The 115,343-nt window shown below is 71.5% G+C and carries 88 protein-coding genes, 1 tRNA gene, 1 rRNA gene and 3 pseudogenes (1 of these 93 running past the window's edge); 37 read left to right on the top strand and 56 right to left on the bottom strand.

The features are described from left to right. On the top strand, positions 1 to 173 hold the 3' portion of the coding sequence (locus ACZ5Y0_RS16015) for a DNA gyrase/topoisomerase IV subunit A (RefSeq protein WP_469129270.1). 2,284 nt of this gene lie to the left of the window's left edge; 173 of the gene's 2,457 nt are visible here — the last part of the coding sequence; the start codon falls outside the window, past its left edge; the stop codon is at positions 171 to 173. Here ACZ5Y0_RS16015 and ACZ5Y0_RS16010 read toward each other — a convergent pair. Continuing rightward, positions 170 to 1,297 (bottom strand): CobW family GTP-binding protein, encoded by a 1,128-nt coding sequence (locus ACZ5Y0_RS16010; RefSeq protein WP_469129269.1) that lies wholly within the window; start codon positions 1,295 to 1,297, stop codon positions 170 to 172. The genes ACZ5Y0_RS16015 and ACZ5Y0_RS16010 overlap by 4 nt on opposite strands. A gap of 584 nt (positions 1,298 to 1,881) precedes the next feature. Continuing rightward, positions 1,882 to 3,045, bottom strand: a complete 1,164-nt coding sequence (locus ACZ5Y0_RS16005) for a citrate synthase/methylcitrate synthase (protein ID WP_469129268.1) — start codon at positions 3,043 to 3,045, stop codon at positions 1,882 to 1,884. A gap of 99 nt (positions 3,046 to 3,144) precedes the next feature. Here ACZ5Y0_RS16005 and ACZ5Y0_RS16000 point away from each other — a divergent pair, with 99 nt between their 5' ends. The 4 genes from ACZ5Y0_RS16000 (at position 3,145) to ACZ5Y0_RS15985 (ending at position 7,962) form a co-directional block, all read left to right on the top strand. Beyond that, positions 3,145 to 4,401 (top strand): citrate/2-methylcitrate synthase, encoded by a 1,257-nt coding sequence (locus ACZ5Y0_RS16000; RefSeq protein WP_469129267.1) that lies wholly within the window; start codon positions 3,145 to 3,147, stop codon positions 4,399 to 4,401. 134 nt (positions 4,402 to 4,535) lie between these two features. Next, entirely contained in the window at positions 4,536 to 5,486 is a 951-nt protein-coding gene (locus ACZ5Y0_RS15995; protein WP_469129266.1) for a sucrase ferredoxin, read from the top strand. Positions 5,487 to 5,614: 128 nt separating this feature from the next. Beyond that, entirely contained in the window at positions 5,615 to 7,285 is a 1,671-nt protein-coding gene (locus ACZ5Y0_RS15990; RefSeq protein WP_469129265.1) for an ATP-binding protein, read from the top strand. Beyond that, a complete protein-coding gene (locus ACZ5Y0_RS15985; RefSeq protein WP_469129264.1) occupies positions 7,282 to 7,962 on the top strand; it encodes a response regulator in 681 nt (226 codons plus the stop codon). Before ACZ5Y0_RS15990 ends, ACZ5Y0_RS15985 begins: the two co-directional genes overlap by 4 nt. A 305-nt stretch (positions 7,963 to 8,267) precedes the next feature. Here the strand turns inward: ACZ5Y0_RS15985 and ACZ5Y0_RS15980 are convergent, their stop codons facing one another. The 3 genes from ACZ5Y0_RS15980 to ACZ5Y0_RS15970 form a co-directional block, all read right to left on the bottom strand. After that, on the bottom strand, positions 8,268 to 9,860 hold the full coding sequence (locus ACZ5Y0_RS15980; RefSeq protein ID WP_469129263.1) for a solute symporter family protein: 1,593 nt from the start codon (positions 9,858 to 9,860) through the stop codon (positions 8,268 to 8,270). Beyond that, complete coding sequence (locus ACZ5Y0_RS15975) at positions 9,857 to 10,312, bottom strand: DUF485 domain-containing protein (RefSeq protein ID WP_469129262.1); 456 nt, start codon at positions 10,310 to 10,312, stop codon at positions 9,857 to 9,859. Before ACZ5Y0_RS15975 ends, ACZ5Y0_RS15980 begins: the two co-directional genes overlap by 4 nt. Before the next feature lie 571 nt (positions 10,313 to 10,883). After that, entirely contained in the window at positions 10,884 to 13,007 is a 2,124-nt protein-coding gene (locus ACZ5Y0_RS15970; RefSeq protein WP_469129261.1) for a DNA gyrase/topoisomerase IV subunit B, read from the bottom strand. A 444-nt stretch (positions 13,008 to 13,451) separates the two neighbouring features. Here ACZ5Y0_RS15970 and ACZ5Y0_RS15965 point away from each other — a divergent pair, with 444 nt between their 5' ends. Then, positions 13,452 to 13,676, top strand: coding sequence for a DUF7455 domain-containing protein (locus ACZ5Y0_RS15965; protein WP_073492764.1), 225 nt, complete (start codon positions 13,452 to 13,454; stop codon positions 13,674 to 13,676). A 103-nt stretch (positions 13,677 to 13,779) separates the two neighbouring features. Here ACZ5Y0_RS15965 and ACZ5Y0_RS15960 read toward each other — a convergent pair whose 3' ends face one another. The 6 genes from ACZ5Y0_RS15960 to ACZ5Y0_RS15935 form a co-directional block, all read right to left on the bottom strand. Then, positions 13,780 to 14,640, bottom strand: coding sequence for a S1 family peptidase (locus ACZ5Y0_RS15960; protein ID WP_469129260.1), 861 nt, complete (start codon positions 14,638 to 14,640; stop codon positions 13,780 to 13,782). A 132-nt stretch (positions 14,641 to 14,772) separates the two neighbouring features. Beyond that, positions 14,773 to 16,314 carry an RNA polymerase sigma factor gene (locus ACZ5Y0_RS15955; protein ID WP_469129259.1) on the bottom strand — a complete coding sequence of 514 codons (1,542 nt, stop codon included), beginning with the start codon at positions 16,312 to 16,314 and terminating at the stop codon, positions 14,773 to 14,775. A gap of 426 nt (positions 16,315 to 16,740) precedes the next feature. After that, a complete protein-coding gene (locus ACZ5Y0_RS15950) occupies positions 16,741 to 17,628 on the bottom strand; it encodes a FadR/GntR family transcriptional regulator (RefSeq protein ID WP_469129258.1) in 888 nt (295 codons plus the stop codon). 162 nt (positions 17,629 to 17,790) lie between these two features. Continuing rightward, the gene (locus ACZ5Y0_RS15945) at positions 17,791 to 19,959 is read right to left on the bottom strand and encodes an ABC transporter ATP-binding protein (RefSeq protein WP_469129257.1); all 2,169 of its coding nucleotides are present in this window, start codon (positions 19,957 to 19,959) and stop codon (positions 17,791 to 17,793) included. A 204-nt stretch (positions 19,960 to 20,163) separates the two neighbouring features. Beyond that, positions 20,164 to 20,922 carry an NUDIX hydrolase gene (locus ACZ5Y0_RS15940; RefSeq protein WP_469129256.1) on the bottom strand — a complete coding sequence of 253 codons (759 nt, stop codon included), beginning with the start codon at positions 20,920 to 20,922 and terminating at the stop codon, positions 20,164 to 20,166. A gap of 965 nt (positions 20,923 to 21,887) precedes the next feature. After that, a complete protein-coding gene (locus tag ACZ5Y0_RS15935) occupies positions 21,888 to 23,735 on the bottom strand; it encodes a DUF4192 domain-containing protein (RefSeq protein WP_469129255.1) in 1,848 nt (615 codons plus the stop codon). Positions 23,736 to 24,016: 281 nt separating this feature from the next. Between ACZ5Y0_RS15935 and ACZ5Y0_RS15930 the strand changes: the two are divergent. The 5 genes and pseudogenes from ACZ5Y0_RS15930 to ACZ5Y0_RS15910 form a co-directional block, all read left to right on the top strand. Beyond that, positions 24,017 to 24,256: pseudogene (locus ACZ5Y0_RS15930) on the top strand (ATP-binding cassette domain-containing protein); the annotation flags it as partial. A gap of 726 nt (positions 24,257 to 24,982) precedes the next feature. After that, the gene (locus ACZ5Y0_RS15925) at positions 24,983 to 25,237 is read left to right on the top strand and encodes an ABC transporter permease (RefSeq protein WP_469129254.1); all 255 of its coding nucleotides are present in this window, start codon (positions 24,983 to 24,985) and stop codon (positions 25,235 to 25,237) included. A 29-nt stretch (positions 25,238 to 25,266) separates the two neighbouring features. Beyond that, complete coding sequence (locus ACZ5Y0_RS15920) at positions 25,267 to 25,629, top strand: DsbA family protein (RefSeq protein WP_469129253.1); 363 nt, start codon at positions 25,267 to 25,269, stop codon at positions 25,627 to 25,629. Beyond that, a complete protein-coding gene (locus ACZ5Y0_RS15915; RefSeq protein WP_469129427.1) occupies positions 25,512 to 26,171 on the top strand; it encodes a mycothiol-dependent nitroreductase Rv2466c family protein in 660 nt (219 codons plus the stop codon). The genes ACZ5Y0_RS15920 and ACZ5Y0_RS15915 overlap by 118 nt, the downstream gene beginning before the upstream one ends. Beyond that, complete coding sequence (locus ACZ5Y0_RS15910) at positions 26,168 to 26,605, top strand: MarR family winged helix-turn-helix transcriptional regulator (protein WP_469129252.1); 438 nt, start codon at positions 26,168 to 26,170, stop codon at positions 26,603 to 26,605. Before ACZ5Y0_RS15915 ends, ACZ5Y0_RS15910 begins: the two co-directional genes overlap by 4 nt. 455 nt (positions 26,606 to 27,060) lie before the next feature. Here the strand turns inward: ACZ5Y0_RS15910 and ACZ5Y0_RS15905 are convergent, their stop codons facing one another. Beyond that, complete coding sequence (locus tag ACZ5Y0_RS15905) at positions 27,061 to 29,214, bottom strand: RecQ family ATP-dependent DNA helicase (RefSeq protein ID WP_469129251.1); 2,154 nt, start codon at positions 29,212 to 29,214, stop codon at positions 27,061 to 27,063. A gap of 386 nt (positions 29,215 to 29,600) precedes the next feature. On the opposite strand from ACZ5Y0_RS15905, the gene ACZ5Y0_RS15900 reads away from it, so the two are divergent. Further along, positions 29,601 to 30,218, top strand: coding sequence for a hypothetical protein (locus ACZ5Y0_RS15900; protein ID WP_469129250.1), 618 nt, complete (start codon positions 29,601 to 29,603; stop codon positions 30,216 to 30,218). A 327-nt stretch (positions 30,219 to 30,545) separates the two neighbouring features. Here ACZ5Y0_RS15900 and ACZ5Y0_RS15895 read toward each other — a convergent pair whose 3' ends face one another. The 3 genes from ACZ5Y0_RS15895 to ACZ5Y0_RS15885 all read right to left on the bottom strand — a co-directional run bounded on the left by ACZ5Y0_RS15895 (position 30,546) and on the right by ACZ5Y0_RS15885 (position 32,701). Further along, positions 30,546 to 31,190, bottom strand: a complete 645-nt coding sequence (locus ACZ5Y0_RS15895) for a hypothetical protein (protein ID WP_469129249.1) — start codon at positions 31,188 to 31,190, stop codon at positions 30,546 to 30,548. 68 nt (positions 31,191 to 31,258) lie between these two features. Beyond that, positions 31,259 to 31,960: a ribonuclease HII gene (locus tag ACZ5Y0_RS15890; RefSeq protein ID WP_469129248.1), complete on the bottom strand. Its 702-nt coding sequence runs from the start codon at positions 31,958 to 31,960 to the stop codon at positions 31,259 to 31,261. A gap of 117 nt (positions 31,961 to 32,077) precedes the next feature. Next, positions 32,078 to 32,701 (bottom strand): TetR/AcrR family transcriptional regulator, encoded by a 624-nt coding sequence (locus ACZ5Y0_RS15885; RefSeq protein ID WP_469129247.1) that lies wholly within the window; start codon positions 32,699 to 32,701, stop codon positions 32,078 to 32,080. Positions 32,702 to 32,890: 189 nt separating this feature from the next. Here ACZ5Y0_RS15885 and ACZ5Y0_RS15880 point away from each other — a divergent pair, with 189 nt between their 5' ends. Further along, positions 32,891 to 34,438: an MFS transporter gene (locus ACZ5Y0_RS15880; protein WP_469129246.1), complete on the top strand. Its 1,548-nt coding sequence runs from the start codon at positions 32,891 to 32,893 to the stop codon at positions 34,436 to 34,438. Between the two features lie 368 nt (positions 34,439 to 34,806). On the opposite strand, the gene ACZ5Y0_RS15875 is transcribed toward ACZ5Y0_RS15880, so the two are convergent. The 3 genes from ACZ5Y0_RS15875 to ACZ5Y0_RS15865 all read right to left on the bottom strand — a co-directional run bounded on the left by ACZ5Y0_RS15875 (position 34,807) and on the right by ACZ5Y0_RS15865 (position 37,110). Then, positions 34,807 to 35,712 carry an ADP-ribosylglycohydrolase family protein gene (locus ACZ5Y0_RS15875; RefSeq protein WP_469129245.1) on the bottom strand — a complete coding sequence of 302 codons (906 nt, stop codon included), beginning with the start codon at positions 35,710 to 35,712 and terminating at the stop codon, positions 34,807 to 34,809. Continuing rightward, complete coding sequence (locus ACZ5Y0_RS15870; RefSeq protein ID WP_469129244.1) at positions 35,702 to 36,382, bottom strand: histidine phosphatase family protein; 681 nt, start codon at positions 36,380 to 36,382, stop codon at positions 35,702 to 35,704. The genes ACZ5Y0_RS15875 and ACZ5Y0_RS15870 overlap by 11 nt, the downstream gene beginning before the upstream one ends. A 122-nt stretch (positions 36,383 to 36,504) precedes the next feature. Further along, on the bottom strand, positions 36,505 to 37,110 hold the full coding sequence (locus tag ACZ5Y0_RS15865; protein ID WP_469129243.1) for a YdbC family protein: 606 nt from the start codon (positions 37,108 to 37,110) through the stop codon (positions 36,505 to 36,507). A 154-nt stretch (positions 37,111 to 37,264) separates the two neighbouring features. Between ACZ5Y0_RS15865 and ACZ5Y0_RS15860 the strand changes: the two genes are divergently transcribed. Next, positions 37,265 to 37,798 (top strand): TerD family protein, encoded by a 534-nt coding sequence (locus ACZ5Y0_RS15860; RefSeq protein WP_469129242.1) that lies wholly within the window; start codon positions 37,265 to 37,267, stop codon positions 37,796 to 37,798. A gap of 87 nt (positions 37,799 to 37,885) precedes the next feature. On the opposite strand, the gene ACZ5Y0_RS15855 is transcribed toward ACZ5Y0_RS15860, so the two are convergent. Together ACZ5Y0_RS15855 and nrdR are read right to left on the bottom strand one after the other, a co-directional pair. Beyond that, positions 37,886 to 40,780, bottom strand: a complete 2,895-nt coding sequence (locus ACZ5Y0_RS15855; protein WP_469129241.1) for a vitamin B12-dependent ribonucleotide reductase — start codon at positions 40,778 to 40,780, stop codon at positions 37,886 to 37,888. A gap of 159 nt (positions 40,781 to 40,939) precedes the next feature. Further along, entirely contained in the window at positions 40,940 to 41,515 is a 576-nt protein-coding gene (gene nrdR / locus ACZ5Y0_RS15850) for a transcriptional regulator NrdR (RefSeq protein WP_469129240.1), read from the bottom strand. A gap of 591 nt (positions 41,516 to 42,106) precedes the next feature. Between nrdR and lexA the strand changes: the two genes are divergently transcribed. Beyond that, positions 42,107 to 42,886, top strand: a complete 780-nt coding sequence (gene lexA, locus ACZ5Y0_RS15845; protein ID WP_469129239.1) for a transcriptional repressor LexA — start codon at positions 42,107 to 42,109, stop codon at positions 42,884 to 42,886. Between the two features lie 163 nt (positions 42,887 to 43,049). On the opposite strand, the gene ACZ5Y0_RS15840 is transcribed toward lexA, so the two are convergent. The 4 genes from ACZ5Y0_RS15840 to ACZ5Y0_RS15825 form a co-directional block, all read right to left on the bottom strand. Then, a complete protein-coding gene (locus ACZ5Y0_RS15840; protein ID WP_469129238.1) occupies positions 43,050 to 45,023 on the bottom strand; it encodes an ATP-dependent DNA helicase in 1,974 nt (657 codons plus the stop codon). Between the two features lie 174 nt (positions 45,024 to 45,197). Further along, complete coding sequence (locus ACZ5Y0_RS15835) at positions 45,198 to 45,893, bottom strand: GNAT family N-acetyltransferase (RefSeq protein ID WP_469129237.1); 696 nt, start codon at positions 45,891 to 45,893, stop codon at positions 45,198 to 45,200. Positions 45,894 to 45,920: 27 nt separating this feature from the next. Further along, entirely contained in the window at positions 45,921 to 47,732 is a 1,812-nt protein-coding gene (locus ACZ5Y0_RS15830; RefSeq protein ID WP_469129426.1) for an IucA/IucC family protein, read from the bottom strand. Between the two features lie 77 nt (positions 47,733 to 47,809). Further along, positions 47,810 to 49,198, bottom strand: coding sequence for a diaminobutyrate--2-oxoglutarate transaminase family protein (locus ACZ5Y0_RS15825; protein WP_469129236.1), 1,389 nt, complete (start codon positions 49,196 to 49,198; stop codon positions 47,810 to 47,812). Positions 49,199 to 49,637: 439 nt separating this feature from the next. On the opposite strand from ACZ5Y0_RS15825, the gene ACZ5Y0_RS15820 reads away from it, so the two are divergent. Next, positions 49,638 to 50,855, top strand: coding sequence for a trypsin-like serine peptidase (locus ACZ5Y0_RS15820; protein WP_469129235.1), 1,218 nt, complete (start codon positions 49,638 to 49,640; stop codon positions 50,853 to 50,855). Between the two features lie 77 nt (positions 50,856 to 50,932). Further along, positions 50,933 to 52,159, top strand: coding sequence for an IS30 family transposase (locus ACZ5Y0_RS15815; protein ID WP_469129234.1), 1,227 nt, complete (start codon positions 50,933 to 50,935; stop codon positions 52,157 to 52,159). A 76-nt stretch (positions 52,160 to 52,235) separates the two neighbouring features. On the opposite strand, the gene hflX is transcribed toward ACZ5Y0_RS15815, so the two are convergent. The 6 genes from hflX to miaA all read right to left on the bottom strand — a co-directional run bounded on the left by hflX (position 52,236) and on the right by miaA (position 60,577). Then, complete coding sequence (gene hflX, locus ACZ5Y0_RS15810; protein WP_469129233.1) at positions 52,236 to 53,729, bottom strand: GTPase HflX; 1,494 nt, start codon at positions 53,727 to 53,729, stop codon at positions 52,236 to 52,238. A 140-nt stretch (positions 53,730 to 53,869) separates the two neighbouring features. Then, the gene (locus tag ACZ5Y0_RS15805; protein ID WP_469129232.1) at positions 53,870 to 55,390 is read right to left on the bottom strand and encodes a M1 family metallopeptidase; all 1,521 of its coding nucleotides are present in this window, start codon (positions 55,388 to 55,390) and stop codon (positions 53,870 to 53,872) included. Positions 55,391 to 55,536: 146 nt separating this feature from the next. Next, positions 55,537 to 57,690, bottom strand: a complete 2,154-nt coding sequence (locus ACZ5Y0_RS15800; protein ID WP_469129231.1) for a RelA/SpoT family protein — start codon at positions 57,688 to 57,690, stop codon at positions 55,537 to 55,539. A 299-nt stretch (positions 57,691 to 57,989) separates the two neighbouring features. Next, positions 57,990 to 58,859, bottom strand: coding sequence for a diaminopimelate epimerase (dapF, locus tag ACZ5Y0_RS15795; protein WP_469129230.1), 870 nt, complete (start codon positions 58,857 to 58,859; stop codon positions 57,990 to 57,992). Between the two features lie 68 nt (positions 58,860 to 58,927). After that, entirely contained in the window at positions 58,928 to 59,530 is a 603-nt protein-coding gene (locus ACZ5Y0_RS15790; RefSeq protein ID WP_469129425.1) for a hypothetical protein, read from the bottom strand. 108 nt (positions 59,531 to 59,638) lie between these two features. Continuing rightward, on the bottom strand, positions 59,639 to 60,577 hold the full coding sequence (miaA, locus tag ACZ5Y0_RS15785) for a tRNA (adenosine(37)-N6)-dimethylallyltransferase MiaA (protein ID WP_469129229.1): 939 nt from the start codon (positions 60,575 to 60,577) through the stop codon (positions 59,639 to 59,641). A gap of 181 nt (positions 60,578 to 60,758) precedes the next feature. Here miaA and ACZ5Y0_RS15780 point away from each other — a divergent pair, with 181 nt between their 5' ends. Further along, the gene (locus ACZ5Y0_RS15780) at positions 60,759 to 60,986 is read left to right on the top strand and encodes a hypothetical protein (RefSeq protein ID WP_469129228.1); all 228 of its coding nucleotides are present in this window, start codon (positions 60,759 to 60,761) and stop codon (positions 60,984 to 60,986) included. A 24-nt stretch (positions 60,987 to 61,010) separates the two neighbouring features. Then, positions 61,011 to 61,280 carry an antitoxin gene (locus ACZ5Y0_RS15775; RefSeq protein ID WP_469129227.1) on the top strand — a complete coding sequence of 90 codons (270 nt, stop codon included), beginning with the start codon at positions 61,011 to 61,013 and terminating at the stop codon, positions 61,278 to 61,280. Positions 61,281 to 61,391: 111 nt separating this feature from the next. On the opposite strand, the gene ACZ5Y0_RS15770 is transcribed toward ACZ5Y0_RS15775, so the two are convergent. The 4 genes from ACZ5Y0_RS15770 to ACZ5Y0_RS15755 all read right to left on the bottom strand — a co-directional run bounded on the left by ACZ5Y0_RS15770 (position 61,392) and on the right by ACZ5Y0_RS15755 (position 64,888). Continuing rightward, positions 61,392 to 62,108 carry a class III extradiol dioxygenase subunit B-like domain-containing protein gene (locus tag ACZ5Y0_RS15770; RefSeq protein WP_469129226.1) on the bottom strand — a complete coding sequence of 239 codons (717 nt, stop codon included), beginning with the start codon at positions 62,106 to 62,108 and terminating at the stop codon, positions 61,392 to 61,394. Between the two features lie 91 nt (positions 62,109 to 62,199). Further along, a complete protein-coding gene (gene miaB, locus ACZ5Y0_RS15765; protein ID WP_469129225.1) occupies positions 62,200 to 63,729 on the bottom strand; it encodes a tRNA (N6-isopentenyl adenosine(37)-C2)-methylthiotransferase MiaB in 1,530 nt (509 codons plus the stop codon). A gap of 71 nt (positions 63,730 to 63,800) precedes the next feature. Further along, positions 63,801 to 64,433: a hypothetical protein gene (locus ACZ5Y0_RS15760; RefSeq protein WP_469129224.1), complete on the bottom strand. Its 633-nt coding sequence runs from the start codon at positions 64,431 to 64,433 to the stop codon at positions 63,801 to 63,803. A gap of 71 nt (positions 64,434 to 64,504) precedes the next feature. Continuing rightward, positions 64,505 to 64,888 (bottom strand): hypothetical protein, encoded by a 384-nt coding sequence (locus ACZ5Y0_RS15755; protein ID WP_469129223.1) that lies wholly within the window; start codon positions 64,886 to 64,888, stop codon positions 64,505 to 64,507. Positions 64,889 to 64,952: 64 nt separating this feature from the next. On the opposite strand from ACZ5Y0_RS15755, the gene ACZ5Y0_RS15750 reads away from it, so the two are divergent. The 3 genes from ACZ5Y0_RS15750 to ACZ5Y0_RS15740 all read left to right on the top strand — a co-directional run bounded on the left by ACZ5Y0_RS15750 (position 64,953) and on the right by ACZ5Y0_RS15740 (position 71,500). Next, positions 64,953 to 69,440: a CHAT domain-containing protein gene (locus ACZ5Y0_RS15750; RefSeq protein ID WP_469129222.1), complete on the top strand. Its 4,488-nt coding sequence runs from the start codon at positions 64,953 to 64,955 to the stop codon at positions 69,438 to 69,440. Between the two features lie 343 nt (positions 69,441 to 69,783). Then, positions 69,784 to 70,269, top strand: coding sequence for a cation:proton antiporter regulatory subunit (locus tag ACZ5Y0_RS15745; RefSeq protein WP_469129221.1), 486 nt, complete (start codon positions 69,784 to 69,786; stop codon positions 70,267 to 70,269). Positions 70,270 to 70,273: 4 nt separating this feature from the next. Then, positions 70,274 to 71,500 carry a cation:proton antiporter gene (locus tag ACZ5Y0_RS15740; protein WP_469129220.1) on the top strand — a complete coding sequence of 409 codons (1,227 nt, stop codon included), beginning with the start codon at positions 70,274 to 70,276 and terminating at the stop codon, positions 71,498 to 71,500. Between the two features lie 218 nt (positions 71,501 to 71,718). Here ACZ5Y0_RS15740 and ACZ5Y0_RS15735 read toward each other — a convergent pair whose 3' ends face one another. Beyond that, positions 71,719 to 72,126 (bottom strand): pyrophosphohydrolase domain-containing protein, encoded by a 408-nt coding sequence (locus ACZ5Y0_RS15735; protein WP_469129219.1) that lies wholly within the window; start codon positions 72,124 to 72,126, stop codon positions 71,719 to 71,721. Positions 72,127 to 72,222: 96 nt separating this feature from the next. Here ACZ5Y0_RS15735 and ACZ5Y0_RS15730 point away from each other — a divergent pair, with 96 nt between their 5' ends. After that, complete coding sequence (locus tag ACZ5Y0_RS15730) at positions 72,223 to 73,224, top strand: TAXI family TRAP transporter solute-binding subunit (RefSeq protein WP_469129218.1); 1,002 nt, start codon at positions 72,223 to 72,225, stop codon at positions 73,222 to 73,224. Between the two features lie 318 nt (positions 73,225 to 73,542). On the opposite strand, the gene ACZ5Y0_RS15725 is transcribed toward ACZ5Y0_RS15730, so the two are convergent. Continuing rightward, complete coding sequence (locus ACZ5Y0_RS15725) at positions 73,543 to 74,958, bottom strand: sensor histidine kinase (RefSeq protein WP_469129217.1); 1,416 nt, start codon at positions 74,956 to 74,958, stop codon at positions 73,543 to 73,545. A gap of 9 nt (positions 74,959 to 74,967) precedes the next feature. Next, positions 74,968 to 75,651 (bottom strand): response regulator transcription factor, encoded by a 684-nt coding sequence (locus tag ACZ5Y0_RS15720; RefSeq protein WP_469129216.1) that lies wholly within the window; start codon positions 75,649 to 75,651, stop codon positions 74,968 to 74,970. 323 nt (positions 75,652 to 75,974) lie between these two features. On the opposite strand from ACZ5Y0_RS15720, the gene ACZ5Y0_RS15715 reads away from it, so the two are divergent. From ACZ5Y0_RS15715 to ACZ5Y0_RS15680, 8 genes are all read left to right on the top strand, one after another. Then, on the top strand, positions 75,975 to 76,751 hold the full coding sequence (locus tag ACZ5Y0_RS15715; protein ID WP_469129215.1) for an amino acid ABC transporter ATP-binding protein: 777 nt from the start codon (positions 75,975 to 75,977) through the stop codon (positions 76,749 to 76,751). 94 nt (positions 76,752 to 76,845) lie between these two features. Continuing rightward, positions 76,846 to 77,691: a glutamate ABC transporter substrate-binding protein gene (locus ACZ5Y0_RS15710; protein WP_469129214.1), complete on the top strand. Its 846-nt coding sequence runs from the start codon at positions 76,846 to 76,848 to the stop codon at positions 77,689 to 77,691. A 132-nt stretch (positions 77,692 to 77,823) separates the two neighbouring features. After that, entirely contained in the window at positions 77,824 to 78,492 is a 669-nt protein-coding gene (locus ACZ5Y0_RS15705; protein WP_469129213.1) for an amino acid ABC transporter permease, read from the top strand. Further along, complete coding sequence (locus tag ACZ5Y0_RS15700) at positions 78,489 to 79,388, top strand: amino acid ABC transporter permease (RefSeq protein WP_469129212.1); 900 nt, start codon at positions 78,489 to 78,491, stop codon at positions 79,386 to 79,388. The genes ACZ5Y0_RS15705 and ACZ5Y0_RS15700 overlap by 4 nt, the downstream gene beginning before the upstream one ends. 175 nt (positions 79,389 to 79,563) lie before the next feature. Further along, a complete protein-coding gene (locus ACZ5Y0_RS15695; RefSeq protein ID WP_469129424.1) occupies positions 79,564 to 81,159 on the top strand; it encodes an FAD-dependent monooxygenase in 1,596 nt (531 codons plus the stop codon). Between the two features lie 183 nt (positions 81,160 to 81,342). Then, the gene (locus ACZ5Y0_RS15690) at positions 81,343 to 81,429 is read left to right on the top strand and encodes a putative leader peptide (protein ID WP_313960178.1); all 87 of its coding nucleotides are present in this window, start codon (positions 81,343 to 81,345) and stop codon (positions 81,427 to 81,429) included. Positions 81,430 to 81,510: 81 nt separating this feature from the next. Next, on the top strand, positions 81,511 to 82,050 hold the full coding sequence (locus ACZ5Y0_RS15685) for a cupin domain-containing protein (RefSeq protein ID WP_469129211.1): 540 nt from the start codon (positions 81,511 to 81,513) through the stop codon (positions 82,048 to 82,050). Continuing rightward, a complete protein-coding gene (locus ACZ5Y0_RS15680) occupies positions 82,047 to 82,487 on the top strand; it encodes a rhodanese-like domain-containing protein (RefSeq protein ID WP_469129210.1) in 441 nt (146 codons plus the stop codon). The genes ACZ5Y0_RS15685 and ACZ5Y0_RS15680 overlap by 4 nt, the downstream gene beginning before the upstream one ends. Before the next feature lie 383 nt (positions 82,488 to 82,870). Here ACZ5Y0_RS15680 and recX read toward each other — a convergent pair whose 3' ends face one another. From recX to ACZ5Y0_RS15660, 4 genes are all read right to left on the bottom strand, one after another. Beyond that, a complete protein-coding gene (gene recX, locus ACZ5Y0_RS15675) occupies positions 82,871 to 83,659 on the bottom strand; it encodes a recombination regulator RecX (protein WP_469129209.1) in 789 nt (262 codons plus the stop codon). A gap of 8 nt (positions 83,660 to 83,667) precedes the next feature. Further along, on the bottom strand, positions 83,668 to 84,798 hold the full coding sequence (gene recA / locus ACZ5Y0_RS15670; protein WP_469129208.1) for a recombinase RecA: 1,131 nt from the start codon (positions 84,796 to 84,798) through the stop codon (positions 83,668 to 83,670). Positions 84,799 to 85,181: 383 nt separating this feature from the next. After that, the gene (locus ACZ5Y0_RS15665; RefSeq protein ID WP_469129207.1) at positions 85,182 to 86,438 is read right to left on the bottom strand and encodes an AI-2E family transporter; all 1,257 of its coding nucleotides are present in this window, start codon (positions 86,436 to 86,438) and stop codon (positions 85,182 to 85,184) included. A gap of 60 nt (positions 86,439 to 86,498) precedes the next feature. Then, on the bottom strand, positions 86,499 to 86,693 hold the full coding sequence (locus ACZ5Y0_RS15660) for a DUF3046 domain-containing protein (protein WP_469129206.1): 195 nt from the start codon (positions 86,691 to 86,693) through the stop codon (positions 86,499 to 86,501). A 79-nt stretch (positions 86,694 to 86,772) separates the two neighbouring features. Between ACZ5Y0_RS15660 and ACZ5Y0_RS15655 the strand changes: the two genes are divergently transcribed. Next, positions 86,773 to 87,717, top strand: coding sequence for a hypothetical protein (locus tag ACZ5Y0_RS15655; RefSeq protein WP_469129205.1), 945 nt, complete (start codon positions 86,773 to 86,775; stop codon positions 87,715 to 87,717). Between the two features lie 57 nt (positions 87,718 to 87,774). Here the strand turns inward: ACZ5Y0_RS15655 and ACZ5Y0_RS15650 are convergent, their stop codons facing one another. The 3 genes and pseudogenes from ACZ5Y0_RS15650 to ACZ5Y0_RS15640 form a co-directional block, all read right to left on the bottom strand. Continuing rightward, positions 87,775 to 88,083 (bottom strand): AzlD domain-containing protein, encoded by a 309-nt coding sequence (locus tag ACZ5Y0_RS15650; protein ID WP_469129204.1) that lies wholly within the window; start codon positions 88,081 to 88,083, stop codon positions 87,775 to 87,777. Next, positions 88,080 to 88,826 carry an AzlC family ABC transporter permease gene (locus tag ACZ5Y0_RS15645; RefSeq protein WP_469129203.1) on the bottom strand — a complete coding sequence of 249 codons (747 nt, stop codon included), beginning with the start codon at positions 88,824 to 88,826 and terminating at the stop codon, positions 88,080 to 88,082. The genes ACZ5Y0_RS15650 and ACZ5Y0_RS15645 overlap by 4 nt, the downstream gene beginning before the upstream one ends. Positions 88,827 to 88,852: 26 nt before the next feature. Next, positions 88,853 to 89,692 (bottom strand): annotated as a pseudogene (locus ACZ5Y0_RS15640) (AraC family transcriptional regulator); the annotation flags it as partial. Positions 89,693 to 89,978: 286 nt separating this feature from the next. Here ACZ5Y0_RS15640 and ACZ5Y0_RS15635 point away from each other — a divergent pair. The 3 genes and pseudogenes from ACZ5Y0_RS15635 to ACZ5Y0_RS15625 all read left to right on the top strand — a co-directional run bounded on the left by ACZ5Y0_RS15635 (position 89,979) and on the right by ACZ5Y0_RS15625 (position 96,603). Next, complete coding sequence (locus ACZ5Y0_RS15635) at positions 89,979 to 94,919, top strand: ATP-dependent helicase (RefSeq protein ID WP_469129202.1); 4,941 nt, start codon at positions 89,979 to 89,981, stop codon at positions 94,917 to 94,919. A gap of 45 nt (positions 94,920 to 94,964) precedes the next feature. Next, a complete protein-coding gene (locus ACZ5Y0_RS15630; protein WP_469129201.1) occupies positions 94,965 to 95,807 on the top strand; it encodes a DNA-formamidopyrimidine glycosylase family protein in 843 nt (280 codons plus the stop codon). A gap of 39 nt (positions 95,808 to 95,846) precedes the next feature. Beyond that, positions 95,847 to 96,603, top strand: a pseudogene (locus ACZ5Y0_RS15625) (SDR family NAD(P)-dependent oxidoreductase). Positions 96,604 to 96,707: 104 nt separating this feature from the next. Here the strand turns inward: ACZ5Y0_RS15625 and ACZ5Y0_RS15620 are convergent. Beyond that, a complete protein-coding gene (locus ACZ5Y0_RS15620; protein ID WP_469129423.1) occupies positions 96,708 to 96,971 on the bottom strand; it encodes a hypothetical protein in 264 nt (87 codons plus the stop codon). A gap of 45 nt (positions 96,972 to 97,016) precedes the next feature. Here ACZ5Y0_RS15620 and ACZ5Y0_RS15615 point away from each other — a divergent pair, with 45 nt between their 5' ends. Then, the gene (locus ACZ5Y0_RS15615) at positions 97,017 to 97,247 is read left to right on the top strand and encodes a hypothetical protein (RefSeq protein WP_469129200.1); all 231 of its coding nucleotides are present in this window, start codon (positions 97,017 to 97,019) and stop codon (positions 97,245 to 97,247) included. Between the two features lie 176 nt (positions 97,248 to 97,423). Here the strand turns inward: ACZ5Y0_RS15615 and ACZ5Y0_RS15610 are convergent, their stop codons facing one another. The 8 genes from ACZ5Y0_RS15610 to ACZ5Y0_RS15575 form a co-directional block, all read right to left on the bottom strand. Beyond that, complete coding sequence (locus tag ACZ5Y0_RS15610; RefSeq protein ID WP_469129199.1) at positions 97,424 to 97,804, bottom strand: helix-turn-helix domain-containing protein; 381 nt, start codon at positions 97,802 to 97,804, stop codon at positions 97,424 to 97,426. A gap of 109 nt (positions 97,805 to 97,913) precedes the next feature. Continuing rightward, entirely contained in the window at positions 97,914 to 98,459 is a 546-nt protein-coding gene (locus tag ACZ5Y0_RS15605) for a CinA family protein (RefSeq protein ID WP_469129198.1), read from the bottom strand. Next, positions 98,456 to 99,244: a CDP-diacylglycerol--glycerol-3-phosphate 3-phosphatidyltransferase gene (gene pgsA, locus ACZ5Y0_RS15600; RefSeq protein WP_469129197.1), complete on the bottom strand. Its 789-nt coding sequence runs from the start codon at positions 99,242 to 99,244 to the stop codon at positions 98,456 to 98,458. The genes ACZ5Y0_RS15605 and pgsA overlap by 4 nt, the downstream gene beginning before the upstream one ends. Continuing rightward, positions 99,241 to 100,713 carry a 30S ribosomal protein S12 methylthiotransferase RimO gene (gene rimO / locus ACZ5Y0_RS15595; protein ID WP_469129196.1) on the bottom strand — a complete coding sequence of 491 codons (1,473 nt, stop codon included), beginning with the start codon at positions 100,711 to 100,713 and terminating at the stop codon, positions 99,241 to 99,243. The genes pgsA and rimO overlap by 4 nt, the downstream gene beginning before the upstream one ends. Positions 100,714 to 100,835: 122 nt before the next feature. Further along, a complete protein-coding gene (locus tag ACZ5Y0_RS15590; protein ID WP_469129195.1) occupies positions 100,836 to 101,666 on the bottom strand; it encodes a helix-turn-helix domain-containing protein in 831 nt (276 codons plus the stop codon). A 260-nt stretch (positions 101,667 to 101,926) separates the two neighbouring features. Next, a complete protein-coding gene (locus ACZ5Y0_RS15585) occupies positions 101,927 to 104,647 on the bottom strand; it encodes a DNA translocase FtsK (RefSeq protein WP_469129194.1) in 2,721 nt (906 codons plus the stop codon). Between the two features lie 155 nt (positions 104,648 to 104,802). After that, positions 104,803 to 105,489 (bottom strand): response regulator, encoded by a 687-nt coding sequence (locus ACZ5Y0_RS15580; RefSeq protein ID WP_469129193.1) that lies wholly within the window; start codon positions 105,487 to 105,489, stop codon positions 104,803 to 104,805. Between the two features lie 242 nt (positions 105,490 to 105,731). Continuing rightward, the gene (locus ACZ5Y0_RS15575) at positions 105,732 to 111,200 is read right to left on the bottom strand and encodes a HAMP domain-containing protein (RefSeq protein ID WP_469129192.1); all 5,469 of its coding nucleotides are present in this window, start codon (positions 111,198 to 111,200) and stop codon (positions 105,732 to 105,734) included. A gap of 325 nt (positions 111,201 to 111,525) precedes the next feature. On the opposite strand from ACZ5Y0_RS15575, the gene ACZ5Y0_RS15570 reads away from it, so the two are divergent. Further along, positions 111,526 to 114,267 carry a SpoIIE family protein phosphatase gene (locus tag ACZ5Y0_RS15570; protein ID WP_469129191.1) on the top strand — a complete coding sequence of 914 codons (2,742 nt, stop codon included), beginning with the start codon at positions 111,526 to 111,528 and terminating at the stop codon, positions 114,265 to 114,267. 56 nt (positions 114,268 to 114,323) lie between these two features. Here the strand turns inward: ACZ5Y0_RS15570 and ACZ5Y0_RS15565 are convergent. The 3 genes from ACZ5Y0_RS15565 to rrf form a co-directional block, all read right to left on the bottom strand. Continuing rightward, positions 114,324 to 114,399, bottom strand: a tRNA-Thr gene (locus ACZ5Y0_RS15565). A 75-nt stretch (positions 114,400 to 114,474) separates the two neighbouring features. Beyond that, complete coding sequence (locus ACZ5Y0_RS15560) at positions 114,475 to 115,137, bottom strand: DegT/DnrJ/EryC1/StrS family aminotransferase (protein WP_469129422.1); 663 nt, start codon at positions 115,135 to 115,137, stop codon at positions 114,475 to 114,477. Positions 115,138 to 115,251: 114 nt separating this feature from the next. Continuing rightward, positions 115,252 to 115,343, bottom strand: a 5S ribosomal RNA gene (rrf, locus tag ACZ5Y0_RS15555); the annotation flags it as partial.

Here is a 115,343-nt window from a genome sequence, read left to right as displayed (position 1 = left end):
AGCGGTTCCTGAAGGGTGAGGACTGCCTGTCCCTGGCCTGGGCGGGTCCAGTCCCGGCACGGGCCGCGCAGAAGAACGGCACGCCGGTCGACCTGCCGGAGATCGACCCGCGACGGGACGGCTCGGGCGTGTCGCTGGGCAAGCCGGTGTCGGTGGTGGCCGGCCCGGTCTAAGCCTCCACCAGGGCTTCCTCGTCTGTCTGCTCCTCGGGATCCCGTACGTAACGGAGGACGCCCCACATGCCGCGCTCGTCGGCGTGCGGGGCGTCGTTCTCGCACGCCTCCAGTTCCTTGGCGAGGGCGGCGGCGTCGATGCCGGAGCCGATGAGGACGAGCTGGGTGCGGTGCTCCTCGGCGGGACCCCAGGGCTCCGGGTAGAAGCGCAGGAAACGCCCGACGGCGTGCACGGCATAGCGGTTGACGGGGTCGTACGGCCCGAAGTCGACGTACCCCTTGATGCGGTACAGCCCCTCGGGCCGGCTGTCGAGGAAGGGCATCAACCGGCGCGGGTCCAACGGGACTTCGGAGACGAAGGACAGGCTGTCGTAGGTCGTGTGCAGGTGGCCGAGGTGATCGCCGTGCCCCTCGTGCCCGTAGTGGCCGTCCTGTCCGTCATGGCCGGTACGGCTGTCGCCGTCCTGTCGGTGCAGGTCGTCGAAGGAGAGCTGTCCGACGCGCTCCTCGTCCGGCCGGCAGTCGAAGAGGAACTCGGGATCGATGCGGCCGTAGGTGGCGGGTACGACGGCGGCCCGGTCGGTGAGGGAGCGGACGAGGCCGAGGACGCCGTCGGCGTCGGGCGTCCGGTCGAGCTTGTTCACCACGACGAGGTCGGCGAGGGCGAGGTGCCGGTCGATCTCCGGGTGCCGGTCGCGGGTCTCGTCGAACTCGGCGGCGTCGACGACCTCGACGAGCCCGCCGTACACGATGCCCGGATGCTCGCTGGCGAGGACCATCCGGACGAGTTCCCTCGGCTCGGCGAGCCCGCTGGCCTCGATCACGATGACGTCGATGCCGGCGGCGGGGCGCGCGAGGCGTTCCAGGTAGACGTCCAGCTCGCTCGCGTCGACGGCGCAGCACAGGCAGCCGTTGCCGAGGGAGACGGTGGAGTCGCCGAGCGCGCCCGCCACGGCCATGGCGTCGATCTCGATGGAGCCGAAGTCATTCACGATCGCGCCGATACGGCTGCCTCCGCTGCGGTGGAGGAGGTGGTTGAGCAGGGTCGTTTTGCCGGAACCCAGGAATCCGGCGAGTACGACGACCGGGATCTGACCCTGCTGCGGAGTGCGGCTCTGCGTCAACGTGCGACCTCTCTGACACCTACGCGCGCACCGGCTCGCGGCCCGACGCACGGTCCAGGACTGAATGCGCAGCCAGGATACGAGCCGGAGGAATCACCGCGAAGTGAACGATCGCCGGCAGCGCCTGCCGGCAGACGCTGGGCAAGGAGCCGCGGTGTGCGGCCCTCACTTCCCTCGGTGCGCCCCTCTCTCCGCCTCCCCCCGCCGATCGGAGCCGCTCGGCAGTCCGGGAGACGGCGAGGGCCGCCCAGCGCTCGCCGGTCCCCGTGGGCGAGTGGTGGGATGGTGGCGGTCCGCCGACCGGGTGAGCACGGACGGCGCCGCCCGCCAGGTCGACTCGGCGGCTCGCGCGATGCGGCTGCGTGACCCCCAGCGAGGGGGCCCCGACCTCACGTGTCCTGGTACGTTTCGCCCTGCGTCGGCCCAGATCTGTCGAAGGACCGGTGCCTCTTGAAGGTGGTGCGTCGCATCGGTGCGCCTCCGAGCGCCCCGAGGCAGTGACTCGGGAGCCGACCGCCCGGATGTGTCCGGGTGCGCGCGGCCGGGGTGTGCGCGACGGCACAGCACCGGGCCGGCGGCCTCGCTCATGCCGCCGACACGGGGACCGGCGCCCGAGGCCCCACGTATCGCGCCGCCGGCCGGATGATCTTCTTGTCCTCCGCCTGCTCCAGGATGTTGGCGCTCCAGCCCACGACACGTGCCGCCGCGAAGGTCGGAGTGAACATCTCGCGGGGCAACCCGCACAGCTCCATGACGACGCCCGCGTAGAACTCCACGTTCGTGTGCAGTTCCCGGCCCGGCTTCAGCTCGGCGAGGATCGCCTCGACCTGCCGCTCGACCTCGACGGCGAAGTCGACGCGTGGCCCCCCGAAACGCTGGGCGATCTCGCGGAGCATCCGGGAGCGCGGATCCTCGGTCCGGTAGACGGCGTGCCCGAAGCCCATGATGCGATCGCCGGCGAGCACCCGCTCGCGGATCCATGCGTCGATACGGTCGGGTGTGCCGATGGCGTCCAGGGTGTCCAGCGCACGGCTGGGGGCGCCGCCGTGCAGCGGGCCCGAGAGCGCCCCCACGGCGGCGACCAGGCAGGCGGCCACGTCCGCGCCCGTCGAGGTGACGACCCGGGCGGTGAAGGTGGACGCGTTGAAGCCGTGGTCAATGGTCGAGATCAGGTATTGCTCGACGGCACGCGCGCGCTCCGCCTCCGGCTCCGTGCCCGTCAGCATGTAGAGGTAGTTCGCCGCGTACGGGAGGTCCTCGCGCGGCTCGACGGGCTCAAGGCCCTTTCCGAGCCGGTACAACGCGGTGAGCAGGGTCGGTACGGCGGCGGCCGCGGCGAGGGTGTCCTCCCTGCGCCCGTCGGCGTCGGTGTCGTACACCGGCCGGAAGCCCTTCGCGGCGCCGAGCAGCGACAGGGCGGTGCGCAGGCCGGCGAGCGGGCCGGCGGCCGTGCCCGCCGCCGCGATGGCCGGCAGGGCGGCCGCCACCTGGTCGGGGAGCCTTCGGAGAGCCGCGGTCCCGGCGGCGAAGGCGGCGGCACGGCGTGCGTCCGGCAGGTCGCCGTGCACGAGGAGATGCCAGACGTCCTCGAACGGGCGGCTGTGGGCGAGATCGACGGCCGAGTACTGCCGGTAGTGGTAGAAGCCCTCGCGCCCTCGCACGTCACCCACCTCGGTGTCGGCTACGACGACACCGGCGAGACCCCGCGGTACCTCGACACGTGTGGCTGCGGACCTGTTGACGGACATGGTTCCCTCCTCAAACTTGATTCGACTGTCCATGGTTGACTTACTGTCTGTCAATATTGATTGAGTCAATATGCTTGCTTTGTGGATACGGTGACCCTCATGCGCGATCAGGAACCCGGCCCCGGCCACCCGGAAAGACGGTTGACCACCAAGGAGGCCGCCGAGCTGCTCGGTGTGAAGCCCGAGACCGTGTACGCGTACGTCAGCCGCGGCCAGCTCACCAGCCGGCGCGCCCCCGGCGCGCGGGGCAGCACCTTCGACGCCCAGGAGATCGAGACGCTCGCGCGGCGCAACAGACGGGAGGGCAACGGGAGTCCGGGCACGGGCGCCGAACAGTCCGTACGCACCCGCCTCACCCTCATCGACGGGGACCGGTACTACTACCGGGGCGTCGACGCGACCGAACTGGCCGCCCGGCACTCGTACGAGGAGGTCGCCGAGTGGCTGTGGACCGGCCGGATGCGGCACGGAGCCACGTTCACCGCACCCCGTACCTCCGTCGAGGCAGCCCGCCGCGCGGTCGGCGCGATGCCCGAACACACCGGGCCCACCGACCGCTTGCGCGTCGCCGCGATCGCCGCCGCGGTGGCGGACCCACTCCGCTTCGACCTGTCCGAGGACGCGGTGCTCGGCGCCGCCCGCAGCCTCATCCCGACCCTCGTCGCCGCCCTGCCGCCGAAACTGCCCACCCACCGGGACGGTGACTCGGTGGCCCAGCGGCTGTGGGGGCGGCTCAGCCGGCAGCCCGCGGCACAGGCGCCGCTGCACGTCCTGGACACCGCGCTCGCCCTGCTCGTCGACCACGACCTGGCCGCGTCGACACTCGCCGTGCGGGTCGCGGCGAGCGCCCGCGCACACGCCTACGCGGCCGTCACCGCCGGGCTCGGAGTGATCGAGGGGCCGCTGCACGGTGCGGCGAGCGGGCTCGCGCACCGGCTGGTGCTCGACGTGCTCGATCACGGCTCGGCGGGACCCGTGATCGCGGAGGAGCTGCGGGCCGGACGTCGCATCCCCGGCCTGGGACACCGGCTCTACGCGCAGGAGGACCCCCGCGCGCGAGCCCTCTTCGCCCTCCTGGAGGAGATCCCCGAGGCGGCGCCCGCGCTGGCCGCCGCCCGCGACATCGTGGTGACCACCGCCCGGCACACCCCCCTGCACGCCAACGTCGACCTGGCGCTGGCCGTCCTCACCACGTCCTGCGGGATGGAGGCGTCGGCGGGCGAAACGGTGTTCGCCGTCGCCCGGACGGCCGGCTGGATCGCCCACGCCCTGGAGGAGTACGGCGAACGCCCGCTGCGCATGCGCCCGAGCGGACTCTACGTCGGCCCCAAGCCGCCCCGGCCGCTCCCGGAGTAGGCCCGTCACACCCTCGCCGAAGAGGCGTGGAGCCGCCGTCGCCGGAGCCGCGCGGCACGCGCACCGGTGCCGCTTCGCGGGACACGTGCCCGACCGGAGGTCACGGCGCGCCAAGTCAGGTTAGGCTCACCTCTGTGAGTACGTGCACGACCGTGTCGCGGGACCTCGACGAGCCCATGCCGGGGACCGCGGCCACCGCGACCACCTGGCTGCTCCTGGAACAGCCGGGCCCCTGGGGTGCCAAGGCGCTCACGTCGAGCCACCTGGACCCCTCGCTGGGCCGCGCCCTGGAGGCCGCCGCGCAGGGCACCGGCGTACGCGTCGCGCTCATCCGGCGTCCAGGACCGCATGCCGACTTCGGGACTCCTCCCCAGCGCCAGGTGTACGCGGCCCACACCGTCCCCGGCGGGGTCTGGCTCCGCGGCGCCACCACCGATGACCCCGGACGGCTGCTGGACCTCGACTTCGCGGCCCTCGGCCGAGGTGACCACCGCACCTTCGACACCGCGCTCGACGGCAAGCCGCACACCGGCGACCCACTCGCCCTCGTCTGCACCAACGGCAAGCGGGACCGCTGCTGCGCCCTCCTCGGCCGCCCCCTGGCCGCCGAACTCTCCGCGTCGGGCCTTGACGGCGTCTGGGAGGTCACCCACCTGGGCGGTCATCGGTTCTCGCCGACCGTGCTCGTCCTTCCGTACGGCTACGCCTACGGCCGTGCCCAGGCCCACTCCGTCAAGGAGGTGCTGCACGGCGTCCAGGAGGGGCGCATCGTCGTGGAGGGTTGTCGCGGGAGCTCGGCCTGGGAGCGGCCCGGTCAGGTGGCGGAGCTGGCCGTGCGGAGGGCGATCGGCGACCACGCGGCCGAGGCGCTCACCGTCGTCCGCACGCAGGGGGAGGCGCCGCGCTGGGAGGTGACCGTCACCCACGTCGACGGTCGGCAGTGGCGGGTCGTCGTGGCCCAGGGCGCCTCCGTGCCGCCCCGCCCGGAGAGCTGTGGGGCAGCGGTCCTCGGGTCACCCGCGCGGATGGACGTGGTGGCGGTGAGCGAACTCAGCTCGGCGGGCTCGGGGGTCCTGGTCGGCTGATCGGCCGGTCCGCCCCGGTCGGCCCCCGTCGCCAGGCCGACGCCGCACCGTTTCCTCTTGAGTCGATCAAGAGATCCACACCACACACCCCTACGGCTCCGCGGGCCCGTCCACGTACCGTCGTGGGTATGAGCCCCACTCCCCCCGTCCGTCGCCTGCGTCTCGGGATGCCCCGGCGCGTGTTCTCGCAGGTCCTGCTCATGCAGCTGGCGATCGCCGCGGGAGTCGTCGTGCTCGCGACCGGACTGTTCCTGGCCCCGCTCGGCGATCAGCTGGACGACCAGGCCATGCGACGCGCGCTCGCCATCGCGCAGACCACCGCGGCCGTACCGCAGATCGCGGAGGACCTCCAGCACACGCGGCCGTCGGTGGACGGTCCCGTACAGCGGGAGGCGGAGCGGATCCGCAGGGCGAGCGGGGCCGAGTATGTGGTGGTGATGGACCTGCGCGGCGTGCGCTGGTCCCACACCGAGCCCCAGGAGGTCGGCGGCCACGTCTCCACGGACCCCAGCGAGGCCCTGGCCGGCCGGGAGGTCATGGAGATAGACGACGGCACCCTGGGTCGCTCGGCCCGCGGCAAGGTGCCCCTGCGCGACAGCGACGGCACGATCGTCGGGGCGGTCTCGGTCGGCATCGAGTACGACAGTGTGCGCGCCCGGCTGATCCACGCCATCCCGGGGCTGTTCGCCTACGCGGGGGGAGCGCTCGCCGTGGGTGCGCTGGCCGCCTGGCTGATCTCCCGCCGGGTCCAGCGCCAGACTCGGGACCTGGCGTTCTCCGACATCTCGGCGCTGCTCTCGGAGCGTGAGGCGATGCTGCACGGCATCCGGGAGGGCGTCGTCGCCCTGGACCGGGCCGGCCGCGTCCGCCTGCTCAACGACGAGGCACAGCGCCTCCTGGGCATCGGGGACGAGGCGGTGGGCCGGTCGCCGGACGAGGCGCTCGGTGAGGGCCGTACGTCGGACGTGCTGGCCGGCCGCGTGACCGGCACCGACCTGATCGCCGTCCGCGGGCACCGCGTCCTGGTCGTCAACCGGATGCCCACCGACGACGGCGGCGCCGTGGCCACCCTGCGCGACCGCACGGAGCTGGAGCAACTGGGGCGGGAACTCGACTCCACCCACGGTCTGATCGACGCCCTGCGTGCCCAGGACCACGAGCACGCCAACCGCATGCACACGCTCCTGGGGCTGCTCGAACTGGAGATGTACGACGAGGCCGTGGACTTCGTCGGTGAGGTGGTCGGCGACCACCGGGCCACCGCGGAGCAGGTGACCGAGAAGATCGGGGATCCACTGCTGGCCGCCCTGCTGGTCGGCAAGGCGACCGTCGCGGCCGAACGCGGCGTCGCTCTGTGGATCTCGGACGGCACGCGGCTGCCCGACCGGCTGGTCGACCCGCGCGGACTGGTGACGGTCGTCGGCAATCTGGTGGACAACGCTTTGGACGCCGTGGCGGGCACTCCCCACGCGCGCGTCGAGGTGGAGTTGCGCCACGAGGGCCGCACCGCCGTCCTGCGGGTGCGGGACACCGGACCGGGAGTCCCGGCCGAACAGCACGAGTTGATCTTCACCGAGGGCTGGTCCACGAAGAAGCCGCCGGCCCACGGCAAGCGCGGCATCGGTCTCTCCCTGGTGCGCAGGCTCGCCGAGCGGCAGGGCGGCCGCGCTTCCGTGAGCGACGCGCACGGCGGGGGCGCCGAGTTCACCGTCGTACTGCCCGAGGCCCTGACCGAGGCCGATCTGGAACCCGCCCTGACCGCACCCGAGCAGAGCACAGTCGAGGAGGAGGCGCGATGATCGAGGTGCTGGTCGTGGACGACGACACCAGGGTGGCACGGGTCAACACGGCCTACGTCGAGAAGGTGCCGGGCTTCCACGTCGCCGGCGAGGCGCACAGCGCGGCCGAAGCACTGCGCCAGGTGGAACTGCTGCCCCGGCTCGACCTGATCCTGCTCGACCACTACCTCCCCGACGGCACGGGACTGGAGGTCGTGCAGGAGATGCGCAGGCGCGGCCATCAGACCGACGTCATCATGGTGACGGCCGCGCGGGACGTCACCACGGTGCAGGCAGCGATGCGACAGGGCGCTCTGCAGTACCTGGTCAAGCCGTTCAACTTCGCGGGCCTGCGCGGCAAGCTGGAGGCGTACGCGGAGCTGCGCCGCACGCTCGACAGCGGCGGCGAGGCCGAACAGGCCGACGTCGACCGCATCTTCGGCGCCCTGTCCGCGCCCTCGGAACCGGGGCTGCCCAAAGGGCACTCTCCCACCACCACGGAACTCGTGCGGCAGTCCCTGATGAACGCCGAAGGGCCCCTGTCCGCCCACGAGATCGCCGAGCGCACCGGAGTGAGCCGCCAGACCGCCCAGCGCTATCTGAAGCTCCTGGAGCGCACGGGCAGGGCACGGCTCACCTTGAAGTACGGCGACGCGGGCCGCCCGGAACACCGTTACGTGTGGGCGACCCGCACCTGACGGCACAGCCCGAAGGACGGCGCAGGACGACGGCGACGAGACCGTGCCGACCGGCCACTCGGCCCGCCACGGACCTGATCTGCCCCGCACCGCGACGAGCCCTCCTCGGTCGGCCCACGAGGTCGCCGCCGAGACGGGCCTGAGCCTCCACGGCCCAGCGCTGCCTGCGCCGCCCGGAACGGGCCGGCCGCCTCAGCCTGTCCCTCGACCACGGCGACACCGGGCACCCCGAGGACCGCTACGTCTGGGTGTCGCGGTGACGGGCTGCGCGCCTGATGCCGGCCTGATGCGAACGCGGACCCCGGCTAGACGGCGCCCGCGCCCGTCAGCGACCGGACCTCGGTCTCCGCGTGCTTGGCCTCGTCCGGCACCTCCGCCGAGGTGACCGTGCCGAGCCAGCCGGCCAGGAAACCCAGCGGGATCGAGACCAGTCCCGGGTTCTGGAGCGGGAAGACCTGGAAGTCGAGGTCCGGGAAGAGCGACTGCGGGCTGCCCGAGACGACGGGCGACAGCACGACGAGCACCAGGGCCGGAACCAGCCCGCCGTAGATCGCCCACACGGCGCCGCGTGTGGTGAAGCCCCGCCAGAAGAGCGAGTACAGCAGCACCGGCAGGTTCGCCGACGCGGCGACGGCGAACGCGAGTCCCACCAGGAAGGCGACGTTGAGGTCGCGAGACAGCAGGCCGAGGCCGATGGCGACCACACCGATGCCGACGGTGGCGATCCGCGCCACCGTGACCTCGCTGCTCGCCGCGACGTGCCTGCGTCGCAGCGAGGCGTAGAGGTCGTGGGCCACCGACGCGGAGGAGGCGAGCGTGATTCCCGCGACCACGGCGAGGATCGTGGCGAAGGCGACGGCCGCCACGATCGCGAACAGCACCGTCCCTCCCGTGGAGCCGGCTCCACCGCCCAGGTCGAGAGCCAGCAGGGGAACCGCCGTGTTACCGGAGGCGTTCGAGCCGCGTACGGCGTCCGGGCCGACGATGGCCGCCGCACCGAAGCCGAGGACGATCGTCATCAGGTAGAAGCCGCCGATGAGTCCGATCGACCACACGACGGAACGCCGGGCGGCCCGCGCCGTCGGCACCGTGTAGAAGCGGGACAGGATGTGCGGCAGCCCCGCCGTGCCCAGCACCAGTGCGAGCCCCAGGCTCATGAAGTCGAAGCGGGCGATCCAGTCCCCGCCGTACTTCAGGCCGGGCGCCAGGAACGCGGCACCGTGCCCGCTGCGCTCGGCCGCCGTGCGCAGCAGCCGGTCGAAGTCACCGTGGAAACGCACCAGGACGAGCACGGTGAGGGCGATCGTGCCACCGAGCAGCAGTACCGCCTTCACGATCTGGATCCATGTGGTGGCCCGCATGCCTCCCAGCGACACGTAGATCACCATGAGCGCGCCGACGCCGATCACGGCCCACGCCTGGGCCGCCTCGCCGGTGTCGCCGAGCAGAAGTGCCACCAGGCTGCCCGCCCCCACCATCTGCGCCACCAGGTAGAGGACGGACACGGTGACCGAGGCCGTCCCCGACGCGATCCGCACGGGACGCTCCCTCATCCGCGCGGCGATGACGTCGGCAAGTGTGAAGCGCCCGCAGTTGCGCACCAGTTCGGCCACGAGGAACAGCACGACGAGCCAGGCCACGAGAAAGCCCACCGAGTACAGCAGCCCGTCGTAGCCGAAGAGGGCGATGAGCCCCGAGATGCCCAGGAAGGAGGCGGCCGACATGTAGTCGCCCGCGATGGCGAAACCGTTCTCCATGGGCGAGAACAGCCGCCCGCCGGCGTAGAACTCCTCCGCCGAACCCTGCCGGCTGCGGCTCACCCACGTCGTGATCCCCAGGGTGATCGCGACGAAGACACTGAACAGCAGCAACGCCAGCATCTGATGGTTGCCGGTCACGCCGCACCGCCCCGTGCCTCACGCGTCAGTTCCTGGGTGTCCCAGCGCAGTTCGAGCGCCGCACGGTCCCTGCGCAGCCGGGCGTGGCGGGAGTAGGCCCAGGCGAGCAGGAAGGTGCTGAGGAACTGTCCGAGGCCGGCGAGCAGGGCGACGTTCACCGCGCCCCACACCGGACGGGCCATGAATCCGGGTGCGGCCGTCGCCGTCACGACGTAGGCCACGTACCAGAGGAAGAACCCGATGGCCGCGGGAATGACGAACCGCCGGTACCGGCCGCGCACCTCCTGGAACGCCTCGCTCCGCTGCACCTCGAGGTAGACCTGGGCGGCTGCGTCGGCACCGTCCGCACGCCGCCGACGCGCCGCCGGGACCTCGGTCGGCGGTGGGCTCGGGGTGCCGGACTCGCCCCAGCCCGAGGCGAGGGCGTCGTACCAAGGGTCTTCGTACCGCATGTCCGGCGGTGTCCCGACGGTCGTCGGGCCCACGCCTCGCCCCTGCTCGCCCGACCTCTCGGATCCGTGCTCGCTGCCGCGGGCACGGCTGTTGCTTGACTGCATGCCCCAGGATGGACAGAACGGGAAGATCCCTGACTCTTCTTCCCTCGCACTTCACCCCATCAGGTGATGAAAGGCCCGATTCAGTCCGTCGGCGGCCGGACCGACCGCTTCCTGAACGCACGGCGGACACCCGCGGTTCGCGGGCGATCTCCTGGTTGCTGAGCCCTGCGGCGATCAGGACGAGCGGGCGTCTCGAGACCCACGGAATGGACACCGGCGGCGAGCCCCACCGGCACAGGCGACTGGGTCACGTACGACCACAGCCGGTGCCCGGACCCCAGACGGAAGAAGGCCCAGCCGGCACGACAGCCACCGGGACTCCGCCCAGCCCGGCGACTGCCGTCCGTGGTCCCACCGACGGGTGGAGACCCGCCGGGCGGCGCCGGGCAGGAAACACCGGGCGGGGCTGACCCGGACACCAGGTCAGCCCCGCCCTACGGAACACCCCCGGAACCAGCGACAGCGCCTACGCGTCGATCCGCGACCGGTCCAGCGTCGCCGCCGAGCTGGAGATGAACTCCTTGCGCGGTGCCACGTCGTTCCCCATGAGCAGATCGAACACCTGCTCGGCCGCTTCCAGGTCGGAGAGGTTGATCCGGCGCAGGGTGCGGTGACGCGGGTCCATCGTGGTCTCGGCCAGCTGGTCGGCGTCCATCTCGCCGAGACCCTTGTAACGCTGGATGGAGTCCTTGTACCGGACGCCCTTGCTCTGGAACTCCATGAGCTTGTCCCGCAGCTCGCGGTCCGAGTACGTGTACACGTACTTGTCCTGCCCCTTCTTGGGCTGGACGAGTTCGATACGGTGCAGCGGCGGCACCGCCGCGAACACCCGGCCGGCCTCCACCATGGGCCGCATGTAGCGCTGGAACAGGGTCAGCAGCAGGCACCGGATGTGGGAGCCGTCCACATCGGCGTCGGTCATCATGATGATCTTGCCGTAGCGGGCCGCGTCGATGTCGAAGGTCCGCCCGGAGCCCGCTCCTATGACCTGGATGATCGCACCGCACTCGGCGTTCTTGAGCATGTCGGTCACGGACGACTTCTGGACGTTGAGGATCTTGCCCCGGATCGGCAGGAGCGCCTGGAACTCGGAGTTCCGTGCGAGCTTGGCCGTACCGAGCGCGGAGTCGCCCTCGACGATGAACAGCTCGCTGCGGTCGACGTCGTCGCTGCGGCAGTCGGCGAGCTTGGCGGGCAGGGAGGAGGACTCCAGGGCCGTCTTGCGTCGCTGGGCGTCCTTGTGCTGTCGCGCCGCGATGCGCGTGCGTGCGGCGGAGACCGCCTTCTCCATGACGACCCGAGCCTGGGCCGCGGCGTCCCGCTTGGTCGACGTCAGGAACGCCTTGAGCTCCCTGGAGATCACGGTGTTCACGATGCGGCGGGCGGCCGAGGTGCCGAGGACCTCCTTGGTCTGGCCCTCGAACTGGGGCTCGGCGAGCCGGACGGTGACGACGGCGGTCAGGCCCTCCAGGGCGTCGTCCTTCACGATGTCGTCCTCGGCGACACGCAGCAGTTTCTTGGCGCGCAGCACCTCGTTCATCGTCTTGGCGACGGCCTGCTCGAACCCCGCCACATGGGTGCCGCCCTTGGGGGTGGCGATGATGTTGACGAAGGACCGGAGGGTCGTGTCGTACCCGGTGCCCCAGCGCAGCGCGACGTCGACGCCCAGCTCGCGGGTGACCTCCGTCGGCGTCATCTGGCCGTGGTCGTCCAGGACGGGGACCGTCTCCTTGAAGGACCCCTGCCCGGTGAACCGGAGGACGTCGCACACGGGCCTGTCCGAGGCCAGGTACTCGCAGAACTCGCTGATGCCGCCGTCGAAGCGGAACGACTCCTCGCCCTTGCTGCCCCCCTCGCCCAGGCCGTACTCGTCGCGGACGACGATCGTCAGGCCGGGCACCAGGAAAGCGGTCTGCCGGGCGCGCTGGTGGAGGTGCTCCAGGGAGAGCTTGGCGTCCTTGAGGAAGATCTGCCGGTCGGCCCAGTACCGCACGCGCGTGCCGCTGCGGGTCTTGGGGATCCGCTTGGTCTTGCGCAAGCCACTCGCGGGCTCGAACTTCGCGTCGGGCCCGTCGCCGGCGAACACGCCGGGCACGCCACGGCGGAAGCTGATCGCATGGACGTGGCCACCGCGGTCGACCTCGACGTCGAGACGGGCGGACAGGGCGTTCACCACCGAGGCACCGACGCCGTGCAGACCGCCGGAGGCGGCGTACGAGCCACCGCCGAACTTGCCGCCCGCGTGCAGCTTGGTCATGACGACCTCGACACCGGACAGACCGGTCTTGGGCTCGACGTCGACGGGGATGCCCCGGCCGTTGTCGCGCACCTCCACGGAGCCGTCGTCGTGGAGAATCACCTCGATGTGGTCGCCGTAGCTGCCGAGGGCTTCGTCGACGGAGTTGTCGATGATCTCCCAGAGGCAGTGCATGAGACCACGACTGTCGGTGGACCCGATGTACATACCCGGGCGCTTGCGTACGGCCTCGAGGCCTTCGAGGACGAGCAGGTGCCGCGCGGTGTAGTTGGAACCGTCCCGGTCTGCTCCTGCCAGCAGCGCTGTGGACGGCACGGACGTATCGGCGGTCACGCGGTTCGCTCCTCGCTGAATTTCAGATGGGCCCTCACGGGGTAAGGGCGCGGCTTCGGTCGCCGCAAAGAGGGTACCGAGGCCTGGTAGAGCCGTTGTCACGCCACCCTCCCCGGAACTCACCCTAGTCCAGCGTCGCATGCGTGTTCGATGCCCGGACGGACTGAAGTACACATCACGTTCCCTTCGAGGCATGAACCATTTAGGCTCCGGGCACGTCCTCATGAACAAACCGGCAATCCAGCCGGGAGGACCGGACCATGACCGACAGCGCGAAACCGTACGACACAACAGACACGTAATACGGCACATTCGCCGCCAAACCGGCAGCAGACGGCCACCTCGAAAGATTTTTTCGAGGAAGAAGCCACGAGCGGGAACGTTTTGGGGCTGGTTGGATGTTGACCCTGGTACGACAGCTCGTCGAGCTAGAGAAGAGGCGACGTGACTACTGTTCTGACCCCCGCGAGCCCGATGACGGCCGCTGACCGCTGCGACCGCTGCGGCGCCCAGGCGTACGTGCGCGTCGTCCTGCTCAGCGGCGGAGAACTGCTCTTCTGCGCCCACCACGGTCGCAAGTTCGAGCCGGAACTCAAGAAGATCGCCGCCGAGATACAGGACGAGACGGAGCGCCTGACCGCTGTTCCCGCCTCGGAAGAAGAGCGCTGACAGTTCGCGTTCAACGACGACGAGCCACAACCGGCACAGGCTGGTGGCGGGCGGCCGTCCCTGCATCCCAGGGGCGGCCGCCCGCGCTTGTCGGCGTACCTGCTCAGCCCCCGTCTGACGCGCCCGCTGCGCCTGGCAGTGCGGCTCGGCGCAGTGTCCGGACGATGTCGGACACCCGGGTGTAGACGCCGGGGCTCCGCGCCCGCCCGCATCCGCTCCCCCAGGACACGAGGCCGATGAGCCGGCCCTGGGCCACCAGCGGCCCGCCACTGTCCCCCTGGCAGGAGTCCGGGCCGCCCTGAGCCTCCCCCGCGCACACCATGGTCCGCGCCCGGTAGAAGACGTCGGCCGGCCCGGGGTAGGCGTTTCCGCAGACACTGTCCGGCAGTACATGCAGACGAGCGGCCCGCAGCCCGTGGGCGTAGGAGCCGATCCCCGTGGTGTCCCCCCAGCCGTAGACCATGGCTTCCGTTCCGGGTTCGTACGCCGGATCACCGGCGCCCGCCATGGCGATGACCCAGGCCCGCGGCAGCGGCTCGGCCAGTTCGAGTACGGCGAAGTCTCCGGAGTTGCCGTAAGGGTCATAGTCCGGGTTGATCCACACCCCGGTCACGGCGATCTCCTGACCGGCGTCCGAGTGCAGGTCCGTGCGGCCCGCGACGACCTTCAGGTCGTGCGCCCGGTCCGGAGGGACCCCCAGGACCTCCTCGCCCATGCAGTGGGCCGCGGTGAGCACCGTAGTGGGGCCGACGGCCACTCCCCCGCAGAACTGCCCGGACCGCATACCGCCGAACCGGTCACGGCTGGACAGGGCGACGGTCCAGGGGCTGGCCGACACGTCGACCGGGAAGCCTCCCACGACACCGTCGGAGGCCGCCGGGGTGGCGGAGACCAGCGGTATGGCCATGACCGCGGTCGCCAGGACCAACGGCCGGGTCAGCACCCGGGCAAAGGGACGACGCATGCGCGCTCCTCACTCTGGAGTGATCGATGAACACCCAGAGTGATTCAGGTCATGGCGCCGCGCACCCGCGCGCCAAGCCGAAGGCCCGGCTCCCCGAGGGGAGCCGGGCCTTCGGCGTCGTACGGGGTCGACTCAGTCGAGGTAGTCGCGCAGCACCTGCGAACGCGACGGGTGGCGCAGCTTCGACATCGTCTTGGACTCGATCTGGCGGATGCGCTCGCGCGTCACGCCGTACACCTTGCCGATCTCGTCGAGGGTCTTCGGCTGACCGTCGGTGAGACCGAAGCGCATGGAGACCACACCGGCCTCGCGCTCGGACAGGGTGTCGAGGACGGAGTGCAGCTGCTCCTGGAGAAGCGTGAAGCTGACCGCGTCGGCGGGGACGACGGCCTCGGAGTCCTCGATGAGGTCACCGAACTCGCTGTCACCGTCCTCACCGAGCGGCGTGTGCAGCGAGATGGGCTCGCGGCCGTACTTCTGGACCTCGATGACCTTCTCCGGGGTCATGTCGAGTTCCTTGGCCAGCTCCTCCGGGGTGGGCTCGCGGCCCAGGTCCTGGAGCATCTGGCGCTGCACGCGCGCGAGCTTGTTGATGACCTCGACCATGTGCACCGGGATACGGATGGTGCGGGCCTGGTCGGCCATGGCGCGGGTGATCGCCTGACGGATCCACCAGGTGGCGTACGTGGAGAACTTGTAGCCCTTGGTGTAGTCGAACTTCTCGACCGCGCGGATGAGACCGAGGTTGCCCTCCTGGATGAGGTCCAGGAAGAGCATGCCGCGGCCGGTGTACCGCTTGGCCAGGGAGACCACCAGACGGAGGTTGGCCTCCAGCAGGTGGTTCTTGGCGCGGCGGCCGTCCTCGGCGATGATCTCCAGCTCGCGCTTGAGCTTCGGGGCGAGCTTGTCGGCGTTGGCCAGCTTGTCCTCGGCGAACAGACCGGCCTCGATGCGCTTGGCGAGTTCGACCTCCTGCTCGGCGTTGAGCAGGGGGACCTTGCCGATCTGCTTGAGGTAGTCCTTGACCGGGTCGGCCGTGGCACCGGCGGCGGCGACCTGCTGGGCCGGCGCGTCGTCCTCGTCCTCGTCGGAGAGGACGAATCCGGCGCTCTCGGTGCCTTCGGGCTCGTCGCCCGTCTTGGGGGTCTCCTCGAGGACCTCGTCCTCGACCAGCTCGGCGTCGTCCTTCTTGCCGGCGGTCTTCTTCGCCGCCGTCTTCTTGGCGGGGGCGGCCTTCTTCGCGGTCGCCTTCTTCGCGGCCGTCTTCTTGGCAGCCGCCTTCTTCTCGGTGGCGTCTTCGTCTGTGGGGTCGTCCACAGCGGGGACGGCCGGAGCGGCGGCGGAAGTGGCGGTGGCCTTCCTGGTGGTCACCGTCTTCGCCGCGACCGTCTTGGTGGCGGTGCGCTTGGCCGGGCTCTTCGCTGCGACGCTCTTTCGAGTGCGTTTGGGCTCCGCGGCACTGACCATCAGCGTCACACCCTCTTCCTCGAGGATCTGGTTGAGGCTGCGCAGTACGTTCTTCCACTGAGTGGCCGGAATCTGGTCAGCTTCGAAGGCCCGACGCACATCGTCGCCGGCGATCTGCCCCTCAGCCTTTCCCCGCTCAATGAGCGCCATGACAGAGACGGACTCGGCGATCTCAGGCGGGAGCGTACGGGATGTGCTGGCCGACACGAACAACCTCTCGGAACGTTGGAAAACGGCTTTCGGCCCCGTCCACTACGGACAGGAGCCGACCACCGGCCTTGGGGGTGGGCCGACGGTGCGGGCGGGGGCTGGGAGGTTGCACAGCGCCTTGAACGACGTCCGTATTCCCTCCGTGGCTGCCACCTCTTAGGTCATCGCGTTGCTTCCATGAGCGTTACGCCCAATCTTCGTGGCCCGAGTCACACCGCGTAAGCGCTCAAAGACGGCCAGACGCGGGCAGATAAGGTCACCCGCAGTGTCTACCCACACTGTTGCGACCCAATCCGACCCCACACGCGGCCGGACCCCGCATGCCCGTGACGGGTCCTGCGGGGTCCGACGGGAGAGAGGGAGGGCCGGGACGACGCAAGAGGAGGGAACAGCGTCCCCGGGTATCCCGCCCGCGGTCTGCGGTCAGTGCTCGCGGGGCGCCGGCACAACCCGCTCCACCTCGGGATGGACGGTGAGCAGCTGGCGCATGGCCGCTTCGGCGGCGGCGCCGTCACCCGCGGCGAGGGCGTCGGCGATCCTGGCGTGGTGGCCCAGGGACACCTCGGTCGGCCGGTCACAGCCCGTGACCGGACCGCCGGAGACCTGGAGCGCGGAGGAGACGATGCCGGAGAGGTGCTCCAGCATGCGGTTGCCCGCGATCTGGATGAGCAGCGAGTGGAACTCGGCGTCGGCCCGGGAGTGGGTGAGCGCGTCGCCCTGCGCCATGGCGTGTCCCATGATCTCGACCATGTCGGACAGCCGCTGCTGGACGTCCTCACGACCGTGCCCGGCCGCGAGGCGGGCGGCGAGCGGCTCGATCGTCCAGCGCAGTTCGCTCAGCTCGCGCCGCTGGTTGTCTCGCTGCGGGCCGAAGGCCCGCCATTCGATGATGTCCGGGTCGAGAAGATTCCAGTCGCTCACGGGACGCACACGGGTGCCGACGTTCGGCCGGGCACTGACGAGCCCCTTGGCCTCCAGGACTCTGAGCGACTCACGGACGACGGTGCGGGAGACCTCGAAGCGCTGGCCGATCTCCTCGGGCACGAGCGGGCGGTCCGCACCCAGATCACCGGAAACGATCATCTGGCCGAGCTGTTGGACGAGTTGGCCGTGCAGCCCGCGGCCGCGGCTGCCCGCGCCACGCCGGCCCACACGGCCCAGCTCGGGGTCCGCACCCTCCCAGGCAGGGGGTCCGACGCGGTTGGCGGCGGGGCCCTCCGCGAAGGGGTAGCGGTCGAGTTCGCCCGGGCCGGCCAGACCGGAGTCGGTGGAGCGGGCGGCGGTCATCATGGTGTGCGCAAGGGTACTCACGAATCCTTTGTCGGCGCCGTCTCCAACTCCCTTGAGGGCTTTGGTGAAAAGCACACGAAAGGGTGATCGCTCACGCCGTCGCAATTGACGCCTTATCGGAAAGAAATGGGCTTTCCCCGGGGAGTTGCGCACAAGTCGATCCCGGATGGGCACGGACGGCCGTCATCGGACCCTGCTGCGCAGGGTTGTGAGCAGATACGCGCACACCAGAGCGCTCAGCGACAACGTCAGGGCCCCACCAAAGGGTTGAGCGACCACACGCAACGCGGCTGCCACATAGCGGTCACCCCCGAAGGGCCACTGCGAGAGCAGCACCTCCCGAAGCCGCACCGAGAACCCGGCGGCCGTCCGCACGGACGCGCTCTCCACGGCCTTCTGTACGAGCGGTACGACGACCACCGGTACGGCGACCACCGCCGCGAGTCCGGCCGTGGTGGACCGGAAGACACCCGCCGCCAGCACGCCGGCCCAGGCGCAGCCGACCGTGAGCGCGAGCCAACTCGCTCCCAGTTGCAGCCAGTCGGCGGGAACCTGGGCGAGCTCCCGTCCGTAGACGAGATAGAGCACTTCGGCGTCGCAGCCAGCGCTGAGGACGGCGAGCGTGAGCGCGGTGAGCGCGGAGACGAGGAGCTTGGCGATGAGCAGGCTCAGCCTGCGGGGCACGCTCGCGCGATCCGCCGCCAGGGCGGGGTGGCGGAACTCGTCCCCGAAGGCGAGCGCGCCCAGCAGGCCCGCACCGAGCGCCGCCGGCGGCAGCGGAAGTTGCACGGGCCAGGCGGCCAGCAGTCGGGCTTGCGAGGTGTGCCCGATCCGGGCCAGGACGAGGGCGGTGAGGGAGGAGACCACGAGGACGACGGCCCCGGTGAGGAATCCGGTGCTGATGCCGGCGGCGCGGCGCAGTTCGTAGCGGAGCGGGCGGAGCGGACTGGGAGCGGAACGCACGGCGATGGGGGGTGGCAGGGCGGGCAGAACGCCTTCGAGAGCACGGGAGTGGCCCTGGGGCGAGGTCCGAGTGGCTTGAGGGGTGCCGGCCGTGGAGCCGTGGGCGACGGCTCCGGGCCGGGCCTGCGGCCCGAGGGGTTCCGCTGTGTCGGCGGTCACCAGCCCCGTCGCGACGGCTTCGCGCAGGGCCGCCTCCCCCACGGAGGCCCCTGCGTCGGCGGCCCCCGGCCCGACAGCGCCGGGCTCGACCGGCTCACCGCCGGGCGCCGTCGCGTCGACGGCGGGGAGTGCTGAACCGGCGACTGTCGGGCGGAGGGGGGCTCCGGTACTGGTGGGCACCGCGTTCGAGTGCTCCGCGACCGCGGGGGCGCCGCCGACGGTTGTGGGTGTCTCCGCGGGGGGCGCGTCGTCGGACATCCGGTCGTCGCGATCGTCGGCCGGCCCGGGTTCACCGCCCGAACCGCCGGTCTCCGACCCGGCACGCGTCGGCTCCGCCCGGACGCCGTCGGCTCCAGGGCCCATGTCGCCGATCTCGTCCGCGAGTCGGTGGACGAGGATGCGGTGCCGGAACGCGGTCTCCCCGATGTCGGCACACGTACTGCCGTACACGGCGAGGCGATTGCCGTCCTCCTGTACGACCTCGACGGAGCGCCGAGCGGTACGGGCCTCCTTGGTGAGCAGGGCTGCCAGGCGCGTCGCCTGCGGGCTGCGGACGGCGACGCGGGGACGCAGTCGGGTGCGGGCGAAGTGCGCGGCCTCCTGGTCGGCGACGAGTCTGCCCTGGTCCAGGGTGACGACCCGGTCCGCCGTGCGGGCGGCCTCCTTGGGATCGGTCGTGGTCGAGAGGACCGTGCCGCCCTGCGCCGCGTGTGCGCGCAGTAGGTTGTGCAGCCACCGGGTTTCGCGCTCGCAGAGCCCGTCGGCCGGGTTGTCGAGCATCAGAGTGTGCGGGTCGGCGAGCAGGGCGCAGGCGAGGCCGAGCCGGCGGTCCATGCCGCGGGAGAGTGTGCCGAGGCGCTCGTCACGCAGGCTGACCAGGCCGACCGCTTCGAGGACTTCGTCGGCCCGTCGGACCGGGACACCGGCGGCCGCGCACAACATGCGCAGATGGCCTCGGACGGTACGGGCGGGATGCCCCGGCACATCGCCCAGAAGGACGCCGACCTCGCGTGACGGGTGGGCGATCCGGTGCAGGGGCCGACCTCTGAAGTAGGTGAGACCACGGCCCTGTTGGAGTTCGAGCATGAGTCTCAACGCCGTGGTCTTACCCGCGCCCGGTGCTCCGAGGAGCACGGTCACATGTCCCGCGCGCGCCTCGAAGGAAACGTCGTCGAGCGCGAGCGGGAGGCCCTTGCGGGGATTGCTGGTCAGTCCGAAGGCCTGGATCACCCGTAGCAAGATAGCGCGTTATGCCCCATTTTGGGGTACAGCACGGCTGGTCGCGGAATCCCGGTCGGCGGGGGACCCCAACCACCTGGAACAGCCAGGCGATCCGCGCACACATGAGGGGCGAGCCACCGAGCGGCGAGCACGTGACCGGCGGCGGGAAACCGCCGAGGCCAGGTCACCTGCCGTTCGAGGCGTGCGCCCAGTTCACACCTCGGGCCGCAGCATCGGCGGGTTGAGCAGGGTCGCGCCGCCGGCGCGGAAGAGCTGCGCCGGGCGGCCGCCCTGGCGGGTGGTGGTGCCGCCCGTGGGGACCAGGAAGCCCGGGGTGCCGGTCACCTTTCGGTGGAAGTTGCGGGGGTCCAGTGCCACGCCCCACACCGCTTCGTAGACGCGGCGCAGCTCACCCACGGTGAACTCGCTGGGGCAGAACGCGGTCGCCAGCGAGGAGTACTCGATCTTGGAGCGGGCTCGCTCGACGCCGTCGGCAAGGATCTGCGCGTGGTCGAAGGCGAGGGGTGCCACCGGTTCGCCGTCACGGCCGTGACCGCCCTGTTGCAGCAGTTCATCGACCGGCGCCCACCGCGCGTTGCTCGCGTCGCCTCCCGCGCGCGGCGCGGGCAGGTCCGGGGCGAGGGCGAGGTGGGCGACGCTCACCACACGCATCCGGGGATCACGCTCAGGATCGCCATAGGTGGCGAGCTGTTCCAGGTGAGCGCCGTTGTCCTGGTCCGGGGCGGCGGGACCGTGGGCGCGCAGTCCGGTCTCCTCGGCCAGCTCGCGTGCCGCTGCCTGGGAGAGGTCCTCGTCGTCCCGCACGAAGCCGCCCGGAAGGGCCCACCGTCCCTGGAACGGCGGCTCGCCCCTGCGCACCGCCAGCGCGCACAGGGCGTGGCGGCGCACGGTCAGCACGACCAGGTCCACGGTGACGGCGAAGGGCGGAAATGCTGACGGGTCGTAGGGCATGCGGCGATCATAGTCGTCTTCCTGACGATAAACACTTCCTTCGTCCGCCGCCTCGACGGCTGATTCGCGGCAGTCCGGCTCGGTCGACGGCCCCACCAAGGACCGTCGGCCTGTTCCGTGTCATGGCAGGTCACATGCCCGATCGCAGCCCGTCGGCCGCTGCCTCGACCACGGTCGGCCCGAGTCGGCTGATCCGTACGTTCGAAGGCCGAGCCGCAGACCCCCAGAGCTGCGGCTCTGTCCGGCCGACTTCGCCGAGGGGCGCGCTCCGCCGGGGGAGACGCAGGGACACGGGCCCGCCGGGGCGTCCGGCCGGATGCCCGCCAGAGGCGTCAGGAGGAGGACCCGCACGGCGCCAGCGGTGACCCGATGGCGGTGTGGCAGCAGGCGGGGAGGTGGGGCGGCGGGGTCCTCCCCTCGGTTCGGTTCTCCGTTCCCCGCCGTTACATCTGGAGGAGCCCGTGTCCGAAGGCCTCGGCCGCTGCCCCTCGTAGCAGGACCCCCCTCCTTCTCGTGTCCGGCCGCCACCAGACCCGAGACGCCGATCGCCGTTTCGTGGACCGTCCGGCACCACCGCGCCGGCCGAAGGCGGGGCGATCCGCCTCTTCCGCACGGAGTTCGCGCAGTCCCCAACCGGAGTCCTCGACCGAATTGCCGAGGAGCCCGGCGAGCCGTACGTACTTGTCGAGGAGCCCCGGAGCGTACTGCCCGGCGCTCAGCAGACCGGTGGCCGGGAGGTGGGCGGTGGCCGCTCCGCCAGGTCACGCCCGGGGGTGCGGCGGCCCCGCCGAATGGCGGTGGAGAGGACGATCGGCCGCTCCCCGGATGTCCGGCCGCCTGGCTGTCCGGCTGGCGGGGTGTCGGCCGTCGGGCTGGCGCGCGGGGTGTCGGCCGTGAGCGTCGCCCGGCCGGGTCCCAGGACGACCGACCGAGCACCCCGCGTACTGCGCAGGAGCGGTGTCGGCTCACCTCTGTCCTGTGATCTCGTCGCCGTCCGCGCAGCCGCTCCGCCGCCGTGCGGCGACCCTGTCCGAGGTGCGAGCGCGCGAGCGCGTCTCGCCTTGGCCGGGAGCGCCGGGGCGGGTCGAACCGGCCGCACGGGCACCGAGGACTTTCGCTCCCCGCTCCTTCCGAGGCGCCGCCGTCGTCCGCGCGAGAGAGCCGGCGGCGCCGGCCGAACGCACACGGCGCCTCCGACGGCCGGCAGTAGCTGAAGGGGCTTGCATCGGTCCCGGAGCGCCACCGGTGGTGCTGCCGGCCTGCGATGCCGCCCCGTGCGGGGCTTCGCCCCGGCCGCCGGTTTTGTCGGCGCCGCTTCCGGAAGCGGCGACCCCGGCTTCGGCTGGGGCCCCAGCCCTTGCCCCGACTCCGGCCCGGACCCCGGTTCCGGCCCCGACTTCGGCCGCGGTCCCGGTTTCGGCCCCCGCTACACCCCCGGCTTCGGATGCGGCTTCGATGCCGGCGTCGCACGGAAGGTCGGTTCCTTCTTCGGCTCCCGGCCCGCGCACCTGCCGCTCGGCCCGCAGGCAGCGTCGGACCGATTCGGGGTCGAGACCCTCGTTGCATGCCTCGTGCAGGAGGCGGGCGAAGAGGTAGCTCGGATCCGCGCCCAGGGCCATGGCGAGGGCCTCGCGGGCCTCGAGTTCATCACCGCTGGACCAGGCGACCCAGCCGGCGAGGGTGAGCGGGGCCGCCGCGTGCTCGCCGTAGGGGCCGACGCAGCGGCGGGCCAGCGCTCGCCAGAGACGCAGAGCGGGTGCCGCCTCCTCGCCCTCCATCCACTCGGCCGCGCGGTCCCGCGTCGTCCGGTCCTGGAGGCCGAGAATGAGGGCCGCGGCTTCGTCGCAGGCCAGGAGTTCGTCGTCCCGCCGGTCCGCGGGGAGGGCGCCGGCCACCGTGGGTGCCTCGGCGAACCTGCGCATCACGCGCGCGGCCAGTGCGATGGTCTCCTCCGCGACGGCCGCGCGACTCGGGTCGCGGAGCATCTTCGGGACCAAATCCATGCCCGCGGTGTCGAGGGCCACCTCCTGTTCCACGGCGGCGCCGGTCTCCAGCGGAAGCAGCCGGGCCCGCAACTCCCGCAACGTGCCGCGGACCTGGATACCGGCGTAGGTGGCGGCCGCGGCCAGCACGGATGTGCCCGGCAGGCCCATCGGCACTCCTTCGACGGGGCAGCAGCCCTCGCCCGAGCAGCAGTACGACCAGAAGCGGCCGTCCGAGATGCACAGCGCCTCGATCACCGGAATGTCGAGTCGACCGCATTCGACTCGCAGGGTGTGTGCGAGCGGCTGGAGGCGCTCCCTCACCCGTCGGCCCGTCTCGCCCTTCGCCGGTTCCTGGCAGAGGTAGGCGACGATCTGCGCGGGACGGTCTCCCCTGCGTTCGCAGCCGATCACGAGTCCCTGTGCCAGTTGCCGGGCCACCGCCGGCCAGTCGTCCGGGTTCGCCGGGATGCCGAGACGGGCCCGGCCGCCGAACCTGCCCCTCGCGCCGCGGCCGTGGAGGGCGACGAGCACGATGCTGTCCTCGGGGCGGTACCCGAGCAGGTAGGGCAGGGCGTCGGCCAGCTCGGCCGGGGTGCGCAGGGTCACCTGGTGCGCGGCGGGGCCTCCGTCGTACGCAGGGCGTCCGTCGTACGGGACATGGCCTTCGTAGGCCGCCTCACGGTCGTGCGCGGTGGTCGTGTCGTCGTACGCGGCGGCCTTGTCGTCGTATGCGGCCTGACCACCGTACGGACCGTATCCGGGATGCCCACCACGTCCGGCGATGTCGCCGTTTTCGAAGGATCCGGCCGTTTCGCTGTGATTCGTCATGAGCAGACGATCTCGCGGACGACAAGGTTTCGGTTGCCCCTGTGGATAAGTCCGATCAGGGTCACGACATTGCCTCGAGAGCGCCGGACCTGCTCAGCCATGGAGACCGTCAGGGAGCCTGACAAATACGTCATTGACGTTTCTAAGCTCCTAGGCGTCAAGAGCTGAGGACACCTGATGCCCCATCAGCCTGCGCGGGCCGAACCGACTGCCCCCGCCCGGGACCGGCCTGCGTGACGCCCTCCACGAACTCCGTACGGGAGCCCCATGATTCAGACCCGCTGCCTCACCGCAGCTTCCGCGTCGAAGGAGAGACCGTCGACGCCGTGCGCGGCCTGGACCTCGACATCGAGGCCGGCTCGGTGGTCGCCTTCCTCGGCCCGAACGGCGCCGGGAAGACCACCACCCTGCGGATGCTGACCACCCTGTTGCCCGCGTCCTCGGGCACCGCGACCGTCGCCGGGCACGACGTCCTGACCGATCCGGCCGGAGTGCGGCGCCGCATCGGCTACCTCGGTCAGGGCAACAGCGCCGGCACCAATAGTTGCGCACCCCGAGCGGCGACGCCCGGCTCCCCGTCCTGCTGCGCGAGCTGGAAGCAGCCGGCGTGCCGGCGCTGTTCGTCCGGCTCGCCCGCCCCACCCTCGACGACGTCTTCCTCAGCCTGACCTGCCGCACCCTGCGGGTGAACACGGACGCCCCGACCGCCACGGACCACGGAGTCCGCTCATGAAGGTGATCACCGACACCCGGACCGCGTTCGCCCGCGAGCTGGGACCCGAACTCCGGCAGCCCGCAGGCCCGCTCTTCACGATGATGCTGCCCTTCCTCTTCCTCGGACTCTTCGCACCCCTGCTCCGCGGATCGGAGGCGGCCGGCGCAGGGCCGGGCACGGGCTCCCCCTGGCAGTGGTTCGTACCGGGCATGCTGGTTCTGCTCGGCCTCTCCTCCACCGCCGGGGCCGGCGCCTCCCTGCTCGACGAGATGTCCTCGGGCGTCTTCGAGCGCATGCTCGTCACTCCGATCGACCGGGCCGCGATGCTCGTCGGCCGGTCCCTGAAGGAGGTCGTTGTCCTGCTGACGCAGGCCCTGCTGATCCTCTTATTGCTGCTGCCGACCGACTTCCGGCTGCGCCCGGCCGGCGCCCTGGCAGGGCTGGCCCTGCTGACCGTCTTCGGCGTCGGGATCGGCGCCCTCCCTTCACCCTGGCGCTCCACTCCCGCAAGCGGCGGACCCTCTTCTACGGGGTGCAGCAGGTCGTCTTCTTCCCTCTGCTGCTGCTCTCCGGGATCCTGCTGCCCATCACCGAGCCCTCGGCACCGGCCTGGCTGTACGTCCTCAGCCGGATCAACCCGGTGACGTATGTCGTCGAGGCCGAACGTGCCCTGTTCGACGAACGGTTCACCGAGTCGAGCGTGCTCTACGCCCTCGTGGCGACGGTGGCCGTCGCCGTGCTGGGGGTCGCGGCCGGCATCCGCGGCATGCGCAACGCCACCCTGTGACGCCGCAGCGAGCATCCCAAGGAGCACCCGTGACAGCTCGAGGCCGGCCCCGCACCGTGGACCTCTGGTTCGACCCCGCCTGCCCGTACACCTGGCTGATCTCCCGCTGGCTGACGGAGGCGGCCCGGGTGCGCCCGCTGCACCTGCGCCGCCACCTCATGAGCCTGACGCTCCTCAACGAGGGCCGCGACGACGATCCGGAGGGGGACCCCGGGAACCACCTCATGGTTCCGGTGCGCATCGGTACGGCGGGCGGCACCACGGGCAGGAGGCCCTGGCACGCTTCCACACCGCACTGTGGGACGGCCGCGACACCGCCGACCACGACACCGACGGCCCCGATTCCGCAGGGAACGTCAAGAAGTGGATCAACGATCCGGCCGACGCCCTGACCGGCGCCGCGCTGCCGGCCGCGCTGGCGGCGGCCGGCTCCTCCACCACGTACGACGCGGAGCTGCGGGCCTCGCACGCCGAGGCAGTCCGGTTGCTCGGTCCACGCACCGGGACGCCGGTGGTCGCCACCGCGGACCCGGCGGCCCCGGACCACCCTCCGGTGGCCTTCTTCGGGCCGGTCCTCTCCCGGGTGCCGAGGGGCGAGGCGGCGGGCGGCTGTGGGACGGAACGCTCCTGGTGGCCTGCACCCCTGGCTTCCACGAGTTATAGGGACCGCCCGCCGACCCGGATCCGGACGTCTGCGGCCGGGACGATCCGACGTGACGGACTCGCGGCCCCTCGCATCGGTGTACGGGCCTACCGGACCGACGGAACCTTCGCCCCCAGCCTCGGATCACCGCTTCGAACCGTTCGAGCACCGCCTCGGGGCGGTGCCCCACCCGCCGCGCACGCGTGCGGACCAGCTTCCGGCTGCCGGAGCTTGGCATACCGTCGAGAGGGTAATTCTCCGCGCGGCCGAGGTGAGGTGAATCCGTCTTGAGGGCACACATCCCGTATCTCCTGGCCGCGGCCAGCACGGTGGTCACCCGCCGGGTCGACGCACGCTTGTACGGCTACGATCTGACCGTGCGTCAGTACGGGCTCCTCGCGCAACCCTCGCTCGAACCCGAGCTGACCATGGCGGACCTGGCCCGCCAGCTCGGCATCGCCCGTCAGTCGGTGCACCAGTTGGTCAACGAGCTGGTCGAGGCGGGGCACGTGCGCCGGCGCCCCGGCTCCGACGACCGTTCGCGCCGACTGGAGATCACCGACACGGCGCGCTACCTGCTGCACCGCATCGACGGGCCGCTGGAGCGGGTGGAGACGGAGCTGCTCGGCGATCTGACCGCGGACGAGACCGAGACGCTGCGCCTGCTCCTCCAGCGCGTCCTGGCCCACGCCACCGACGACGAGGCGTGGCTTTCCGGCCGCTGACGGCGGCTCGACCGACAACGGCCCGGCGACGGCGACGTCGAGGTCCTGCACGCTGAAACCCCGGTCGCTGCTCAGTAGCGGCGGCCTGTACATCCAGTGCGGACGCGCGGCGCAGTTGACCGCCAGGTCGGCCGGGACGGTGCCCGTGAAGGCCACGCCGAGAGCGTCGGAGCAGGAGACAGGCCGTGCGAGGCCGACCGAGACCGCGCCGTGCCGCCCACGCCGCCGTCACCGGGTGCCACGGCATCGGTCTTCGTCGTCCATGGCGAGAACCGGCAGAGTCTGACCACGTCCAGCGGTCTCGGCCGTCCGGATGCCGCTGGTGCCGCTCCGGGCGTACGGCGTTCCCGGCGCACGTGGTGCCGCTGGGGCCGAACGGCGTCCGGGGTGCGCGCCCGCCGCAGAGGTACCGGGCCGGGCGCACGCACCGTCACGCCTCGGACGGGAGGGGAAACTCATCCCGCCGCGGCGAGGACCAGCGGGAGGACCTCCGCGCTGCCCGCCCGACGGAGGAGGCGGGCCGCGACCGCGAGGGTCCATCCGGAGTCGGTGTAGTCGTCGACGAGCAGTACGGGACCGGGAGAGGCCGCCAGGGCGCCGGCCAGTTCCTGCGAGACGGTGAAGGCGTCCGAGAGCGCCCTGAGCCGTTGAGCGGAGTTGCTGCGACGTACCGCGTGGGCGCCGCCCTGGCCGGTGTACGTCAAGGTGCCCAGGAAGGGGAGTCGGCCGATGGTCGCGATGCCCTCGGCGAGGGAGCCGACCAGCTGGGGGCGGGCCAGGGACGGGACGGCGACGACTCCCACAGGTCGCGCCGACGTGTCGGGGGCGTTCGCTGCCCAGCCGCCCGGAGAGCGCGCCCAGTCGGCGAGGACGGCCACCGCGGCCTTCAGGACCTCGTCGGGTACGGGCCCGTCAGGGGCGTTCTCGGCCAGCAGGGGGCGCAGCCGGTTGCCCCAGCCGATGTCCGAGAGACGGCCCAGGGCGCGCCCGGTGGAGCACTGCTCGCGGGCGGGGATGCGTCCCTTGAGGTCGATACCCAGGGCGGGCATGCCGGTCGGCCACATCCGGCGCGGCTCGACCTCCACCCCGGGGCGGTCCAGTTCCTTCGTCGCCCCGGTGAGGGCCTCGGTCGAGACCGAGGAGCCGATCCAGGCACCGGCGCAGTTGTCGCACCGGCCGCACGGGACCGCTCCCTCGTCGTCCAGCTGCCGGCGCAGGAACTCCATCCGGCACTCGGTCGTGCTCACGTAGTCGCGCATGGCCTGCTGCTCGGTCGCCCGCTGCCGGGCCACCCAGGCGTACCGCTGGGCGTCGTACGTCCAGGGCTGCCCGGTGCTCGCCCAGCCGCCCTTCACCCGTTTGACGGCTCCGTCGACGTCGAGGACCTTCAGCATCGTCTCCAGCCGGGTGCGTCGCAGGTCCACCAACGCCTCCAGGGCCGGCACGGACAGCGGTCGCCCGGCGTCGGCGAGCGCCGAGAGAGTCTGGCGGACCTGTGCCTCGGGCGGGAAGGCGGTGTCGGCGAAGTAGCGCCAGATGGCTTCGTCCTCCTTGCCGGGCAGCAGCAGCACCTCGGCGTGCTCCACACCTCGGCCGGCACGGCCCACCTGCTGGTAGTAGGCGATCGGCGAGGAGGGTGAGCCGAGATGGACGACGAATCCCAGGTCCGGCTTGTCGAACCCCATGCCCAGCGCGGAGGTCGCCACGAGCGCCTTGACCCGGTTCTCCTGGAGGTCGGCCTCGGCCTGGAGACGGTCGGCGTTCTCCGTGCGACCCGTGTACGAGTCCACCGTGAAGCCGCGCTGCCGCAGGAAGGCGGTGGCCTCCTCGGCCGCGGCGACCGTGAGGGCGTAGATGATTCCGGATCCCGGCAGCTCGTCCAGGTGCTCGGCGAGCCAGGCCAGGCGGTGCGCGGCGTCGGGCAGCCGGACGACTCCGAGCCGGAGGCTCTCCCTTTCCAGCGAGCCGCGCAGCACCAGTGCCTCGCCGGCGCCGGTACCCAGTTGCTCGGCCACGTCGGCGGTGACCCGCGCGTTGGCCGTCGCGGTGGTGGCCAGGACGGGCACTCCGGGGGCGAGATCCCCCAGCATGGCCCGCAGCCGACGGTAGTCGGGGCGGAAGTCGTGGCCCCAGTCGGAGATGCAGTGCGCCTCGTCGACCACCAGCAGACCGGTCGTGGCCGCCAGCCTGGGAAGCACCTGGTCGCGGAAATCAACGGAGTTGAGGCGTTCCGGGCTGACGAGGAGAACGTCGGTCTCGCCGTGCTCGACCTCCTTGTAGATGGTCTCCCACTCCTCCGGATTGGCCGAGTTGATGGTGCGTGCCCGGATGCCGGCCCGCTCCGCCGCCTCGACCTGGTTGCGCATCAGTGCCAGCAGCGGCGAGACGATCACCGTCGGTCCGGAACCGCGCCGGCGCAACAGAGCGGTGGCGACGAAGTACACCGCCGACTTGCCCCAGCCGGTGCGCTGCACCACCAGTGCCCGTCGGTGCTCCTCGACCAGGGCCGCCACCGCCTGCCACTGGTCCTCCCGCAGCCGCGCCCCCGGCACACCGACCAGCTCGGCGAGGATGGCATCTGCTTCGGTGCGGAGCTCCAGGTTGTCCATGCCCCCATGCAACCCGATGGCACTGACAATCGGCCACCTCACCCTGCGTGAGCGGTCGCGTCCGCGGGGGTACGGCGCAGCGGGGGCGGCCCGGAAGGCGACCGCCTGCGTGTCTGCGGGGGAACGCCGCCTCCCGGGCAGGTGGGTGTGCGGGTGTCCGGCCGGCACACGCGTCACCCTGCGCTCATGGGGTAAGGATATAAGACACTCTCCGCCACATAAGGGTCGGTGGCCCCAATTGCTCGTTGCCGCATCCAAGTTCGACAGGAAGAATTGAGTTCCGCTCCCCGCACGGCTCGCCCGTGGCCCGGCAGGGCTCTGCTGCGGTGTGCGCGCCCCCGAATCCGACCCGCCCGCAGGTGTGGGCCGTAGCCGAAGGGAGGCTCGTGACCCTCGGAATCGCTCCGTCATCGGCATCGTTGTCGACGTCCACGTCCGCCGCTTCCGCCAACCGCTTGCTCGAACCCGCGGAGTGGGCTTCGGCCGGCATCCCGCTGTTGCGCAGCCCGCGGGAGGTCGTCAGCGGCCTCCACGCACGGCATCGGCCCAGGCCTGCCACCGCGATCGTGGCGGTGCTCGATCCGGACGAACGGTTGCTGGCCAGCGCCTCGTTCACGCGACGCCAGGCGCAGGCCGACGGCTGGATGTTCCGCAACGCGCTGCTCGCCCAGTTGCGCCGGGTCATCCCGCACGATCTGCGGCGCCGTACGCCGGTGCGCACAGCCGTGCTGCTCTACTGCCGTGAGGGCGACGCCCGCTGGACGGAGGAGGACGGCGCCTGGATGTGGGGTCTGCGGGACGCCTGCACGTTGCACGGGCTGCGCTGCGGGGCGTACATCACCCTCACCCGGGACGGCTGGCAGGTTCTCGGCGAGGGCCGCGGGGGCCGCCGTCCACACGCGGATTCGCCGCCGGAGCCCTTCGCGCTGTCCGAGGCGCCGCCGCCGTTGCCGCGGACCGGCGGCGCAGCCTCGGAGGTGCTGCGCCGCGCGGCCGCCCGCTGAGAGGCTGCCGTCCGCTGACTCGGCAGAACGATCCGCCCTTGCCGCTGAGGGTCCCGAGAGACCTGGCATCCACATTTCCTCGGGGAACCGGGTGCCCGGTGCCGTGTCGTGCCGCAGGGTCACGGGCGCCGGCACCGCCCGTGACGACGTCCGGGCGCGGGACCACACGCAGACGCGTCCTGGCCGCATGGCACCAGGGGCCCGTCCGCGTACGCCGAGGCGGCGCACCCGGACACCCCCGGCCCCGCACAGGCGAACACCCGTCGTGGAGGTGCCGCGGAGCGGCGCCTCCCGCACCCGGGCACTCTCGGGACGACCGGGGGTGGCTCAGATGCCCGTGCCCAGCACGGAGTTGATCTGCTGCGGGTCACCGCAGACGATCAGCAGGGCACCGGCCCGGGCGTGGGCCGACGGGAGGGCGGAGGCGACAAGGGCTCCGGTCCCGCCGTTGACGGCGACGACGACCACGGGACGCACCGCCGCTCGTTCCAACGCGGCGGCGTCGGCGTAGAAGACGTCGTCCCCCGTGTCGTGCTGTGCCCAGTAGGAGGCCTCACCGAAGGACAGTTCGTGGGCTGCCCAGGGGTGCTGTTCGCCGGTGGTGACCACCAGTACCTCACCGGGGGCGCGGCCCGACTCGAGCAGCAGGTCGACGGCCCCTTCGGCGGCGTCCAGCGCGCCCTCGGCCGAGGCCGGGATCAGCTGGATCTGGACAGTCGCCGGAGCGGACACGGAGGCGGAAGCGGCAGGGGTGGCCGGGGTCGGAGGCCCGGGCGTGGCGGCCACATCGCGCGGCGCGCGCTGCACCGGTGGCGTGGGCCGGACAGGACCTGGACGACCGGGGCGCGACGGAGCCGCAGGACGGGGGCCGGGTACGGGTCGAGGGGTCGGCGCGGTGCGGCCGCTGGCCGGAGTGGCGCGCGGACCCTGGGCACTCTCGTGAATCTGAGGCTCCTCGGGAATGAGAGGCATGGGCTGATATCTATCAAACATTCGTGCGGCTCGCGCCAGTAGGTGGCACATCAGTGCGAGCGGAATCGTCAGAAGTCGAAGCCGAGCTGGCCCTCGATCTTCGGAACGCTTCCGTCCGCCCAGCTGCGGGCCTTCTTGAGGTGCCGCCACTGGGGCAGCGCATCAAGATACGCCCACGACAAGCGGTGGTACGGGGTGGGGCCCCGCTCCTCCAGTGCGGCCTTGTGGACGGGTGACGGATACCCGGCGTTGTCCGCAAAGCCGAAGTCTGCATGCTCGCTACCCAGTTCGGCCATCATTTTGTCGCGCCGGACCTTGGCGAGCACCGAGGCCGCCGCGACCGCCACGCAGGACTGATCACCCTTGATCACCGTGCGGACCCTCCAGGGGTCGCCCAGGTAGTCGTGCTTCCCGTCGAGGATCACCGCCTCGGGGCGGACCGGCAGGGCGTCCAGAGCACGCACCGCGGCGAGCCGCAGAGCGGCGGTCATCCCCAGGTCGTCGATTTCCTCCGGCGAGGCGTGCCCCAGGGCGTACGAGGTCACCCACGTCGCCAGTTCCACGGCGAGCTCGTTGCGACGCTTGACGGAGAGGAGCTTGGAGTCGGTGAGGCCCACGGGAGGCCGGCGAAGTCCGGTGACCGCCGCGCAGACGGTGACGGGACCGGCCCACGCACCGCGGCCCACTTCGTCGACACCGGCGATGATCTTGGCCCCGGTCGTGGCGCGGAGGGAGCGCTCGACGGTGTGAGTAGGCGGTTCGTACGGCATGGCGGCCTTAGCCTACGCCGCCCGGATCCTCTCGCGACACCCCGGTCGGATCCCCCACGACACCCCGGTCGCCAGGACAGCCCGCCGCGGTCACCCAGGGACGCCCGCTCGCCCCCCTCAGCCCGCGTCCGGCCGCAGGAGCGGCAGCATGAGCTGGTCGATCAGCTCCTCCACCTCCCGATCGATCCATTCGCTGCCGCACATCTTGGACCGGTACATCATCATGGCCGGAATCGCGTCCAGGACATAGCCGTTCGCGGCATCGGCCCTCACCTCACCTCGCTCTATTCCACGGCTGATGACCTCGCACAGCAGTCGCACGGTCGGCTCGACGACCCCTTCGACGATCAGGGTATGGAAGCGCTCCGCCTGACGCGGATCGCACTCGTGAATGATCGAGCGCAACGCGAAACCAGGCCGTGAATACATGGCGTCGCGTGCTCTGAGCGCCAGGGCCAGCAGGTCCTCACGGACGTTCCCCAGATCGGGCACCGGGCCCAGCCGCGGCAGTCCGGCCCGGAGGGCGTCGGCGACGAGATCCTCCTTGGAAGGCCAGCGGCGGTACACGGCCGCCTTGCCGGTCTGGGCTCCGGCCGCCACACCTTCCATCGTGAGGCCGTTCCACCCGACCGTGCCCAGTTGCTCCAGGGCGGCGTCGAGGATCGCGCGTTCGAGGACGACGCCGCGCCGGCGGGAGGAGGCCGCCTGAGCGGGAGCGGCCGTCCAGCGCGAAGTAACCATCTGTGTGTCTCCAGCGAGCGGGGTGAGCGGGGGCTCGATGCGGGGAGCGCGGCGGGGCGCCGTGCGGAGCGGTGAGGGACACGCCGGGGAGCGCTATAAGTGAACGCTTGCGTTCACTACGGGCGACTGACTACCGTTGACGCGGCAGTGAACGTCACCGTTCACTAAGGCACTTGTGGGGGACCCATAGTGACGACCTCTCCGTTGATCCAGGACCAGAAACCGGGCGCGGCCCGCCGGGAGGGACATCCCGGCATCGCGCTCACCGTCATCGCGGCGTGCCAACTCATGGTGGTGCTCGACGCGACGATTGTGAACATCGCACTCCCGCACATTCAAGAAGCGCTCGCGTTCAGCACCACGGACCTCACCTGGGTGGTCAGCGCCTACACCCTGACCTTCGGCGGTCTGCTCCTGCTCGGTGCCCGCGCCGGTGACATCCTGGGCCGGCGCCGGGTGTTCATGACCGGCATCCTGCTGTTCACCTTCGCCTCGCTGCTGGGCGGCCTGGCCCAGGAACCCTGGCAGTTGCTGGCGGCGCGCGCCCTCCAGGGGGTCGGAGGCGCCATCGCCTCGCCGACCTCGCTGGCGCTCATCACCACCACCTTCCCCGAGGGCCCGGAACGCAACCGGGCCTTCGGAGTCTTCGCCTCGGTGTCCGCGGGCGGAGGAGCCATCGGTCTGCTGGCGGGCGGCATGCTCACCGAGTGGCTCGACTGGCGCTGGGTGCTCTTCGTCAACCTGCCCATCGGCGCCCTCATCGCCGTCCTCACCCCGTTGTACATCGGGGAGTCCGAACGACACCCCGGACGTTTCGACATCGCGGGTGCCCTCACCTCCACGGTGGGAATGGCGTCCCTGGTCTACGGCTTCATCCGGGCCGCCGAGGACGGCTGGCGGGACGAGGTGACCCTCGCCGCCTTCGGGGTGGCCCTGGCGCTGCTGATCGCCTTCGTGTTCACGGAGATGCGCGCCAAGGAGCCGATCACCCCCCTGAGGATGTTCGCCGACCGGAATCGCTCCGGTACCTACGTGATCATGCTGAGCCTCGCCGCGGCCATGTTCGGCATGTTCTTCTACATCGTCCTGTTCGTGCAGAACGTGCTCGGTTACAGCCCGATCAAGGCCGGGCTCGCCTTCCTCCCCGTCACGGTCGCGATCGCCTTCGGCGCGGGTCTGTCGCAGCGGTTCCTGCCGGTCCTCGGCCCCAAACCGTTCATGCTCGCCGGCTCCTCGCTGGTGGTGGTCGGGCTCGTGTGGCAGACCTTCATCAATCCCGACAGCTCCTACCTCGGCGGGGTGCTCGGACCGATGGTGGTGTTCGGCTTCGGGATGGGCCTGAACTTCGTCACAGCGACGGTCACCGCCGTGTCCGGCGTCGACCAGCACGAGGCGGGCGCCGCGTCGGGTCTGCTCAACGCCACGCAGCAGGTGGGGGGTTCGATCGGACTGGCCCTTCTGACCACCGTCTTCGGTTCGGCCAGCACCGACGAGGCGGAGAAGCAGTTGCCGAAGTTCCTCGCCGAGGGATCGGCGCAACAGAAGGCCGAGTTCGCCGCGACCCACCAGTTGCCCGCTCCCTGGGGACATGAGGTTCTGGCCCACGGGATCTCGACGGCCTTCATACCGGCCGTCGCGATGGCCGCGCTCGCCGTGGTGATCTCCGTGCTGGTCATCCGCGTCCGCAAGAGCGATCTGGAGGCCCTGTCGGGCACATCGGGCCCCATGATCGGCTGAACGGAAGGGCGCGCGGGCCGGCCGCGGACCGTCGTCGACGAACCTCGTGGGCGCACGTCCGCGGCCGCTCGCCCGGCCTCGGACGCCGCCCGAACCGACCCGCGCAGGCACCCGCCCGCCGAACACCCCCGCCGACATCGCGGACAGCAGGACGACCACCCACACCACGAACCTCATGAGCACCCCCGCACCTCCCCTCCACCACGACCGCCCTGCCCTCTCCCCGCTCCCGCGCTCACCGCTCGCGCAGCGGACACCCGGACAACGCACCACCGTTCACACAGAGTTCCCGCCGACCACCCTGTGTTGCCACTCGCGGTTCTTCCAAGGGCAGGCGGAGTCCGCTCGGTACGCAGAGACGGCACCCCTCAGGCGGGCGTCGGCACCCAGGCCGGCAGGGCCTCCACCCGCTCCACCCAGGTGGCGGGAGGCGCCCCGGTCCTTCCCGAGGCGATGACACCGCCCACGATGGCGCAGGTCGTGTCCACGTCCCCGCCGGCCTGAGCGGTGGTCCAGAAGGCCTCCTCGTAGTCGCCGAGGGAGCGGGCCGCGGACCAGAGCGCGAAGGGCACGGTGTCATGGGCCGTCGTACGCCGTCCGCAGCCCAGCACCGCCGCGACGGTGCCGGCGTCGCCGTAGTCGAGCATGTCCCGGGCGCGCCGCAGCCCAGCGGTCACCGCGCTCCTGGGGATGAGACCGATCACGCCCTCCAGGAGCGCGTCCGGGCTGGGCGGACCTCCCGGCCCGCCGGCCAGCGCCGCGGCCGCGGCGACTGCCATGGCGCCGACCACTGCCTCCCTGTGCTGGTGCGTGGGGTAGGCGGAGATCTCCGCCTGGTGGGTCGCCTGCTCGGGGTCGTCGGCGTACCAGGCGCCCAGGGGAGCGATCCGCATGGCGGCGCCGTTGCCCCAGGACCCCTGGCCGTTGAACAGTGCGGCGGCGAGTTCGCGCCAGTCGCCGCCTTCCCGGACCAGCCTCAGCAGTCGGTTGACGGCGGGACCGTAACCACGGTCGAAGTCGTGGTGCGCGGCGAAGGAGTGGGCCAGGGCGTCCTGGTCGATTCGTCGGTGGGCGGCCAGGACGGCGACGACGGAGCAGGCCATCTCCGTGTCGTCCGTCCACTGCCAGGGGCCGGGCGGCAGTTCCCGGTGCTTCAGCAGCGGATAGTGCGCCGGCACGAAGAACTGCGAGCCCAGCGCGTCCCCCGTCGCGAGTCCGCGCAGGGCCGACAGGGCGCGCCTCAGGCGTCCCTCGGGGGAGGAGTCAACGGTCATCGCTCTGCCACTCTCCAGTGATCCCGTACGGCTCCGGATCTCGCCAGCGGTTGAAGGGCCGGTCGAGGGCGTACTTGCCGTCGTCCCCGAGAACGAGCATCCGCATCTCGGCGTTCCCCGGATTCGACAGGGACTCGAACTCGGCGACCGTCCAGTGGAACCAGCGCATGCAGAACAGCCGCATGGCCAGGCCGTGCGTCACTATCAGCACGTTCGGCGGATGGTCGGGCGCCTCGAAACTGCGGAACAGGCTCTCCAGGAAGCCTCCGACCCGGTCGTACACGTCCGCCCCGCTCTCGCCCTGGGCGAAACGGTAGAAGAAGTGTCCGTAGGCGTCGCGGTAGGCCTTCTGGAGGCGGACGTCGTCGCGGTCCTGCCAGTTCCCCCAGTCCTGCTCCCGCAGCCGGGGCTCCTCCCGCACGCGTATGCGGCCGCGGTCGAGGTGGAAGGCGCGGAGGGTCTCATGCGTGCGCCGGTAGGGCGAGACGTACACGCTGACCTGCTCCTCGCCGAACACCTCCCGCAGCCTCCTGCCCGTCTCCTCCGCCTGCTGCCGGCCCCGCTCCGTCAGGGCCAGCGCGTGGTCGGGTTCCCGCTCGTAGACGGTGTCATCGACATTGCCCATCGACTCCCCGTGCCGGACAAGGACGATGCGCCGTGGTCTTGCCATGCGAAAACACTAGATCGAGTGGCGGCCGATCGAGCACTCGCACGGCCTCCATACGGCGTAGGTCACACGAAACCCGCACGCGGGAGGGGCGTCAGCCCACACACCACCGGCAGGTCCGGGCTTCAAACTATCCAGGTCGGTTCCAGCTCGACGATGTCGCCGGTGAGGGCGGAGACGTCCGCTTCCGTCTGTGCGCGCAGGGCGAGCCGCTCCACTCGCTCGGTGCGGTACTTGCCGTGCTCGGCCTGCGAGCGCCACATCGACAGGACCAGGAACTCGTGTCCCGGCGCCTCGGCGAACAGGCCGCGGATCATGCCGGGCGAACCGGCCATGGCCGGGTTCCACACCTTCTCCTGCATCAGGGTGAAGTGTTCGGCGCGTTCCTCGTGGACCCGGCACAGGGCCACCCGCACCAGGTCGGAATCGGTGAAGCGGGGTTCGAAGCCCGTCTTCACGTCGAAGCGGTAGTCGAACAACCGGACCCGGGCGTCCTTGAAGGTGCCCGCCTGGGCGGTCGCGAGCCGGTCGTGGGAGCGCGCCATGAAGGAGTCGTAGAAGGCGCGGCTCTCCCAGAAGGCGAAGACGTGCGCGACCGAGGGCCGTCCCCTGCTCCAGCCCCCGCCCTGTCCCCGAAATCCCGGCTCCCCCAGAAGCCCCGCCCACTTCCGCTGCCCCCGCTCGAAACCGCGGCGGTCCACCACGGTGCAGCGAATCCACTTGACCAGCACCGCGCCATGGTAAGGCCAGCGGACGTGGCGTCGGTCACTCCTGGACGCCCGGCATCCGTGCGTGCTGTCACACGCGCGTGGCAGGATGGACAACCGGCCCTGATGGGCGGCCATTTCGGCGCGACAGCAGACGGGGACGGGGAGGGGAAGACCGGTGAACGGCCTCAACAAGGGGATCCGCAAGGTCGAGATGGCACTGAAGTGGGACCCGAGTCCGGCGGGCGAACCGCCGACCGACCTGGACATAGTGGCCGGGACCTACCTGGCGGACGACCCGCGGGGCGAGCCCGCCTACGTGGTGCACTTCGACAGCCGCTCTCCGGACGGCACCATCACGCTCAACCGTGACAGCACGGACGGCAGGGGCTTCGGCTGGGACGAGGTCATGACACTCGAACTCGACCGGCTGGACGCGCGGTACGCGCGCGTGGTGGTCGGCGTCGTCATCCAGCAGCGCCCCGAGGAGCGCACCTTCGTCAGCGTGCTCAATCCGGCGTTCCGGATCCGCGAGGGCTACACCGTGCTGGCCGAGGACGACTTCGGCGGCGTGCTCGGCGCGACGGCCGCCACGGTCGCGGAGTTCGTGCGCGACCCGGCCGACGGCTGGTCGCTCCGCGACGGCGTGCAGGGCTACGAGGACGACCCGGCGACCTTCACGAGGATCATGGGCCGACTGCGCCGGTCCTGATCACCGGGAACGCACGAGGGCGGTGGAGCCGGAACCGGCTCCACCGCCCTCCGCCAGGTCGTCACACCTGGCCGGTGCTACTCGGGGTCAGCTGCAACCGCTGGTCGAGCCGCAGCCCTCGCAGATGTAGCAGGAACCGGCGCGCTGCATCTTGGTGCCGCAGGAGAAGCACAGCGGAGCGTCGGCCTGGATGCCCAGCTGCATCTCCACCAGCTCGGCGCTGGTGTGGGCCTGCTGGGGGGCCGGCTTGGCGGCCTCCACCTCGGCCTTGGGCGTGGCGACGGCCTTCAGCTCCTGGGCGCGCGGGGCCGACTGGGCCAGACCCTCGACGTCGACGTCCTCCTCGGACGGCTCGTACGAACCGGTCTCCAGGTGCCGCTGACGCTCCTCGGCGGAGTGGATGCCGAGCGCGGAGCGGGTCTCGAAGGGCAGGAAGTCGAGCGCCAGGCGGCGGAAGATGTAGTCGACGATCGACTGGGCCATCCGCACGTCGGGGTCGTCCGTCATGCCGGCCGGCTCGAAGCGCATGTTGGTGAACTTCGAGACGTACGTCTCCAGCGGGACGCCGTACTGAAGGCCGACGGAGACCGCGATGGAGAAGGCGTCCATCATGCCCGCGAGCGTCGAGCCCTGCTTGGACATCTTCAGGAAGACCTCGCCGAGACCGTCGTCCGGGTAGGAGTTGGCGGTCATGTAACCCTCGGCGCCACCGACCGTGAACGACGTGGTGATGCCGGGGCGGCCCTTGGGGAGACGCTTGCGGACCGGGCGGTACTCGACCACCTTCTCGACCGCGGTACGGATGGTCTCCTCGGCCTTCTCCGCGATCTCGACCTTCTCCTTCTCCTTGGTCTTGGCGGAGAGGGGCTGGCCGACCTTGCAGTTGTCGCGGTAGATCGCGAGCGCCTTGACGCCGAGCTTCCAGGCCTCGAAGTAGATCTCCTCGACCTCCTCGACGGTGGCCGTCTCCGGCATGTTGACCGTCTTGGAGATGGCGCCGGAGATCCACGGCTGGATCGCGGCCATCATGCGGACGTGACCCATCGGGGAGATGGCGCGCTCGCCCATGGCGCAGTCGAAGACCTCGTAGTGCTCCTGCTTGAGGCCGGGGGCGTCGATCACATTGCCGTGGTCGGCGATGTGGGCGACGATCGCCTCGATCTGCTCCTCCTGGTAACCCATGCGGCGCAGGGCCTGCGGCACGGTGCCGTTGACGATCTGCATCGAGCCGCCGCCGACGAGCTTCTTGAACTTGACCAGGGCGAGGTCGGGCTCGACACCGGTGGTGTCGCAGGACATCGCCAGACCGATGGTGCCGGTCGGGGCGAGCACGGACGCCTGGGAGTTACGGAAGCCGTTCCTCTCGCCGAGGCGCAGCACGTCCTGCCAGGCCTCCGTGGCCGCGGCCCAGACGGGGCTGTCCAGGTCGTCGATGCCGACGGCCTTCTGGTTGGCGTCGGAGTGCTGCTTCATGACGCGGTTGTGGGCGTCGGCGTTGCGGGCGTAGCCGTCGTACGGACCGACGACCGCGGCCAGCTCGGAGGAGCGGCGGTAGGCCGTACCCGTCATCAGCGACGTGATGGCGCCGGCCAGGGAGCGTCCGCCGTCCGAGTCGTAGGCGTGGCCGGTCGCCATCAGCAGCGCGCCGAGGTTGGCGTAGCCGATGCCGAGCTGGCGGAACGCTCGGGTGTTCTCGCCGATCTTCTGGGTCGGGAAGTCCGCGAAGCAGATCGAGATGTCCATCGCGGTGATGACCAGCTCGACCACCTTCTGGAAGCGGTCGGCCTCGAAGGACTGGTGGCCCTGGCCGTCGTCCTTGAGGAACTTCATCAGGTTCAGCGAGGCGAGGTTGCAGGACGTGTTGTCCAGGTGCATGTACTCGCTGCACGGGTTCGACGCGGTGATCCGGCCGGACTCGGGGCAGGTGTGCCAGGTGTTGATGGTGTCGTCGTACTGGATGCCCGGGTCCGCGCAGGCCCAGGCGGCTTCGGCGATCTTGCGGAAGAGCGACTTGGCGTCGACCTCCTCGATCACGTCGCCGGTCATCCGCGCACGCAGGCCGAACTTGCCGCCCTGCTCGACGGCCTTCATGAACTCGTCGTTCACGCGGACGGAGTTGTTGGCGTTCTGGTACTGGACAGACGTGATGTCGTCGCCGCCCAGGTCCATGTCGTAACCCGCGTCGCGCAGGACGCGGATCTTCTCCTCCTCCTTGACCTTCGTCTCGATGAAGTCCTCGATGTCGGGGTGATCCACGTCGAGGACGACCATCTTGGCGGCGCGGCGGGTGGCACCACCGGACTTGATGGTGCCGGCGGAGGCGTCGGCGCCGCGCATGAAGGAGACCGGGCCGGAGGCGTTGCCGCCGGAGGAGAGCAGCTCCTTGGAGGAGCGGATGCGGGAGAGGTTCAGGCCGGCGCCGGAGCCGCCCTTGAAGATCATGCCCTCTTCCTTGTACCAGTCGAGGATCGACTCCATGGAGTCGTCGACGGACAGGATGAAGCAGGCGGAGACCTGCTGGGGCTGCGAGGTGCCCACGTTGAACCAGACAGGGCTGTTGAAGCTGAAGATCTGGTGCAGGAGGGCGTACGCCAGCTCGTGCTCGAAGATCTCGGCGTCGGCGGGCGACGCGAAGTACCTGTGGTCCTCGCCGGCCTTCCGGTACGTCTTCACGATGCGGTCGATCAGCTGCCTGAGGCTGACCTCGCGCTGCGGGGTGCCCACGGCACCCCGGAAGTACTTGCTGGTGACGATGTTGACCGCGTTCACCGACCAGAAGTCGGGGAACTCGACGCCACGCTGCTCGAAGTTGACCGAGCCGTCGCGCCAGTTGGTCATGACGACGTCACGGCGCTCCCAGGCCACCTCGTCATAGGGGTGCACGCCGGGGGTCGTGTGAATGCGCTCGATGCGCAGGCCCTTGGTCGCCTTGGCGCCCTTGGCTCGGGAACCCCGTGCCGGACCGCTCGCCGTCTCTGTCATGCCGCCTCCCTGTACGGGCGAAAACGCCCTGAAATGCCACTTTGTTCCCGTGACACGGTGTTCTGTCTTGTGCTGCGGGCACCACTCGCTACGCCCGCAACAGGTCTTGGTCCGCCGCCGGCCGGATCCGGAGCTGCCGTTCCGGAACCGGCCCGCCGGTCAGTCGGCGGAGTGGGCGGGCTCGGGAACCTGCGCGGTTCCTCCGCGCCCGCCGTCGTCTTCCCGGCTCCCCGCGACAGCGTCTTCCACTTCCCCGGCGCCCTCGCGGTCTCCGTCGTCCGCGACGGGGTGTGCCGTCTGCCTGAGTTCCGCGATCGCGGCCTCGAAGTCGTCGAGCGAGTCGAACGCCCGGTAGACGGAGGCGAACCGCAGATAGGCGACGAGGTCCAGCTCCTGCAAGGGGCCCAGTATGGCCAGCCCCACGTCGTGGGTGGTCAGCTCGGCGCTCCCGGTGGCCCGCACCGCTTCCTCGACCCGCTGGCCGAGCTGGGCGAGCGCGTCCTCGGTCACAGGCCGTCCCTGGCATGCCTTGCGCACGCCGTTGATGACCTTGGTGCGGCTGAAGGGCTCGGTGACGCCGGACCGCTTGACCACCATGAGCGAGCACGTCTCCACGGTCGTGAAACGACGGGAGCAGTCAGGGCACTGGCGGCGCCTGCGGATCGACGTGCCGTCGTCGGTCGTACGACTGTCGACCACGCGACTGTCGGGGTGCCGGCAGAAGGGGCAATGCATGGTCCATCCCTCCTCACAGCAGTCTCAATGGCCCCGCCGGGCCTCACCGGCCCCTCGAAGCAGCCCTCAGCATAGGCGATCCCAGAGGATGCGAAGTCCAGGGGGACCACAACTTGTGGGCCGCTGGGGATATCCAACCACTAGATATGGGGCTCGGCTCATTCACCCAGGCTGTGACGCGTGTCGCGCCGACGGCCTTCACCGGCCGCGGTCCCGCGGTCACTGCCAGCACGCGATGCCCCCTGTTCCCGACTCGCCGTACGCGCGCGTACGGCCCTGTCACGGGGTGCGCACGGCGCTACCGTGAGCGCCAGGAGGAGGAGTGGTGGGACTCTCGCGCAGAGCCGGGCCCGGTTCCCGGCCGGCGGGAGGGTGGATGGCAGACTGGGGCCGCACCCCACGAGGCCGTCGGCCCCGGCGGGGAGGATACGACAAGCAGCCCTTCCGTCCGGGCGGGCAACGCGTCAGCCATACACCCAGACACATGATCAAGTCACGCTGTCCCCGCTTTTTCACTCGAACGTGTGTTTGGCGCAACCTTTCGAAAGCCACTACCGTTGTCCAGCAGGGAGACAACCGAGAGGGGCCGACGTGACCACCACCGCAGACAGCGCCACCATCACTGCCCAGGACCGCTCCCAGGGCCGACCCGAGCCGGTGCATGCGATGAACGAACCCATGAACCCGGAGGGGCCCAAGCGCTCCCTGCCGGGCCGACCTCCAGGCATCCGGGCGGACAGTTCGGGGCTCACCGACCGTCAGCGTCGGGTGATCGAGGTCATCCGGGACTCCGTGCAACGTCGCGGATACCCCCCGTCGATGCGGGAGATCGGCCAGGCGGTCGGCCTGTCCAGCACCTCGTCGGTCGCACACCAGCTGATGGCGCTCGAGCGCAAGGGCTTCCTGCGCCGCGACCCGCACCGTCCGCGCGCGTACGAGGTGCGGGGGTCCGACCAGGCCGCGGCCGTGCAGCCCACGGACACCGCCGGCAAGCCCGCCGCGTCGTACGTCCCGCTGGTCGGCCGCATCGCCGCCGGTGGCCCGATCCTCGCCGAGGAGTCGGTCGAGGACGTCTTCCCGCTCCCCCGGCAGCTCGTCGGCGACGGTGAGCTCTTCGTGCTGAAGGTCGTCGGTGACTCGATGATCGAGGCCGCGATCTGCGACGGCGACTGGGTCACCGTCCGCCGTCAGCCGGTCGCGGAGAACGGCGACATCGTGGCCGCCATGCTGGAGGGCGAGGCCACCGTCAAGCGTTTCAAGCGCGAGGACGGCCATGTCTGGCTCCTCCCGCACAACGCCGCGTACGAGCCGATCCCCGGCGACGACGCGACGATCCTCGGCAAGGTGGTGGCCGTCCTGCGCCGCGTCTGAGAGCGGCGGCGGACAACCCTTATCGACCGCCTCCCTGACTGGGCCCCGGGATCCCTGCGCCGATTCCGGGGCCCTGTGCTGTCGCGACCCGCTCGCCGACAGGACCCGCCGACGAGGGCCTTCCCCTGACAGGGGAGGCCCTCTTGCCCATGCCTGCCGACCGCTAGGCCTCGGTCTGCCGTGCCGCCGCGTCGATCGCCGACAGCGATCTGCGGACCTGGTCCGGGTCCGTCGTGAACCAGAAGTCGGGCATCGACGCCTTCAGATAGCTGCCGTAGCGGGCCGTCGCGAGCCGCTGGTCCAGCACGGCGACGACACCGCGGTCGCCCGACGCACGGACGAGCCGGCCAGCGCCCTGGGCCATCAGCAGCGCGGCATGGGTGGCCGCGACCGCCATGAAGCCGTTGCCGCCCGCCTCCTCCACCGCCTTCTGGCGCGCGCTCATCAGCGGGTCGTCCGGACGCGGGAACGGAATCTTGTCCATCACCACCAGCTGACAACTGGGGCCGGGCACGTCGACGCCCTGCCAGAGCGACAGCGTGCCGAAGAGGCAGGTCTTCGGGTCCGCCGCGAAGTTCTTGATCAGCTCGCCGAGCGTCTCCTCGCCCTGCAACAGGATCGGGAACTCGGGGAGGCGGGTGCGCAGCTCCTCCGCGGCCAGCTGGGCGGCGCGCATGGAGGAGAAGAGACCGAGGGTCCGGCCGCCGGCGGCCTGGATCAGCTCGGTCAGCTCGTCCAGCATGTCGGCGCGGTCGCCGTCGCGCGCGGGGCGGGCCAGGTGCTTCGCGACGTACAGGATGCCCTGCTTGGGATAGTCGAAGGGGGAGCCGACGTCGATGCCCTTCCACTGCGGGACGTCCTCGCCCTGGGTGCCTTCCGGGGCGAGCCCCATGGAGGCTCCCACGCCGTTGAAGTCCCCGCCCAGTTTCAGGGTCGCCGAGGCCAGGACCACGGAGCGGTCCGTGAAGAGCTTCTCCCGCAGCAGACCCGAGACGGACATGGGGGCGACGCGCAGGGAGGCGCCGAAGCGGTCGTGCCGCTCGTACCAGACGACGTCGTACTCGGAGCCGTTCACGATGCGCTCCGCCACGTCGTGCACGCTCTCCACCGAGGCCAGCGCCTGCTTGCGGACCGAGTCCTCGTCCTGGACGGACTTGTCGCGGGTCGCGCCGATCCCGGAGATGACCGTGCGGGCGGCGTCGCGCAACGCCATCAGGGCGTAACCGAGATCTTCCGGGATCTCCTCCAGGCGGCCCGGAAGGGCCAGCTCCATCAGCCGTTCGAAGCCCTCGGCGGCGGTCTGGAGCTGGTCGGCGGCTTTCTCGTTGACGAGCTTCGCCGCGCGGCGTACGGCCCTGTTGACCTGGCCCGCGGTCAGCTCGCCGGTCGCCACGCCGGTGACGCGCGAGACCAGCTCGTGTGCCTCGTCGACGATCAGCACCTCGTGCTGGGGAAGGACGGGAGCGCCCTCGATGGCGTCGATGGCCAGCAGCGCGTGGTTGGTGACGACCACCTCGGCCAGTTTGGCCCGCTCCCGGGCCAGCTCCGCGAAGCACTCGGCTCCGTAGGCGCATTTCGTGGCGCCGAGACACTCGCGGGAGGAGACCGAGACCTGGCCCCAGGCGCGGTCGGAGACTCCGGGTGTCAGGTCGTCCCGGTCGCCGTTCTCCGTCTCGTCGGCCCAGTCGCGCAGCCTCAGCAGGTCCTGGCCCAGTTTACTGGTGGGCGCGGCCGCCTCGAACTGGTCGAAGAGGCCCTCCTCCTCGTCCTGGGGCATGCCCTCGTGCAGCCGGTGCAGACACAGGTAGTTGGACCGGCCCTTGAGCATCGCGAACTCCGGGCGGCGGCGCAGCAGCGGATGCAGCGCGTCGACCGTGCGCGGCAGGTCGCGCTCGACGAGCTGGCGTTGCAGCGCCAGGGTGGCGGTCGCCACGACGACTCGCTCCCCGTGGGCGAGCGCGGGCACGAGGTACCCCAGCGACTTACCGGTGCCGGTGCCGGCCTGGACCAGCAGGTGGGAACCGTCGTCGATCGCCTCCGCGACGGCTTCGGCCATGGTCACCTGGCCGGGGCGCTCCGTGCCGCCGACGGCGGCGACGGCAGCATGCAGGAGTTCGGGGAGTGAGGGCTTCGTCATAGCGCGACCACCCTACGGGGCGGCACTGACAAAGGTGTCCTCACGGGGGGCGGGACGGACACGATCACGACGGTGTGCCGCCCGGCCGACGGGGTGATGGCGCCGGTTTCCGTTCGGGAGTGAACGATCGGGCCCGCATGCGGCCGACCGGTGACCGGGGAAGTCGTCGTGAGGTCACAACAGATCACGCAGCACCCGTTCCCGGATCATGAGGGCGGCTCGCTTCGCGGGCAGGCCGACCTCCGCGGAGAACCGGAAGCCGGCGGTCAGGAAGGCCGCGATCGACGGGGTGTTACGGAGGTCGGGTTCGGCGACGACCCGCGCACAGCCGGGTCTCCTGTCCAGTACGAGATCGGCGACCGCCCTGAGCAGTACGGCGCCGAGCCCTCGGCCCCGGTCGGCGACGCCACCGAGGAGGACGTGGATGCCGGTGTCGTGAGGGCGGGCCGGGTAGAAGCGGGCCAGAGGATCGAGGTCCGCCCGGTAGATCTCCCAGTAGCTCATGGGGGTGCCCTCCAGGACGCCGAGGCACGGCACGCTGCGGCCGTCACCGGCGAGCTGGCGGCGCAGGTGCGCCGCGGTCACGTCCTCGGGGCCGGCCAGTTCCCAGAAGGCCGCGACCGCGGGGTCGTTCATCCACCGGGCGATGCGAGTCAGGTCCCTCTCGATCCGGACGGGGAGGAGGTGGAAGGCTCCGGCGGGGGTGGCCGCCCGTCCCCAGGCGCCGACGTGGTCGAGCAGCTCCCCGGGGACCCCGCGGCCCCTCCCGCCCGCCACGGCCGTGATCTCGGGCGCCTCTCCTGCGAGCGAGGTGAGGAAGCCGTCGGGCAGACGTGAGTCCAGCGTCTCCTGGGCGTCGGTGGCGGGCACGGATCGGCTCCTGTCGGAAGCGGCGGTTCAGAGGTGGAGGGGGTTGGCGATGGTGACGTACACGGACTGGGTGTCGACCGGGCCGACGAGTTCGTCCAGGCCGTGGAGGCGGGTGAGGAGATTGGCCTTGCAGCGCAGGACGGGTGAGTCGAGCAGACGGGCGGGCAGGGAACTGCGGGGCCGACCGGGGCCGATCCCGGAGAGCGCGTCGGTATCGGTGAGGAAGCGCCGGAAGGCGGCGAGCAGCATCCGCTCGTCGGCGAGACGCTGGGATCCCAGAGCGCCGACGAGTCCCAGTACGTTGTTGATGCCGAGGTAGTAGGCGAAGCGCTCGTCGGTCACCTCGTCCGGGACGAAGGTGTCACTGGCCGCGCCGATGCCGGGCAGTCGGGCCTCCAGCTCCGCGCGGCGGGACGCGCGGAAGTAGTAGCCCTGGTTGTCGCGATAGCGGCCGCCACGGGGCCAGCCGTCGGCGTCCAGCAGGACCAGTGTGTTCTGTTGGTGCGCCTCGAGTGCGATGCCCGCCTCGCCGTCGAGCCACAGCACGGGTCGTACGACCTCCCGCAGGTAGCGCAGGAACCACTCCGCGGTCACGGTCTGGCGCGGCCGGCCCGTCGCGGCGGCGAGACGCGCGACGATCGCGGCGAGCCGGGAGGGTGCGGAGCCACCGCCTTCCGTCCGGGGCGGGTCCGGGCGGGGCGCGACGAGTCCGGCGAGGCAGGAGACGTCGTCGGCCGGAGCGAACGGGTTGTGCCGGATCATCACGTCCAGGCCGGCCACGGGACGGCCGTCCGGCCCGTCCACGGCCAGCCAGGCCGGGTCCCGGACGATGTCGAAGCCCGGATGGGCCGCCCGCCACCGCTCACCGAGGCCGGTGCGCAGCAGGCGGTGGACCTCGACTCCGCGGTGCAGTTCCTTGCGGAGGTTCTCGCGGCGGGAGTTGGTGATGCGCAGTCCGAGCGAGAGTTTGAGCATCGCCGGTGCGCCCGGGCGGTGAACGGTTCGTACGGAGGAGGTGGGGTGCCACGGGAGGCCGTGGGCACCGAGGTCCCGGAGCAGCCCGGCGTCGAGCAGGGCAGCGACCTCGGGACGGTGGCGGGCCTCGCGAAGCTGCCAGGGGTGCACGGGCAGGGCCGCGTGCCCGTCGGGCAGCGGCAGTCGTTCGCCGGCGAGGCGGGCCGTGAGCACCTGGGCGGGGAGGGGACGGCCGCGCTCGGTCCACGCCGAGTCGGCGGCCAGGAGCCGGGGCGCGACGGCCAGCCAGTGGAGGGGGAAGGAACCGTGCGACTCGGGTGAGTACAGCCCGGCTTCGGATTCGGAGAGACCTTCGCGGCTCTTGGGGGTGGGATGGAGGGGGTGCCCGAGCGTCAGAGCCTGCTCGGCGGAGAGGAACAGGTCGGCCCGGTCCGGGGGTCGTTCCCGGTGCGCGCTGACGAAGGCGGCCGTGCGGCGCACGGAGTCGGCGACACGGGCGACGAGGTCGACGCCCTCCGCCGTGCCACCGGGGAGGGCACTCGCCGCGTGGCGGGAGCCGACCGGCACGACCTCGGGCCTCCCGTGCGGCCCGGCCGCCTCACGGCTCAGCAGGGCCGCGACCACGACCGCGTCCGCGGGCGCGCAGTGCTCGGGGGCGTGGGCCAGACGGGGAGGCCCGAAACGGTGCCAGCCGGTGGGCGACCAGTAGCGGACGGGGACGAGGAGCCCGGTGCCGGTGGCGGGCAGCGGGATCCTCAGAACGTCGTCCTCGGGAGCGGGCAGGCCGCTCTCGCGGACCCAGCAGCGCAGCAGGTTCTCCACCGCCGCCGCCTGCGCCGCCCGGTGGGGGTCGGGGTGGTTCAGCGGGTCGGCCGTGGTGTCCTTCTCCCGGCGGGGGGCGGGGAGGACGGACGGGGAGGGCGATGACGGCGGTGGGGTGTTCACGGTCGTTCCTTCACTCGCGCGCGGGACACGGCTCGCACCGCGTCCGACAGTCGGTCGAGTACGGCCGCCGCCTGTTCGTCGGTGATCGTGAGGGGCGGCAGCAGGCGTACGACGCTCGCGTGGCGCCCGCCGAGTTCGACGATCAGGCCGCGGCTCAGGCACTCCCGCTGCACGGCGGCGGCCAGTTCGGGAGACGCGGGACGGGTCTGCCGAACGGGACCGGGCCCGCCCCGGTCCCCCTCCGGGTCGACCATCTCGACCCCGATCATCAGGCCACGCCCCCGCACGTCCCCGACACAGGGGAACTCGTCCGCCAGAAGGCGCAGCCGGCGCAGGATGCGGTCGCCCAGGGTGGCCGCGCGTTCGGCCAGGCCGTTGGCGCGCACGTGCGCGAGGGTGGCCGTGCCGGCGGCCATGGCGAGCTGGTTGCCGCGGAAGGTGCCCGCGTGGCTGCCCGGTCGCCGGACGTCGAGTTCCTCCCGGTAGACGATCACCGCCAGGGGCAGGCTGCCGCCGATGGCCTGGGACAGCACCATCACATCAGGGGTGATGCCGCTGTGCTCGACCGCCCAGAAGGCGCCGGTCCGTCCGACGCCCGTCTGGACCTCGTCGGCGATGAGGGGGATCGACCGGTCCGCGGTGATCCGGCGCATCCGGCGCATCCAGGCGTCCGGCGCGGGGATCACGCTCCCCTCCCCCTGGACGGGTTCGACGATCACGCCGGCCGGTGACCTGGGGTCGCCGAGGTCCCACTCGGCGCGGCGGGCGGCGAGTCCGGCGCCCGGATCGCCGCCGATGCCGAAGGGGCGGCGGTGGTCCCGCGCACACGGCAGCCGGGTCGCGCCTGCGTCCGAGGCGCCGCCGGAGGCTTCGAGGGAACCCGCGGTCGTCCCGTGGTCGGCGCCGGTGAAGGCCAGGACTTCGGTGCGGCCCGTGGCGGCCCGGACCAGTTCGACCGCGGCCTTCACGGCGTCCGTGCCGGCCGGTCCGCAGAACTGCACGCGCGCGTGGTCGGCCAGCCCCGGCGGCAGCGTGCGGAACAGCTCGGTGACGAAGGCGTCCTTGACCGGAGTGGCGAGATCGAGGTCGTGCAGGGGGAGGCCCGAGTCGAGGACCTTGCGGACGGCCGCCAGGACGACGGGGTGGTTGTGACCGAGCGCGAGGGTCCCGGCGCCCGAGAGACAGTCGAGGTAACGGCGGCCGTCGGCGCCCTCGATGGTCAGTCCCCGGGCCCGCACCGGCACGATCGGCAGGGCTCGGGCGTAGGTGCGCGCCGCCGGCTCGCGTGCCGCCTGCCGGCGCAGGATGCCCTCGTGGGCGAGGCGCCCCGGCGCGGTGGCCGGGAACGTGGGGTCGCCGTCACCCCCGCGGGCCGGTGCCGGCACGAGGTCACTCCTGTCGGCGACGCGCCCCGCGGACGTCTGTCCGGGCACTGGCTCCGTCACGGCCACGGCTTGCTGTCCTCCCGCTGTCCACCGACGCGTCGTTGCCGCGGAATCCCCTCCGCCGGGTCCGCACCGGTGCGACGGGCGGAGGGCGCGGCTGCGCGCCCCTCGGGGGAGTTCCGCTGGAAGGGCCGCGCTCAGGCCGCAGTCCCACGGCTACCAACCGCCGACGGCCCACGGGGTTACGGGTTGCCTCAAGATCCTTGCCGTGACGGAACCGTTGCTGTTCCGTCGGCAGTCCCCCACAGCGAGCGCATATCGTGTGATGCCGTCCCACCCGGCCGTGAGACCCGCGTGAACCAGGCATGAGAAGACGCCGAGTTCCCGCGGCGGGCGCGGCCACCGCTCCAAGTTCCTTGACACCACGGGGAGTCACACCATGCGATCCATACGGCCGTCGTTCACCGCTCGACGGGGGAGGAACGCCTCACGCCGAACCCCTCCCGCACTGGGTGCCGTCGCCCTCGCCTCGGTGCTCGCGCTCACCGCGACCGCGTGTGACTCGGGCGGCACCGACGCGGACAGTCAGGCCAGCGCCTCCGCCTCGGCCGCGAGCGACGGAAAGATCACTATCCCGGACGACATCAAGGACCGGCTCAAAGAGCACGGGATCGACCTGGACAAGTGGAAGAACGGCGCCTGGAAGAACTGGGACAGGGACGACTGGCTGCGCGAGGCGCAGGACTACGTCAACCCCATCATCAAGGGCCTGTGGGACCCGGACCGGATGCGTGAGGCGCAGGACCCGGACCGGAGCGTCGACGAGAGCGACCTCTCCGACGACCAGGGTGTGACCGATCCGGAGCCGGCGGCGGTGGACGCGGCGGCCGTGCCGACCACCTACCACGCCAACGCTCCCGAGGCGGGCAAGGTGTTCTTCGACTCCCCCGAGGGCACCATGGTCTGCTCGGCGACGGTCGTGCAGGACCCGGCCAACCCGGGCAAGTCCAATTTGGTGTGGACGGCGGGCCACTGCGTGCACGCCGGCAAGAAGGGCGGCTGGTACCGCAACATCGCCTTCGTGCCCTCGTACAACGACTCGGGGATTTCGGCCGCGAAGTCGGCCACCAAGGAGGAGGTGGCGCCGTACGGGGTCTGGTGGGGCGACTGGGCGCAGACGTCGGACCAGTGGATCGAGAAGGGCGGGCAGACCGGCGGTGACGGGGCCCCGTACGACTTCGCCGTCATTCATGTGACGCCCGAGGAGGGTGGCTCCGGCAAGTCGCTGGAGGAGATGGTCGGTTCGGCGCTGCCGGTGGACTTCGCGGCCCCCGCCGTGACCAAGGTGAAGAGCATCACCGCGACCGGCTACCCGGCGGCGGCGCCGTACGACGGGCAGACGCTGTACCAGTGCCAGGACAAGCCCGGGCGGCTGTCGCTCAACGGCACCGACCCGACGATGTACCGCATCGGCTGCACGATGACCGGCGGTTCGTCCGGCGGCGGCTGGGTGGCCGCGGGGTCGGACGGCAAGCCCGCGCTGGTGTCCAACACCTCGATCGGCCCGGTGGGCGCCGGCTGGCTCGCGGGACCCCGGCTGGGTGAGGTGGCCAAGGGCGTGTACGACTCGGTGAGCGACAAGTTCGCCGGCCGGTAGACGAGGGCGCGACGAAGGCCCGCCCTCCGCGACGACTTAGGTTGTGGTTTTCGCAACACCCCAGTTCAGGGGATGCGATGGACTTCCAGATCCGGAAGGTGCGAAGCCCTCAGGGGGCGAAGAAGCTCTCTGTGGAGCGGGCTGCATACTTCCAGCTCATGCGGCAGGGCCTGAGCAACAACGACGCGTGCCGGATCGTCGGGGTCAACCCGAAGACCGGCAGGCGCTGGCGCAACGGACGCAGGCCGTCCGGCCGGAACAAGGCGGCATCACCGGTTCGTCCGGTGGTGCCGCCTTCGGCGTCCTCGTCGCGATACCTGCGCGAGGAGGAGAGGATCTACATCGCCGACCGGCTGCGGGAGAAGGCCACGGTCCGGGCCATCGCCGCCGAGCTGGGCCGCAGCCCGTCCACCGTCAGCCGCGAGATCCGCCGCAACCGCTCAGACGGGACCCGCGGCCAGTGGCACTACCGGCCGTATGCCGCCCAGGCCCGCTCGGACGGCCGCCGCCCCCGCCCCAAGCCGCGCACGATCCACCGGAACCCCGAGCTGCGGGACTTCATCGGGGCCGGCCTGGCCCGGCGGTGGAGCCCGGAACGGATCTGCCAGGCTCTGCGTGCGACCTTCCCCGACCGGCCGGAGATGCACGTGGTCCACGAAACCGTCTACCAGGCGCTTTACCTCCAGGGCCGCGGAGAACTCCGCCGCGAGGTGTCCCGCGCCCTGCGCTCGGGACACGCCCGCCGCAAGCCTCAGCGGCAGGCCAACTGCCGACAGCCCCGGTTCAAAGAACCCATGGTCCTGATCAGCGAACGCCCCGCCGAAGTGGAAGATCGCGCCGTTCCCGGCCACTGGGAAGACGACCTGATCATCGGCAAGGACGGCACCTCGGCCATCGGCACCCTCGTCGAACGTGCCACCCGCTACGTGATGCTCCTGCACCTGCCCGACGGCCGCACCGCCGAGCACGTCCGCGATGCCCTGGTGAACACCGTCCAGACCCTGCCCGGTCACCTGGTCCGCTCACTGACACGGGACCAAGGCTCGGAGACGGCCGCCCACAAGAGCTTCAGCATCGCCACTGATGTCCCGGTCTACTTCTGCGAACCCGCCAGCCCCTGGCAGCGCGGCTCGAACGAGAACACGAACGGGCTGCTGCGGCGGTACTTCCCCAAGGGCACCGAGCTGTCCGTCCATCCCCGCGAACACCTCGACGCCGTCGCCGCCGAACTCAACGGCCGACCACGCAAAACGCTCGGCTGGGAAACCCCAGCCGAGCGCCTGCTTGAACTGCTCGCGGCCTGATCAACACAACCACGTGTTGCAACGACCCCTAGAAACCGCCCGAGCGGGGGGCGGGCCTTTCGTGTGGACCGACGCGTCAGCCGAGCGCCGCGGGAACGTACGGCGCGAGGTCCGCCGCGAGTTCCTCGTGCACCCGAACCTTCAGCAGGGTGCCCTCCGCCGTGTGCTCCGCGGAGATCACCTCTCCCTCGTCGTGGGCGCGTGCGACCAGTTGGCCCTGGGTGTACGGCACGAGCGCCTCGACCTCGACGGACGGCCGCGGCAACTCGTCGTCGATGAGCGCCAGCAGTTCGCCGATGCCCTGGCCGGTGCGGGCCGAGACGGCGATGGAGTGCTTCTCGTTGCGCAGGAGCCGCTGGAGCGTCAGCGGGTCCGCCGCGTCAGCCTTGTTGATCACGACGATCTCGGGCACGTCGGTGGCGCCGACGTCCCTGATCACCTCGCGTACGGCGGCGAGCTGCTCCTCGGGGGCCGGGTGCGAGCCGTCCACCACGTGCAGGATCAGGTCGGACTCGCCGACCTCCTCCATGGTGGAGCGGAACGCCTCGACCAGGTGGTGCGGCAGGTGCCGGACGAAGCCGACGGTGTCCGCCAGCGTGTACAGCCGGCCGCTCGGGGTCTCGGCCCGGCGCACGGTCGGGTCGAGGGTCGCGAACAGGGCGTTCTCCACCAGCACGCCCGCGCCCGTGAGGCGGTTGAGCAGCGAGGACTTGCCGGCGTTGGTGTAGCCCGCGATGGCGACGGAGGGCACCTTGTGGCGCTTGCGCTCCTGGCGCTTGATCTCGCGGCCGGTCTTCATCTCCGCGATCTCCCGGCGCATCTTCGCCATCTTCTCGCGGATCCTGCGCCGGTCCGTCTCGATCTTGGTCTCACCCGGACCGCGGGTGGCGAGGCCGCCGCCCTTGCCGCCGCCCATCTGACGCGACAGCGACTGACCCCAGCCCCGCAGCCGCGGCAGCATGTACTGCATCTGCGCGAGGGCGACCTGCGCCTTGCCCTCACGGGACTTGGCGTGCTGGGCGAAGATGTCCAGGATCAGGGCCGTACGGTCGATGACCTTGACCTTGACGACGTCCTCGAGGTGGATCAGCTGGCCCGGGCTCAGCTCACCGTCGCAGATGACGGTGTCCGCGCCCGTCTCGAGGACGATGTCACGCAGCTCGTCGGCCTTGCCGGAGCCGATGTAGGTGGCCGCGTCGGGCTTGTCGCGGCGCTGGATCACGCCGTCGAGCACGAGTGCGCCCGCCGTCTCCGCGAGGGCGGCCAGCTCCGCGAGGGAGTTCTCCGAGTCCTGTGCCGTTCCCGAGGTCCAGACGCCGACGAGCACGACCCGCTCCAGGCGGAGCTGACGGTACTCGACCTCGGTGACGTCCTCGAGTTCGGTGGAGAGGCCCGCGACGCGGCGCAGGGCGGCACGCTCGGAACGGTCGAACTGGTCGCCGTCCCGGTCCATGTCGGTGTCGAGGCTCCAGGCGACGTCCTCTTCCATCAGGGCATCGGCCCGACGACCTTCGGGATGGGCGTGCGCGAAGCGCTTGGTGTCCTGGGAAGGGGAAGAAGAGGAGGTCATTGGGTCCTTACGTCGTTGGGGTTGCCTGTTCGGCGGTCATAGTGCACAACGCACGAGCACTGCGGGAGATTCCCGTGTCCCGTGTCCCGTGCCCACCGACCCGACGATGGTCGCACGGTACGGCCCGTCTCGTCCTCGCCTTATTCGGGGGTCCCGGCGGTGGACGCGGCCGGCTTCCACTCCGGGTGGCCGGGCATCGGCGGGGTCTTCTCGTCGTACAGCCAGTGCTGGAAGAAGCTTCCGAGATCACGGCCGGAGACCTGACCGGCGAGGCGGACGAAGTCGGCCGTGCTCGCGGTGGCGTCGCGGTGGTCGGTCAGCCAGGTCCGCTCCAGCCGGTCGAACGCCTTCTTGCCGATCTTCTGTCGCAGGGCGAACAGCACGAGGGCCGCGCCGTCGTAGACGTTGGAGCGGAAGATGCCGGTCTTCTGGCCGGGGGCGGGCGGCTTGGGGGCGCCGGGCGGGCCGCCGGCCGCGCGCCAGCGGTCGGAGGCGCCGTACGCCGCCCTCATGCGCGCCTCCAGGGTGCGGTCGGCCTTCTCCTGCGCGTACAGGGCCTCGTACCAGGTGGCGTGCCCTTCGTTGAGCCACAGGTCGGACCAGGTGCGCGGGCTGACGCTGTCGCCGAACCACTGGTGGGCCAGCTCGTGCACCATGATCGACTCGACGTACCACTCGGGGTAGGCGGGCTCGGTGAACAGGCCCTTCTCGAAGAGGGAGAGGGTCTGCGTCTCCAGTTCGAAGCCGGTGGCGGCGTCGGCGACGAGCACGCCGTACGTCTCGAAGGGGTAGGGGCCGACCTTGCTCTCCATCCAGGCGATCTGCGCGGGCGTCTTCTTCAGCCAGGGTTCGAGGGCCGCGCGGTCCTTGGCGGGGACGACGTCCCGGACGGGCAGCCCGTGCGGTCCCTCGCGGTGCAGGACGGCGGAGCGGCCGATGGAGACCTGGGCGAGTTCGGTGGCCATCGGGTGCAGGGTGCGGTACGTCCATGTCGTCGCGCGGCCCGCCCGGTCGACGCGGGTCGGCAGGCCGTTGGCCACGGCCGTGTAACCGTTGGGCGCGGTGACCCGGACGGTGAACATGGCCTTGTCGGAGGGATGGTCGTTGCACGGGAACACCAGGTGGGCGGCGTCGGCCTGGTTGGCCATGGCCAGCCCGTCCGCTGTCCGCACCCAGCCGCCCTCGCGGTCCTCGCCGCTCACCGGGTCGCTGGTGTGCCGCACGGTGACGCGCATCCAGTCACCGCGGGACAGTGGGGCCGCCGGCGTGATCACCAGGTCCTCGCCGGCGGTGGCGAAACGGGCGCGCTTCCCGTCGACCTCGACCGACTGGACGTCACCGTGGGCGAAATCGAGGTTGATCCGGTTCAGTCTGTCGGTGGTCCAGCCGTCGATCGTGGTGACCGCCTGGAGCGGCTTGCCGTTGTTTCCGGAGTACGTCAGTGCCAGGTCGTACGACGCCACGTCGTACCCGGGGTTTCCCAGGTGCGGGAAGAGGCGGTCGCCGACGCCGAGCGGGGTGGGCGGGGCGCCCGCGGCGACCAGGCAGACGGACACGGCCGAGGCGAGCAGGGCGGAGGCGAGGCCGCGGGAGCGGGCGGTACGGGGCCGGCGGGTGCCGGTGCCGTCCTGGTGGGCCTGGGCGCGGGGGGAGATCAGCATGCACCACGGCTACCAGCGCGTCCCGCCCGGACGGCGCAGACGCGCGATCGGGCCACCCGAACGGGTTGCCCACGCGCGCTCGGCGTCCGGGGTGCGCACGCGCGTGCGACGACGGACGATGCGTGGACGCCCCCCGGAGCCGCGTCTCAGGGGGACGGTGCCTGGTGGTGCGCGCGGCCCACGTCGTACACGCCGGGAACGTCGCGCATGGCGCGGATCAGGGCGGGCAGCTGGGCCGCGTCGGGGAGCTGGACGGTATAGGTGTGCCGGACCCGCTGCTGGCTGGGCGGTTCGACGGTCGCGGAGACGATCTCGGCGCCTTCCAGGGCCATCGCCTCGGTGAGGTCGGCCAGCAGGTGCGGGCGACCGAACGACTCGGCGAACAGGGTGACCCGGCACTCGGTGGTGTCCCCCCAGCGCACATCGACCGCCGCGCGCCCCGCTCGCGTCATGCGCTCGACGGCGGCGCACTCCACACGGTGCACGGTCACCACTCCCCCGCGCACGGCGAAGCCGGTGATCGCGTCGGCCGGTACGGGCGTGCAGCACCCGGCGAGCCGGACTCCGGCACCGGGGCGGTCCACGACCGTGATCGCGGCGCCGGGGCGGGGCGCGGGGGCGTCGGGCGCGGGCCGGGGCACGGGGGCGTCGGACGGAGGCTGTGCGGGGCCGGCCTTCGTGTCGGCGGCCTCGGCGGCCGGGCCGTCCGTGCCCGGGTGGGCCGCCAGCCATCGCTGGATGGCGATGCGGGCCGCGGGGGTGTGGGCGTGCTCCAGCCACTCCCTGGAGGGCTCGGAGGCCGGGTCCTGGCCCATGAGGAGCTGGACGGTGTCGCCGTCCCGCAGCACGGTGCTCAGGGGCGCCAGACGGCCGTTGACGCGGGCGCCGAGGCAGGCGTGGGCGTCCTCGCCGTACTGCGCGTACGCGGCGTCCACGCAGGTGGCGCCCTCGGGCAGGCCGAGGGTGCCGCCGTCGGGGCGGAAGACGGTGATCTCGCGGTCCTGGGCGAGGTCCTCGCGCAGGGTGGACCAGAACGTGTCCGGGTCGGGGGCGGCCTCCTGCCAGTCGAGGAGGCGGGAGAGCCAGCCGGGACGAGTAGGGTCGACGCGCTCGCCGTCCGGTGCGGTCTGCTCCTCGGAGGGAGGGGCGTAGGGATTGCCGAGCGCGACGACCCCGGCCTCGGCGACCTTGTGCATCTGGTGGGTGCGGATGAGGACTTCGGCGACCTGGCCGTCCGCACGGGCGACGGCCGTGTGCAGCGACTGGTAGAGGTTGAACTTGGGGACGGCGATGAAGTCCTTGAACTCCGAGACCACGGGGGTCATACAGGTGTGCAGTTCGCCGAGGACCGCGTAACAGTCGGCGTCCTCGTTGACGAGGACGAGCAGGCGGCCGAAGTCGGAGCCCCGCAGCCGTCCCCGTTTGCGGGCGGTGCGGTGCAGGGAGACGAAGTGCCGGGGCCGGATGAGGACTTCGGCCTGGATGTCGGCGTCGCGCAGCACAGCGCGCATCGCGTCGGCGAACTCGGCGAGGGGGTCGTCCGCGCGCGAGGCGTTGCCGACGATCAGCTCGCGGGTGTGCTCGTACTCCTCGGGGTGCAGGATCGCGAAGACCAGGTCCTCCAGTTCGGTCTTCAGGGCCTGGACACCGAGGCGTTCGGCGAGCGGGATCAGGACGTCGCGGGTCACCTTGGCGATGCGTTCCTGCTTCTCGGGACGCATCACGCCGAGGGTGCGCATGTTGTGCAGCCGGTCGGCGAGTTTGATCGACATCACACGGACGTCGTTGCCGGTGGCGACGAGCATCTTGCGGAAGGTCTCGGGTTCGGCGGCGGCGCCGTAGTCGACCTTCTCCAACTTCGTCACGCCGTCGACGAGATAGCGCACCTCGGCGCCGAACTCGTCGCCGACCTGGTCGAGCGTCACATCGGTGTCCTCCACGGTGTCGTGGAGCAGCGAGGCGGTCAACGTGGTGGTCTCGGCGCCGAGTTCGGCCAGGATGAGCGTCACCGCGAGCGGGTGCGTGATGTACGGCTCGCCGCTCTTGCGCATCTGGCCCCGGTGGGAGGACTCCGCGAGCACGTAGGCGCGGCGCAGTGGTTCGAGGTCGGCGTCCGGGTGGTGGAAGCGGTGGGCCTCGACGACGTGGCCGATCGCGTCGGGCAGCCTGCCGCGGGAGGCGGGACCGAGCAGGGCCGCCCGGCCCAGACGGCGCAGGTCGATCCGGGGGCGGCTGCGCCTGCGGGGCGCGGCGGGCACTACCGGGCCTGGGGTCGCGGGGTTCGTGGCCTCCGCACTCATGGGCACCTCCGGCTGCGTGGACCGGCGGACGGGGTGCCCCAGGGCGGACACGGCTCAGGGGGCTGGCAGCAATCCCCCGTCCGGGCCGGTGCTTGATGCTACCGAGCCCATCACGCGCGACTGACCGCCTCTCGCCGAGCGTGAAACGGATCACCCGTTCGAGCGACGCTTTCGAGGTTTACGGTTTTGCGCCGCCTGACCTGCGATCGGTCTTGATTTCGAACCCACGGCCCCGGACCCGGCGGCACTCCCGTGCGTGCCGGGCCGTAGCCGCCTCCGATGCCAAGCCGCCCCGCTCCTCAGCGGACGGCGTTTTCCAGCCACTCGGAGTCGATCTCGCCTTCGGCGACGATCACCGCCGGACCCGTCATCTCGATCTCGCCGTCGGACCGCTCGGTGATCACCAGCCGGCCGCCGGGGACATCCACGGTGTACGTCGCCGCAGTTCCGGTGACAGACGGGTCGGCGCCGTCCCGGCGGGCGGCGGCCACGACGACGGCGCACGCGCCCGTGCCGCAGGAACGGGTCTCGCCGGACCCGCGCTCGTGCACGCGCAGTGCGACGTGCCGCGGGCCGCGGTCGACGACGAACTCGACGTTGACCCCGTCCGGGTAGGCGCAAGCGGGGCTGACGGGGGGCGGGGAGTGGAGGGCGCCCGCGTGTGCGAGGTCGTCGACGAAGGCGACGGCGTGCGGGTTGCCCATGTTCACGTTCCGGGCGGGCCAGCTGCGCTCGCCGACGCTCACCGTGACGTCCCCTCCGGGGAGGCGCGCCTTGCCCATGCCGACGGTGATGTCGCCGTCCTTGGCGAGGTGCACGCTCTTCACACCGCCGCGGGTGGCGATCGCGAGGTCTCCCTCGGGAACCAGGCCGGCGTGCCGGAGGTAGCGGGCGAAGACCCGGACGCCGTTGCCGCACATCTCGGCGATCGAGCCGTCGCCGTTGCGGTAGTCCATGAACCACTCGGCCTCGGCCGCCATGTGCTTCGCCTCGGGGTGCGCGACGGAGCGCACGACGTGCAGCAGCCCGTCACCGCCGATGCCCGCGCGGCGGTCGCACAGGGCGGCGACGGCTGCCGGGGGGAGGTCGATGGCGTTCTCCGGGTCCGGGACGATCACGAAGTCGTTCTCGGTGCCGTGCCCCTTGAGGAAGGCGATCCGCGTGCTCATCCCTCGATCGTACGGGGTGGCTGCGGCGGTCCCGCCTGAAGGGAACGGGGGGGACAGGCCGGCCGGGGCTAGCGCAGCCGTGCGACCCGCCAGACGGCCAGGACCACGACCGCGGTGACCACGACGACGTAGGCGAGCACGACCCGCCAGTCGGGGCGGCGGCCGGAGCCGCGCTGGGGCAGGCCGGGCCAGGTGTGGCCGACACGGCGGGCGGCCATCATGCCCCAGCCGGCCGCGCAGGAGCAGATCAGCAGGCCCAGCATGGCGATCACGGCTCCGCTGTCGCCGAAGTCGAAGGCGAGAGGGAAGGCGAACATCAGGGAGCCCGTCGCGGCCAGGGCGACGATGGGGGCGAGCTGCCAGATCCGCAACCGGCGCTGAGGGCGCAGCTCGACCTCGACCTCCGGGCCGCCGGCGAACATCTCCTCGGGCTCGGGGCCGTCGGCGGTCACACCGTCCTCGACGTCGTCCGTGTCGTCGATGTCGTCAGCGCCGACGACGACGCCAGTGCCGTCCACGTCGTTCGGACCGTCGATGCCGTTCGTGCCGTCGACGCCGCTGGTGCCGTCCGGTCCGTCGGAACTCAGACGGCCGTCCTCCGGCTCCGGTTCACCACGCCCGGTGGTGCCGTGCTCGGTGCTTTGTGCGTTGTCGCGAGGGCCGGCCTCCATCGCCACGCGCCCTCCCAACTCGGACTCCACTTGGTCGATCGAAGCTCGATGATGGCATGGTGCCGGAGGCCCGGATGACGGCCTGAGCGTCCCGATGCCATGACGTGATCAGGCTGTGACCGGTCGTTCGACCAACGCCAGCGCGAGCTGCGGAAGTTCCGTGAGGTCCGCCACGGCCCCACTCAACCAGTGCACCCGCGGATCGCGCCTGAACCAGGAATCCTGACGGCGCGCGAAGCGCTTGGTGGCACGGACCGTCTCCGCGCGTGCCTCCTCGTCGGTGCACTCCCCGGCCAGCGCCGCGAGGACCTGCTGGTAGCCCAGCGCGCGGGAGGCCGTACGCCCCTCGCGCAGGCCTTGCGCCTCCAGCGCGCGCACCTCGTCCACGAGCCCCGCGTCCCACATCCGGTCGACACGGCGGGCGATGCGCTCGTCGAGCTCGGGGCGGGTCACGTCGACACCGATCTGGACCGTGTCGTAGACGGAGTCGTGCCCCGGAAGATTGGCCGTGAAGGGCTTCCCGGTGATCTCGATCACTTCGAGGGCGCGGACGATACGGCGGCCGTTGCTCGGCAGGATCGCCTGCGCCGCCTCGGGGTCGGCGGCGGCCAGGCGGGCGTGCAGGGCGCCGGAACCGCGCAGCGTCAGTTCCTCCTCCAGCCGGGCCCGGACCTCGGGGTCGGTGCCGGGGAATTCCAGGTTGTCCACGGCGCCTCGGACATACAGGCCGGAGCCGCCGACGAGGACCGGCCAGCGGCCCTCGGCGAGCAGGGCGTCGATGCGGGCGCGGGCCAGCCGCTGGTACTCGGCGACCGAGGCGGTGACGGTGACGTCCCAGATGTCGAGGAGGTGGTGCGGGACGCCGCCGCGTTCCTCGGGCGTCAGCTTGGCGGTGCCGATGTCCATCCCTCGGTACAACTGCATGGAGTCGGCGTTGACGACCTCGCCGCCGAGGCGTTGGGCCAGGAAGACGCCCAGGTCGGATTTTCCGGCCGCGGTGGGTCCGACGACGGCGATGACGCGGGGGGCGGGGGGTGCGCTGCTCACCGGAACAGTCTCCCAAACGTCACACCGTGCCCCCGAACGAGTTAGGTGACAGGACTCCTCCCGAGTCGTTGCCCGTTGCGAGATATCCGTCACCGTTCACGGGGCGGCCTGACCCGGTGACGCAAACGGACGCACCGGGCGACGCGGGATTTCGCCCGCACGAGTACCGTATGGAGTGAATATGGGCGTTTTGGCACGGCTTTTCCGCAGGTCGAAGGCCACACAGGAAGCGGCCGCGGACAGCACGGTCTCGGAGGAAGCGGCCGCACGGCAGGCGACGGCACCTGCCGGTTCGTCCGAGGACGGCACCGGGGCGGAGGAATCCGCCGAGGACGGTGTCGGCATCCCGCGGCAGCAGTCGGCGGGAGGGGCTGTCGACAGCGAGGCCGGCGAGAGCGCCCACACCTGACGGACGCGCCAGAGAAGGTGACCCATGGGTCTTTTGCACCACCTGAAGGCCAAGCTCGGCCCCGCCAAGGACAAGGTCTCCGGCCTCGCGCAACAGCACGGTGACAAGGTCCAGCAGGGGATCGACAAGGCCGCCCACATCGTCGACGAGAGGACGAAGGGCAAGTACGCCGACAAGATCCAATCGGGCACCGGCAAGGCCAAGGGCGCGGTGGACCGGCTCGCGCACAAGGACGAGCCGGAAGCGGGAGGCGACAGGTTCACGCCCCCGAGCACGCCCCCGCCGGCGCCCTGAGCGACGGCGGCAGCAGCACACCGATGGGCGGACGGTCGCGAGGCGCCTCGCGCACGCGGTCGTCCGCCTGTTCCGCGGACGATTCCGGGCGCGGCGCCGTTGCGGACGCGACTACGACCAGGCCGCGACCACGTATCCGACGCCGTACGGCGCGTCCTCGTACAGCGGGGTACCGGACAGACCGGCGTCCTCGGCAGCACCCGCGAGCACCTGCCACGGGGCCCGTCCGGCCGCTTTCAGCTCGCGGGCCAGTGCGGCGTCGAGCGACTTGAGGGCGGCGATGTCGGCGGCGCCGAGCGCGCGCCCGGCCGCCGCGTCGAAGGGCGCCGCTCGTTCGTCCAGATAACCCGGTGCCTTCAGCGTGCGGCACGCGCTCGCGTCCCCCATCACCAGGACCGCGGTCCGACCTGGCCGGGCGCCGATCTCCCGGCCGGCCTCGACGCACCGTTCGGGCGGGAGGGACTCCCCCACGCCGAGGCCCTCGACCGGCGCGTCCGACCAGCCGGCCCGCTCCAGCAGCCAGGCGCCGACAGTGAGCGAGGGCGGCAGTTCGCGCTCCGCCACGACGCCCGCGTCCGGCGGGCCGAGCCGTACGGCGAGGTCCACGCCGAAGCCACGGAGCGAACCCGGCGTGCCCGCCGGGTGCGTGCCCCGTCCGGCCTCGTCGGCGGGGCCGATCACCAGGAGAAGGTCCGGCCGAGCGGCGGCGAGCACCGACAGCGCGTCGGAGCAGGCGGTACGGGCGGCTTCCAGCTCGGGCGCGGCACCCGCGGCCACCTCGGGCACGAGCAGGGGCGGGCAGGGGCAGACTGCGGCGGCGACAAGCATGATCGGCAGGGTAACCCCGAGCCGCCGGCCTCGCGCGCGGCGGGACCGGCGGGTGCCCTTGTGGTGCCGGACGGGCGTCGCCCGCGCCCGGTCAGTCGCAGCCGCAGCCGCTGCCGGTGGCCACCGGCAGCGGGGCGGGGACGCCGATCCTCGGCAGGCCCAGCATGACGCCGGCCGACTTGGCGGCCTTCTCCGCGCTGCGCTTCTCCCAGGCGTCTCCCGCGCGCGTGCGGCGCACGCCGAGGACGGCGCCTTCGGCGAGCAGGTGGTGCGGGGCGGCGTAGGTGATCTCGACCGTGACGACGTCGCCGGGGCGGACCTCCTGCTCCGGCTTGGTGAAGTGGACCAGGCGGTTGTCCTGGGCGCGGCCGGAGAGGCGGTGCGTGGCGCCGTCCTTGCGGCCCTCGCCCTCGGCGACCATCAGCTCCAGGGTGCGGCCGACCTGCTTCTTGTTCTCCTCCCAGGAGATCTCCTCCTGGAGGGCGACGAGACGCTCGTAGCGTGCCTGGACGACCGCCTTGGGAATCTGGTTCTCCATGGTGGCGGCCGGGGTGCCGGGCCGCTTGGAGTACTGGAACGTGAAGGCCTGGGCGAACCGGGCCTCGCGCACCACGTGCAGGGTCTCCTCGAAGTCCTCCTCGGTCTCGCCGGGGAAGCCCACGATGATGTCGGTGGTGATCGCGGCGTGCGGGATGGCCGCGCGGACCTTCTCGATGATCCCGAGGTAGCGCTCCTGGCGGTAGGAGCGGCGCATCGCCTTCAGGACGGTGTCCGAGCCGGACTGGAGCGGCATGTGCAGCTGCGGCATCACGTTCGGCGTCTCGGCCATGGCGGCGATGACGTCGTCGGTGAAGTCGCGCGGGTGCGGCGAGGTGAACCGCACGCGCTCCAGGCCCTCGATCGTCCCGCAGGCGCGCAGCAGCTTGCTGAAGGCCTCCCGGTCGCCGATGTCGGAGCCGTACGCGTTGACGTTCTGGCCGAGCAGCGTGATCTCGCTGACGCCCTCGCCGACCAGGGCCTCGATCTCGGCGAGGATGTCGCCGGTGCGGCGGTCCTTCTCCTTGCCGCGCAGGGCCGGGACGATGCAGAAGGTGCAGGTGTTGTTGCAGCCGACGGAGATCGACACCCACGCCGCGTACGCGCTCTCGCGGCGGGTGGGCAGTGTCGAGGGGAACGCCTCCAGGGACTCGGCGATCTCGACCTGCGCCTCTTCCTGCACGCGCGCGCGTTCCAGCAACACGGGGAGCTTGCCGATGTTGTGGGTGCCGAAGACGACGTCGACCCAGGGGGCCTTCTTCACGATGGTGTCGCGGTCCTTCTGCGCCAGGCAGCCGCCGACCGCGATCTGCATGCCGGGCCGGGAGGCCTTCTTCGGCGCGAGACGGCCGAGGTTGCCGTACAGCCGGTTGTCGGCGTTCTCCCGTACGGCGCAGGTGTTGAAGACGACGACGTCCGCGTCACCGTCCGACCCCTCGGGGGCGCGCACGTACCCGGCGTCTTCGAGCAGCCCGGACAATCGCTCGGAGTCGTGGACGTTCATCTGGCACCCGTAGGTGCGAATCTCGTAGCTCTTGGGTGCGGGAACGTCCACTGCGAGGCTCCGGTCGCTGCTGCTGGTCATGCCTCAAGGGTAGGCGGTCCACGGGTGGCCCCCGCCCGGCGCTTCCCGTCGTCCGCTCCTGACGACGGCGCTCAGGCGGGTGGTGGCGGAGCGGTACGCCGCCGTGCCACGACCGCCTCAGCCGTACGGCACAGACCGTCGGCGGTCCGGCGCAGGGACCGCCAGGAGGCCAGCCAGAGGACGATCCCGCCGACACCGGCCGGCCACCACCAGATGCCGACGGCGGTGAACGCGACGCTCCAGACGAGAGCCTCGCAGGCCGCCTGATAGGCGTCGCGTGCCTCACCCAGCGCGGCGCGGGAGGTGTCCGGCAGTTCGAGGAGGAGCCTGGTCCACTCGCCGGGGAGGTCGGTTCCCGTCTCCGCCCTGACGCTCTGCTCGGCGGCGCGGATCCGGTCGCCCGACCATGTCGGGGAGGTGGGCCTCACCGGTGCGGTGCGGACCCTGAAGGGCACCGCCAGCCCGGCCGCCACCGCCGCCAGCACGACGAGCACCAGTGTGGCGGCGCCGTCGGCGGTGGGGCCTGCGCTCAGCGGCAGGGCGCCGGCGATCCGGTCGCGGGCGAGCCCGACGTCGTCCCAGTCGCGATGGCCGAGTTGCCCGCCGCCCACGACGGCCACGACGACGAACAGCAGGGCGGGCAGCAGCCGCCGCAGGAACCACCCGTCGGGGATGCGCCTCTGGAGTTCGAGAAGCAGTGCCACCGTCTCAGCCCATCCCCCGTGTGTCGCCGTGCATCCGCGGCGCCGTGCCGCGAACTCCCCTGTCCCGGTGGTCAGTCCACGCGTCTCATCGGGCCGTCCGCCAGGGCGCAGCGGCCCGTGTCGGCGGCGTTCTCCTCGTGCAGGTCCACGCGCGCGCAGCGGCCCGTGGGGCAGACCCAGCCGGTCGACCGCGGGGCGGGCGCCGAGGGCCAGTCGCCGACGCCCATCGTGGAACGCAGACCGAGTCCGCCCGGGATCCCGGCCGCCTCGGCCGCGTCGTGCAGCACGCGTACGGCGTCCCGCCAGGACTGCGCCGACGGGTCGCCGTCCCGGACGACGGCGAACGGAGCGTCCCAGTGGGCGGGGCCGATCAGCTCGCGCAGTGGGCCGGCATTGCGGCACACGTAGGCGACGGCGTCCTCGTACAGCCTTTGCGCCTTGGCCCCGTGCCCCACTGCGCCCCCTCAACTACCCAGAAAACACTCGGTTCTTACGTGAAATCAAAGCACCATGTGAAGGATGACGGAACTTCATGAGCAAGTCGTGGCCCGTCTGCTGGCGGCCCAGAACAGCCGTGATCCCGCGCCCCTGCGCGAGCCGGAGGCGGTCACCGACGCCCTCGCGCTGCTGCGGGCGGCGGCGCCCTCACCCGAGGGGGCCGTCGACCTCGACGCGGTCGCCGCGGTCTTCTGGACCTTCTGGTTCCGGCATCTGGGCCCGGATGATCCGGACGTCCAGCAGAACGTGACGGTCGCCGTCAGCGCCTTCGGCTTCCTCCGGCAGCGCGCCCCGGAGGGCGCCCGGTTCCCGCCGGCCCTGGAGGAGGTCTTCGACCCTGCCGATCCGGCCCTGGACGCGCGGTTCGCCTACCTCGTCAGCTGGGCCCACGGCGAGTTGATCCACAAACCCGACGTGTCCGACGCCGACCGGCGGGCCGCACTGGATCGTGCGCTGGCCTGGGCGCAGACGGCTCTGGCGCTCCTGCCCGAGGGACACGAGGGGGTCGTGGAGCTTTCGCTGCACGCCCTCGACGTCGAGCTGTTCCGGTTCGGGCTGGAGGCGGATCCGGACGCGCTCGCCGCCGCCGCCCGGCACGGCCGGACGGTGTGCGAGCGGCTGCCCGACCTCGGTCCGGCCGCTGCCGACGCCGGCCGTGCCCTGAGGACGGTCATGGACGCGACCCGGTTGCTCGGTGAGCCCTCGCTCGCCGAGGTCGAACGGCTGGTGACGGCGGCCCCCGACGGCGCGCTCGACCCGGAGGGCGCGGAGGAGTTGCGCCTCCTGCGCGCGCTGCACGCCGAGCCCTCCGCCTGGCCGGGCCAGTTGGACCTCCAGATCGGGGCGGTGGTCGCCGAGGCGGGGGCGCGGGAGCACGACGCGGGCCGCATCGCCTGCGCCGTACGACGGCTGCGCGCGGCTTACGACCACACTCCGGCCGGTCATCCTGCCCATCTGGCCGTCACGGTGGCCCTGAGCGAGGCGCTCGCGGCGTTCGCCGAGGAGCGGGGCGACGACACGGCCGCGCGTGAGGCGATGGCCGTTCTCGACGCCGTCGACACGGCCGCTCTGGGCGACGCCGACAGGGAGCGCCTCGAACTGGTCCGCGCCATGCGTGGGCTGACGCTCGCTGAGGGCGGCCCGCGGGCGAGCGGTGCGGACGGCATCGGGGCGGCGCTCGGCCCGCTGCTCGACCGGTTCCGGGACGGTTCCGCGCGTCGGGGCGAGGCCCCGGACATCACCCTGGAGACCCTCGCCATCGTGTCGTCGCTCTCCGAAGGCCTCGCCGACGGCATCTCGGACAGCGTCCCCGGCGGTATCTCCGACGAGCGGATCGCCCGGTACCGTGCCGCGCTGGCCGGGGTGCCCGCCGACGCGCCGCAGCGATACGCGTGCGTGGCCGTGCTGGCCGCCCTCACCGGGCTGCGGGCCGGTGAGCTGCGGGAGTCCGGCGCCGTCCGGGCCGCCGACCGGCTGGACGCGGAAGCCCGCGCGCTGGCCCGGGAGGTGACGGCCACGGCGCCGGACGAGGTGCTGCCCGGCCTGCTCCGCAAGGGCGTTCACGATGCCGTGCTGGCCGTCGCCGCCTCGGTCGTCCTCTCCGACGAACCCGACGGCCGGGCCGACCCCGAGCTGGCCCGCCTGGTGTCGCGGCTGTCCCGCATGGCCGATGTGAGCCTGGACGACCCCGCCGACCTCGGCTCCGACATCGCCGTGCTGCGGGAACTGCTCGACGGGCTCACCGAGGACGACGCCGATCAGCGGGCCCACCTGTCCGTGGCACTCGGCAGCGCGCTGTGCGCGCACGCCGCCCACCTCGGCGATCCCGCCCCCCTCGAAGAAGCCGTGCCGCTGCTGCGTCACGCCCACGCGCACGCCTCGGACCTCCCTCCGGGTATCGACGCGATGCTCGCCCAGGCGCTCACGGTCGTATCGGCCACCCGGATGGACACGGAGGCCGCGCGTGAGGCGGCGGTGCTCCTCGCGGCGACGGGCGGGTCGGGAGAGACGGCCGGGTCGGGGTCGCCGGGCGCGCCCGGCGCGTCGGGGGCATCGGGGGCGCACGCCGCCTTCCCGGACACCGCCTCGCACGCCCCCGCGACCGACCCGGGCCTGGCCCTCATGGCGGCCCACACCGAATTCCACAACGCCCTCCAGCTCTACCTCTTCGGCCAGGATCCGGGCCGGCTCGACCGTGCCCGCGAGATCGCCCGGCGGATCCGCGACCTCGGTGGCGGCGATGCGGCGACCGGGCCCTCGCGGGCCGGAACCCCGCAGACCGGCGTGCCGGGGCTCGAGATGATGAGCGACGCCTATCTCGACCTGCTGGAGACGGTCGGGCCGGGCGGCGGCCCGAGGAAGGACGTCACCGACGACCTCGTCGACCAGTGCCGCCGGAGGTACGAGTCGGCCGCCGCCACCGGGACGCGGGTCTTCACGGCGATGACGCTGATGCGCGTGCTGGGCATGCGCGCCCTGGCCCTGCGGGAGACCGAACCGGAACGCGCGCGGAGCCTCATCGCCGAGGCGGCCCGTGTGGTGGACGCCGTCGCGCCGGAGGCACCGGCCGGCTGGGCCGACTCGATGCGCCCCTTCGTCGCCATGACCACCATCGGCGTCACCGGCGGCCGACTGCCCCCGGTCACCTCGGAGCGGGCACCCGGCGGGACTCCCCCCGGGGCCTCCCTGCCGGGGGCCTTCGAAGCGCTGATGGCGCCGCTGCGCAACCGTCTCGCCGGTGTCGAGGACCCCGCCTCGCTCCGTGATCCGAGGATTCCGGTCCTCTTCCGGGCGCACGGGGAGATCGGGGCCGCGGCGGGCGCGCTGGGCAGGCCCCGGCCGCGGATCGACCTGGCCCTCGCCCATCTCGAGGCGGCCGTCGACGTGCTGCCGGGCATCACCGACCGGCGCAGCGGCCAGGAGTCCGCCGAGCACGGTCTGACGCAGTTCGAGGGAGACATCCGGGGCATCGTGGAGCTGATCCTGGCGGCGGTCCTGGTCCGTGACGGCTCCACCCGGCTCCGGGAACACATGGAGAAGCTGAAGGAGATCGTCGCGGCGGTCAAACGGGACGGCCGTCTGCCGGAGGCGCTGCCGGACCCCGCCGCGATCCGGCGGACCGTGGCCGGTCCTGACGTCGACCGTGCCACCGAACTGCTGGAGCGCGGCCGAGGCCTGCTGCTGGCCCGGCGGATGGAGGCGCGGGCCGACCTCGGCGAGCTGCGGTCCGCCCATCCGGAGCTGGCGGACGAGTTCGAACGGCTGACCGATCTGCTGGCCGCCGAGCCCGAGCCGGTGGCCCCGGGGGACGCCGAGCGGGACCGGCTCGACAAACTCCGTACCTCTCGCGCCCTCGACGGACTGGTCGACAGCATCCGCGACCGGCCCGGCTTCGACGGCTTCCTGCGCCCGCTCACGGCGGAGCGGTTGCGCGCCCTCGCGGGGAACGGCCCGGTGGTGCTGCTCAACCACGCGCGACAGCTGTGCCACGCCGTCGTGGTGACACAACGGTCGATCACCGCCCTGACCCTCGAACCGGAGGCGGAGGAGGTGACCGGCGCGGCCGGTCGGCTGCGGGGGGCCGTCGACGTCATCAACGCGCGGGGCGCGTCCAGGAGTTCCCCGGCTGAGCTGGTCGGGGCCGGGGCGGAGATCCGCCGGACGCTGTCCTGGGCCTGGCACCGGATCGTACGGCCCGTCCTGGAGCATGTCGGTGCCGTCGAGCCCGTACCCGAGGGCGGGCCGTGGCCGCGGATCTGGTGGGTGCCCACGGGCGCCTTCCACGCCCTGCCGCTGCACGCGGCCCAGTGCACCCGGCCGGAGTGCGACCTGGACGGCTGCGGTGCCGCCCTGGACACCGTGGTGTCGTCGTACGTACCCGGCTTCCAGACGCTCGCCTACGCGCGTGACCGGGCGGGGCGGTGCGACCCGGCCGGCGACGGCGGCGCGCTGCTGGTCGCCTCGTCCGAGGAGGAACTGCCCGGTGTCGCGGCCGCGACCCGCTACGCCGCCGGGCTGCTGGGGGCGGGCGAGCCGCTGATCGGGGCCGCCGCTACCCGGGAGGCCGTCCTGGCCGCGCTGGGCGGCGCCGCCTGGGCGCACTTCGGCTGCCACGCGGCGACCGACCCCGCGGCGCCGTCCGGTGCCCTGCTGCACCTGCCCAGCGGTGAGTCGCTGCCGGTGCTGGACATCTGCCGGGCACGGCCGGCCACCGCGCGCCTCGCCTTCCTCGCGGCGTGCGGTACGGCCCGCACCTCCGAGCGGCTCAGCGACGAGGCGATCCACATCACCAGTGCCTTCCTCCTCGCCGGTTTCCCGAGCGCCGTCGGCACGCTCTGGGAGATCGACAGCACCTACGCCGACCACGTCACCCGCGACTTCTACCGCCGTGCCGTGGGCGAGCCGGCGCACGGCACGGCCCTCGCCCTGCACCACAGCGTCCGGGCCCTGCGCGAACGGATGCCGGAGCTCCCGCACGTCTGGGCGGCGTACGTCCACGCGGGCGCGTGAGCGCGCGTGGGTCGCACGGGACGGGACCGGCGGCGGGGGCCGGGGTCGATCGGTCGGCGAACGAGTTCGCGGGCCGCCTGGAGGCCGGTGGTCCGCGGCATGGCGACCTGACCAGCCTTTTCCGCCCCGTGCCGGCCCCGTCCATCCGCGACGACATCCCTGTCGCCACCGTAGGGCGGGATGGCAGCATGGCGGATCGGCGCCCGGTGATCGACGGCCCTGAGGGTGTCCTGAGGGCCGGTTCGGCGCGACGACCGCAGCCCGACTCGCTCGGGTACGGGATACCGGGTACTCACACCTCCAACGCTTCGACGATCCCGCCCGACCAGCAAGGGGAAGAACCGTGTCCGCACCACGCCTTCGGACGACACCGCTGCCAGGCATAGGGGTCCAGTACGACCTCGTGACACGGGAGCAGCGCCACCTGTCCGTGGTGGCCCACCGCGACGGAACCCGGACGGTGAGCGTGTACCAGGCCGACGACCCGGACTCCTGCGCCCAGTCGCTGCGCCTCTCGGGTGCCGAGGCGAGTTCGCTGATCGACGCGCTGAAGCCGTCCCACCACAGCGCGAACCTGCTCTATACGACCGACCTCGGGCTGGTCGCCGAGCGTATCGAGGTGGCCTCGACCTCCCGTTGGAACGGGCGGCTGCTGGGCGAGACCCGGATGCGCACGGACACCGGCGCGTCGGTCGTGGCGGTCCTGCGGCGGGCCGGGGCGATCCCCTCGCCGGCGCCGGACTTCCGGCTGGCCGGCGGGGACACCCTCATCGTGATCGGCACCCGCGAGGGCGTGGACGCGGCCGCGGCGATACTCGGCCGGGAGTGACCCCGTGCACTCCTCCGCGGTCCTGCTGATCGAGTTCGGTTCCATCATCCTCGCCCTCGGGCTGCTCGGCCGGTTCGCCGCCCGCCTGCGGTTCTCGCCGATCCCCCTCTACCTGCTCGCCGGTCTGGCCTTCGGTGAGGGCGGACTGCTGCCGCTGGGCGCGAGCGAGGAGTTCGTGGCCATCGGCGCCGAGATCGGCGTCATCCTGCTGCTGCTGATGCTCGGCCTGGAGTACACGGCGAGCGATCTCGTCTCCAACCTCAAGGCCCACCATCCGGCCGGCCTCGTGGACTTCTCGCTCAACGCGCTGCCGGGCGCGGCCGCCGCGCTGCTGCTGGGCTGGGGCCCGGTGGCGGCCGTGGTGCTGGCGGGCGTCACCTGGATCTCCTCGTCCGGGGTGATCGCCAAGGTGCTGGGCGATCTGGGCCGGGTGGGCAACCGGGAGACGCCGGTGATCCTCAGCGTCCTGGTGCTGGAGGACCTGGCGATGGCGGTCTACCTGCCGATCGTCACCGCGCTGGTCGCCGGTGTCGGGCTGGCCGCCGGCAGCGTCACCCTGGCGATCGCGCTGGGCGCCGCGGGGCTCGTCCTCTTCGCGGCGGTGCGCTACGGCCGGGTCGTCTCCCGTTTCGTGTCGAGCGACGACCCGGAGAAGTTGCTGCTCGTCGTGCTGGGTCTGACGATCCTGGTCGCCGGTGTGGCGCAGCAGCTCCAGGTGTCGGCTGCGGTCGGCGCGTTCCTGGTCGGCATCGCGCTCTCCGGTGAGGTGGCCGAGGGCGCGCACACCCTGCTGAGTCCGTTGCGGGACCTGTTCGCGGCCGTCTTCTTCGTCTTCTTCGGACTGCACACCGATCCGGCCAGCATTCCTCCGGTGCTGCTGCCGGCCCTGGCGCTGGCCGTCGTGACCGCCGCGACGAAGATCGCGACCGGGTACTGGGCGGCGCGCCGCGCCGGAATCTCGGTCAGGGGCCGCTGGCGCACAGGCGGCGCCCTGGTGGCCCGAGGGGAGTTCTCGATCGTCATCGCGGGACTGGCGGTCACCGCCGGCATCGAGCCGTCCCTGGGCCCGCTGGCGACGGCGTACGTCCTGATCCTGGTCGTTCTCGGCCCGCTCACCGCCCGCTACACGGAACCCCTGGCCACCCGCTGGTCCCGACTCCGCGAGGCGCGCCGGCCCCCGGTGGGGCAACGGACGCCCGAGGCGCGCACGGAGACGCCGGTGGGCGACTGACGGACGGGGACGTCGCCCGCCGTGGCCGGCGGCACCCCGGACCCCGCCCGCGGCCGTGTACCCGCCTCGCCACCGCGCTCGGCGTCGCGGTGGCGCCCAGCTCGGCTGCGGCGCGTACGGCACCGTCGGCGTCGTCACCGATCTGGCCCCGTACATACGCGGCGAGAGCCCGGCACCGGCACCGGCACCGGCACCGACGTCAGGGGAATGCCCGACCGTCAGGCCGCGCCGTCGGGGACCCAGCCCTGGCGGCGCAGCACCGCCGCCACGTCCGGTGCCTCGTAGTGCTCGCCCTTGAGGACCTTGCCGTCCGCACGGCGGGTGACCTGCCCGCCGGGGCCCAGCTTGGTCATGTTGGAGCGGTGGATCTCGGCTATCACCGCGTCCAGGTCGATCCCGTGCACCAGAGCCGTGCCGTACGCGACATAGACGACGTCGGCCAGTTCGTGCGCGAGGCGGTCCAGGGGGCCGCTCACCGACACCTCGGCCACCTCCGCGGCCTCCTCGGCGAGCAGTTCCCCGCGGTGGGCCGCGAGGGCGGGCGCCACCTGCGTCGGTGCACTGCGGGCGTCGAGACCGAAGGCGAGGTGGAACTGACGGACCAGGTCGGCGGGCGAAGAACTCATGCGACCGACTGTAACGACGGCCTCTGACAGTCCCGCCCACCGGCCGATGTGTCCCGCCCTGGCCAGTTCGCCGCCCCACCTGGCAGGATCGCGCGCATGTCCAAGGTGTTCCCTCCCACCGGCAGGCGCCGGGCCGTCCAGGGCGCGACGGCCGCCGCCGTCGTCGTCCTCGGGTTGCTGCTGTGGTGGCTGCTGCCCCTGGGCGAGGACCCGCCGAGCGGCGCGATCACCTTCAGCACCGGCACCACGAGCGGCGTCTACTACGAGTACGGCAGCCGACTGCGCACCGAGCTGGCCGAGGACATGCCCGACCTGGACGTGAAGCTGACCACCAGCAACGGCTCCCAGGAGAACGTCGCGCGCGTGGCGACCGGCCAGGCCGACTTCACCATCGCCGCGGCCGACGCGGTGGAGACGTACGAGCGGGAACACCGCGGCACGGCCGCCCGGCTCCGCGGCGTCGCGCGGCTCTACGACGACTACGTGCAGCTGGTCGTACCGCGCGACTCGCAGATACGGTCCGTGGCGGACCTGAAGGGGCGGACGGTCGCGACCGGGCTGCCCCGCTCGGGGGTGCGGCTGATCGCCGAGCGGGTCCTCGAGGCGGCGGGCGTGAATCCGGCGAAGGACATCAGGGCGGTCTCGGAGGGCATCGACACCGGGCCCGAGCGGCTCAAGCGGGGGAAGATCGACGCGTTCTTCTGGTCCGGCGGGGTGCCTACGGCCGGGCTGGAGCAGCTGGCCGACAACTTCACCTTCCGGTTCGTTCCGATCGACGCGGCGCTGGTGGCCAAGATGCACCAACAGGACGAGGCGACGAGCTACTACCGGGCGACCAACATGCCCGAATCGGCCTATCCGACCATCCAGAACGGCTCCACGGTGCCGACGATCGCGGTGTCCAACCTGCTGATGACCCGCACGGACGTGAACCCCCGGCTCACCGAGTGGCTGACCCGGACCGTGATCAAGAGCCGCGACGGCATCGGACGGCACGTCCACTCCGCCCAGCTGGTCGATCTGCGCACGGCCATCTACACCGACCCGCTCCCCCTGCACGAGGGCGCCCGGCGCTACTACCGCTCCGTCAAGCCGTGACGGGGGCCGACACCACCGCGTCCAGTCCGTAGAGCAGCGGCGGAGCGGACACGCCCACGGGATACGCCGGACCGTGACGCGACCGACGCCGCCAGCGGTCCGTCGAGCCGTGACGGGATCTGACACACCCAGGGTCCGTCGAGCCGTGACGGGAGCTGACACACCCAGCGGTCGTCGACCGGTCCGTCGAGCCGTGACGGGAGCTGACGCCACCACCGGTCCGTCGAGCCGGAACAGGGGCCGACGCCCCGGCCACGTCCGTGGAGCCGGGGTGGGACCGAGGTCACCCGCGCTCCGTCGCCCGTGGCGGGACCGGCCTCAGGCGGTCGCTGGTCTCGTTCTCGGCACCGACACCGTCACCTTCAGCCCGGTGGGCTCGTGACGGTCGTAGGAGATGGTGCCGCCGCCTGCCGCGAGCAGGGCGCGGGAGATGGACAGGCCCAGACCGGAGCCCTTGATGTTCTGGTGCCGGCCGCTCCGCCAGAAGCGGTCTCCCACACGCGTGAGCTCCTCGTCGGTCAGTCCGGGACCGTGGTCGGTGACGACGACGGTCGAGGTGTCGCCGTCGACGGCGACCGTCACCTCGACGCGCTCGTCCTCCGGCGTGAACTTGACCGCGTTGTCGATCACCGCGTCCAGGGCGCTGGAGAGGGTGACCGGATCGGCCCAGGCCGTGGTGGGCGGGCAGTCCCCGATCAGACGGACGCCCTTGGCCTCGGCGGTGGGCGCCCAGGCGGCGACGCGCTCGGCGGTCAGCGCGCCGATGTCGGTGACCCGCAGGTCGGCCTGGGTGTGCTCGGCCAGGGCGAGGTCGAGCAGGTCGTCCAGGACCTGGGCGAGGCGCCTGCCCTCGTTCTGCACGGACGCGATCTCCTCGTTGCCTTCCGGAAGTTCGTAGCCGAGCAGTTCGATGCGCAGCAGCAGCGCCGCGAGCGGGTTGCGCAGTTGGTGCGAGGCGTCGGCGACGAAGGCGCGCTGCTGCTCCAGCACGTCCTCGACGTTGTCCGCCATCTCGTTGAACGACCGGGCCAGCCGCCGGAGTTCCGGTGGACCGCTCGCGACCGCGACCCGCGATTTCAGGCGGCCGGTGGCGATGTCGTGGGTGGTGGCGTCCAGGACGCGCACGGGCCGGAGCACCCAGCCGGTCAGGCGCAGGGCCGCTCCGATGGCCAGCAGCATCGCCGCGATCTCGCCGGCGCCGACGACCAGCCATCCGTGCAGGATGCGCGAACGCATCGCCCCGGTCGGCGAGTCGGTGACCACGACCGCGACGACGTCACCGTCCCGGATCACCGGGGAGGCCACCACGAGCCGGTTGCGCTGCCAGGGCCACACCTGCTTGGGGTCGTGGCTGCGCCGGCTCAGCAGCGCCTCCTTGAACGCTTCCCTCACCTCGCCCGTTTCGGGGAGGTACCAGTCCCTCGGCGCATGAGCCATGGGGGTGTCGCTGCCGTAGAAGACACCGGCACGAATGCCGTAGACGTCGTAGTAGTTGACCAGTTCACGGATCAGCGCCTCGCGCCGCTCGTCGTTGGTCGTGGACGCCGGGTCGGAGTCGTCGGCCGGGGCGGTGACGAACTGGGCGAGGGCGGCGAAGCGCGCCGTGTCGTCGATGCGGTCGACGACCACGTCCTGTTGCTCGGCGCCGGCCACGCTGACCGCCAGTGGCACTCCGAGGGCGAGCAGCACGGCCGCCATCAGGACGATGAGCAGCGGCAGGAGACGTGTGCGCAACGGTCCCCGCTAGGCCGGAGCCACGAGCCGGTAGCCGACGCCGCGCACGGTCTCGATCAGGGCCGGCATGCGCAGCTTGGCGCGCAGGGAGGCGACGTGCACCTCCAGGGTCCGCCCGGTCCCCTCCCAGCTGGTGCGCCACACCTCGCTGATGATCTGCTCCCGCCGGAAGACCACACCGGGCCGCTGGGCGAGCAGCGCCAGGAGGTCGAACTCCTTGCGGGTCAGCTGGACGACGGAACCGTCCACGGTGACGCGCCGGGTGGGCAGTTCGATGTGCACGGGCCCGAGCAGCAGCTCGCTCTCGCCCGCGGCGGCCGTGTCCTCGGGAACGGTGCGCCTGCTGACGGCATGGATGCGGGCCAGCAGCTCACCGGTGTCGTACGGCTTGACCACGTAGTCGTCGGCACCCAGGTTGAGGCCGTGGATGCGCGAGCGCACGTCGGAGCGGGCCGTCACCATGATCACGGGAGTGGCGGTGCGCTTGCGGATCTTGCCGCAGACCTCGTAGCCGTCCTGGTCGGGCAGGCCCAGGTCGAGCAGGACGACACCGAAGCCGGGACCCTCCGGGACGAGCGCCTGGAGCGCCTCCTCGCCGCTGCGCGCGTGGGTGACGTCGAAACCGTGCCTTCTCAGGACCGCGGACAGCGCGGCGGCGACATGGTTGTCGTCCTCGACGAGCAGCAGTCTCATCCCGGCCTCCTCGGTTCCTCGGGCGTACCATCTGATCCCGTACAAAATCGCACGAACCAGGCGTACGGTTTCGGTGGGCGAAAAGTGCGGTGCACGCGCGTGTGCACCATGGCAGTCACGCTGATGGACGAGGACGCCGTCAAGTGGGTTCCGGTTGCGCGAGGCTTCCGTTATCCGCCCGATACGGTCCCAGGTCGCAAGTGCTACGACAGGTGTCCGATTGCTATCGGATCGTGATCCTCAGATTCCCCTCAGATGTAATGACGCTGGTCGCAGTGGTCACTACTGTCCTCCGAAACCGAGGAGGACGGAGCCCGAGAGCGATGACCAAAGTATCGGTGGCCAAGGAAGACGCGGCCGCACCCGGCGAACTGGTCGTCCTGAAGAGCGTCAACAAGCACTTCGGCGCGTTGCACGTTCTCCAGGACATCGATCTGACCATCGAGCGCGGTGAGGTCGTCGTGGTCATCGGACCTTCCGGGTCCGGTAAGTCCACACTGTGCCGCACCATCAACCGCCTGGAGACGATCGACGCGGGCACGATAATGATCGACGGGAAGCCGCTGCCCCAGGAGGGCAAGGAGCTGGCGCGGCTGCGCGCCGACGTCGGCATGGTCTTCCAGTCCTTCAACCTGTTCGCGCACAAGACCGTGCTTCAGAACGTGACGCTGGGCCAGGTCAAGGTCCGCAAGGCGGACAAGAAGAAGGCCGAGGAGAACGCGCGCGTCCTGCTCGACCGGGTGGGCGTGGCCAGCCAGGCCGACAAGTACCCCGCACAGCTCTCCGGCGGCCAGCAGCAGCGCGTCGCCATCGCGCGCGCCTTGGCCATGAACCCCAAGGTGATGCTGTTCGACGAGCCGACGTCCGCCCTGGACCCGGAGATGATCAACGAGGTGCTGGAAGTCATGCAGCAGCTCGCCCGGGACGGCATGACCATGATCGTCGTCACCCATGAGATGGGATTCGCACGATCGGCTGCAAACCGCGTGGTGTTCATGGCCGACGGCCGCATCGTCGAACAGGCTGCGCCGGACCAGTTCTTCAGCAATCCGCGCAGCGACCGGGCCAAGGACTTCCTGTCCAAGATCCTGCATCACTGACGGCGCCCAGCGCCCCCGCGACCAGCGTCACCCGCCTCTCGACGGCTCACACCTCTCCTTCGTCACCGAAGGCATCACCCAAAGGAAGTCGATCATGAAGCTTCGCAAGGTCTCCGCCGCCTCGGCCGCCGTCCTCGCCCTCGCCCTCGCCGCCACCGCGTGCGGCTCCGACGACAAGGACGACACCGGCAGCGGCTCCAGCGGCGGCGGCGACAAGATCAAGATCGGTATCAAGTACGACCAGCCCGGTCTCGGCCTGAAGGAGCCCGACGGTTCCTTCTCCGGCTTCGACGTGGACGTGGCGACGTACGTGGCCAAGGAACTCGGCTACAAGCCCGACCAGATCCAGTTCGTCGAGACCAAGAGCGCCGACCGCGAGAACGCGCTCTCCCGTGGCGACGTCAAGTTCATCACGGCCACCTACTCGATCAACGACGAGCGCGCCAAGAAGGTCGACTTCGCCGGCCCGTACCTGCTGGCCCACCAGGACCTGCTGGTGAAGAAGAACTCCAAGATCAGCAAGGGCGCGGACCTCAACGGCAAGAACCTGTGTTCGGTGACCGGCTCGACGTCGGCGCAGAACGTCAGGGACAAGATCGCCCCGAAGGCCAACCTGCGTCAGAACTCCGGTTACTCGGAGTGCATCGCCGCCCTCCAGAGCGGCGCCGTCGACGCGGTGACCACCGACGACTCGATCCTCGCGGGCTTCGCCGCGCAGGACAAGTACAAGGGCCAGTTCAAGCTCGTGGGCGAGAAGCTCTCGAACGAGAACTACGGCATCGGCGTCAAGAAGGGCGACAAGGCCACCGTCGACAAGATCAACGCGGCGCTGGAGAAGATGGTCAGCGACGGCGCGTGGGACAAGGCGGTCCAGGAGAACTTCGGCCCGGCCGAGTACAAGAACGAGAAGGCCCCGAAGATCGGCGTCATCGTCAAGTAACCCGGCACCCGTTGCCCCAGGAATCCCGCGCCGGGCGTGGGGTTCCGCGGGCGTGCCGCCCGTCGTCGCGATCACGGCGGGCGGCGCGCCACGCCCTCCACGTACGCCACACACCCGGAAGCGCGGGAGATCGTGTTCGACTTTCTTGAAGGCTACGACGTCCTCGCGGCGTTCTGGATGACGATCAAACTGACCGTCTTCTCCGCCGTCGGCTCCCTGGTCTGGGGCACCCTGCTGGCCGCGATGCGCGTCAGCCCGGTCCCGCTGATGCGCGGGTTCGGTACCGCCTACGTGAACATCGTCCGGAACATCCCCCTGACGGTCATCATCGTCTTCACCTCGCTCGGCCTCGCCGACATCTTCGGTATGACGATGGGCGCGTCCGACGACTTCGACGTCCAGGGCTTCCGCCTCGCGGTGCTCGGTCTGACCGCCTACACGGCGGCCTTCGTCTGCGAGTCCATCCGGTCCGGCATCAACACCGTGCCCCTCGGCCAGGCCGAGGCGGCCCGCGCGATCGGACTGAGCTTCAGCCAGACGCTGGGGCTAGTCATCCTGCCGCAGGCGTTCCGCTCGGTCATCGGCCCGCTGACCAACGTCCTGATCGCCCTGACCAAGAACACCACCGTGGCGGCCGCCATCGGCGTGGCCGAAGCCGCCTTCCTGATGAAGGAGATGATCGAGAACGAGGCCCAGACCGTGGCCATCGGCGCGATCTTCGCCCTCGGCTTCGTGGTCCTGACCCTTCCCACCGGCCTGCTGCTCGGCTGGCTCGGCAAGCGACTGGCGGTGAAGCGATGAGCTCGGTCCTCTACGACGCCCCCGGGCCCCGCGCCAGACGGCGCAACGTCCTTCTGTCCGTCGTCTTCTTCGTACTGCTCGCCCTGGCCCTGTGGTGGGTGTGGCAGAAGATGGACGACAAGAAGCAGCTCGAATGGGCTCTGTGGGAACCGTTCACGACGTCCCAGGCCTGGACGACCTATCTGCTGCCGGGCCTCGCCGACACCATGAAGGCCGCGGCGCTCTCCATGGTCATCGCCCTTCCCCTGGGCGCGTTCCTCGGCATCTCGCGCATGTCCGACCACCGCTGGGTGCGCGTCCCGGCCGCCGCGGTGGTCGAGTTCTTCCGGGCGATCCCGGTCCTGCTGCTGATGCTGTTCGCCAACGAGCTGTACGTGCGCTCCTCGGACATCTCCAGCGAGGACCGCCCCCTGTACGCGGTCGTCACCGGCCTCGTGCTCTACAACGCCTCGGTCCTCGCGGAGGTCGTCCGGGCCGGCATCCTCGCCCTGCCCAGGGGACAGACGGAGGCCGCGTTCGCGATCGGTCTGCGCAAGGGTCAGACGATGACCAGCATCCTGCTGCCACAGGCTGTCACGGCGATGCTGCCGGCCATCGTCAGCCAGCTCGTGGTCATCGTGAAGGACACCGCGCTCGGCGGCGTGCTGCTCGGGTTCACCGAGCTGCTCAACGCCCGCAGCACCCTGGCGGCGAACTACGCCAACGTCGTCCCCAGCTTCATCGTCGTGGCGCTCATCTTCATCGCCGTCAACTTCCTCCTCACGTCCTTCGCCTCCTGGCTGGAGGGCCGGCTGCGCCGCAGCAAGCGCGGCACGGGTGCGGTGCTCGCACCGGACGACGTCGAGGACAACCCGGCGGCGATCCCCGGCAGCTATGGGACGGGCCAGGCGGTCTGACGCTCACTCACATGGCATGACCTGGACGGAGGCAGTGGCGTACGCGCCACTGCCTCCGTCACTTGACGCAAGCTGCGGCAATGGGTTGCATACGTTCTGTGATCGTGCACCCTGCTCCTCCCCCTTGTTCACCTACGTTCCTCAGGACACCGTCGCGGGCAGGGGGCGCCACGCCGTGGACCCGGTGATCATCGTCGGAGCGGGGCCCGTGGGGCTCACGCTCGCCCTGGCGCTGGCGCGTCAGGAGGTGCCCTCGGTCGTCCTGGACGAGGGGCCGGGCAAGGACGAGCCGCGGCTCGCGCGCACGGTCGTGCTCCGCGAGGACACCGCCGCCCTGGTGGAGCGGCTCACCGGCACCTCGCTCGCCGGGGCGGGCGTCCGTTGGGCCGGTTGGCGGTCCATGCGGCGCAAGCAGGTGACACACGAGATCACGTTCGACGACGCCGACCCGCCTCCGCTGCACCTCGCCCAGCATGTGCTGACCGACGCCCTGCGCACGGCCCTGGCCGACGAGCGGCTCGTCCACATCGTCGTGGACAGCCGCCTGGACAGCGTCGAGCAGGAACCTTCCGGCGTCACGGCACACACCCGCGGCCCCAAGGGCACGTGGTGGCGCGGCAGTCACCTGGTGGGCTGCGACGGTCCCCGCTCCACGGTCCGCAAGCTGCTCGACATCCGCTTCCCCGGCCGTACGGCGGTCGAGCGGCACGCCGTCGCCGCGCTGCGCGTGGAACTTCCCTGGGCCGACGAGGCGTTGCTCCACCGGACGCCGCCGTGGCGTACGTCAGGTCCCTCCGCGGGCGAGATCACCGGACGTCCGCTGCCGGAAGGAGTCTGGCGCCTGGACTGGCTGCTGCCGCCCGGCAAGGACCTCGTCACACCCGAACTGCTGGTGGCCCGCATCCGCGAGACCCTCGCGGGCTGGAGCGGCGGCACGGCACCGGCGTACGAGCTGCTCGACACCGGGGTCCACACCGTCCACCACCGGCTGGCCCGTCGCTGGCGCGCCGGGCGGGTGTTCCTCGCCGGGGATGCCGCCCACCTTCTGGGCGCCCTGGGCACCCAGGGCCTGGACGAGGGTCTGCGGGACGCCGACAACCTCGCCTGGAAACTGGCTCTGGCCTGGCACCACGGACCGCACGAGGCGTTGCTCGACAGCTACCAGGCGGAGCGGCGCGCGGTCGTGGCCGCCCGGCTGCGCGCCGCCGACCAGATCCTGCCGACCCTGCGCGGCGGCCCCGGCATAAGGGCCTACGTCCCCGGCGCCACCCGCGCCCACGACGCGCTGCTCACCGACGGCCACCTGGGGCGCGGCCAACTGGGCGCGCCGGGCACGCACGCCGGCTCTCCCCTCGCGCCCCGGCGGCTGGAGGCGGAGGTGCCGGTGGACACGCCCCCCGGCGCGCCGGTCACGGACGTCCGCGTGACCGCCGAGGACGGCTCCTTCGTACGGCTGCGGGACCGGCTGGGCCGCGGGGCCCTGCTCGTCCTGCTGATCGCACCGGGCACCGGCGTCTGGGAGCGCCGGCACTGGGTGGGCGCCGGCGTCATGCCCCGGCTCGCCGCCGCGGTGACGGCGCTGCCGAGCCCGGCCGAGCTGCTGGTCGCCGAGAGCTATCCGGGCGCGGCCGCCCACACCGTCCTGCTGATCCGGCCCGACGGCCACCTGGTCACCGCGCTGAGTGGGGTGCGCCCCGCCGATCTGTACGCGGCGGCGGAGGCGGCGGTGGGGGGAGCTGTGGAGGCGGAAGCGGAGGCCGGGGCCACGTGAGGAAGGGCGGGAACGGCTCTCGGTGACGAGAGCGGGAGGGGTGGGGTTGGAGTGGGGTCGCCGTGCGCGGTAGGCGTCCGCGTCCGGTGTGACGGATTCGGCTGATCCCACTCACCACGAGTCCGCCGTCCACAGGGTGAAAGCCGGTTGACCGGCACACCCCGGCATGGTCTACTCCGGATCGTGACCGACACCTGTGTGCGCCTGTGGCGGAGGGTCCATATGGACCTTGTCCGCTATGCAGGTTGCGTGTGTCGTCCGTCCTGCTGAATTCGCATCCCCTCTGCCCGGCGCGCGCCGCCGAAGCGATCTCGTGCGTCCGCGCGCTCCCGCGACCTCAGGACGGTACCCGTGTCTGTCTCTTCCTCCGTGTCCCCCTCCCTGTCCGCATCCGCCGCCACGCTCACGCAGGCGGACCTCCTCGACTTCGTGCGGCGTACTGCCGCCGACACCACGCTGATCGCCTCGCTCCCGCTCGACCCGGAAGGCCGCACCTGGGTGCGCCTGGAGGGACCCGGCGGCAGCGAGGCCTGGCTGATCGGCTGGCCGCCCGGCACCGGCACCGGCTGGCACGACCACGCCGACTCGGTGGGCGCCTTCCTCACGGCCCGCGGCGAGCTGAAGGAGAACTCCCTCGCCGCGCGACTGCCCACGGACGGGTGGAAGACCCTGGAGCTCTCGGAGGACGTCGACCGCCAACGCCGCCTGTCGGCCGGCAAGGGCCGCGCCTTCGGACGCCACCACGTCCACGAGGTCCTCAACGAGTCCCGTGACGAGCACGCGATCTCCGTGCACGCCTACTACCCGCCCCTGCCGCGGATCCGGCGGTACAGCCGCACGGGCCAGGTGCTGCGTCTGGAGCAGGTCGAGCGCCCCGAGGACTGGCAGTGAGCGGCGGCACGGCGAGCGGTGACGTGGTCACGGGCGGTGCGGTGAACGACGAGCGGCCCGTGGGCATAGACGAGTTGCTGGAGCGGGTGCGGGCCGGGTACGCGCGCGTCGAGGCACGGGAGGCGTTCGAGGCCGCGCGCGCGGGCGAGGCGCTCCTCGTGGACATCCGGTACGCGGCCCTGCGCGACCGGGACGGGCTGATCCCCGGTGCCCTCGTCGTCGAGCGCAACGAACTGGAGTGGCGGCTCGACCCCCAGGGCAGCCACCGTGTTCCCGAGGCCACCGGCCACGACCTGCGGATCGTCGTGATCTGCAACGAGGGCTACGCGTCGAGCCTGGCGGCCGCGTCCCTGCACCGGCTGGGGCTGAAGAGGGCCACCGACCTGGTCGGCGGGTTCCAGGCGTGGCGGTCGGCGGGGCTGCCGGTGACGTACTGAGCCGGGCTGGGGCAGGATGTTTCGGGAAGAGGGCCGTGCGGCCCGCGAACGGGGTCAGTCCTCGGGCGGGCAGTACAGCGGACGGTGTCCGCGTTGTCCTTGGTCACCAGCCGCGCATCGGGCCTGCCTGCCGACCTTGTCGGGCTGCTCGTGGCGGAGCAGGGAGACGAGGTTCTCCTCGAGAGTGCGGTGGCCTCCCACGGACGCGATCGATGCCCCGCGCGTCCGCCGTGTCCCGCACCGGAGCGAACCGGACCGAGGAACCGAACCCGTGGGGCTCTGTGCCTCACCGCCGATCACACCGTGCGGCAGGCCTCCGGCCGACGCTCGCCCCTGACCTGGCGTCAGTCCTCCCCGGTCACCAGGACCCTCCGCGCCCTGGGTCAGAACTCTCCGTCCTCCAGGAACTCCGTGTCCTCGCCCTCCTCCTCGAGCGCCTGCCGGACCACTCGCAGGGCCATGCCCTGGGCGTAGCCCTTGCGCGCGAGCATTCCGGCGAGACGCCGCAGCCGCTTGTCACGGTCGAGCCCGCGGGTCGAGCGGAGCTTGCGGGCGACCAGCTCGCGGGCGGTGGCCTCCTCCCGCTCGGAGTCGAGCTGGGCGACGGCCTCGTCGATCAGCGTCGAGTCGACGCCTTTGGTGCGCAGCTCCTGTGCGAGGGCCCGCCGGGCCAGACCGCGACCGTGATGCCGGGACTCCACCCAGGCGTCCGCGAAGGCACCGTCGTTGATCAGCCCGACCTCCTCGAACCGCGAGAGCACCTCCTCGGCCACGTCGTCCGGGATCTCCCGCTTGCTCAGGGCGTCGGCGAGCTGCTTACGGGTGCGCGGGGTCCCGGTGAGCAGGCGCAGGCAGATCGCCCGTGCCCGCTCAGCCGGGTCCCCTGAAGACTCCCCCTTCTCGGCCCTCGACGAGGCAGAGGTGTCTTCGTCCTCGGCGGACGGTTCTCCGAAGCCGCGCCGACGGCGTCCGCCTCGGGAACCGCCCTCGCCGCCGCGTCCCGCCCGCCGGCCACGGGGTGGGCCTGCGTCGGCCGATCCGTCGTCCCCGTGCGAGCCGCTGTCCGACCGGTCGTCACCGCCTCGGGCCAGGCCGTCCCCGCCTCCCGTCCCCGGCCGGGGGGAGATGCCGGGGTGAGCCTCGTACTCGGCCCAGTCCGTTCGTCGTGTCACGGGTCGGCTCAGCTCTTGGCGGCCGCGGCCTTGGTCTTGGCGGCCTTGGCCGCGGGAGCGGGAACCGACTTGGCCGCGTCATCCGCCGGTGCGCCCAGGGCGACCGGCCCGTCCGCGTCCGTCCCCTCGGCGGGCTGCTCCGGGCGCACGCCCACACCCAGCTTCTCCTTGATCTTCCTCTCGATCTCGTTGGCGAGGTCGGGGTTGTCCTTGAGGAAGTTGCGGGCGTTCTCCTTGCCCTGGCCGAGCTGGTCGCCCTCGTACGTGTACCAGGCGCCGGCCTTGCGGACGAAGCCGTTCTCCACGCCCATGTCGATCAGGCCGCCTTCACGGCTGATGCCCTGCCCGTAGAGGATGTCGAACTCGGCCTGCTTGAAGGGCGGCGCGACCTTGTTCTTGACCACCTTGACGCGGGTGCGGTTGCCGACCGCGTCGGTGCCGTCCTTCAGCGTCTCGATGCGCCGGATGTCGAGCCGCACCGAGGCGTAGAACTTGAGCGCCCGGCCACCGGTCGTGGTCTCCGGGGAGCCGAACATCACACCGATCTTCTCGCGGAGCTGGTTGATGAAGATGGCGGTGGTCTTGGACTGGTTGAGCGCGCTGGTGATCTTCCGCAGGGCCTGGCTCATCAGACGGGCCTGGAGACCGACGTGGCTGTCGCCCATCTCGCCCTCGATCTCCGCACGCGGGACGAGCGCGGCGACGGAGTCGATGACGATCAGGTCGAGAGCTCCGGAGCGGACGAGCATGTCCACGATCTCCAGGGCCTGCTCGCCGTTGTCCGGCTGGGACAGCAGCAGGTTGTCGATGTCGACGCCGAGCTTCTGCGCGTACTCGGGGTCGAGGGCGTGCTCCGCGTCCACGAACGCGACCTGGCCGCCCGCCTTCTGGGCGTTCGCCACCGCGTGCAGGGTCAGGGTCGTCTTGCCGGAGGACTCCGGTCCGTAGACCTCGATGACACGGCCGCGCGGCAACCCGCCGACGCCGAGGGCGACGTCGAGCGCGGTCGAACCGGTGGGGATGACCTCGATGGGTTCCCGCGACCGGTCGCCCATGCGCATGACCGCGCCCTTGCCGAATTGCCGTTCAATCTGTGCGAGAGCGGCATCCAGGGCCTTCTCGCGGTCGGTACCTGCCATGGGTTCCACCCGATTTGCTTGAGTCGATCGCTTCACGTCAAAGACGCTAGCGCCTGCCACTGACAATGCGCCTCGACGCTGGTCCGGCCTGTGGATAACTCGGCCACTTACCCATTGAAAATGGGACGAAGTGCCCGTCTGGAACCCCGCCGGAGCCTCCATCAGAATGGATGTTCGATTTTCGTGTCAAGCGCACCACACGGCCCCTCCGAGCCTACGTTCACGCATCGGTCACGCCCGGACCCCGCGCGGGACTCGGCGCGACCGGTCCGCGTCAGGCCCAGCGCCGGAGAGCCCTCGACGGCACTCCTGCGCCAGGACCGGCGGCGGTCCTGCGCCAGGACCAGCGGCACTCCTGCGCCAGCGGTGCCAGCGGTCCTGCGTCAGCCGGACCCTTCCCCCGGCTCGGCCGCCCGCTCCCGCGTCTTCGTCCACATCCGCCGCGCGCGCGTGAGCGGGCTGGGTCCCTCGCCCCGCCTCCGGTGCCCCTGCACGCGGGGATCGTCCGTCACGTCGTAGCGCTTCACATACGCGCCGAGGAACGCCTGGAGCGTGGCGACCGCGGGGATGGAGATCAGCGCGCCGACCGCGCCGAGGAGCGCGGTGCCGGCGATGACCGAGCCGAAGGCCACGGCGGGGTGGATGTCGACGGTCTTCGAGGTGACCTTCGGTTGCAGCATGTAGTTCTCGAACTGCTGGTAGAACACGACGAAGATCAGTACCCACAGGGCGTACCAGGGATTGACCGTGAAGGCGATCAGCATGGGCAGCGCGCCCGCGAGATAGGTGCCGATGGTCGGGATGAACTGGGAGACCACGCCGACCCACACGGCGAGTACGGGCGCGTAGGGGATGCCGAGGATCTGGAGCAGTACGTAGTGCGCCATGCCGGAGACCAGGGCCATCAGACCGCGTGAGTACAGGTAGCCGCCGGTCTTGTCGACGGCGATCTCCCACGCGCGCAGCACCTCGGCCTGCCGGGCGGGCGGCAGGATCGAGCACAGCGCACGCCGCAGCCGGGGCCCGTCGGCGGCGAAGTAGAACGAGAACAGCGCGATCGTCAGCAGTTGGAAGAGACCGCCGAGGACCTGTGTGGAGATGTCCAGGACGCCGGCCGCGCTGTTCTGTGCGTACCTCCTGAGCCAGTCGGAGTGGAGCAGGCCCTCCTGGATGTCGACCCGCCTGAGGTCGGTGTGGAACGAGGTGTTGACCCAGTTGATCACCGAGTCCAGGTACTGCGGGAAGCCCTCGATCATCTTGATGATCTGCCCCGCGAGCATCGAGCCGAGCAGCGTGAAGAAACCCGCGAACACGATCAGCAGACCGAAGAAGACCAGGAAGGTGGCGAGTCCCCTGCGCATGCCTCGCGCGGCCATCCGGCTCACCGCGGGTTCGACGGCGAGGGCCAGGAAGAACGCGATGAGGATATTGATCAACAGGCCGATGACCTGGTGGAAGGCCCAGGTGCCCAGCTGGAACGCGCCGACCAGGGCGAGCGCCAGCACCATCGCGCGTGGGAGCCAGCGCGGCATGCGGTTGTCCGGCACGGCGTCGGTGCCGGACGGCGGCCGGGTGGGCGGCGTCGGGCCCGACGGGGGTGTCTGGGGGCCGGCATGCCGGGTCTCGTCAGTGGGTGCCACGGAGCAAGTCTCGCCCACTCCACCGACAACCGGTGACCCGCCTGCGGTCTTCTCGTCGGATCAGTGCCGCTCCCGCGGAACGTTCATCACCACGCACACCACACGCCATACGTCCTTGGCGTCCCAGCCGGCCGCCAGTGCCTCGTGCACGGTGCGCCCGCCGAGTTCCGTCATCACGTGATCGCGCGCGAAGGTCTCGGCGTACTCCGTACCGAAGTGCTCCGCCATCCGCTGCCAGAAGACCGTCAACCGCATGACTCCAGTATCCCGCCCCCGGGGGTGGCCCGGTCCGGGACCGCCTGCGGAGACCGCTTTCCGGCCTACGGTCTGACCCATGGTCGAATCAGGAGCATCCCCACTCCCCCCGACGCCCCCGGCGCACTCCCCGCTCTTCCGCGCCGAGCACTTCATCTGGCTCACCGCCCGCGTCCTGGAACAGCGTCTCTTCGCGCACCACTTCCTCCATGGCGCCGCCGACCCCGTCGAAACGGCGCTCGACGCCTACCGCAACGAGGACGGCGGATACGGCCACGCTCTGGAACCCGATCTCCGCGGCCCCGTCAGCCAGCCCCTGCACACCGCGCGCGCCCTGCACGTCCTGGACTCGCTCGGCCGCTGCGGCGGGCAGCGCGTGGAACGGGTGTGCAGGTACCTCACCTCCGTCTCCACCGCCGACGGAGCGCTCCCGGCGGTCCATCCCGGCCAGCGCGGCTATCCCGCCGCTCCCTTCGTCCCGATCGTGGACGATCCGCCCAGCGAACTGCTGGCGACCGGGCCGGTGGTGGGCCTGTTGCACCGCAACCAGGTCTGGCACGCCTGGCTGTTCAGGGCGACGGACTTCTGCTGGCAGGCGGTCGACACCCTGGAGACGTCCCACCCGTACGAGGTCCAGGCCGCGGTGGCCTTCCTGGACTCCGCCTCGGACCGCCCGCGCGCGGAGGCGGCCGCCGACCGTCTCGGCCGCCTGGTGCGCGAGCACCGGCTCGCCGTACTCGACCCGGAACACCGGGACGCCTACCCCGTCGCTCCCGGCTACGCGCCCGGCGAGCACCACTTCCCGTACGACTACGCGAAGACCCCGGGCTCGCTCGCGCGCGCGTGGTTCACCGACGCCGAGATGGCAGCCGCTCTGGACTTCCTCGCCGGCGAGCAGCAGGAGGACGGCGGCTGGCCGATCCGGTGGCGCCGCTGGGCGCCGGGCACGGAACTGGAGTCGCGCCCCGGAGCGACGATCGAGGCACTGGGCACCCTCAGGTCCTACGGCCGTGTCATCGGCTGACCCGACGCGTCGGCACGGGAGGCCCGGCCGACGGAGGGGGGAGTCCGGAGGCATCCCTCACCCGCCCACGGCCCGCATTCCCGCGGTGACCGCCACGGCCGCCGCGACGACGAGCAGGAACGGCGCTCGCAGGATGAGCGCCACGGCGGCCGCGGCGAGCCCGGCGGCCTTGGCGTCGAGCACGATGGCCTGTCCGTCGGCGAAGGTCTGCTGGGCCGTGAGGGCGGCCAGCAGGGCGACGGGGAGCAGGGCCGCGAGCCGCCGGACGAGCGGCCGCTCGAGCACGCCCGCGGGCACGAGCAGGCCGGTGAGCTTGACGACATAGCAGCCGAGGGCGGTCGCACCGATCGCGATCCAGACGTTCACCGCTGCTCCTCGTCCGCGTCGTCCCGCGCGCGACCCTTGCGCCGCCCCTCGGCCCACAGGGCGAGCGGTGCGGCGAGAGCGGCCACCAGGACGGGCACGCCGCCGGGCAGGACGGGCAGGAGACCGAGTCCCAGCAGGACCGCGAGCGCCGCGACGGCCCGCTCGGTGGTGGTTCTCAGCATGGGCGCGAGCAGCGCGAGGAAGACGGCCGGGCCGGCCGCGTCGAGCCCCCACGCGTCGGTGTCCCCGATGGCTCCCGCGCCGAGGGCGCCCAGCAGTGTGGTGAGGTTCCACAGCACGTACAGGCTGAGTCCGGTCACGGCGAAGCCGAGCCGCGCGCCCCGTCGATCGCGTTGCGCCAGCGACACGGCGGTGGTCTCGTCGATCACCCACTGTGCGGCCAACGGGCGCACCGCGCGCGGGAGTGCCAGCAACTGCGACAGGCGCAGACCGTAGAAGGCGTTGCGTACGCCGAGGAAGAAGGCGCCGGCGGCCGCCGTGAGCGGGTTGCCGCCCGCCGCGAGCGCCCCGACGAGTGCGAACTGGGACGCGCCGGTGAACACCAGGAGGCTGAGCGCGCAGGTCTGCCACACCGTGAGCCCGCTGCCGGCCGAGGTCACCCCGAAGGCGAACCCGGAGAGTCCGACGGCGATCCCGACACCGAGGGCGTCCCGAACGACGGCGGAGTCCGGCCTTCCGCCCCGGTCGTCCCGTGTGTCTGCGCGAGCTGTCTGTTCTGCCACCCGTCGGATGGTAGGACCAGCCGCCGTCGCGCGTCTTGTACGTTCTTGCGCTCCCGCTGGTACGCCCCGGCGGCACGCCCACGATCCGGGCGAAGTGACGGTTGACGTGCGGCTGGTCGGTGAACCCCACCGCGACCCCGGCATCCGCCGGGGCGGTCCCGGCGTCCAGGAGTCGCCGCGCCCGCCGGACCCGCGCGTCGGTGAACCAGGTGGGCGAAGGCATCCCGTAGGTGTCCCGGAACGCCCGCAGCAAGGCGAAGGGGCTCGTTCCGAGGTCGCCCGCGAGCCGTTCCAGGGGCGGCGGATCGACGGGCCGCTCCTCCAGGACGGCACGCGCGCGTGCGGCCATCCGTGCCCCGGCCGTGCGCACCTGCCGGCCGGGCAGGATTCCGCCGTTCAGCCGCAGCAGCCGTGTCACGGCCACCCGCAGCAGTGTGTCGGCGGCGAGCGTGTCGCCCTCGTCGGCGGCCCGCAGGACCTGATGCACGAGTGCGACGGCGTACGGATCGTCGAGCACGGGGCTGGCTGACGAAGCCCGGAGCGCCGCGCAGGGTCGTGGTCTCTGCGGCGATCCCGGCCACGAGTCCGGGCGACGGGTACACCGCGCCGTACCGCCGGCCCTCGGGCACACCGGCCCGCCCGGTGTGCGGGGTGTCGGGATTGACCAGAGCGAGCGTCCCCGCACCCGCGTACTGGTCACCGCCCCGGTGCTGGAATATCTCCACCCCCTCCGCGATCCCGGCGATCACGAAGTGCTCGTGCGTGTGCCGCACGAAGTTCTTCCGCACATACCGGGCGCGCAGCAGGTCCGCACCGGGCAGCTCCGCGTACTGCCAGTGCCGTGCCACCTCACGGGTTCCCGCCACTCCCCCATTCTCCGCGACGGCGAATCCGAGACCTCCGCCCCGCGACGGGCTCGCGCACCACCCCGGTCCCGGCACGCCCCGCACCGAGGTCCGCGACTCGACAGGGCTCAGCACGGTCCGACCGGCTCGGCCGGAGTCGGGGCGGCCCGGCCGGCCTCGCCTCGGCTCGGCGCGCTCACCACGGCCCGTTCAGGGCGGCCCGCCCAGCTCGACTCGACTCGCCCCGGCCCACGGGGCAAAGCAGCAGGTCAGGCTTATTGTCAGTGCTCGGGTGCAGGATGGACGCATGGTCGGCAATGCACACCGAGCCCTCGACGGCTTCTCCCCCGCGACCCGCGCCTGGTTCACGGGGGCCTTCTCCGCGCCCACCGCTGCTCAGGCGGGCGCGTGGCAGGCCATCGGCGAGGGCTCGGACGTGCTGGTGGTGGCGCCGACCGGCTCCGGCAAGACCCTGGCCGCGTTCCTGGCCGCTCTTGACCAGCTGGCCTCGACACCCCCGCCGGCCGACCCGAAGAAGCGCTGCCGCGTGCTGTACGTCTCGCCGCTCAAGGCGCTGGCGGTCGACGTGGAGCGCAACCTCCGCAGCCCGCTCACGGGCATCCGCCAGGAGTCCGTGCGCCTGGGTCTGCCCGAGCCCGAGGTCAAGGTCGGCATCCGCTCCGGCGACACGCCGCCCGCCGAGCGCCGTGCCCTGTCCACGCGTCCTCCGGACATCCTGATCACCACCCCGGAGTCCCTGTTCCTGATGCTGACGTCGGCCACGCGCGACGCGCTGACCAACGTCGAGACGGTGATCCTCGACGAGGTCCACGCCGTGGCGAGCACCAAGCGCGGCGCCCACCTCGCCCTCTCCCTGGAGCGCCTGGACGAACTCCTGCCGAGGCCGGCCCGCCGGATCGGCCTGTCGGCCACGGTCCGCCCGGTCGACGAGGTCGCCCGCTACCTCTCCCCGCACCGCAAGGTCGAGATCGTGCAGCCGAAGTCGGGCAAGGAGTTCGACCTCTCGGTGGTCGTCCCGGTCGAGGACCTGGGCGAGCTGGGCGGCTCCCCGGTCGCCGACGGCTCCGAGGGCGCGGAACGCCCGTCGATCTGGCCGCATGTCGAGGAGCGCATCACCGACCTGGTCCAGGCCCACCGCTCCACCATCGTGTTCGCCAACTCCCGCCGCCTGGCGGAGCGTCTGTGCAACCGCCTCAACGAGATCGCCTACGAGCGGGCCACCGGAGAGCCCCTCGACGAGCACCACGCTCCGGCCGAGCTGATGGGCGGGTCGGGGGCGGCCCAGGGCGCCCCGCCGGTCATCGCGCGCGCCCATCACGGCTCGGTCTCCAAGGAGCAGCGCGCCCTGGTCGAGGAGGACCTCAAGGCGGGCCGCCTGCCCGCGGTGGTCGCCACCTCCAGCCTGGAGCTGGGCATCGACATGGGTGCGGTCGACCTGGTCATCCAGGTCGAGTCACCCCCCTCCGTGGCCTCCGGCCTCCAGCGTGTGGGCCGCGCGGGCCACCAGGTCGGAGCGGTCTCGACCGGCGTGGTCTTTCCGAAGTACCGGGGCGACCTGGTCCAGGCGGCGGTGGTCACCGAGCGCATGCGCTCGGGCGCCATCGAGTCCCTCAGGGTCCCGGCGAATCCTCTGGACGTGCTGGCCCAGCAGCTCGTCGCGATGACCGCGATGGACACCTGGCAGCTGGACGACCTGCTCGCCCTCGTCCGCCGCGCCGCACCCTTCGCGTCCCTCCCCGAGTCGGCCTTCACTGCCGTCCTGGACATGCTCGCGGGCCGGTACCCGTCCGACGCCTTCGCCGAGCTGCGCCCGCGCGTGGTGTGGGACCGCGTCGCCGGCACGATCACCGGCCGTCCGGGCGCCCAGCGGCTCGCCGTGACCTCCGGCGGCACCATCCCGGACCGCGGCCTGTTCGGCGTGTTCCTCGCGGGCGCCGACCCCAAGAAGGGCGGCGGCCGGGTCGGCGAGCTGGACGAGGAGATGGTCTACGAGTCCCGCGTCGGTGACGTCTTCACCCTGGGCACCAGTTCGTGGCGCATCGAGGACATCACCCGCGACCGTGTCCTGGTCTCGCCCGCTCCGGGTGTGCCCGGTCGCCTGCCGTTCTGGAAGGGCGACCAGCTGGGCCGCCCGCTGGAACTGGGCCGTGCGGTGGGCGCCTTCCTGCGCGAGGTCGGCTCGCTGCCCAAGGACGACGCCCGGCTGCGCCTGCTCACCGCCGGCCTGGACGCCTGGGCCGCCGACAACGTGCTGTCCTACCTGGACGAGCAGCGCCAGGCCTGCGGCCACGTCCCCGACGACCGCACGATCGTCGTGGAGCGCTTCCGCGACGAGCTGGGTGACTGGCGGGTCGTCGTGCACTCCCCCTTCGGCGCCCAGGTGCACGCCCCGTGGGCGCTCGCGCTCGGTGCCAAGCTCTCCGAGCGGTACGGCATGGACGCCCAGGTGATGCACGCCGACGACGGCATCGTCCTGCGGCTGCCCGACGCCGACCTCATGGGCCTGGACCTGCTCGACCAGGCGCCCGTGAAGGCCGGCACGGCATACGACGCCGAACAGGCCCCCATCGGCGCGGCGGACGTCGTCTTCGACAAGGGTGAGGTCGACCAGGTCGTCACCGACCAGGTGGGCTCCTCGGCCCTGTTCGCGGCCCGCTTCCGCGAGTGCGCCGCCCGCGCGCTGCTGCTGCCGCGCCGCAACCCCGGCAAGCGCACCCCGTTGTGGCAGCAGCGCCAGCGGGCCTCCCAACTTCTCCAGGTGGCGAGTGAGTTCGGCTCGTTCCCGATCGTCCTGGAAGCGGTCCGCGAATGCCTCCAGGACGTCTTCGACGTGCCAGGTCTCGTCGAGCTGATGGGCGACCTGGAGTCCCGCAAGGTGCGCCTGGTCGAGGTCACCACCCCGGAGCCCTCCCCCTTCGCCCGCTCCCTCCTGTTCGGTTACGTCGCCCAGTTCCTCTATGAGGGCGACTCCCCGCTCGCCGAGCGCCGCGCCGCCGCCCTCTCACTGGACTCGCGGCTGCTGGCGGAGCTGCTCGGTCAGGCGGAACTGCGCGAACTGCTCGACGCCGAGGTGCTCACCGAACTGGAGCGGGAACTCCAGTGGCTGACCGAGGACCGCAGGGTGAAGGACGTCGAGGGCGTCGCGGACCTCCTGCGCGTGCTCGGCCCGCTCACCGATGCCGAACTGGCCGAGCGGGGTGCCGAGCCGCACTGGGCGCAGGAACTGGCCGCGGCCCGCCGCGCCATCACTGTCCGTATCGCCGGCGCCGAGCACTGGGCGGCAATCGAGGACGCGGGCCGCCTGCGCGACGCCCTGGGCACCGCGCTCCCCGTCGGCGTCCCGGAGGCCTTCACCGAACCCGTGAAGGACCCGCTCGGCGACCTCCTCGCCCGCCACGCCCGCACCCACGGCCCGTTCACCTCGGCCGGCGCCGCCGCCCGCTTCGGCCTGGGCGTCGCGGTCACCGAGGGCGCTCTTCAGCGGCTCTCGGCGGGCGGTCGCGTCGTCCAGGGCGAGTTCCACCCGGCCGGCATCGGCCAGGAGTGGTGCGACGCGACCGTCCTGCGCAGGCTGCGCCGCCGCTCCCTGGCCGCCCTGCGGCACGAACTGGAACCGGTCCCGCCCGCCGCGCTCGCGCAGTTCCTCCCCCAGTGGCAGCACATCGGCAAGGGTCACTCCCTGCGCGGCATCGACGGCCTGGTGCGCGCGATCGAGCAGCTCCAGGGCGCGTCCGTGCCCGCCTCCGCCCTGGAGAAACTCGTCCTTCCGACCCGCGTCACGGGCTACGCGCCGGCGATGCTCGACGAACTCACCGCCGCCGGAGAGGTCCTCTGGGCCGGTGCGGGCGCCCTCCCCGGCAAGGACGGCTGGGTCTCCCTGTACCTGGCGGACGCGGCACCGCTGCTCCTGGCCCCACCGCACCCCCTGGAGCTGTCGGCACTGCACCAGTCCGTCCTGGACACCCTCTCCGGCGGCTACGGCCTGTTCTTCCGCCAGATCGCCGACCAGGTCCGCGCCACCACCCATCCCGAGGCCACCGACCCCCAACTGGCCGACGCCGTCTGGGACCTGGCCTGGTCCGGCCGTCTCACCAACGACACACTGGCGCCCATGCGCGCCCTGCTGGGCTCGGGCCGTACGGCAGGCTCCACCGCCCACCGCGCCAAGCGCGCGGTCCCCCGCGGGCGGTACGGCTCCCTGACGGCCGCCGCGCGCTCCGCGTCCCGCAGCGGCCCTCCGACCGTGGCCGGCCGCTGGTCCCTCCTCCCCGCCCACGAGCCGGACCCCACCGTCCGCGCCCACGCCCTGGCCCGCACTCTCCTCGACCGGCACGGCGTGGTGACCCGGGGAGCGGTCGCCGCCGAGGGAGTGGAGGGCGGCTTCTCGGCGACGTACCGCGTCCTGTCCGCCTTCGAGGACAGCGGCCAGGCCCGGCGTGGCTATGTCGTGGAAGGGCTCGGCGCCGCGCAGTTCGCGATGGACGGCGCCGTGGACCGCGTCCGCGCGGTGGCCAACGCCCGCGACCGGGGCGAGCCGCTGCCGGTCCCCGACGCCACGCACCACACGCACGGCGCGCCGCGCGGCGCGCTCGGCACCCACGGCACGCCGGGCGCCGACGACGCCTTCGCCGCCCTCGGGGGGTTCCCACCGGCCGACATCGACTGGGACACCCCAGGCCTCGACAACACCCTCGGCCTCCCGCCCGCGCCCGGCGACTGGATCTCACCGCGCGACATCGCGGTTCTCGGTGCCGGTGGCCCCCGAGCGGGCAGCGGCTCGCCGTACGGGTCCGGCTTCGCCGACCGGCGCCCGGGTGTCCCGTCGCCCGCCTCCCGAGCCGTCGTCCTCGCCGCGGCCGACCCGGCGAACGCGTACGGCGCCGCCCTGCCCTGGCCCGAGCCACCGACCGGCGCCGGACACAAACCGGGCCGCAAGGCGGGCTCCCTGGTGGTGCTCGTCGACGGCGAGCTGACCCTCTACATGGAGCGCGGCGGGAAGACTCTGCTGGCCTGGCCCGCCGCACCCGACCACGCCGACACCCCGGCCGACGATCCCCGGCTGCCCGCGGCGGCGGAGTCCCTCGCCGCGGCCGCCCGCGCGGGCTCCCTCGGCACGGTCACGGTGGAGCGGGTCAACGGCGCCTCGGCCCTGACCTCCCCCTTCGGCTCCCTCCTGGAAGGGGCGGGCTTCATCGCGACCCCCCGCGGCCTGAGACTGCGAGCATGACGAGCCGCACCGCGCACTCCGCGCCCGCCGTGCCACCCTGGACCCATGCCCGAAGGTGACACGGTCTGGCAGGCCGCGAGCCGGCTGCACGACGCCCTCGCGGGCAAGGTGCTGACCCGCTCCGACCTCCGCGTACCCAGGTACGCCACCGCCGACCTCACCGGCCGCACCGTCCTGGACGTCACCCCGCGCGGCAAGCACCTCCTCACCCGTGTCGAGGGCGGTCTCACCCTCCACTCGCACCTGCGGATGGACGGTTCCTGGAAGATCTTCGCCAACGGCCAGCGCTGGAGCGGCGGCCCGGCCCACCAGATCCGCGCCATCCTCGGCACCCACGACCGCACGGCCGTCGGTTACCGCCTCCCCGTGCTCGAACTGCTGCGCACCCCCGACGAGCAGCGCGTGGTCGGCCACCTCGGTCCCGACCTGCTCGGCCCCGACTGGGACCCCGGACAGGCCCTCGCCAACCTCCTCACGGACCCGGCCCGCCCCCTCGGTGAGGCCCTCCTCGACCAGCGCAATCTCGCGGGCATCGGCAATGTCTACAAGTGCGAACTCTGCTTCCTCCTCGGCGTCACCCCGTGGCTCCCTGTCGGGGCCCTGCCCGCCGACCGCGCGGCCAAGCTTCCGGCCCTCGCCAAGGCACTCCTCGAAGCGAACCGCGACCGCCCGATCCGCACCACCACGGGCCGTCGCGGCCAGGACCTCTTCACCTACGGCCGCGCTCCCCGCCCGTGTCTGCGCTGCGGGACTCCGATCCGCGTGGCCGACCAGGGTGACGGCTCCCGCGAGCGCCCCACGTACTGGTGCCCCACCTGCCAGTCGGGCCCGGCCCCGGCACCGGGCTCCCCGCCCACCCGCCGCATCCGCCGCCGTACCGTCAATTGACGGACCGTCAGAAACACTCGTACCGTCCTGTCATGGGGCGTGAAGGCGTACGACCTCACCGGGCGGACCGCGTTCGTCACCGGCGCCGCCGGCGGCATCGGCCGCGCCTGCGCCGTCCTGCTCGCCGAGGCCGGTGCCACCGTGCACGGCGCCGACCGCGACGCCCAGGGGCTGCACGAGACGGCGACCCTCATCAAGGACCGGGGCGGCACTGCCCACACCCAACACCTGGACGTCACCGACCGCGAGCGGCTGCGCCGGGCCGTGGCCTCCTGCGAGCGACTGGACGCCATGGCAGCCGTCGCCGGCATCCTGCACGACAGCCCGGTCCTGGAGACCCGCGACGAGGACCTGGACCGCGTCCTGACCGTGAACGTCAAGGGGGTCCTGTACGCCTGCCAGAAGGCGGCCCGTCTGAGGCTGGCGCACCGCACCCGGCAGCATCATCACCATGGCCTCGGGCGCGGTCGACACCGGCGGCGCCGGCCTCCTCTGCTACGGCGCCGCCAAGGCGGCCGTGGTCCAGCTGACGAAGACCCTGGCCACCGAGGTCGGCCCGCGGGGCATCCGCGACAATGCCGTCGCCCCGGGCTGGATCCGAACCCCCATGACCGACCGCCACGACACCGATGCCGAGGCACACGCCGAGGTCCGCATGGCCCGCATGTCCCCGCTGGGTCGAGTCGGCGAACCGAAGGACGTCGCCCACACCGTGCTCCACCTCGCCTCGGACGCGTCGGCCTTCATCACAGGCCAGATCCTCCGGCCGAACCGCGGCGTCTCCATGCCCTGGTAGAACCACAGTCCGCCGCACGGCCCACGAACCGGGGCGAACACCTCACCCGAATCGCCGCACGGCCCACGAACCCGGCGGACACCACCTCACACGCTCACCAGGCACTAGCCCCGCCCTGCCCCGTCGACCCGGCCCCGCCCCCGCTCACCCCGCCAAGCAGCCCTCCACCGTCCCGCCGCGACGACGATCCCCGCGGCCCGCGACTTGGCCACACAGTGCACCGGCAGCAGACTCAGCCCCCACCCACCGGCCGCGACGGCCCCCTCCAGCACGCCGGCGTCGGGTGCCACGGCCAGCCGCACCACGGCCCACCAGCACGCCGCCCCGAGCCCCAGCGCGACCCCCCGCCGCACTATGGGGCCCGCCAGGCTCGTCACCGTCGGCCCACCGCCGACAAGCCCCTCAGCCGATCCATGACGACGCCGGACCGCCGTACGACAAGGGGCGTCCGCGCGACGAGCGACAGCCGCCCCGCGCGCGACAGCCGCCCGCCGGACGACGGCGCGACGCCGGACAGCCGCCCCCCGGACGGCCGCACCACGCCGGAGCGCGTGACCGCGAAGCCCGCGCCGGACAGGACACTTCTCACGGCGTACATCCACACCTCCGGGGTGATCGACTCCCGCCACGCCCCTCCACGATGACGGCAGCCCGGAACCGCGGCAAACGGACTCGGGCACCCCACGCAAAAACCCCGACCGCACCCCTCCGGATCTCCCGGAGAGGCCCCGGCCGGGGCCTCACAGTTGCCGTACGCCTACACGTACTCGCACTCGTCCTTACACGTACTCGTCGCTCGACGCGCCCGCCGGCGGGCACATCACGCGGCGACCACATCCACCGCCTCGGCGGGCGCCTTGATGGTCACCCGCTCCGGTGGCACGCCGGTCACCGACACGGAACCCAGCATCGGACGAACCGACGCCGGTACAGGCCTGCTGGGGGTGGCCGCAGCCGACTGGGCCAGCTCCGCGAGGGCGAGTTCGTCGCTCACTTCCCGCATGAGCTCGGACATCCGTACGTCCAGCGCGTCGCAGATGGCAGAGAGCAGCTCGGAGGAAGCCTCCTTCTGCCCCCGCTCCACCTCGGAGAGATAGCCGAGTGAGACTCGGGCGGACGAGGAGACTTCGCGCAGAGTACGGCCCTGGCGCTGGCGCTGCCGACGCAGCACGTCACCCAGCAGGCGACGGAGCAGAATCATCGGTGGCTCCCTCCTCGGACCGCGTAGCCGCATCCTTCACGCCCCACCGTACCGCCTTGCGCTGCGGCCGTGCGGGGAGCGATGTCGTGTTCACTCAGGGCTGCAAACATCAAAACCCCCCGTTCTGTTCCGTATCCTGTGCTCGCTCATTCCCGGTCTGTTCGCCCGCCAGCTCCCTCAGGAGCACTGCGAGTACGCTCCGTACACTCTCTCTACGAATTTCCGCACGGCTGCCGTTCAACCGCAGGGCCTCCACTTTTCCGCCAGAGGCGGAACCGAAACCCGGCGTCGAGGGACCCTCCACCGCGACGAAGACCGTCCCGACGGGCTGCCCGTCCTGGGCGTCGGGACCGGCGACTCCAGTCGTCGCGATGCCCCAGTCGGCGCCCAGCATCCTGCGCACACCGGCCGCCATCTGGGCGGCCACCTGCGCGTCCACGGCGCCGTGCGCCGCCAGCAGGACCGCGTCCACACCGAGCAGCTCGTGCTTGAGCGGGGTGGCGTACGCCGTGACCGATCCCCGGAAGGCCCGGGACGCCCCGGGTACGGAGGTGATCTCGGCGGCGACCAGACCACCCGTCAGCGACTCGGCCACAGCGAGCGTCTCGCCCCTCACCGTCAGTAGTCGCACTACGTCGGTGGCCGTGGAACTCACGCTTCCGTCTCCCCCGAAGCCGCCCGGCGTTCGGCGATCCCCTGCCTGCGCAGCACAATGGCCTGTCTCACATAGTCGAGCCCGGTCGCCACCGTCAGGACCACCGCCGCGGCCATCACCCACCACCGCAGGGTGGCCAACCAGCCCGTCAGCGCCAGGATGTACATTCCGACGGCCACGCCCTGGGTGAGGGTCTTCAGCTTGCCGCCCCGGCTCGCCGGGATGACGCCGTAGCGGATGACCAGGAAACGCAGCAGCGTGATCCCGAGTTCCCGGCCGAGGATGACCCCCGTCACCCACCACGGCAGGTCGCCGAGCGCGGAGAGGCAGATCAGGGCCGCCCCCATGATCGCCTTGTCGGCGATCGGGTCGGCGATCTTCCCGAAGTCGGTGACGAGGTCGTACGTCCGCGCGAGGTGCCCGTCGAACAGGTCGGTGATCATGGCGATGGCGAAGGCCGCCCAGGCGAACGCGCGCCAAGCCGGGTCGTACCCGCCGTCGGCCAGCATGAGGGCGACGAAGCCGGGCACCAGCAGCAGCCGCAGCATCGTCAGAAGATTGGCCACGTTCCAGACGCTGGCCTGGTTGACGGCCGCGGCCGCGATCTTCCCGCCCCGCGCCGGCCTGAGGGTCCCCTGCTCGTCCGGGGTGGCGCCGGTGACGTCGGAGCCCATGGCGGCGGGCCCGGAAACGTCGGCGGAGGCGGGAGCACCGGGGGCAGGGCTCGTGGCAGCCCCCTTCGCCCGCGAGGAGCCTCCCGCGGCCGATGCCGGGACACCGGTCATCTGTCCGCCTCCTCACTACACCCGATCGAGCCTTGGAGAGGCTCGGCCACCAGGTCGACACCTTCCGTACCGACCACCTTCGCCTCGACCATACGACCGACGCTCAGACCCTCGCCGCTCGTGAGCAGCACCTGGCCGTCCGTCTCGGGCGCCTGGTGGGCCCCACGGCCGTACACGCCCTCGGTCGGGTCCACCGACTCCACGAGCACCCGCACGGTCTCGCCCAGACGCTCCTCGGCACGCTGCGAGACGAGTTCCTCGGCGAGCCGGGAGATCCGCGCGAGCCGCTCGGCTACGACGTCCTCCGGGAGCTTGTTCTCGTACGTCGCGGCCTCGGTGCCCTCCTCGTCGGAGTACCCGAAGACGCCGATGGCGTCCAGGCGAGCGTGGTTCAGGAACCGCTCCAGCTCGGCCAGGTCGGTCTCGGACTCGCCGGGGAAGCCGACGATGAAGTTGGAGCGCACACCCGCCTCGGGCGCCTTGCTCCGGATGGTGTCGAGCAGTTCCAGGAAGCGGTCGGTGTCGCCGAAGCGGCGCATCGCGCGCAGCACGTCGGGCGCGGAGTGCTGGAAGGACAGGTCGAAGTAGGGGGCGACCTTCGGCGTGGAGGTCAGCACGTCGATCAGTCCGGGCCGCATCTCGGCGGGCTGGAGGTAGCTGACGCGCACCCGCTCCAGGCCGTCGACCTCCGCCAGCTCGGGCAGCAGCGACTCCAGCAGCCGGATGTCGCCGAGATCCTTGCCGTAGGAGGTGTTGTTCTCGGAGACCAGCATGATCTCCTTGACGCCCTGCTCGGCGAGCCACCGCGTCTCGTTCAGCACGTCGCTCGGGCGGCGGGAGATGAAAGAGCCCCGGAAGGACGGGATGGCGCAGAAGGAGCAGCGCCGGTCACAGCCGGAGGCGAGCTTGACCGAGGCGACCGGGGTGCCGTCGAGCCGGCGGCGCAGGGGCGCACGGGGTCCGGAGGCCGGGGCGAGCCCCTCGGGAAGGTCTGCCGGAGCGTGCCCCGGAAGGGCCACCGAAGCGGCCGAGTCCTGCCGCTCCGCGGGGCTGATCGGCAGCAGCTTGCGCCGGTCGCGGGGGGTGTGGGAGGCGTGGATGCCGCCGTTGAGGATGGTCTGGAGGCGGTCGGAGATGTCGGCGTAGTCGTCGAAGCCGAGGACGCCGTCGGCCTCCGGGAGCGCCTCGGCGAGGTCCTTGCCGTAGCGCTCGGCCATGCAGCCCACCGCCACGACGGCCTGGGTTCTGCCGTGGCCCTTGAGGTCGTTGGCCTCCAGCAGGGCGTCGACGGAGTCCTTCTTGGCGGCGTCGACGAAGCCACAGGTGTTGACGACGGCGACGTCCGCGTCCTCGGCGTCCTCCACGAGCTGCCAGCCGTCCGCCTCCAAACGGCCTGCGAGCTCCTCCGAGTCCACCTCGTTACGGGCGCAGCCAAGGGTGACGAGTGCGACGGTACGGCGTTCAGGCATGGACTCAAGACTACTTTGTCTGGCCGACACCCCATGTCGACGGGGTTGGCGATCTCCAGGCGTCACGCCGAAGGGGCCGGCGATTGCCGCCGACCCCTGTTCGCTGCCGGACACCGCCCGCCTCAGCCCGCCTGCGGGTCGCCCTTGGTGTACGTCAGCCGTTCCACGGCTCCCGGCTGGAAGTCGTCGTCGATCTTCTTGCCGTTGACGTACAGCTGGATCGCGCCGGCGTCGCCGAGGACGAGACTGATCTTCTCGCTGTCCTGGAAGGTCTGGGACTCGCCCTGCTTGAGCAGGTCGTCGAAGAGGAGTCGGCCGTTGTGGTCCTTCGCGAAGATCCAGCTCTTGCCGTCGGTGGCTGTGACCTGGACGGTCACCTTGTCCTGCGGAGCCGCGGCGATGGCGCTGTCGGAGGGCTCCGGCTTCTCGTCGACGGGCTTGTCGGTCTTCGGGGTCGGTGTGGCGGGGGCGCTGCTCGACGGGGTGGTGTCGTCGGCGACGTCGGTCGTGCCGTCGTCGCCCTTGAACGCCGTGAATCCGACGAACCCGACCACCGCGACGATCGCGGCGACCATGGCCGCCGTCCAGTTCGGCCCGCGCCGCTCGGGACGGATGCGTTCCGCCTCGAAGAGGGGCGCGGCCGGGGTCGGCGCCGGGCGTCCGCCGTGCGCGGCGTCGTACTGCTCGATCAGCGGAGCGGGGTCGAGGCGGACGGCCCCGGCCAGGGTCCGGATGTGACCGCGCGCGTAGACGTCGCCTCCGCAGGACGCGAAGTCGTCCGCTTCGATGGCGTGCACGATGGCGATACGGATGCGGGTGGCGGTACTGACGTCGTCGACGGTGAGCCCGGCCGCGATGCGGGCCTGCTGGAGGGCTCGGCCGATGGAGGGGTGGGCTGCCTCGGAAACGTCTTCGAACGGACGCTCGTCTTCAGGGAAGTTGCCGATGGACACGGGGGCGCCTTTCGAGCGTGTAGCCACCTGTGCTGGAGGTTCAGTCTAGGGGGGGTGCGAAAGGGAGGGGCAACCGGGCGGTAGGACTTTGTACGCCATCGGAATGGCCGGACACGCCGATGACGGGTCAGGTGCGACTCCCAGGGTCGGGACCCCCCACCTGTCCTCTCGCCCAACTTGACGTACGACGAGGGGAAACGGTTGCCCGCCGCTGCCTAACGGGTGCGTCACGGACGCCCGCCGACCCCACGGGGAAACGCCTACTCTTCAGACTCCCCGCGAATCACGGCGAGCACTCCGTCCAACTCGTCGGGTTTCACCAGAACGTCACGTGCCTTCGAACCCTCGCTCGGGCCGACGATGTTCCGCGACTCCATGAGGTCCATCAGCCGGCCGGCCTTGGCGAAGCCGACGCGCAGCTTGCGCTGGAGCATGGAGGTCGACCCGAACTGGGTGGAGACGACCAGCTCGGCCGCCTGGCAGAGCAGGTCGAGGTCGTCGCCGATGTCCTCGTCGATCTCCTTCTTCTGCTTGGTGCCCACGGTGACGTCGTCCCGGAAGACGGGCGCCATCTGGTCCTTGCAGTGCTGCACGACCACCGCGACCTCGGCCTCGGTGACGAACGCGCCCTGCATACGCGTCGGCTTGTTCGCACCCATCGGCAGGAACAGTCCGTCACCCTTGCCGATCAGCTTCTCGGCACCGGGCTGGTCGAGGATGACCCGCGAGTCGGCCAGCGAGGAGGTGGCGAACGCCAGCCGCGACGGCACGTTCGCCTTGATCAGACCGGTCACCACGTCCACCGACGGCCGCTGCGTGGCCAGCACCAGATGGATGCCGGCCGCGCGCGCCAGCTGCGTGATCCGCACGATCGAGTCCTCGACGTCCCGCGGCGCGACCATCATCAGGTCGGCCAGCTCGTCGACGATCACCAGCAGATACGGGTACGGCTGAAGCTCCCGCTCACTGCCCTCGGGCTTCTTGACGGTCCCCTCCCGCACCGCGCGGTTGAAGTCGTCGATGTGCCGGTAGCCGTAGGCCGCCAGGTCGTCGTACCGGAGGTCCATCTCGCGTACGACCCACTGGAGCGCCTCGGCCGCGCGCTTCGGGTTGGTGATGATGGGCGTGATCAGGTGCGGGATGCCTTCGTAGGCGGTCAGCTCGACCCGCTTGGGGTCGACCAGGATCATCCGGACGTCCTCCGGGGTCGCCCGCATCATGACCGAGGTGATCAGGCAGTTGATGCAGGACGACTTGCCGGAACCGGTGGCGCCGGCGACCAGTATGTGCGGCATCTTCGCCAGCGAGTGCATGACATAGCCGCCCTCGACGTCCTTGCCGAAGGCGACCAGCATCGGATCGTCGTCCTCGGCGGACTCGGCCAGCCTGAGCACGTCGCCGAGGTTGACCATCTCGCGGTCGGTGTTCGGGATCTCGATGCCGACCGCCGACTTGCCCGGGATCGGCGAGATGATCCGCACGTCCGGGCTGGCGACGGCGTACGCGATGTTCTTGGTCAGGGCGGTGATCCGCTCGACCTTCACGGCGGGGCCGAGTTCGACCTCGTAGCGCGTGACCGTCGGGCCGCGGGTGAAGCCGGTGACGGCGGCGTCGACCTTGAACTCCGAGAAGACGTTGGTCAGCGAGGCGACCACCGCGTCGTTGGCGGCGCTGCGCACCTTGCCGGGGCCGCCGCGGGTGAGAAGGTCCAGCGAGGGCAGCGCGTAGGTGATGTCGCCGGACAGCTGGAGCTGCTCGGCGCGCGGCGGCAGCTCGCGCGGCACCTCGGGAGCCGACTTGGTCAGGTCGGGGACGACGGCGGTCTTGGCCTTCTCCTGCACCGGGCGCGAAGCCGGGGCCGGCACGGGCGTCGGCGTGGTGGACTCGCGGTCGCCGACGCTCACGCCCTGGGTGAGGTCCGCGACGATCCGGGAGGGCGGCATGCCGTGCAGGACGGCCCCGTCGAGATCGGCCGCGGCGGCCGCCGCGACGTCGACGGCGTCCCTCTGCCGGTCCATCGCGGGCTGCGGCACCGCGGAGCGCCGGGGCCGGCCGCGGCGCCGGGTGAGGGCCTCCTGCTCCGCGCCGTCGGCGTCGTACGCCTCGGGGGCGGCGGAGCGGCGCCGGGGGCGCGCGGGCAGCGCCTCGCGCCACTGCTCGTCGTAACGCGCCTCGTCGTCGCCGAACTCCTCGTACTCCTCGGCCGACGGGTCGTACAGCACGCCGAGGCGCACGCCGAGCTGCCGCAGCCGCTGCGGGATGGCGTTGACGGGCGTGGCGGTGACCACCAGCAGCCCGAAGACGGTGAGCAGGACGAGCAGCGGTACGGCGAGAACCTCGCCCATGGCGTACGTCAGGGGGGTCGCCGCGGACCAGCCGATCAGGCCACCGGCGTCCCTTATCGCCTGCATGCCGTCGCTGCGGGCGGGCGATCCGCAGGCGATGTGGACCTGCCCCAGCACGCCGATGAGCAGCGCGGACAGACCGATCACGATGCGGCCGTTGGCCTCGGGCTGCTCCGGGTGCCGGATGAACCGGACGGCGATGACGGCGAGCAGGATCGGCGCGATCAGGTCGAGCCGGCCGAAGGAGCCGGTCACCAGGATCTCGACGAGATCGCCGACCGGGCCGCGCAGGTCGGCCCAGGTCCCCGCGGCGACGATCAGCGCGACGCCGAGCAGCAGCAGCGCGACGCCGTCCTTGCGGTGGGCGGGATCGAGGTTCTTGGCCCCGCTCCCTATGCCGCGGAAGACGGCGCCGACGGCGTGCGCCAGGCCCAGCCAGACGGCGCGGACGAGCCGGTAGACGCCTCCGGTGGGACTGGGGGCAGGCCTGGGCGCGGGCTTGGGGACCGCGGCTTTCCGGGCGGGCACCTTCTTCGCCGGGGCCCTTTTGGCGGCGGCCTTCTTCGCCGGAGCCTTCGCGGGAGCGATCGCCTTCTTGGCGGGCTGCTTCTTGGCTGCGGAGGGACGTGAGGCCATGGTGTGAGGTTACCGGGGGAGACGACAGCGGACACGTGTGACCGCTGCTTCACCCGTTCGTGTCGCTTTCGAGGAGGCGCGGAACTGACGCGCGCCCCCGCACGGGTGACACATGCTCACGCACGACGGCGGACGCGGCACGTGCCGGTGCCCCCTCAGTTCGGCGACGTCACCGGAGGCGGGCCGCCCCCGGTGCCCGGCTCCAGCGCGTCCAGCGCCCGGCGCAGACCGGTGAGTTTGCGCTCCAGATGTGCCGCCGTGGCCACCGCCGCCGCGTCCGCCGACTCGTCGTCGAGCTGCTTGGACAGGGCCTCGGCCTGCTCCTCGACGGCCGCGAGCCGTGCGGACAGCTCGGCCAGCAGCCCGGCCGACTCCTTCGCACCGCCTGCCGACTCCTTGCCCGCGCCACCCTCCAACTGGAGCCGCAACAGGGACGCCTGCTCCCGGAGCTGGCAGTTCTTCATGTACAGCTCGACGAAGACGGAGACCTTCGCGCGCAGCACCCACGGGTCGAACGGCTTGGAGATGTAGTCCACCGCCCCCGCCGCGTATCCGCGGAAGGTGTGGTGCGGGCCGTGGTTGATCGCCGTGAGGAAGATGATCGGGATGTCCCGAGTCCGCTCTCGCCGCTTGATGTGCGCGGCCGTCTCGAAACCGTCCATGCCCGGCATCTGGACGTCCAGCAGGATGACCGCGAAGTCGTCCGTCAGCAATGCTTTGAGCGCCTCTTCCCCGGACGATGCCCGCACCAGCGTCTGATCGAGCGCCGAGAGGATCGCCTCCAGCGCCAGCAGATTCTCCGGCCGGTCATCGACCAGGAGGATCTTGGCCTTCTGCACCATGGCCCGCCCTCCTCGCCCCGGCAGTGCACCGGGCGCCGCCCCTGGGGACGACTCCTTTGCGCCGCCCTTCCTTGTGCCGGTCATGGTAGCCGCACCCCGACCGCCGCCACACCCTGTCACCGTGATGTCACCGTGCACGTAGCAGGAACGCAGCGGAAGACCAGAAGGTTCCCCGAATTCCCTTCCGCTACACGCCTCGGACACCGTGCGTCAGCAACTCCTCGCGCTTCCGAGAGTTCCCCTCACTCCTCACGCATCCACTGCTCCATCACCGCCAGCAGGTGATCGGGGTCGACGGGCTTGGTGACGTAGTCGGAGGCACCCGACTCGATCGCCTTCTCCCGGTCGCCCTTCATCGCCTTCGCGGTGAGCGCGATGATCGGCAGCCCGGAGAACTGCGGCATCCGGCGGATCGCCGTGGTCGTCGCGTACCCGTCCATCTCCGGCATCATGATGTCCATCAGGACGACCGCCACGTCCTCGTGCTGCTCCAGGACCTCGATGCCCTCGCGGCCGTTCTCCGCGTACAGCACCGACAGCCCGTGCTGCTCCAGGACGCTCGTCAGCGCGAACACATTGCGGATGTCGTCGTCGACGATCAGCACCTTCTCGCCGCCGAACCGGATGCCGCGGGGCCCCTGCTGCGGCGCCGCCTCCTGCCGCACGGGAGCCCACTGCTCGGGCCGCCCGACCTGCGGCTCGCCGCCGGCCGCCGAGCGGCGCCGACGCCGGAACAGGGCCGCCGGACCGTTCTGCGTGTCCTGGTACGACCTCACCTCGGACGGCGTCTGGATCTGCTGCCCGGACAGCTCCGACCGCTCGCGCATCCCGTTCTCGGAGGCCACCAGGTCCCCGGCCTCCAGCTGGGGCACGACCTGCTGGTATCCCTGCGGCGGCAGCTCGCTCGGGTGCAGCGGCAGATACAGCGTGAACGTGGAACCGCGCCCCGGCTCGCTCTGGGCGTGGATCTCACCGCCGAGCAGCTGCGCGATCTCCCGCGAGATCGACAGTCCGAGGCCCGTACCGCCGTACTTGCGGCTGGTGGTGCCGTCGGCCTGCTTGAACGCCTCGAAGATCACCCGCATCTTGCTGGCCGCGATCCCGATGCCGGTGTCGGTCACCGAGAACGCGATGAGCGCAGCGTCCGCGTCGGCCAGCGAACCGGCCTCCAGCAACTGCTCCCGGATCGCCACCGGTACCTCCGCCCCGGCCGGCCGGATGACCAGCTCCACCGAGCCGGAGTCGGTGAACTTCACCGCGTTGGACAGCAGGTTGCGCAGCACCTGGAGGAGCCGCTGCTCGTCGGTGTGCAATGTGGCCGGCAGCTCCGGCGACACCCGCACGGACAGGTCCAGGCCCTTCTCCGCGGTGAGCGGCCGGAAGGTGGCCTCCACGTAGTCCACGAGCTGCACGAGCGCGATGCGCGTCGGGGAGACGTCCATCTTGCCCGCCTCGACCTTCGACAGATCGAGAATGTCGTTGATCAGCTGGAGCAGGTCGGAACCGGCCCCGTGGATCGTCTCGGCGAACTCCACCTGCTTCGGCGAGAGGTTCCCCTCGGCGTTGTCGGCGAGCAGCTTGGCCAGAATCAGCAGCGAGTTGAGCGGCGTACGCAGTTCGTGCGACATGTTGGCGAGGAACTCGCTCTTGTAGCGCATCGACACCGCGAGCTGCTCGGCCCGCTCCTCCAGAACCTGCCGCGCCTCCTCGATCTCGGTGTTCTTCACCTCGATGTCCCGGTTCTGCCGGGCCAGCAGCTCGGCCTTCTCCTCCAGTTCCGCGTTGGACGCCTGGAGGGCCTTCTGCCGCTGCTCCAACTCCGCCGACCGCTCCCGCAGCTGCTCGGTCAGCTCCTGCGACTGCTTCAGCAGCTGCTCCGTCTTGGTGTTGACGGAGATGGTGTTGACGCTGGTCGCGATCATCTCGGCGAGCTGGTTGAGGAAGTCCTTCTGGATCTGCGTGAACGGTGTGAAGGACGCCAGCTCGATCACCCCGAGCACCTTGCCCTCGAACAGCACCGGCAGCACGATCACCTGTGCGGGCGGTGCCTCCCCGAGCCCCGAGGAGATCTTCAGATAGCCGCTCGGCGCGTTGGAGACGAGAATCGTCCGCTTCTCCTCGGCCGCCGTGCCCACCAGCGCCTCACCCGGCCGGAACGAGGTCGGCATGGACCCCATCGAATAGCCGTACGAGCCCAGCATCCGCAGATCGTAGTGGTCCTCCGCGCCGTCGGCCGGCGGCATCGCCAGGAAGAACGCGCCGTGCTGCGCGGCCACCAGCGGCGGCAGCTCACTCATGATCAGTGAGGCCACGTCCTCCAGATCGCGTCGGCCCTGCATCAACGCGGACACGCGCGCGAGGTTGCCCTTGAGCCAGTCCTGCTCCTTGTTGGCGATCGTGGTGTCGCGCAGGTTGGCGATCATCTTGTTGATGTAGTCCTGGAGTTCCTGGATCTCTCCGGACGCGTCCACGTCGATCTTCAGGTTCAGGTCGCCTCGCGTCACCGCGGTCGCCACGCGCGCGATGGCCCGCACCTGCCGGGTCAGGTTCCCGGCCATCTCGTTCACCGACTCGGTGAGGTCCCGCCAGGTGCCGTCGACGTCACGCACGCGTGCCTGACCGCCGAGCTGCCCCTCGGTGCCCACCTCACGGGCGACCCGGGTGACTTCCTCGGCGAACGACGACAGCTGGTCGACCATCGTGTTGATGGTCGTCTTCAGCTCCAGGATCTCCCCGCGCGCGTCGATGTCGATCTTCTTCGTCAGATCGCCCTTGGCGATGGCCGTAGTGACCATGGCGATGTTGCGCACCTGACCGGTCAGGTTGGACGCCATCTGGTTCACCGATTCGGTGAGGTCCTTCCACGTGCCCGCCACACCCGGTACGTGCGCCTGCCCGCCGAGGATGCCGTCCGTGCCCACCTCACGGGCCACCTTGGTGACCTGCTCGGCGAACGAACTCAGCGTCTTCACCATGGTGTTGATGGTGTCGGCGAGCTGCGCGACCTCACCGCGCGCCTCGATCGTCACCTGCCGCGTCAGGTCGCCGTTGGCGACGGCGGCCGCGACCTGGGAGATGTTGCGCACCTGCATCGTCAGGTTCTTGGCCATCAGGTTGACGTTGCCGCTGAGGTCCTTCCAGATGCCCGTGATGCCCGGCACGTGCGCCTGGCCGCCCAGGATGCCCTCGGTGCCCACCTCGCGGGCCACCCGGGTCACCTGCTCGGCGAACGACGACAGCTGGTCCACCATCGTGTTCACGGTGGTGACGAGTTCCAGGATCTCGCCCTTGGCGTCAACGGTGATCTTCTTCGACAGATCGCCCTTGGCGACGGCGGTGGTGACCTCGGCGATCTGACGCACCTGGATGGTCAGGTTGTTCGCCATGAAGTTCACGGACTGCGTGAGGTCCTTCCAGGTGCCGGAGACACCCTGCACCTCCGCCTGGCCGCCGAGCTGCCCCTCCGTACCCACCTCGCGGGCCACGCGCGTGACCTCCTGGGCGAACGACGACAGCTGGTCGACCATCGTGTTCAGGGTGTTCTTCAGTTCCAGGATCTCCCCGCGCGCGTCCACGGTGATCTTCTGGGACAGGTCACCGCGGGCCACTGCGGTGGCGACCTGGGCGATGTTGCGCACCTGAGCGGTGAGGTTGCCGGCCATGCCGTTCACCGAGTCCGTCAGGTCCCGCCACACACCGGCGACCCCCGGCACCTGCGCCTGGCCGCCGAGCTGCCCGGCGGTGCCCACCTCGCGCGCCACCCGGGTCACCTGGTCGGCGAACGCGGAGAGCTGGTCGACCATCGTGTTGATGGTGTTCTTCAGCTCGAGGATCTCCCCGCGCGCGTCGACGTCGATCTTCTGGGAGAGGTCGCCCCGGGCCACGGCCGTCGTCACCTGAGCGATGTTGCGCACCTGCGACGTCAGGTTCCCCGCCATCGAGTTGACGGAGTCGGTGAGTTCCTTCCACGTCCCGGACACGCCGTCCACGCGTGCCTGTCCGCCGAGCCGGCCCTCCGTGCCCACGTCCCGCGCCATCCGGGTGACCTGGTCGGCGAACGACGACAGCTGGTCCACCATCGTGTTGACGGTGTTCTTCAGCTGGGCCATCTCGCCGGACACGTCCACGGTGACCTTCTGCGACAGATCACCGTTGGCCACCGCCGTCGTCACCTGGGCGATGTTCCTCACCTGTCCGGTGAGATTCCTGAACGCCGTGTTGACGGAGTCCGTCAGGTCCTTCCAGGTCCCGGCCGCGCCCGACACCTGCGCCTGACCGCCCAGCTCACCCTCGACACCGATCTCCCGCGCCACCCGCGTGACCTCGGCACCGAAGGCCGACAACTGGTCGACCATCCCGTTGACGGTGTTCTTCAGTTCCAGCATCTCGCCGGCCACGTCCACCGTGACCTTCTGCGACAGATCACCGTTGGCCACCGCCGTCGTCACCGCGGCGATGTCCCGCACCTGCGTCGTGAGGTTCCGGAACACCGTGTTGACCGAGTCGGTGAGGTCCTTCCACGTCCCGGCCGCGCCCGGCACGTTCGCCTGACCGCCCAGCTGCCCCGCCGCACCGACCTCGTTGGCCACACGCGTGACCTCGTCCGCGAAGGTCCGCAGGGTCTCGGTCATCTGGTTGATCGTGTCGGCGAGCTGCGCGACCTCGCCGCGCGCCGACACCGTCACCTTCTGCGACAGATCGCCGTTGGCGACCGCCGTGGTGACCTCCGCGATGCCGCGCACCTGGGCCGTGAGGTTGCCGGCCATGGTGTTCACCGAGTCGGTGAGTTCCTTCCACACACCGTCGACGCCTGACACCCGCGCCTGGCCGCCGAGAATGCCCTCGGTGCCCACCTCGCGGGCCACCCGCGTCACCTCGGACGAGAACGCCGAGAGCTGGTCCACCATCGTGTTGACGGTGTTTTTCAGCTCCAGCATCTCGCCTTCGACATGCACGGTGACCTTGCGTGACAGGTCCCCCTTGGCCACCGCCGTCGTCACCAGCGCGATGTCGCGCACCTGAGCCGTCAACCGCTCGGCCATCGTGTTGACGGACTCCGTCAGGTCCTTCCACGAACCGGACATACCGCGCACCTGGGCCTGTCCGCCCAGCTTGCCCTCGGTGCCCACCTCACTGGCCACGCGGGTGACCTCGTCGGTGAACGTCGACAACTGGTCGACCAGGTTGTTGACCGTCCGCCCGACCTTCAGGAACTCCCCGCGCAGCGGGTGCCCCGCCCCTTCCGGGGTGTGCGCCCGCAGCTCCATCCGCGGCGACAGATCACCCTCGGCCACCGCCGACAGCACCCGCCCGACCTCGGAGACCGGTCGTACGAGGTCGTCGACCAGCGCGTTGGAATTGTCGATGGCGGCCGCCCAGGAGCCTTCACAGGCTCCCGTCTCCAGCCGCTCGGTGAGCTTCCCCTCACGTCCGACCATGCGCCGTACCCGCGACAGCTCGCCCGTGAGATGCAGATTACGGTCGGCCACCTCGTTGAAGACGGCCGCGATCTCCGACATCACGCCGTCGCCGGACACCGTGAGCCGCTTGCGGAAGTTCCCCTCCCGCATCGAGACCAGGGCGGCCAGCAGCCGATCCAGGGCCGCCGTGTCCACCGTCGTGGTCCCGCCTCGGGGTGAGCGCTGCCTGCTCAGGGTCTGTCCGCCTTTCGCGCGCGCCTTCGTGCCCCGCGTCGCTGCGCCAGACTCCACGTTGTCCCTCCCGGAGGGGTCGACCGTCGTACTGCCGATGTAATCAGGCAGGCCATGGGCTGCTGCCCGGCGAACACACAAGACATCCAGTCTGCCGGACCTTCGCAAGAAGCCTGCCCAGTGTTTCACCCCCGTCGAACCCGGCCATAACAGTTCGGCAGCTTTCGCACACCGTCCGCACACCCTGAGGCGGAAACACCGCTGACCGGCATCCGCAGGGACGGGGAAGGTAAGTAACCTTGCATGCGGCTGTCCAGCCGCGCCGGTTCGTCCGGCCTGGGCGGTGGCACGAGAACGAGCGGGCATCGGAGGGGCGGCCGCACACATGACCACCGGACTGATCCCGGGGGGACAGCCCCCGGACCCCCGGCCCACGAACACGCCTCCGCCGCAGCTGCGACGGGAGCAGGACAGCCGGGGAGAAGCCCAGCACGTCGACGACCGGCCGAGGAGTTCTGTGATCACCGCGCGCGCGGCTGCCAGCTTCGAGCCCGTCGGGCGATCCGTCGCGACCGCCCGCGCGTTCGTCCGCGACACCCTCCACGGCTGGGGTTTCGCCGACATCGTCGACGACGCCGTCGTCCTCACGAGCGAACTGGTCACGAACGCCGTCGTCCACGCGGGCACGCACGCCGACCTCCAGTGCCTACGGCAGGAGGACGGCGTACGGATCGAGGTCGCCGACCACTACCCGGAGCGCGAGATCCCCCTCCAGGGCTCCCTCGCCACCATGGGCAGCCCCGACCGTGAGGGCGGCCGAGGCCTCCAGCTGTGCGCGGCCATCGCCGCCCGCTGGGGCGTCGACTACACGCCCACGCGCAAGACCGTCTGGTTCCAGCTCGATCTGCCCGACCGCCCGGTGGGCACCCGCTCGGCCGGCCCCGCCCTCCCCGCGCACCTCCTGCCGCTCGCCGACAGCCGCGTCCGCGTCGCCGTCGTCCAGATCGACCGCACCGGCGCCATCTCGGCCTGGAACGAGGACGCCGAGGAACTCTTCGGCTACCCGGCCGACCAGGTCACCGGCAAGCCCCTCACCGACCTCGCGGCCTGGCCGCACACGCCCGGCACCAGCACCGGCATCGTCGAGGCCCTCCAGCTCTCCCGCTGGGAGGGCAGCTACGGCATCCGCGGCGCGAACGGCCGCGTGACCCCGGTGTACGCGTCCCACCTGCGGGTCCGTGACACCGACGGCGACCCCTCCACGGTCTGCCTCCTCGTCCGCGATCATGAACGGGCCGTCCTCCAGTCACCGACGCGCGTCCCCGCCACCGACACCGGCCCCGCCGACGGCCAGAGCACGGACCCGTTCGAGGTCTTCATCGGCTCCCCCGCGCCCGACGACCTCGACGGCCTTCTCCAGCGCACGGTGGAACGCGCCCGCGACATGCTCGACGGCGACTCCGCCTTCCTCCTCCTGGCGACGGACGACGAGACGGAGCTGGAGGTCCGCGCCTCCACGGGCCTGCCGTCCGCCCGCCAGCGCTTCGCCCGTGTCCCCGTCGAGGCCGGCCCCGGCCGCTACGGTTCCGCCCGCATGCCGGCCGTCCACGAGGACCTCCTCGCCGTCCCCGGCGCGGTTCCCCTCCTCAACGGCACGGGCATGCGCTCGGTCGTCACGGTCCCGCTGAAGGTCGAGGGCCGCCTCACCGGTTCCCTGGGCGTCGCCGCCGAGGGCCCCGGCCGCTACTCCAACGAGGAGGCGCTGCGCCTCCAGTTCGCCGCGGACCGCATCGCGCTGGCCGTCGAGTCGGCCCGCCTGGGCGAGCTGGAACGGCTGCGCCGCGGCTCCCTCAGCTTCCTCGTCGAGGCCTCCGACCTGCTGGCCGGCACCCTCGACCGTGACCAGACCCTGGCACTGATGGCTCAGATGACGGTCCCGACGCTGGCCACCTGGTGCGCGGTCTACACGATCGCCGACCAGGCCTCCGACCCGTATCTGTCGTACGTGCTGCACGAGGACGAGGAACTCATCGACGGCATCAAGGCGCTGCTCTCGAAGATCGCCCCGCCGGACCCGGTACCCACCCCGGGCGCCCGCGTCTGGTCGGCCCCCGGCGAGGCTGCGCACGACGCGGCCCTGCGCAGCTCGATGCGCAGCCTGGGCCTTACCGGCGGATCCACCCACCAGATGTCCTCGGGCATCGGCCCCACCCTCGCCACGGCGTCCGCGGTGGGCGGCGAGACCGTCGTCCTCCCGCTGGTCGCCCGCAACCGCGTCATCGGCATGCTGACGCTCGGCAAGCCCACCGACGAGCACTTCCGCCAGGAGATCCTGGAACTGGCCGAGGATCTGAGCCGCAGAGCGGCCCTCGCGCTCGACAACGCCCGCCTCTATTCCGAGCGCACGGCCATCAGCCAGTCCCTCCAGCGCAGCCTCCTGCCCCCGGAACTCCCCGACATCGACGGAGTCGAGGTCGAGGTCATCTACCGCGCGGCCGGCGAGGGCAACGAGGTCGGCGGCGACTTCTACGACCTCTTCCCGATCAGCGACGGCGCCTACGGCTTCGCCATCGGCGACGTCTGCGGAACCGGCCCGCACGCGGCGGCGGTGACGGGCCTCGCCCGCCACGCCCTCCGCCTGTTGGCGAGGGAGGGTCTCAGCGGTCCGGCCGTCCTGGAGCGGCTCAACTCCGCCATCCTGGACGAGGGCGACCGCAGCCGCTTCCTGACCCTCCTCTACGGCGAGATGCGCCCGCAGCCCGACGGCAGCGCGGAGCTGAAGGTGGTCTGCGCCGGCCACCCCCTCCCGCTCCGTCTGCGCCAGGACGGCACCGTCGAGCCGGCCGCCGAACCGCAGCCGCTCCTGGGCGTCATGGACGACCTGGAGCTGTACGAGCAGTCGGTCACCCTCGACCCGGGCGATGTCCTGCTCTGTGTCACGGACGGCGTCACCGAACGTCGGGAGGGCACCCGCATGCTGGGCGACGACGGCCTCGCCGACGTGCTCACCACCTGCACGGGTCTCACGGCCGGCGCGGTTGCGGCCCGCATCATGCGTGCGGTGGAACGCTTCGCGTCGGACGCCCCGTCCGACGACATGGCCATCCTCGCGATGCGCGTGGCGTGAGGAGGGACCCATTACAACGAATCCCCCCGCCCAGAAGGGCGGGGGGATTCGTTTCGTGGAGCCCCCAAACGGAATCGAACCGTTGACCTTCTCCTTACCATGGAGACGCTCTGCCGACTGAGCTATGGGGGCCAGTTACTTGTCGGGGTTTCCCCCGCGGCAACGGAATAGATCATACCCTGAACGGAGCCCTGTTCCCAAACTCGGTCAGAGGGCGGGTTGAAGCAGCCCTCCCAGCGCATTGCACGCGGACACGATCCGTTGCATGTCCCGCTTCGTCAGTGAGGCGTCCACCGGCAACGCCAGCGTCTCGTCGGCAGCCAGCTCGGTCTCCGGCAATGACACGTGGCGCCGGAACTCGGGCAGCCGGTACAGCGGAGTCTTCACCGGCACCCGGCAGTCAACACCCCTGCCACGCAAGGCGCGTGCGAACGCGTCACGGTCGGGCCGCCCGTTCCCGGGGACCCGCACCACGTACTGCTGGTAGGTGTGCCCGTCACCACCGTCGGGCGTTCGCACCCCGCGCAACCGTGCGTCGAGATAGGCGGCCCGCTCCCGCCGCTGCGCCACTTCGTCGTAGGGCGCTCCGGACTCCGCCTGTTCCAGCACCAGCAGCCCATGCCGTTGCCCGACTTGGTGCAGCCGCCCGACATCGACCGGCCGCCCGAACCGGTGTACGGCAACGACGGCGGCCGTGCGCGGAGTTATGGCTGCTTCGACGGCGACGGTGTCGAGGCAGTAGGTCACCGGATCCACATCGGCGAAGGCGGGAAGCGCACCAGCGCGGCTGACCGCCTCGGCTACTTCGATGTTCCCGAAGGCCGGCACGATGACCTCGTCACCGACTCCGACACCTGCGGCCCTGAGCATTGCGGCAGTACCCATGCTGTGGATGCTGGACCCGGGACATGAACGTCAAGTGACGGGAAACAAAAAAGGGTTGGGCCCCGAACCGAAGTTCGGGACCCAACCCTTTAAAAAATTGTTCGGCGGCGTCCTACTCTCCCACAGGGTCCCCCCTGCAGTACCATCGGCGCTGTAAGGCTTAGCTTCCGGGTTCGGAATGTAACCGGGCG

The organism is Streptomyces sp. NPDC033216 (assembly GCF_055577115.1).
Note: the sequence above shows the minus strand (reverse complement) of the source record. Positions and strands in the feature narration are given on the sequence as shown.

Excerpts from the sequence above, each read along its gene's own strand:
- ACZ5Y0_RS16005 (WP_469129268.1), bottom strand. The coding sequence starts at position 3,045 with ATGTCCGTCAACAGGTCCGCAGCCACACGTGTCGAGGTACCGCGGGGT.
- ACZ5Y0_RS16000 (WP_469129267.1), top strand. The coding sequence starts at position 3,145 with ATGCGCGATCAGGAACCCGGCCCCGGCCACCCGGAAAGACGGTTGACC.
- ACZ5Y0_RS15990 (WP_469129265.1), top strand. The coding sequence starts at position 5,615 with ATGAGCCCCACTCCCCCCGTCCGTCGCCTGCGTCTCGGGATGCCCCGG.
- ACZ5Y0_RS15985 (WP_469129264.1), top strand. The coding sequence starts at position 7,282 with ATGATCGAGGTGCTGGTCGTGGACGACGACACCAGGGTGGCACGGGTC.
- ACZ5Y0_RS15975 (WP_469129262.1), bottom strand. The coding sequence starts at position 10,312 with ATGCGGTACGAAGACCCTTGGTACGACGCCCTCGCCTCGGGCTGGGGC.
- ACZ5Y0_RS15960 (WP_469129260.1), bottom strand. The coding sequence starts at position 14,640 with ATGCGTCGTCCCTTTGCCCGGGTGCTGACCCGGCCGTTGGTCCTGGCG.
- ACZ5Y0_RS15940 (WP_469129256.1), bottom strand. The coding sequence starts at position 20,922 with ATGCCCTACGACCCGTCAGCATTTCCGCCCTTCGCCGTCACCGTGGAC.
- ACZ5Y0_RS15935 (WP_469129255.1), bottom strand. The coding sequence starts at position 23,735 with ATGACGAATCACAGCGAAACGGCCGGATCCTTCGAAAACGGCGACATC.
- ACZ5Y0_RS15905 (WP_469129251.1), bottom strand. The coding sequence starts at position 29,214 with ATGGACAACCTGGAGCTCCGCACCGAAGCAGATGCCATCCTCGCCGAG.
- ACZ5Y0_RS15895 (WP_469129249.1), bottom strand. The coding sequence starts at position 31,190 with ATGCCTCTCATTCCCGAGGAGCCTCAGATTCACGAGAGTGCCCAGGGT.
- ACZ5Y0_RS15890 (WP_469129248.1), bottom strand. The coding sequence starts at position 31,960 with ATGCCGTACGAACCGCCTACTCACACCGTCGAGCGCTCCCTCCGCGCC.
- ACZ5Y0_RS15885 (WP_469129247.1), bottom strand. The coding sequence starts at position 32,701 with ATGGTTACTTCGCGCTGGACGGCCGCTCCCGCTCAGGCGGCCTCCTCC.
- ACZ5Y0_RS15875 (WP_469129245.1), bottom strand. The coding sequence starts at position 35,712 with ATGACCGTTGACTCCTCCCCCGAGGGACGCCTGAGGCGCGCCCTGTCG.
- ACZ5Y0_RS15870 (WP_469129244.1), bottom strand. The coding sequence starts at position 36,382 with ATGGCAAGACCACGGCGCATCGTCCTTGTCCGGCACGGGGAGTCGATG.
- ACZ5Y0_RS15855 (WP_469129241.1), bottom strand. The coding sequence starts at position 40,780 with ATGACAGAGACGGCGAGCGGTCCGGCACGGGGTTCCCGAGCCAAGGGC.
- nrdR (WP_469129240.1), bottom strand. The coding sequence starts at position 41,515 with ATGCATTGCCCCTTCTGCCGGCACCCCGACAGTCGCGTGGTCGACAGT.
- ACZ5Y0_RS15840 (WP_469129238.1), bottom strand. The coding sequence starts at position 45,023 with ATGACGAAGCCCTCACTCCCCGAACTCCTGCATGCTGCCGTCGCCGCC.
- ACZ5Y0_RS15820 (WP_469129235.1), top strand. The coding sequence starts at position 49,638 with ATGCGATCCATACGGCCGTCGTTCACCGCTCGACGGGGGAGGAACGCC.
- ACZ5Y0_RS15815 (WP_469129234.1), top strand. The coding sequence starts at position 50,933 with ATGGACTTCCAGATCCGGAAGGTGCGAAGCCCTCAGGGGGCGAAGAAG.
- hflX (WP_469129233.1), bottom strand. The coding sequence starts at position 53,729 with ATGACCTCCTCTTCTTCCCCTTCCCAGGACACCAAGCGCTTCGCGCAC.
- ACZ5Y0_RS15805 (WP_469129232.1), bottom strand. The coding sequence starts at position 55,390 with ATGCTGATCTCCCCCCGCGCCCAGGCCCACCAGGACGGCACCGGCACC.
- ACZ5Y0_RS15800 (WP_469129231.1), bottom strand. The coding sequence starts at position 57,690 with ATGAGTGCGGAGGCCACGAACCCCGCGACCCCAGGCCCGGTAGTGCCC.
- dapF (WP_469129230.1), bottom strand. The coding sequence starts at position 58,859 with ATGAGCACGCGGATCGCCTTCCTCAAGGGGCACGGCACCGAGAACGAC.
- ACZ5Y0_RS15790 (WP_469129425.1), bottom strand. The coding sequence starts at position 59,530 with ATGGAGGCCGGCCCTCGCGACAACGCACAAAGCACCGAGCACGGCACC.
- ACZ5Y0_RS15780 (WP_469129228.1), top strand. The coding sequence starts at position 60,759 with ATGGGCGTTTTGGCACGGCTTTTCCGCAGGTCGAAGGCCACACAGGAA.
- ACZ5Y0_RS15775 (WP_469129227.1), top strand. The coding sequence starts at position 61,011 with ATGGGTCTTTTGCACCACCTGAAGGCCAAGCTCGGCCCCGCCAAGGAC.
- ACZ5Y0_RS15770 (WP_469129226.1), bottom strand. The coding sequence starts at position 62,108 with ATGCTTGTCGCCGCCGCAGTCTGCCCCTGCCCGCCCCTGCTCGTGCCC.
- miaB (WP_469129225.1), bottom strand. The coding sequence starts at position 63,729 with ATGACCAGCAGCAGCGACCGGAGCCTCGCAGTGGACGTTCCCGCACCC.
- ACZ5Y0_RS15750 (WP_469129222.1), top strand. The coding sequence starts at position 64,953 with ATGACGGAACTTCATGAGCAAGTCGTGGCCCGTCTGCTGGCGGCCCAG.
- ACZ5Y0_RS15735 (WP_469129219.1), bottom strand. The coding sequence starts at position 72,126 with ATGAGTTCTTCGCCCGCCGACCTGGTCCGTCAGTTCCACCTCGCCTTC.
- ACZ5Y0_RS15730 (WP_469129218.1), top strand. The coding sequence starts at position 72,223 with ATGTCCAAGGTGTTCCCTCCCACCGGCAGGCGCCGGGCCGTCCAGGGC.
- ACZ5Y0_RS15720 (WP_469129216.1), bottom strand. The coding sequence starts at position 75,651 with ATGAGACTGCTGCTCGTCGAGGACGACAACCATGTCGCCGCCGCGCTG.
- ACZ5Y0_RS15715 (WP_469129215.1), top strand. The coding sequence starts at position 75,975 with ATGACCAAAGTATCGGTGGCCAAGGAAGACGCGGCCGCACCCGGCGAA.
- ACZ5Y0_RS15710 (WP_469129214.1), top strand. The coding sequence starts at position 76,846 with ATGAAGCTTCGCAAGGTCTCCGCCGCCTCGGCCGCCGTCCTCGCCCTC.
- ACZ5Y0_RS15700 (WP_469129212.1), top strand. The coding sequence starts at position 78,489 with ATGAGCTCGGTCCTCTACGACGCCCCCGGGCCCCGCGCCAGACGGCGC.
- recA (WP_469129208.1), bottom strand. The coding sequence starts at position 84,798 with ATGGCAGGTACCGACCGCGAGAAGGCCCTGGATGCCGCTCTCGCACAG.
- ACZ5Y0_RS15660 (WP_469129206.1), bottom strand. The coding sequence starts at position 86,693 with ATGCGGTTGACGGTCTTCTGGCAGCGGATGGCGGAGCACTTCGGTACG.
- ACZ5Y0_RS15655 (WP_469129205.1), top strand. The coding sequence starts at position 86,773 with ATGGTCGAATCAGGAGCATCCCCACTCCCCCCGACGCCCCCGGCGCAC.
- ACZ5Y0_RS15635 (WP_469129202.1), top strand. The coding sequence starts at position 89,979 with ATGGTCGGCAATGCACACCGAGCCCTCGACGGCTTCTCCCCCGCGACC.
- ACZ5Y0_RS15630 (WP_469129201.1), top strand. The coding sequence starts at position 94,965 with ATGCCCGAAGGTGACACGGTCTGGCAGGCCGCGAGCCGGCTGCACGAC.
- ACZ5Y0_RS15615 (WP_469129200.1), top strand. The coding sequence starts at position 97,017 with ATGACGACGCCGGACCGCCGTACGACAAGGGGCGTCCGCGCGACGAGC.
- ACZ5Y0_RS15610 (WP_469129199.1), bottom strand. The coding sequence starts at position 97,804 with ATGATTCTGCTCCGTCGCCTGCTGGGTGACGTGCTGCGTCGGCAGCGC.
- pgsA (WP_469129197.1), bottom strand. The coding sequence starts at position 99,244 with ATGACCGGTGTCCCGGCATCGGCCGCGGGAGGCTCCTCGCGGGCGAAG.
- rimO (WP_469129196.1), bottom strand. The coding sequence starts at position 100,713 with ATGCCTGAACGCCGTACCGTCGCACTCGTCACCCTTGGCTGCGCCCGT.
- ACZ5Y0_RS15585 (WP_469129194.1), bottom strand. The coding sequence starts at position 104,647 with ATGGCCTCACGTCCCTCCGCAGCCAAGAAGCAGCCCGCCAAGAAGGCG.
- ACZ5Y0_RS15580 (WP_469129193.1), bottom strand. The coding sequence starts at position 105,489 with ATGGTGCAGAAGGCCAAGATCCTCCTGGTCGATGACCGGCCGGAGAAT.
- ACZ5Y0_RS15570 (WP_469129191.1), top strand. The coding sequence starts at position 111,526 with ATGACCACCGGACTGATCCCGGGGGGACAGCCCCCGGACCCCCGGCCC.
- ACZ5Y0_RS15560 (WP_469129422.1), bottom strand. The coding sequence starts at position 115,137 with ATGCTCAGGGCCGCAGGTGTCGGAGTCGGTGACGAGGTCATCGTGCCG.